This window comes from Roseivirga spongicola (assembly GCF_034376045.1).
Classification (GTDB): Bacteria; Bacteroidota; Bacteroidia; order Cytophagales; family Cyclobacteriaceae; genus Roseivirga; species Roseivirga spongicola.
In genome coordinates this window covers 865,070-980,412 of the sequence record NZ_CP139724.1, presented here as the reverse complement: position 1 = coordinate 980,412, position 115,343 = coordinate 865,070, and the positions used below count along the sequence as shown (strand labels likewise).

113 protein-coding genes and 1 tRNA gene (2 of these 114 running past the window's edge) are annotated in these 115,343 nt (G+C 39.9%); 52 read left to right on the top strand and 62 right to left on the bottom strand.

The annotated features are described in order from the left end of the window. Both T7867_RS04420 and T7867_RS04415 read left to right on the top strand, forming a co-directional pair. On the top strand, window positions 1–15 hold the 3' portion of the coding sequence (locus tag T7867_RS04420) for a DUF4920 domain-containing protein (RefSeq protein ID WP_068216181.1). 501 nt of this gene lie to the left of the window's left edge; only the last 15 of its 516 coding nucleotides appear in the window; its start codon lies beyond the left edge, outside the window; it ends in the stop codon at window positions 13–15. 246 nt (window positions 16–261) lie between these two features. Beyond that, window positions 262–984, top strand: coding sequence for a pentapeptide repeat-containing protein (locus T7867_RS04415; protein ID WP_322299882.1), 723 nt, complete (start codon window positions 262–264; stop codon window positions 982–984). Window positions 985–1,070: 86 nt separating this feature from the next. Here the strand turns inward: T7867_RS04415 and T7867_RS04410 are convergent, their stop codons facing one another. From T7867_RS04410 to T7867_RS04400, 3 genes are read right to left on the bottom strand one after another with little or no spacing between them, the layout of a single operon-like run. After that, entirely contained in the window at window positions 1,071–1,865 is a 795-nt protein-coding gene (locus T7867_RS04410) for an SDR family NAD(P)-dependent oxidoreductase (RefSeq protein ID WP_322299881.1), read from the bottom strand. Then, entirely contained in the window at window positions 1,862–2,842 is a 981-nt protein-coding gene (locus tag T7867_RS04405) for an SDR family oxidoreductase (RefSeq protein ID WP_068216175.1), read from the bottom strand. Before T7867_RS04405 ends, T7867_RS04410 begins: the two co-directional genes overlap by 4 nt. Continuing rightward, entirely contained in the window at window positions 2,842–3,558 is a 717-nt protein-coding gene (locus tag T7867_RS04400) for a CPBP family intramembrane glutamic endopeptidase (protein ID WP_322299880.1), read from the bottom strand. Before T7867_RS04400 ends, T7867_RS04405 begins: the two co-directional genes overlap by 1 nt. Before the next feature lie 75 nt (window positions 3,559–3,633). On the opposite strand from T7867_RS04400, the gene T7867_RS04395 reads away from it, so the two are divergent. Then, window positions 3,634–4,356, top strand: a complete 723-nt coding sequence (locus T7867_RS04395; protein WP_322299879.1) for a DUF6503 family protein — start codon at window positions 3,634–3,636, stop codon at window positions 4,354–4,356. Window positions 4,357–4,597: 241 nt separating this feature from the next. Then, complete coding sequence (locus T7867_RS04390; protein WP_322299878.1) at window positions 4,598–5,212, top strand: hypothetical protein; 615 nt, start codon at window positions 4,598–4,600, stop codon at window positions 5,210–5,212. A 94-nt stretch (window positions 5,213–5,306) separates the two neighbouring features. On the opposite strand, the gene T7867_RS04385 is transcribed toward T7867_RS04390, so the two are convergent. Next, window positions 5,307–5,951, bottom strand: a complete 645-nt coding sequence (locus tag T7867_RS04385; RefSeq protein ID WP_322299877.1) for a peptidase associated/transthyretin-like domain-containing protein — start codon at window positions 5,949–5,951, stop codon at window positions 5,307–5,309. 139 nt (window positions 5,952–6,090) lie between these two features. Here T7867_RS04385 and T7867_RS04380 point away from each other — a divergent pair, with 139 nt between their 5' ends. The 13 genes from T7867_RS04380 to T7867_RS04325 all read left to right on the top strand — a co-directional run bounded on the left by T7867_RS04380 (window position 6,091) and on the right by T7867_RS04325 (window position 22,463). Further along, window positions 6,091–6,474 carry a metalloregulator ArsR/SmtB family transcription factor gene (locus T7867_RS04380; protein ID WP_288339851.1) on the top strand — a complete coding sequence of 128 codons (384 nt, stop codon included), beginning with the start codon at window positions 6,091–6,093 and terminating at the stop codon, window positions 6,472–6,474. 2 nt (window positions 6,475–6,476) lie between these two features. After that, window positions 6,477–7,172 (top strand): YjjG family noncanonical pyrimidine nucleotidase, encoded by a 696-nt coding sequence (locus T7867_RS04375; RefSeq protein ID WP_322299876.1) that lies wholly within the window; start codon window positions 6,477–6,479, stop codon window positions 7,170–7,172. A 77-nt stretch (window positions 7,173–7,249) separates the two neighbouring features. Next, entirely contained in the window at window positions 7,250–8,881 is a 1,632-nt protein-coding gene (pruA, locus tag T7867_RS04370) for an L-glutamate gamma-semialdehyde dehydrogenase (protein ID WP_322299875.1), read from the top strand. Window positions 8,882–8,935: 54 nt separating this feature from the next. After that, window positions 8,936–9,220, top strand: a complete 285-nt coding sequence (locus T7867_RS19660; protein WP_407691167.1) for a DUF6922 domain-containing protein — start codon at window positions 8,936–8,938, stop codon at window positions 9,218–9,220. Next, the gene (locus T7867_RS04365) at window positions 9,175–9,792 is read left to right on the top strand and encodes a nucleotidyl transferase AbiEii/AbiGii toxin family protein (protein ID WP_322299874.1); all 618 of its coding nucleotides are present in this window, start codon (window positions 9,175–9,177) and stop codon (window positions 9,790–9,792) included. The genes T7867_RS19660 and T7867_RS04365 overlap by 46 nt, the downstream gene beginning before the upstream one ends. Before the next feature lie 7 nt (window positions 9,793–9,799). Continuing rightward, window positions 9,800–10,282 (top strand): DinB family protein, encoded by a 483-nt coding sequence (locus T7867_RS04360; RefSeq protein ID WP_322299873.1) that lies wholly within the window; start codon window positions 9,800–9,802, stop codon window positions 10,280–10,282. Continuing rightward, window positions 10,269–10,703 carry a PaaI family thioesterase gene (locus T7867_RS04355; protein ID WP_068216159.1) on the top strand — a complete coding sequence of 145 codons (435 nt, stop codon included), beginning with the start codon at window positions 10,269–10,271 and terminating at the stop codon, window positions 10,701–10,703. The genes T7867_RS04360 and T7867_RS04355 overlap by 14 nt, the downstream gene beginning before the upstream one ends. 89 nt (window positions 10,704–10,792) lie before the next feature. Next, a complete protein-coding gene (locus tag T7867_RS04350) occupies window positions 10,793–12,178 on the top strand; it encodes a dipeptidase (RefSeq protein WP_322299872.1) in 1,386 nt (461 codons plus the stop codon). A gap of 12 nt (window positions 12,179–12,190) precedes the next feature. Continuing rightward, window positions 12,191–14,200 (top strand): protein-disulfide reductase DsbD family protein, encoded by a 2,010-nt coding sequence (locus tag T7867_RS04345; protein ID WP_322299871.1) that lies wholly within the window; start codon window positions 12,191–12,193, stop codon window positions 14,198–14,200. A 9-nt stretch (window positions 14,201–14,209) separates the two neighbouring features. Further along, window positions 14,210–16,405 (top strand): heavy metal translocating P-type ATPase, encoded by a 2,196-nt coding sequence (locus tag T7867_RS04340; protein ID WP_322299870.1) that lies wholly within the window; start codon window positions 14,210–14,212, stop codon window positions 16,403–16,405. A 72-nt stretch (window positions 16,406–16,477) separates the two neighbouring features. Beyond that, window positions 16,478–17,767 (top strand): peptidoglycan DD-metalloendopeptidase family protein, encoded by a 1,290-nt coding sequence (locus tag T7867_RS04335; protein WP_068216146.1) that lies wholly within the window; start codon window positions 16,478–16,480, stop codon window positions 17,765–17,767. Window positions 17,768–17,831: 64 nt separating this feature from the next. Then, window positions 17,832–20,150 (top strand): patatin-like phospholipase family protein, encoded by a 2,319-nt coding sequence (locus T7867_RS04330; protein WP_322299869.1) that lies wholly within the window; start codon window positions 17,832–17,834, stop codon window positions 20,148–20,150. A gap of 87 nt (window positions 20,151–20,237) precedes the next feature. After that, window positions 20,238–22,463, top strand: coding sequence for an OmpA family protein (locus T7867_RS04325; RefSeq protein WP_084375544.1), 2,226 nt, complete (start codon window positions 20,238–20,240; stop codon window positions 22,461–22,463). A gap of 10 nt (window positions 22,464–22,473) precedes the next feature. Here the strand turns inward: T7867_RS04325 and T7867_RS04320 are convergent, their stop codons facing one another. After that, window positions 22,474–23,337 (bottom strand): hypothetical protein, encoded by an 864-nt coding sequence (locus tag T7867_RS04320; RefSeq protein ID WP_322299868.1) that lies wholly within the window; start codon window positions 23,335–23,337, stop codon window positions 22,474–22,476. A 208-nt stretch (window positions 23,338–23,545) separates the two neighbouring features. Between T7867_RS04320 and T7867_RS04315 the strand changes: the two genes are divergently transcribed. From T7867_RS04315 to T7867_RS04305, 3 genes are all read left to right on the top strand, one after another. After that, the gene (locus T7867_RS04315; protein WP_322299867.1) at window positions 23,546–24,082 is read left to right on the top strand and encodes a PepSY-associated TM helix domain-containing protein; all 537 of its coding nucleotides are present in this window, start codon (window positions 23,546–23,548) and stop codon (window positions 24,080–24,082) included. 125 nt (window positions 24,083–24,207) lie between these two features. Then, the gene (locus T7867_RS04310) at window positions 24,208–27,297 is read left to right on the top strand and encodes an AsmA family protein (protein WP_322299866.1); all 3,090 of its coding nucleotides are present in this window, start codon (window positions 24,208–24,210) and stop codon (window positions 27,295–27,297) included. A gap of 137 nt (window positions 27,298–27,434) precedes the next feature. Continuing rightward, complete coding sequence (locus T7867_RS04305) at window positions 27,435–27,656, top strand: hypothetical protein (protein WP_273273957.1); 222 nt, start codon at window positions 27,435–27,437, stop codon at window positions 27,654–27,656. Here the strand turns inward: T7867_RS04305 and purE are convergent. From purE to T7867_RS04290, 3 genes are read right to left on the bottom strand one after another with little or no spacing between them, the layout of a single operon-like run. Beyond that, complete coding sequence (purE, locus tag T7867_RS04300) at window positions 27,653–28,159, bottom strand: 5-(carboxyamino)imidazole ribonucleotide mutase (protein WP_322299865.1); 507 nt, start codon at window positions 28,157–28,159, stop codon at window positions 27,653–27,655. The two genes, T7867_RS04305 and purE, sit on opposite strands and share 4 nt — an antisense overlap. Then, window positions 28,156–29,292: a 5-(carboxyamino)imidazole ribonucleotide synthase gene (locus T7867_RS04295; RefSeq protein ID WP_322299864.1), complete on the bottom strand. Its 1,137-nt coding sequence runs from the start codon at window positions 29,290–29,292 to the stop codon at window positions 28,156–28,158. Before T7867_RS04295 ends, purE begins: the two co-directional genes overlap by 4 nt. A gap of 54 nt (window positions 29,293–29,346) precedes the next feature. Further along, a complete protein-coding gene (locus tag T7867_RS04290) occupies window positions 29,347–31,146 on the bottom strand; it encodes a MutS-related protein (RefSeq protein ID WP_322299863.1) in 1,800 nt (599 codons plus the stop codon). A 120-nt stretch (window positions 31,147–31,266) separates the two neighbouring features. Here T7867_RS04290 and T7867_RS04285 point away from each other — a divergent pair, with 120 nt between their 5' ends. From T7867_RS04285 to T7867_RS04275, 3 genes are read left to right on the top strand one after another with little or no spacing between them, the layout of a single operon-like run. Then, the gene (locus T7867_RS04285) at window positions 31,267–31,839 is read left to right on the top strand and encodes an RNA polymerase sigma-70 factor (RefSeq protein WP_068216127.1); all 573 of its coding nucleotides are present in this window, start codon (window positions 31,267–31,269) and stop codon (window positions 31,837–31,839) included. A gap of 48 nt (window positions 31,840–31,887) precedes the next feature. After that, window positions 31,888–32,874, top strand: a complete 987-nt coding sequence (locus T7867_RS04280; protein ID WP_322299862.1) for a FecR family protein — start codon at window positions 31,888–31,890, stop codon at window positions 32,872–32,874. Between the two features lie 8 nt (window positions 32,875–32,882). Further along, entirely contained in the window at window positions 32,883–34,358 is a 1,476-nt protein-coding gene (locus tag T7867_RS04275) for a carboxypeptidase-like regulatory domain-containing protein (protein WP_322299861.1), read from the top strand. On the opposite strand, the gene feoB is transcribed toward T7867_RS04275, so the two are convergent. From feoB to T7867_RS04260, 3 genes are all read right to left on the bottom strand, one after another. Beyond that, window positions 34,351–36,459 carry a ferrous iron transport protein B gene (gene feoB / locus T7867_RS04270; RefSeq protein WP_273273949.1) on the bottom strand — a complete coding sequence of 703 codons (2,109 nt, stop codon included), beginning with the start codon at window positions 36,457–36,459 and terminating at the stop codon, window positions 34,351–34,353. The two genes, T7867_RS04275 and feoB, sit on opposite strands and share 8 nt — an antisense overlap. A 5-nt stretch (window positions 36,460–36,464) precedes the next feature. Then, a complete protein-coding gene (locus tag T7867_RS04265) occupies window positions 36,465–36,686 on the bottom strand; it encodes a FeoA family protein (RefSeq protein ID WP_068216114.1) in 222 nt (73 codons plus the stop codon). Window positions 36,687–36,755: 69 nt separating this feature from the next. Beyond that, window positions 36,756–38,081, bottom strand: coding sequence for an HTTM domain-containing protein (locus tag T7867_RS04260; RefSeq protein ID WP_322299860.1), 1,326 nt, complete (start codon window positions 38,079–38,081; stop codon window positions 36,756–36,758). A 40-nt stretch (window positions 38,082–38,121) separates the two neighbouring features. Between T7867_RS04260 and T7867_RS04255 the strand changes: the two genes are divergently transcribed. Beyond that, window positions 38,122–38,277, top strand: coding sequence for a hypothetical protein (locus tag T7867_RS04255; protein ID WP_185101180.1), 156 nt, complete (start codon window positions 38,122–38,124; stop codon window positions 38,275–38,277). Here T7867_RS04255 and T7867_RS04250 read toward each other — a convergent pair whose 3' ends face one another. Both T7867_RS04250 and T7867_RS04245 read right to left on the bottom strand, forming a co-directional pair. Beyond that, window positions 38,278–40,707, bottom strand: coding sequence for a bifunctional UDP-N-acetylmuramoyl-tripeptide:D-alanyl-D-alanine ligase/alanine racemase (locus T7867_RS04250; protein WP_322299859.1), 2,430 nt, complete (start codon window positions 40,705–40,707; stop codon window positions 38,278–38,280). It lies immediately after the preceding gene. Window positions 40,708–40,716: 9 nt separating this feature from the next. Continuing rightward, window positions 40,717–41,055 carry a tRNA-binding protein gene (locus T7867_RS04245; protein ID WP_068216108.1) on the bottom strand — a complete coding sequence of 113 codons (339 nt, stop codon included), beginning with the start codon at window positions 41,053–41,055 and terminating at the stop codon, window positions 40,717–40,719. A gap of 114 nt (window positions 41,056–41,169) precedes the next feature. On the opposite strand from T7867_RS04245, the gene T7867_RS04240 reads away from it, so the two are divergent. After that, complete coding sequence (locus T7867_RS04240) at window positions 41,170–41,526, top strand: hypothetical protein (RefSeq protein WP_288339813.1); 357 nt, start codon at window positions 41,170–41,172, stop codon at window positions 41,524–41,526. Window positions 41,527–41,599: 73 nt separating this feature from the next. Continuing rightward, the gene (locus T7867_RS04235; protein WP_322299858.1) at window positions 41,600–43,981 is read left to right on the top strand and encodes a TonB-dependent receptor; all 2,382 of its coding nucleotides are present in this window, start codon (window positions 41,600–41,602) and stop codon (window positions 43,979–43,981) included. On the opposite strand, the gene T7867_RS04230 is transcribed toward T7867_RS04235, so the two are convergent. The 3 genes from T7867_RS04230 to T7867_RS04220 all read right to left on the bottom strand — a co-directional run bounded on the left by T7867_RS04230 (window position 43,982) and on the right by T7867_RS04220 (window position 47,127). Continuing rightward, a complete protein-coding gene (locus tag T7867_RS04230) occupies window positions 43,982–44,704 on the bottom strand; it encodes a 1-(5-phosphoribosyl)-5-[(5-phosphoribosylamino)methylideneamino]imidazole-4-carboxamide isomerase (protein ID WP_068216103.1) in 723 nt (240 codons plus the stop codon). A gap of 139 nt (window positions 44,705–44,843) precedes the next feature. After that, window positions 44,844–45,551 (bottom strand): response regulator transcription factor, encoded by a 708-nt coding sequence (locus tag T7867_RS04225; protein WP_068216101.1) that lies wholly within the window; start codon window positions 45,549–45,551, stop codon window positions 44,844–44,846. Next, complete coding sequence (locus T7867_RS04220; protein ID WP_322299857.1) at window positions 45,544–47,127, bottom strand: sensor histidine kinase; 1,584 nt, start codon at window positions 47,125–47,127, stop codon at window positions 45,544–45,546. The genes T7867_RS04225 and T7867_RS04220 overlap by 8 nt, the downstream gene beginning before the upstream one ends. Window positions 47,128–47,253: 126 nt before the next feature. Between T7867_RS04220 and T7867_RS04215 the strand changes: the two genes are divergently transcribed. From T7867_RS04215 to T7867_RS04200, 4 genes are all read left to right on the top strand, one after another. Next, complete coding sequence (locus T7867_RS04215; protein WP_322299856.1) at window positions 47,254–48,261, top strand: T9SS type A sorting domain-containing protein; 1,008 nt, start codon at window positions 47,254–47,256, stop codon at window positions 48,259–48,261. A 94-nt stretch (window positions 48,262–48,355) separates the two neighbouring features. Beyond that, window positions 48,356–49,588: a diaminopimelate decarboxylase gene (gene lysA, locus T7867_RS04210; RefSeq protein ID WP_322299855.1), complete on the top strand. Its 1,233-nt coding sequence runs from the start codon at window positions 48,356–48,358 to the stop codon at window positions 49,586–49,588. A gap of 73 nt (window positions 49,589–49,661) precedes the next feature. Continuing rightward, window positions 49,662–50,093 carry a c-type cytochrome gene (locus T7867_RS04205; RefSeq protein ID WP_084375541.1) on the top strand — a complete coding sequence of 144 codons (432 nt, stop codon included), beginning with the start codon at window positions 49,662–49,664 and terminating at the stop codon, window positions 50,091–50,093. Window positions 50,094–50,173: 80 nt separating this feature from the next. Then, the gene (locus T7867_RS04200) at window positions 50,174–51,109 is read left to right on the top strand and encodes a hypothetical protein (protein WP_322299854.1); all 936 of its coding nucleotides are present in this window, start codon (window positions 50,174–50,176) and stop codon (window positions 51,107–51,109) included. Here T7867_RS04200 and T7867_RS04195 read toward each other — a convergent pair whose 3' ends face one another. Then, window positions 51,110–51,877: a response regulator gene (locus T7867_RS04195; protein WP_068216093.1), complete on the bottom strand. Its 768-nt coding sequence runs from the start codon at window positions 51,875–51,877 to the stop codon at window positions 51,110–51,112. It abuts the gene before it with no gap. 118 nt (window positions 51,878–51,995) lie between these two features. Between T7867_RS04195 and T7867_RS04190 the strand changes: the two genes are divergently transcribed. Next, window positions 51,996–55,022 carry a PAS domain-containing protein gene (locus T7867_RS04190; protein ID WP_322299853.1) on the top strand — a complete coding sequence of 1,009 codons (3,027 nt, stop codon included), beginning with the start codon at window positions 51,996–51,998 and terminating at the stop codon, window positions 55,020–55,022. Here the strand turns inward: T7867_RS04190 and T7867_RS04185 are convergent, their stop codons facing one another. Then, window positions 55,023–58,697, bottom strand: coding sequence for a metallophosphoesterase (locus T7867_RS04185; RefSeq protein WP_322299852.1), 3,675 nt, complete (start codon window positions 58,695–58,697; stop codon window positions 55,023–55,025). It abuts the gene before it with no gap. A gap of 45 nt (window positions 58,698–58,742) precedes the next feature. Next, complete coding sequence (locus T7867_RS04180) at window positions 58,743–59,525, bottom strand: SdiA-regulated domain-containing protein (RefSeq protein ID WP_157717491.1); 783 nt, start codon at window positions 59,523–59,525, stop codon at window positions 58,743–58,745. Window positions 59,526–59,675: 150 nt separating this feature from the next. Between T7867_RS04180 and T7867_RS04175 the strand changes: the two genes are divergently transcribed. The 3 genes from T7867_RS04175 (at window position 59,676) to T7867_RS04165 (ending at window position 64,155) form a co-directional block, all read left to right on the top strand. Continuing rightward, window positions 59,676–60,902, top strand: a complete 1,227-nt coding sequence (locus T7867_RS04175) for a Pycsar system effector family protein (RefSeq protein ID WP_322299851.1) — start codon at window positions 59,676–59,678, stop codon at window positions 60,900–60,902. A 35-nt stretch (window positions 60,903–60,937) separates the two neighbouring features. After that, entirely contained in the window at window positions 60,938–63,343 is a 2,406-nt protein-coding gene (locus T7867_RS04170; RefSeq protein ID WP_322299850.1) for an ABC transporter permease, read from the top strand. A 137-nt stretch (window positions 63,344–63,480) separates the two neighbouring features. Further along, window positions 63,481–64,155 (top strand): ABC transporter ATP-binding protein, encoded by a 675-nt coding sequence (locus T7867_RS04165; RefSeq protein WP_068216080.1) that lies wholly within the window; start codon window positions 63,481–63,483, stop codon window positions 64,153–64,155. 54 nt (window positions 64,156–64,209) lie between these two features. Here T7867_RS04165 and T7867_RS04160 read toward each other — a convergent pair whose 3' ends face one another. The 8 genes from T7867_RS04160 to T7867_RS04125 form a co-directional block, all read right to left on the bottom strand. Further along, entirely contained in the window at window positions 64,210–64,908 is a 699-nt protein-coding gene (locus T7867_RS04160; RefSeq protein ID WP_322299849.1) for a fatty acid desaturase, read from the bottom strand. 15 nt (window positions 64,909–64,923) lie between these two features. Next, the gene (locus T7867_RS04155) at window positions 64,924–65,769 is read right to left on the bottom strand and encodes a 4-hydroxy-3-methylbut-2-enyl diphosphate reductase (RefSeq protein ID WP_322299848.1); all 846 of its coding nucleotides are present in this window, start codon (window positions 65,767–65,769) and stop codon (window positions 64,924–64,926) included. Window positions 65,770–65,839: 70 nt separating this feature from the next. After that, a complete protein-coding gene (locus T7867_RS04150; protein ID WP_322299847.1) occupies window positions 65,840–66,673 on the bottom strand; it encodes a phytoene/squalene synthase family protein in 834 nt (277 codons plus the stop codon). Between the two features lie 32 nt (window positions 66,674–66,705). Then, window positions 66,706–68,181, bottom strand: a complete 1,476-nt coding sequence (locus T7867_RS04145; RefSeq protein ID WP_273514787.1) for a phytoene desaturase family protein — start codon at window positions 68,179–68,181, stop codon at window positions 66,706–66,708. Between the two features lie 16 nt (window positions 68,182–68,197). Continuing rightward, window positions 68,198–68,704, bottom strand: a complete 507-nt coding sequence (locus tag T7867_RS04140; RefSeq protein ID WP_068216070.1) for an RNA polymerase sigma factor — start codon at window positions 68,702–68,704, stop codon at window positions 68,198–68,200. A gap of 389 nt (window positions 68,705–69,093) precedes the next feature. Continuing rightward, the gene (locus T7867_RS04135; RefSeq protein ID WP_068216069.1) at window positions 69,094–69,996 is read right to left on the bottom strand and encodes a MerR family transcriptional regulator; all 903 of its coding nucleotides are present in this window, start codon (window positions 69,994–69,996) and stop codon (window positions 69,094–69,096) included. 4 nt (window positions 69,997–70,000) lie between these two features. After that, window positions 70,001–70,450: a sterol desaturase family protein gene (locus T7867_RS04130; RefSeq protein WP_288339790.1), complete on the bottom strand. Its 450-nt coding sequence runs from the start codon at window positions 70,448–70,450 to the stop codon at window positions 70,001–70,003. Window positions 70,451–70,492: 42 nt separating this feature from the next. Beyond that, complete coding sequence (locus T7867_RS04125; RefSeq protein ID WP_068216065.1) at window positions 70,493–71,143, bottom strand: carotenoid biosynthesis protein; 651 nt, start codon at window positions 71,141–71,143, stop codon at window positions 70,493–70,495. A 27-nt stretch (window positions 71,144–71,170) separates the two neighbouring features. Here T7867_RS04125 and T7867_RS04120 point away from each other — a divergent pair, with 27 nt between their 5' ends. Continuing rightward, entirely contained in the window at window positions 71,171–71,521 is a 351-nt protein-coding gene (locus tag T7867_RS04120) for a DUF4286 family protein (protein ID WP_273514791.1), read from the top strand. Here T7867_RS04120 and T7867_RS04115 read toward each other — a convergent pair. The 3 genes from T7867_RS04115 to serS form a co-directional block, all read right to left on the bottom strand. After that, on the bottom strand, window positions 71,518–71,979 hold the full coding sequence (locus tag T7867_RS04115) for a GNAT family N-acetyltransferase (RefSeq protein ID WP_322299846.1): 462 nt from the start codon (window positions 71,977–71,979) through the stop codon (window positions 71,518–71,520). The two genes, T7867_RS04120 and T7867_RS04115, sit on opposite strands and share 4 nt — an antisense overlap. 7 nt (window positions 71,980–71,986) lie before the next feature. Next, the gene (locus T7867_RS04110) at window positions 71,987–72,304 is read right to left on the bottom strand and encodes a hypothetical protein (RefSeq protein ID WP_322299845.1); all 318 of its coding nucleotides are present in this window, start codon (window positions 72,302–72,304) and stop codon (window positions 71,987–71,989) included. A gap of 183 nt (window positions 72,305–72,487) precedes the next feature. Further along, window positions 72,488–73,759 (bottom strand): serine--tRNA ligase, encoded by a 1,272-nt coding sequence (serS, locus tag T7867_RS04105; protein ID WP_068216058.1) that lies wholly within the window; start codon window positions 73,757–73,759, stop codon window positions 72,488–72,490. Between the two features lie 244 nt (window positions 73,760–74,003). Here serS and rho point away from each other — a divergent pair, with 244 nt between their 5' ends. The 6 genes from rho to T7867_RS04075 all read left to right on the top strand — a co-directional run bounded on the left by rho (window position 74,004) and on the right by T7867_RS04075 (window position 80,979). After that, window positions 74,004–75,629, top strand: a complete 1,626-nt coding sequence (rho, locus tag T7867_RS04100; protein WP_288339782.1) for a transcription termination factor Rho — start codon at window positions 74,004–74,006, stop codon at window positions 75,627–75,629. A 361-nt stretch (window positions 75,630–75,990) separates the two neighbouring features. Continuing rightward, entirely contained in the window at window positions 75,991–76,602 is a 612-nt protein-coding gene (locus tag T7867_RS04095; protein WP_322299844.1) for a response regulator transcription factor, read from the top strand. A gap of 1 nt (window position 76,603) precedes the next feature. After that, window positions 76,604–78,646: a sensor histidine kinase gene (locus T7867_RS04090; protein ID WP_322299843.1), complete on the top strand. Its 2,043-nt coding sequence runs from the start codon at window positions 76,604–76,606 to the stop codon at window positions 78,644–78,646. 89 nt (window positions 78,647–78,735) lie between these two features. Further along, on the top strand, window positions 78,736–79,119 hold the full coding sequence (locus T7867_RS04085) for a response regulator (protein WP_322299842.1): 384 nt from the start codon (window positions 78,736–78,738) through the stop codon (window positions 79,117–79,119). A 60-nt stretch (window positions 79,120–79,179) separates the two neighbouring features. Continuing rightward, on the top strand, window positions 79,180–79,569 hold the full coding sequence (locus tag T7867_RS04080) for a response regulator (RefSeq protein ID WP_068216048.1): 390 nt from the start codon (window positions 79,180–79,182) through the stop codon (window positions 79,567–79,569). Window positions 79,570–79,842: 273 nt separating this feature from the next. After that, on the top strand, window positions 79,843–80,979 hold the full coding sequence (locus tag T7867_RS04075) for a formimidoylglutamase (protein ID WP_068216046.1): 1,137 nt from the start codon (window positions 79,843–79,845) through the stop codon (window positions 80,977–80,979). 543 nt (window positions 80,980–81,522) lie between these two features. Here T7867_RS04075 and T7867_RS04070 read toward each other — a convergent pair. The 9 genes from T7867_RS04070 to T7867_RS04030 form a co-directional block, all read right to left on the bottom strand. Further along, a complete protein-coding gene (locus T7867_RS04070; protein ID WP_322299841.1) occupies window positions 81,523–82,251 on the bottom strand; it encodes a LytR/AlgR family response regulator transcription factor in 729 nt (242 codons plus the stop codon). A gap of 356 nt (window positions 82,252–82,607) precedes the next feature. After that, window positions 82,608–83,111: a DinB family protein gene (locus T7867_RS04065; protein WP_068216041.1), complete on the bottom strand. Its 504-nt coding sequence runs from the start codon at window positions 83,109–83,111 to the stop codon at window positions 82,608–82,610. A gap of 282 nt (window positions 83,112–83,393) precedes the next feature. Further along, entirely contained in the window at window positions 83,394–83,792 is a 399-nt protein-coding gene (locus T7867_RS04060; RefSeq protein ID WP_068216039.1) for a hypothetical protein, read from the bottom strand. A gap of 57 nt (window positions 83,793–83,849) precedes the next feature. Further along, window positions 83,850–85,181 (bottom strand): DUF58 domain-containing protein, encoded by a 1,332-nt coding sequence (locus T7867_RS04055; protein WP_068216037.1) that lies wholly within the window; start codon window positions 85,179–85,181, stop codon window positions 83,850–83,852. After that, complete coding sequence (locus T7867_RS04050) at window positions 85,181–86,170, bottom strand: AAA family ATPase (protein WP_068216035.1); 990 nt, start codon at window positions 86,168–86,170, stop codon at window positions 85,181–85,183. The genes T7867_RS04055 and T7867_RS04050 overlap by 1 nt, the downstream gene beginning before the upstream one ends. Beyond that, entirely contained in the window at window positions 86,151–87,323 is a 1,173-nt protein-coding gene (locus tag T7867_RS04045) for a DUF4350 domain-containing protein (protein ID WP_068216033.1), read from the bottom strand. Before T7867_RS04045 ends, T7867_RS04050 begins: the two co-directional genes overlap by 20 nt. Then, on the bottom strand, window positions 87,320–88,087 hold the full coding sequence (locus T7867_RS04040) for a DUF4129 domain-containing protein (protein ID WP_157717490.1): 768 nt from the start codon (window positions 88,085–88,087) through the stop codon (window positions 87,320–87,322). Before T7867_RS04040 ends, T7867_RS04045 begins: the two co-directional genes overlap by 4 nt. Then, window positions 88,038–89,009 (bottom strand): hypothetical protein, encoded by a 972-nt coding sequence (locus tag T7867_RS04035; protein ID WP_068216028.1) that lies wholly within the window; start codon window positions 89,007–89,009, stop codon window positions 88,038–88,040. Before T7867_RS04035 ends, T7867_RS04040 begins: the two co-directional genes overlap by 50 nt. Then, on the bottom strand, window positions 88,981–89,949 hold the full coding sequence (locus T7867_RS04030; protein WP_068216026.1) for a stage II sporulation protein M: 969 nt from the start codon (window positions 89,947–89,949) through the stop codon (window positions 88,981–88,983). The genes T7867_RS04035 and T7867_RS04030 overlap by 29 nt, the downstream gene beginning before the upstream one ends. A gap of 147 nt (window positions 89,950–90,096) precedes the next feature. On the opposite strand from T7867_RS04030, the gene T7867_RS04025 reads away from it, so the two are divergent. Both T7867_RS04025 and T7867_RS04020 read left to right on the top strand, forming a co-directional pair. After that, window positions 90,097–90,807 (top strand): RDD family protein, encoded by a 711-nt coding sequence (locus tag T7867_RS04025; RefSeq protein WP_068216024.1) that lies wholly within the window; start codon window positions 90,097–90,099, stop codon window positions 90,805–90,807. A gap of 2 nt (window positions 90,808–90,809) precedes the next feature. Continuing rightward, window positions 90,810–91,043 (top strand): cytochrome b5 domain-containing protein, encoded by a 234-nt coding sequence (locus T7867_RS04020; RefSeq protein WP_068216022.1) that lies wholly within the window; start codon window positions 90,810–90,812, stop codon window positions 91,041–91,043. A 61-nt stretch (window positions 91,044–91,104) separates the two neighbouring features. On the opposite strand, the gene T7867_RS04015 is transcribed toward T7867_RS04020, so the two are convergent. Then, window positions 91,105–91,920 (bottom strand): peptidase, encoded by an 816-nt coding sequence (locus T7867_RS04015; RefSeq protein WP_221405962.1) that lies wholly within the window; start codon window positions 91,918–91,920, stop codon window positions 91,105–91,107. 92 nt (window positions 91,921–92,012) lie between these two features. Here T7867_RS04015 and tcmP point away from each other — a divergent pair, with 92 nt between their 5' ends. Beyond that, on the top strand, window positions 92,013–93,104 hold the full coding sequence (gene tcmP, locus T7867_RS04010; protein ID WP_068216017.1) for a three-Cys-motif partner protein TcmP: 1,092 nt from the start codon (window positions 92,013–92,015) through the stop codon (window positions 93,102–93,104). After that, complete coding sequence (locus T7867_RS04005; RefSeq protein ID WP_068216015.1) at window positions 93,097–93,807, top strand: DUF5131 family protein; 711 nt, start codon at window positions 93,097–93,099, stop codon at window positions 93,805–93,807. Before tcmP ends, T7867_RS04005 begins: the two co-directional genes overlap by 8 nt. Here the strand turns inward: T7867_RS04005 and T7867_RS04000 are convergent. The 5 genes from T7867_RS04000 to T7867_RS03980 form a co-directional block, all read right to left on the bottom strand. Then, a complete protein-coding gene (locus T7867_RS04000) occupies window positions 93,804–94,256 on the bottom strand; it encodes a DUF2306 domain-containing protein (RefSeq protein ID WP_068216013.1) in 453 nt (150 codons plus the stop codon). The two genes, T7867_RS04005 and T7867_RS04000, sit on opposite strands and share 4 nt — an antisense overlap. Window positions 94,257–94,415: 159 nt before the next feature. Beyond that, complete coding sequence (locus T7867_RS03995; RefSeq protein ID WP_068216011.1) at window positions 94,416–94,967, bottom strand: DUF1579 domain-containing protein; 552 nt, start codon at window positions 94,965–94,967, stop codon at window positions 94,416–94,418. Window positions 94,968–95,017: 50 nt separating this feature from the next. Next, on the bottom strand, window positions 95,018–95,305 hold the full coding sequence (locus T7867_RS03990; RefSeq protein ID WP_068216009.1) for a winged helix-turn-helix domain-containing protein: 288 nt from the start codon (window positions 95,303–95,305) through the stop codon (window positions 95,018–95,020). Then, window positions 95,295–95,876: a hypothetical protein gene (locus T7867_RS03985; RefSeq protein WP_068216007.1), complete on the bottom strand. Its 582-nt coding sequence runs from the start codon at window positions 95,874–95,876 to the stop codon at window positions 95,295–95,297. Before T7867_RS03985 ends, T7867_RS03990 begins: the two co-directional genes overlap by 11 nt. 236 nt (window positions 95,877–96,112) lie before the next feature. Then, a complete protein-coding gene (locus tag T7867_RS03980) occupies window positions 96,113–97,282 on the bottom strand; it encodes a 6-bladed beta-propeller (RefSeq protein ID WP_068216005.1) in 1,170 nt (389 codons plus the stop codon). A 93-nt stretch (window positions 97,283–97,375) separates the two neighbouring features. On the opposite strand from T7867_RS03980, the gene T7867_RS03975 reads away from it, so the two are divergent. The 3 genes from T7867_RS03975 (at window position 97,376) to T7867_RS03965 (ending at window position 100,046) form a co-directional block, all read left to right on the top strand. Next, window positions 97,376–98,212, top strand: a complete 837-nt coding sequence (locus T7867_RS03975; protein WP_068216003.1) for an N-acetylglucosamine kinase — start codon at window positions 97,376–97,378, stop codon at window positions 98,210–98,212. A 449-nt stretch (window positions 98,213–98,661) separates the two neighbouring features. Then, the gene (murQ, locus tag T7867_RS03970) at window positions 98,662–99,468 is read left to right on the top strand and encodes an N-acetylmuramic acid 6-phosphate etherase (RefSeq protein ID WP_068216001.1); all 807 of its coding nucleotides are present in this window, start codon (window positions 98,662–98,664) and stop codon (window positions 99,466–99,468) included. A gap of 5 nt (window positions 99,469–99,473) precedes the next feature. Continuing rightward, on the top strand, window positions 99,474–100,046 hold the full coding sequence (locus T7867_RS03965) for a hypothetical protein (RefSeq protein ID WP_068215999.1): 573 nt from the start codon (window positions 99,474–99,476) through the stop codon (window positions 100,044–100,046). Between the two features lie 23 nt (window positions 100,047–100,069). Here the strand turns inward: T7867_RS03965 and T7867_RS03960 are convergent, their stop codons facing one another. Beyond that, complete coding sequence (locus T7867_RS03960) at window positions 100,070–100,669, bottom strand: SprT-like domain-containing protein (protein ID WP_068215997.1); 600 nt, start codon at window positions 100,667–100,669, stop codon at window positions 100,070–100,072. Between T7867_RS03960 and T7867_RS03955 the strand changes: the two genes are divergently transcribed. Beyond that, the gene (locus tag T7867_RS03955; RefSeq protein ID WP_068215995.1) at window positions 100,668–101,327 is read left to right on the top strand and encodes a hypothetical protein; all 660 of its coding nucleotides are present in this window, start codon (window positions 100,668–100,670) and stop codon (window positions 101,325–101,327) included. The two genes, T7867_RS03960 and T7867_RS03955, sit on opposite strands and share 2 nt — an antisense overlap. Window positions 101,328–101,340: 13 nt before the next feature. On the opposite strand, the gene der is transcribed toward T7867_RS03955, so the two are convergent. The 3 genes from der to era are packed head-to-tail and all read right to left on the bottom strand — an operon-like array spanning window position 101,341 to window position 103,940. Further along, window positions 101,341–102,648 (bottom strand): ribosome biogenesis GTPase Der, encoded by a 1,308-nt coding sequence (der, locus tag T7867_RS03950; protein WP_068215994.1) that lies wholly within the window; start codon window positions 102,646–102,648, stop codon window positions 101,341–101,343. Between the two features lie 19 nt (window positions 102,649–102,667). Next, window positions 102,668–103,027 carry a four helix bundle protein gene (locus T7867_RS03945; protein WP_068218396.1) on the bottom strand — a complete coding sequence of 120 codons (360 nt, stop codon included), beginning with the start codon at window positions 103,025–103,027 and terminating at the stop codon, window positions 102,668–102,670. Window positions 103,028–103,052: 25 nt separating this feature from the next. Further along, entirely contained in the window at window positions 103,053–103,940 is an 888-nt protein-coding gene (gene era, locus T7867_RS03940; RefSeq protein ID WP_068215992.1) for a GTPase Era, read from the bottom strand. A 91-nt stretch (window positions 103,941–104,031) separates the two neighbouring features. On the opposite strand from era, the gene T7867_RS03935 reads away from it, so the two are divergent. Then, window positions 104,032–104,104, top strand: a tRNA-Met gene (locus T7867_RS03935). A gap of 306 nt (window positions 104,105–104,410) precedes the next feature. After that, window positions 104,411–105,838: a hypothetical protein gene (locus tag T7867_RS03930; protein WP_157717489.1), complete on the top strand. Its 1,428-nt coding sequence runs from the start codon at window positions 104,411–104,413 to the stop codon at window positions 105,836–105,838. A gap of 41 nt (window positions 105,839–105,879) precedes the next feature. Here the strand turns inward: T7867_RS03930 and T7867_RS03925 are convergent, their stop codons facing one another. From T7867_RS03925 to T7867_RS03910, 4 genes are all read right to left on the bottom strand, one after another. Further along, a complete protein-coding gene (locus tag T7867_RS03925) occupies window positions 105,880–106,413 on the bottom strand; it encodes a hypothetical protein (protein ID WP_068215989.1) in 534 nt (177 codons plus the stop codon). Between the two features lie 2 nt (window positions 106,414–106,415). Beyond that, window positions 106,416–106,751: a hypothetical protein gene (locus tag T7867_RS03920; RefSeq protein ID WP_068215987.1), complete on the bottom strand. Its 336-nt coding sequence runs from the start codon at window positions 106,749–106,751 to the stop codon at window positions 106,416–106,418. Next, entirely contained in the window at window positions 106,748–106,975 is a 228-nt protein-coding gene (locus tag T7867_RS03915; protein WP_157717488.1) for a hypothetical protein, read from the bottom strand. Before T7867_RS03915 ends, T7867_RS03920 begins: the two co-directional genes overlap by 4 nt. A 169-nt stretch (window positions 106,976–107,144) precedes the next feature. Beyond that, window positions 107,145–107,312: a hypothetical protein gene (locus T7867_RS03910; protein ID WP_157717487.1), complete on the bottom strand. Its 168-nt coding sequence runs from the start codon at window positions 107,310–107,312 to the stop codon at window positions 107,145–107,147. 100 nt (window positions 107,313–107,412) lie between these two features. On the opposite strand from T7867_RS03910, the gene T7867_RS03905 reads away from it, so the two are divergent. Beyond that, a complete protein-coding gene (locus tag T7867_RS03905; protein ID WP_068215984.1) occupies window positions 107,413–108,474 on the top strand; it encodes a tyrosine-type recombinase/integrase in 1,062 nt (353 codons plus the stop codon). Here T7867_RS03905 and T7867_RS03900 read toward each other — a convergent pair. The 9 genes from T7867_RS03900 to T7867_RS03860 all read right to left on the bottom strand — a co-directional run. Then, window positions 108,461–108,721: a pyocin activator PrtN family protein gene (locus T7867_RS03900; protein ID WP_068215982.1), complete on the bottom strand. Its 261-nt coding sequence runs from the start codon at window positions 108,719–108,721 to the stop codon at window positions 108,461–108,463. The genes T7867_RS03905 and T7867_RS03900 overlap by 14 nt on opposite strands. A 612-nt stretch (window positions 108,722–109,333) precedes the next feature. Next, the gene (locus T7867_RS03895) at window positions 109,334–110,422 is read right to left on the bottom strand and encodes a hypothetical protein (protein WP_068215970.1); all 1,089 of its coding nucleotides are present in this window, start codon (window positions 110,420–110,422) and stop codon (window positions 109,334–109,336) included. A gap of 2 nt (window positions 110,423–110,424) precedes the next feature. After that, entirely contained in the window at window positions 110,425–110,853 is a 429-nt protein-coding gene (locus T7867_RS03890) for a hypothetical protein (protein ID WP_068215968.1), read from the bottom strand. Window positions 110,854–111,403: 550 nt separating this feature from the next. After that, window positions 111,404–112,489, bottom strand: a complete 1,086-nt coding sequence (locus T7867_RS03885; protein ID WP_068215965.1) for a hypothetical protein — start codon at window positions 112,487–112,489, stop codon at window positions 111,404–111,406. A gap of 356 nt (window positions 112,490–112,845) precedes the next feature. Continuing rightward, entirely contained in the window at window positions 112,846–113,319 is a 474-nt protein-coding gene (locus T7867_RS03880; protein ID WP_068215963.1) for a JAB domain-containing protein, read from the bottom strand. After that, window positions 113,303–113,470: a hypothetical protein gene (locus T7867_RS03875; protein ID WP_273514830.1), complete on the bottom strand. Its 168-nt coding sequence runs from the start codon at window positions 113,468–113,470 to the stop codon at window positions 113,303–113,305. The genes T7867_RS03880 and T7867_RS03875 overlap by 17 nt, the downstream gene beginning before the upstream one ends. Before the next feature lie 21 nt (window positions 113,471–113,491). Then, a complete protein-coding gene (locus tag T7867_RS03870; RefSeq protein WP_322299840.1) occupies window positions 113,492–114,226 on the bottom strand; it encodes an N-6 DNA methylase in 735 nt (244 codons plus the stop codon). After that, window positions 114,223–115,137, bottom strand: a complete 915-nt coding sequence (locus T7867_RS03865; RefSeq protein WP_273514833.1) for an ArdC family protein — start codon at window positions 115,135–115,137, stop codon at window positions 114,223–114,225. Before T7867_RS03865 ends, T7867_RS03870 begins: the two co-directional genes overlap by 4 nt. Window positions 115,138–115,194: 57 nt before the next feature. Beyond that, a protein-coding gene (locus tag T7867_RS03860; RefSeq protein ID WP_068215952.1) for a single-stranded DNA-binding protein crosses the window boundary here: on the bottom strand, window positions 115,195–115,343 show its final stretch. Its footprint extends 280 nt past the window's final position; the window shows 149 of its 429 coding nt (coding positions 281–429); its start codon lies off the right edge, out of view; it ends in the stop codon at window positions 115,195–115,197.

Here is a 115,343-nt window from a genome sequence, read left to right as displayed (position 1 = left end):
ACAGCTTCTCTTTAAATTATAGCAGACACTTAAGACTGTCTTGTAAAGCTTTTTACTAATCGTCACCCTGAACTAGTTTCAGGATCTAAGTTCAAAGAACAGATGCTGATATAATTTCAGGATGACGATGGGGAAGCTTTGCGAGACAGTTTTTTTATGCCTTTACGCAACCTATCACTCGGTTTTTTCATCATTATGCTAGTGCTTGTGTAACGTTTTGCTCGTTAGCAAGTCTTTAAAAAACCAAAAACGTTAAAGGTCATGCAAATTCAAAAACTCTTAAAAACAACAACACTAGCTTTACTTCTTTGCCTCTTTGCAGGTCAACTCCATGCTCAAACTGTGGTTAAAGCCTCAGAAATTATGGAGGCATTAAAGAGGGGCGAAGAAGTAAGCTATACTAATGCTACCATTCAAGGAGTGCTCGATTTCACTTTTATGGAAGAGAAGCTTCCCGATTTACCCACCAAAAGAAGATGGTGGAAAGATGGAGGTGATAATACCGTGAATGAAGACATAGAATCTAAGGTCTCTTTCATTAACTGTACTTTCGAAGATCATGTAATTGCTTATTACCATGATAAGCGAACTGAATATACTTTCACTGCAGATTTTGAGAAAGATGTGAAGTTTGAAAAATGTCAATTCAAACGCGATGCCATGTTTAAGTACTCCAACTTTGAAGGTGATGCGGTTTTCGCAGGTTCAACTTTCGATGAAGAAACAACCTTCAAATATGCCGAATTTGACTATTCCGCAGATTTTTCAAGCACTCGCTTCGATGAAGATGCTATTTTCAAATACACTAAATTCCGCGATGGTGCCAGCTTTAATGCTGCCAAATTCGAAAGGTCTTTGGATATGAAATACACTAAGGTACGTGGTGATTTCGATGTGAAAGATATGGATGTTCGCTGGGACATCATCACCAAATATGCCGAAGTAAATGGAAGAAGCTTTTCTAGATACTTATTAGACAACTAAGTTACCTATAAATAAAACCGAGAGGCCGTTCTAAGTTATTGGAATGGCCTTTCTTGTTTTATGGTTCTCTAGTTATAAAGAATCTCCTATTTGCTGTTTTTCACGAATTGTTTGGCCAGAATATTAAGCCTTGTTCTGTAAGGTACTACGGTTCCAATTCTTTTATAGAGTCTCGGGAAGAAGCCCGGAATAACTACTTGCTTGCCTTGCAGCATTTTGTCTAAGGTGTAACTAGCCACTTGCTTTGGTGTTCTGCTAGAAAGTCGAGCCATTAAACCTAGCTCTTTCTCCCTTTGCATTACATCTGGGTTGGTTGGCACAGAAGCTGGGCAGAGCACGGTAATTTTCACTGAAGAGCCTTCTAACTCCTTATTCAGCGATCTTGAAAATGAAAGAACAAACTTCTTGCTGGCAGAATAAATTCCCTTGAAAGGAATATCATAAAAAGCGGCCATACTGGCTACGTTAATGATGTTGGCTTTTTCTTGAGCCATCATCATAGGAAGAAACAAATGCGTGAGGCCTACCAACGAAACCATATTCAACTGCATTTGTCCTTGATAAAACTCCGCAGGTCTACTGACAAAGGGACCTGAATTGCCTAGGCCAGCATTGTTGATCAGCAGATTTACCGTAAAGTCATTATCATTACACCATTTTAATATTTGCTGTGGAGCACCTTGATCCATCAGGTTAATACCTAACAAGTGAAAAGACTGCTCTGGATATTGACTGCTAAGCTGGTTGGTTACTTCTTCTAACTTTGGCTCGGGCAAGGCTACGAGTAGTACATTGTCCCCACGTTCGGCACATTCTTCGGCAAAGGCTCTACCTATTCCATTGCTGGCTCCGGTAACTAGGGTATATGTGGGTTTACTCATTTGAATAGCCAATTTACAGTTTCTTCAATTCCATTTTTAAGTGGAGTTATTTCGTAGCCCAATTCCTTCTTCGCCTTTTCGCTAGAAACCCTCCATTCGTAGTTGTACTTTCTTACCCAACCTGGAGTAATCATTGGCTGACGGCCAAACTTCTCTGCCATAAACAGTTGAATCTTTCCAAAGGCAAGCATAGCACCAAGAGGCATATTGTACAACTTGTGTTTCTTTCCTCCAATTTCTGCAATGGTATCAAAGAGCTCGTAGTAGGTGGCATCTTCTCCGCCCAGTAAATACCTTTCGCCTGCACGACCATTTTGCATGGCCAGTTTGTGTCCGTTGATTACATCTTCAACATAAACATAGTTTCCTGTGCTCATGCCATCGCCAGGAATAAACTTCCACTTACCTTCAATGTACTGTTTTACCAGTTTGGTGACAGAGTTGCTGACATTCAATGGTCCTGGGCCATAAACCCTAGTTGGGTTTACAATAACCACATGCTGGCCATTCTGAACATACTCTTTAATCTTTAGCTCAGACTCGTACTTTGAGCTTTCATAAGGAGTAAAGAAATCTACCTTTCTCGGGGTATCTTCATTTACCGGGCCATCTACCGCAGGACCAATTACTCCAGCAGTGGAAGTGACCAAGGTTTTCTTTACCCCCCTTTCTTTAGCAATGTCCAGAATGTTGAGTGTCCCATTAATATTAACTCTCTCGAAGGTATCGTCTTTGGCCCAAACGCTGGCAAAAGCCGCCAAGTGATATACTTCATTACAGCCTTCCATACCTTCGTGCAAAGCTTCTTTAGAGAAAAGGTCTCCTTCTACAAATGAGATTCTTTCATGCTGAAGGTCTTTGGCTTTACTTTTCGACCTGATGAGGGCGACTACTTCGTGACCTTCGTTGGCCAAACTTTTGGCTAGTTTCTGGCCAATAAAACCAGTGCCTCCGGTAATGAATATTCTTTTCGACATTAAATGACTTTCATTTCAGGGTGATGCTTCAACGAGAAGAAGAAGTTGGACAAGGCCAATGTTATATGGACGAAGAAAGCGACCCAAATGGTACCCGTAGTAAGGGTAATTAAACACAAAACCACTCCGAGAGGAATGGCTCCAATAGTTTCTTCAAGGTTTTTAGGTACGTGTACCAAGGCATAAATTGCCGCATTTAAAATTATGGCAGGCCATTCACCTAAAAGAGGAACTGTAGCAAAAAGCAGTAGCCCTCTGAACATTAATTCGTACCCGAATAAGTATGATACCCAGGTAAGTGCATTGGTGAATACCATCTTTTTAGTCCATTCTTTCTCGCGCACATTCGGATAGAAGGCCAGATTCTTCTCCTTTTTAGAGTTGAAGAAATTCATAGGAATGATGATACAAGCTAAACCGCCAATCCATGCTAAGCTGGTGGTGTGATTTTTAAAAGCTACTCCATAAGCTTCAAGACCCTTTCCGGTTATTATTAGGAGAATTATGGCTGGAATAATTCCTATGGTAGTGGCGCCAAGGTAGCGAGTCATCCAAAGGAATTTGGTATTTCCCCTTTCTGCGCCAAACTTTGCAGTGTACTTAGCCTTAACTTTGTCGGAAATAGAAACGAAGTGATAAACACTGAAACCAATGGTTACTAAAGCAAAAGCTAAGGTGGGTTCCAGATAAGTTGAGTTCCAGGCCGGAATATTCATTGAGTCAGTGTGAAGATAGTGCGCAAAAATAAGAACATCTGCTAGAAATAGGCAGCGAGCTTCCTAAATTCAACCATGAGAAATTGCTTATTCATACTTTTTAACATACTGCTGACTCTAAATGTCAGTGCTCAGGAGATAACAGGGCAAGAGTTGCTGAATAGAGCCATAGCTTTTCATAATCCCTCAGGCAACTGGAATACTGCCAAAATTGACCTGATTATAGATATGGAAACACCAGGCAATTCTGCAAGAAGAAGCCAAATGACTATAGATAATAAGAAGGGTAGTTTCTATCTGAAAATGCTCAATAGCGGAAGTCTTTATGAGTATTGGGTAGATAAAAATGATTCTACCGAACTCCTCTACAATTTTATGGCTCCTGATTCGCTCCAAGTAGATTCGCTGAATCTTACCAAGGAAAGAACACTTAGGTGGAGAGATTACTATACTTACCTCTACGGTTTACCTATGAAGTTGAAGGATCCGGGCACTCAGGTTGATCCGACAGTTCAGAGAACACAGTTTATGAGCCAAGAAGTGCTGGCGCTTAAAGTGACTTATGATGCCGCAGTGGGTGAAGATATTTGGTATTTCTACTTTAACCCAGAAACCTATGCTATGGTAGGCTACAGATTCTATCACGATGAAGCCGCCAATGATGGAGAATACATTGTGCTAGAAGGCATGGAAATTCAAAATGGCCTGCGCATTCCTAAAAACCGAACATGGTACACGAATGCCGATAATAGATTGTTGGGAACTGATTATTTGATTGAGATGAAGGTGAACCGGTAATTTCTAATTCACACTTCCAGTGCAGCTGCCTTTGTTGGTCTTGTGACCGACAATCTGATGGTTGGTTGCTCGTTGGTGACAACACCAACGAGGGCTAGGGGGAGCTGATTGTTTGATGGGACTTATTTGAGACAAGAATTTTCTTTTTTCAAAAGCTCTTTAGTTAAGAACACCATCAAGGGAAAGAGTAGTTTAAGAATTTATTCGATTATATTGGAAGATGATTATAAGTATGGTTGTCATGCGGTACATTATTATTTTATCCATATCATTGACTTTTTTGGTTCCAACGCAGACTTTATCACAAGAAGAGATTAAAAGGTTTGATAATTGGGTCTATTGGGAAGAAGGTAATCCTTTCAGTAGCTATTTTTATAATATTGGGTCGTTAAATGTCAAATCCAGCCAGAAGGATCGATTACCTTTATTTAAACTATCTCTTTTGGAAATGATCGATTCTAATGGGAAGAAAAACTATCGTGTTTTGTATAGTCTGGATAAACTCCTTTTAGAAAATACTGACCTAGATAAACTTCTTCAAGGAGGTACAAACGATTTAGAGATAAAGCTGCGAATAGATAAACGTGAGCAACATTATCAGCCTGATAAAATCTTTGCTGTCGAGGGTGATGATGGCAAAGTAGCGATTATGTTCGGATCAGTATCTATATACGCTAAAGGATCGAAATTAAGTTCTTATCCAGATTTTTGGTTGGCTGATTTTTGCGCAGCTGCAGGTGAGAAGCTTTACATTGAAATAAAATACGACAAGTCTGCTATCTTAATGACCGTTGATATAACTGATTTTTCAAAGGCTTATGAATATTTTAGATATAAAATTGCTGAGGAGAAATAACAATTGATAATGTTTCCTCTGCCTTTGTTGCTCTTGTGACCGACAAACCTCAGTGTAATACATGTTGGTGACAACACCAACCAAGGCTACCAATCTACTTCTTCTTTTTCAGAGAGTTAATAAACTGGGCCCAGGCAAATGGGTTAAGCAGTGGGTTGGTTCTTGGGCCAGTACTATTTTGCAGGTTTTGGAACTGCTGATTCATCATATACCGGTAGTTCATGCTTGGTGAACCTTCAAGTGGCATGGTTCTTACCAATTCCTGAATAATACCTGGTTCATAGCTGTTCAGTACATTCTCTTGTTCCTGACTAAGGTTCATGGCTAGAATTGCTTCTTTGAATAGCTCTTCCGAAGGGAAAGGATTCACCTCAACATCGGCCAGTTGGGTGACTTCTTCTTCCAAAGCAAAAATAACCGTAGCTCTATCTCCAAGAGAGTCTGGAACAACTACTTTCTCATTCTTAAAACCTATGGCACTAATGGTAAGGGTGTCGCCAGCAATAAATGCTTTGCTAAACCAACCTTTGAAGTCGGTAGGGATACCACGGCCTCGCTGATCGTAGATATGAACTCCTGGAATAGACATTGTGCTATCTGAGTTCATTACTAAACCAGACACTTGAACCACATGAAGTTTTTCCTGCTCTTGGGCTTGTGCCTTGACCGATAAAATAACCGCAAACACAATGGTGAGAAGTGAAATTTTAACAAATGTACTTTTTAGGTTCAATCGCATATTGGTGTTACAAACGTAAAGAAAATCAAATAGATATGCCTGTTTGATGAACTGAACGACACAAACTTAACCAACAGTTAAGGAAAATTGATTGGTGTATTCGATTAATTCTCCCCAAATTAACAAGAATTAACCCGTCATGAGACTTAAGAATTTCAGCCTCACATTTGGTAGCCAAATCTTTAAATCGGTCTCTGAAGAGTCTAGGGTGCGAATTTTACACCTGCTCTACAGAAACGGAGAACTCACCATATCTGATCTGGAGCATATTTTAGAATTTACTCAGACAAAAACCTCTAGGCACATCACGTACTTGAAAAACTCAGGGATAGTCAGTGCCAGAAAAGTAGACCAGTGGGTGTTTTATAGCATTCGTGAAGAGGTAGAGGAGATTATTCACCGCATCTTCGAGTTTTTAGTGAAGGACGGAACTTTGCAGAAAGATCAGCAGACCTATGAAATTTTGGCTTCAAATAGAGAGCTAGCGCAAAACAGATTTAACAATCGGGAGTTCTACAAATAATCTTGGCTTACTACAAACATATTTTCTTCGACCTAGATCATACCCTTTGGGACTATGATGCTAATGCATCGGCTGCCCTTTTCGAGCTGTACGATCATTACAAATTTTCAGATTTAGCCATCTTCACTAAAGAAGAGTTGGTACGAACATTCTTTGAAGTTAATTACGAACTCTGGGGGTTATACAATAACCATAGAATCGGAAGGGGAGATATTCGCAAGAGAAGGTTTCCTCAAATCTTTCAGAAGCTAAGGGCTGATATTAAGCACTTGCCAGAAAACTTGGAGTCTGAGTACATAGGTTTAGCGCCAACCAAGCCGGCTGTATTCCCTGATGCCTTTGAGGTGTTAGATTATTTGGCCGGAAAGTACAAGCTGCACCTCATTACCAATGGCTTTAATGATATTCAGCAGACTAAGCTTAAGTATTCCAAACTGGAGCCATACTTTGGTCATGTGGTAACCTCTGAATCGTCTAAGGCCAGAAAGCCAAACAAGAGAATTTTCGAAGTAGCTTTTGAGCTTACAGGAGCTTCAGTTTTTGACTCTATCATGATTGGCGATAATATAGATGCCGATATTGCCGGGGCGCAAGGCATAGACATGGATCACGTCTGGTTTAACCCAAAAAGGGAAGTGCCGAAATTCAAAGTTCAGCATGAGATTTCGAACCTTCTGCAACTCAAATCTATTCTATAAATAGGGATTGGTTTCCGATCCTTAGGCGAACTCTTATCTTTGCCGCAATAGAAATGTATAACCATAAAAAGTAAACTATGGCAACAGGTTTTTTTAATGTACCGGTAGCGAAAAACGAACCTATCAACAGCTATGCGCCCGGCACAAAAGAAAGAGCCAGTCTTCAGGCAGCCATTGCCGAGGCTCGTTCTAAACAAATTGACGTTCCAATGTATATCAATGGAGAAGAAGTAAGGACCGATAAAAAGGTGCCTATGTCTCCTCCGCATGATCATCAACATATTTTAGGATATTTTTCTGAAGGAGATGCTTCTCACGTTCAGGCTTCAATCGATGCGGCAATGGCTGCTAAGAAAGATTGGGCTGCTATGAGCTGGGAAAACAGAGCGTCTATTTTCTTGAAAGCTGCCGAGTTGATCGCTGGTCCTTACAGAGATAAAATTAATGCTGCTACCATGCTGGGGCAGTCGAAAAATGCTTTTCAGGCAGAAATTGATTCAGCATGTGAAATCGTTGACTTCTTAAGATTCAACGTGCAGTACATGACTGAGATTTACAAGCAGCAGCCAGATTCAGCAGCTGGAATATGGAACAGAGTTGAGCAGAGACCACTGGAAGGTTTCGTATTCGCTTTAACTCCTTTCAACTTTACTGCCATTGCAGGAAACTTGCCAACTGCACCAGCCATGATGGGTAACACTGTGGTTTGGAAGCCTGCGTACACTCAGATTTATTCTGCCAATGTATTAATGGAAGTATTCAACGAAGCAGGTGTTCCTCCAGGGGTAATCAACCTATTCTACGTTGATGGTCCAACTGCTGGAGACATCATCTTCAAGCACAAAGATTTTGGTGGAATCCACTTTACGGGTAGTACTGCGGTATTCCAACATATTTGGAAGACCATCGGTGAGAATATTTACAACTACAGATCTTACCCAAGAATTGTAGGTGAAACTGGTGGAAAAGACTTCATCATGGTGCATGAGTCGGCTAAAGCTAAGCAAGTAGCTACTGCCATCACCAGAGGTGCTTTCGAATTCCAAGGCCAGAAATGTTCTGCAGCTTCTAGAGCTTACATTCCGTCTAACCTTTGGGAAGATGTGAAGAAGTACGTTCAGGAAGACCTGAAGACTTTCAAAATGGGTGGAACTGAAGACTTCTCTAACTTCATCAACGCGGTGATCGATGAGAAAGCTTTTGACAGAATCGCTAAATACATCGATGAAGCGAAGGCAAGCGATAAAGTAGAAGTGATTGCTGGTGGAAACCACGATAAGTCGAAAGGTTACTTTGTAGAGCCAACTGTGTTGTTGACTACTGATCCGAAGTACACGACTATGTGCGAAGAAATCTTCGGCCCGGTGATCACCATCTATGTATATGAGCCGAAAGACTACGAAGCTACATTGAAGTTGGTTGACGAGACTTCTCCTTACGCATTGACAGGTGCTATCTTCTCGCAAGACAGATATGCATTAGAAGTAGCAGTAAAAGCGCTGGAGCAATCTGCTGGTAACTTCTACATCAACGATAAGCCAACAGGAGCAGTTGTAGGTCAGCAGCCGTTTGGTGGTGCTAGAGGTTCTGGAACTAATGATAAAGCTGGTTCAATGATTAACTTATTGAGATGGGTGTCTCCAAGGTTGATCAAAGAAACATTCGTTACACCAGAAGATTACAGATATCCTTTCTTAGGAGAAGATTAAGATTGATAAATGAAGCCAGCTTAACCGCTGGCTTTTCTTTTTGTATCTTTCGGTATGCATTTGAGCGAAAATCTTTTTTGGGATGTCGATAAAAGTGACCTGTCCTATGAAAAACATAGTGGGTTCATTATTACCCGTGTTTTCACAAAAGGAGATTGGAGTGATTTTAAGCAGGTGCTCAATTACTACGGAAGGGATAAGTGCCTCAGCGCACTCAAGAATACACGCTACCTCGATCCAAAAACGCTTTCGTTTTGCTCACATTATTTTGGAATAGACAAATCTGAATTTAGATGCTTCAGAGAAAGACAGTTGAGTCCGGCACCCTGGAATTATTGAATGCTTTAATGCAATTGGAATCACTGTCTGACTTTGCTCTAGGTGGAGGGACTGCCTTAGCTCTTCAGTTTGGGCATAGGATTTCGATCGATTTGGATTTGTTTTCAGTCAATGAGTTTGATTATGAGTCTACATTAAACTCAATTCGAAATGGGTTAGAAACTGAAGTTTTAGTTCAGGGAAAAGCAAAAAACACTTTGAACCTGACCATCAATGGAATTAAAGTAGACTGTTTATCTCACAGATATCCTAGTTTAGGTAAAAACTCAACTACTGAAGGTGTTAGGTTTTTGAGTATTGAAGACATTGCTGCGATGAAACTGTCAGCTGTAGCTCAAAGAGGTTCCAAGAAAGATTTTTACGATTTAGCGGAATTATTAAAGCATTACGCTCTTAAAGAATTGACCCAGTTCTATTTTTCAAAATATAGGGAAGAAAATCAGTTTTACTTACTCAAGTCATTGAGTTATTTTGACGATGCTGAAGAAGAGCCGTTACCAAGGCCTTTGAATGCTATGACGTGGGACGATGTGAAGTCTCATATTATAGAAGCAATTCAAAAAATGAAATAAGATAAGCATGGAAATAATATCAGCAGAACAGTATTTGCAAGAAGACGCAACTGGTAGTTTGGCCGAATTGACAACGGATCACTCAGCAGCTTGGGGTAAAATGACGCCTCAGCATATGGTGGAGCATTTGATCATTACTTTCAAGATGTCAATAGGTAAAATCAATATTCCAATTATCACTAAAGAAGAAGATTGGCCAAAGACAAAAGCTTATTTGATGAAGGATAGCCCAATGAGAAGGAATGTGCCTTCCCCTGTTGGTAATAATGACCTGCTGCCATTACGTTTTCCTGATTTGGAGTCGGCCAAGGCTAAGTTGTTGCAAGAGCGAGATTCCTTTCTTCAGTTTGTAAAAGAAAAGCCTGACTTTTTGGCTAACCATCCTTTTGGTGGTCCTATGAATGCAGAAGAATGGCTACTTTTCCATCGTAAACACTTCAAACATCACTTTATCCAATTCGGACTTATCCCTGATTATGAACAAAACTGAGCATTACGACTTTCTGGTTAAGCTTTTTCATTCTGCACCTATTAACAAAACCATTTTTGTTGGTTCAGATATGTCATTGTCAGATGGAGAAGCCAAGTATGAGCTAACAGTAAAGGAGGAGTTTTTTCATGGTGGAGAAGCCATGCATGGTGCCATTTACTTTAAGCTCTTAGATGATGCCGCCTACTTTGCCTGTGCCACAGAAGTAGACGACTATTTTCTGGTGACCAAGTCTTATCAGATTGAATTCGTTCGGCCAGTAATGGGAGGAAAACTAACAGCTAAAGGGAAACTACTTAAAGCCGATGAAAATGGTTTCCTGGCTTCTTCTGAAATATTGAATGAAGAAGGAAAGGTGGTAGGAAAAGGTGAAGGAATCTTTGTGAAGAGTAGAAAACCTATGCCTAAGCTGAAAGATTAATTCAGTCTTGTCGGCTAAAAGTTAAACTTCTGATCATCGGCCTTTAATTTCATTAGCAATCGATTAAATTGCGCTGAAACGGAGGAAATATGAGCGGAACACAAGATTTTATCAATCAGAATAAAGATAGATTTCTAGAGGAGCTTTTAGACTTATTGAGGATACCTTCAGTAAGTGCAGATAGCCGACATAAGGCTGATGTAAAAAGGGCAGCTGAGTTTATTCAGACAAAATTGACCGAAGCTGGAGCAGATAGAGCTGAAATCTATGAAACTAAAGGCCATCCAATTGTTTATGGCGAAAAGATAGTGGGTTCAAATGTGCCAACCGTACTGGTGTATGGGCACTATGACGTTCAGCCGCCAGATCCATTAGATTTATGGGATTCTCCTCCCTTCGAACCAGTAATTAAGAAAACAGATATTCACCCAGAAGGGGCCATTTTTGCACGTGGTTCATGTGACGATAAGGGGCAAATGTACATGCATGTAAAGGCTTTTGAGGCTATGATGGCAGGAGGCGAACTAGCATGTAACATTAAATTTATTATTGAAGGAGAAGAAGAGGTGGGCTCAGATAACCTCGAGATTTTCCTAGAGGAGCATAAAGAGATGCTGGCTAATGACATTGTGCTGGTTTCAGATACTGGAATTATTGCCAATGATGTGCCTTCAATAACCGTTGGTTTGAGAGGTCTTAGCTACCTAGAAATTGAAGTAACGGGTCCGAACAGAGATCTTCACTCTGGTCTTTATGGTGGAGCGGTGCCAAACCCAATCAATGTGCTTTCAGAAATGATTGCTTCATTGAAAGATGAGAAAAAACGAATCAATATTCCGGGCTTCTACAACGATGTGCTCGAACTGACAGCAGAAGAAAGAGCCGCTATGGCTAGAGCTCCTTTCAGTTTAGAAGCATATAAAAAATCTATCGGCTTAAGTGATGTAGAAGGTGAAGAAGGCTACTCTACTATGGAACGCGCTTCAATTCGCCCGACATTAGATGTTAACGGAATTTGGGGTGGCTACACTGGCGAAGGTGCCAAAACGGTAATCGCTTCTAAAGCTTACGCGAAAATTTCCATGCGCTTGGTGCCACATCAAGACCCAGATAAAATTACGGAGTTATTCCAAAATCATTTCGAGTCAATTGCGCCACCATCAGTAAAGGTTAAAGTGACTCCTCACCACGGAGCATTACCTGCTGTTACTCCTACTGATTCTCCGGCATATTTGGCAGCTGCCAAAGCTATGAAGGAGACTTTCGGAAAAGAGCCTGTTCCTTTTAGAGGCGGTGGATCTATTCCTATCGTTGCTTTGTTTGAACAAATATTGGATAGCAAAACGGTGTTGATGGGCTTTGGACTAGATTCTGATGCTATTCACTCACCAAACGAGCATTACGGAGTATTCAATTACTTTAAAGGAATTGAAACCATTCCTCTGTTCTACAAGTACTTTGCAGAGATGAAGTAATAATCATACAGAATGAAAAGATCAGGAATTTTACTCTTCGCCATTTGGCTGATAACAAGTTTTCAGGTATTTGCTCAGTTCAAAACAACCACAAATTGGTCGTTCGATGCTTCTAAAACAGAAGTTCAGACTGGCGATGAAATAGAGCTCATCTTCAAGGTGAAGATTATTCCTGATTGGTATCTGTACTCCAGCGATATCGATCCTGATGTTGGCCCAATGGTCACCGAAGCTGAATATGAAACAAATGACAGCTTCGAGGTTATTGGAGGGTTAATTCCTGTAGACGCCAAGGAAAAGTATGATGAAATCTGGGGAACTGATGTCACTTATTTTGAAGGAAAAGGAGAGTTCAGGCAGAAGATTAGGGTACTGAAGAAAGACTTGGATATCAGAGGTTCTCTGACTTTCCAGACTTGTACGGATATCGATGGTCAGTGTATTCCTGGAGGAGCAGATTTCGACTTTAACTTTATCAAAGTCACGGGAGGCGAAGACCAAAAAGCACAAAATGATTATAGCGATTTATTGGAAGCTGAAGGAGGAGAATCGCTTTGGGGCTTCTTTCTCGCGGCATTTCTATTTGGTTTGGCGGCATTGCTAACGCCTTGCGTTTTCCCTATGATCCCTATGACGGTGGCTTTCTTCACTAATAGCTCTCAGTCGAAAAAACAGGCAAGAGTAAAAGCAACCACTTATGGGCTCTCCATCATCTTGATCTACATTTTGGTGGGCTTAATCTTCACAAGTTTCTTTGGTGTAGGGTTGGCCAACGATCTGGCTACTGGAGCGATAGCGAATATTATCTTCTTTGCTGTGTTCCTCATTTTCGCCATTTCATTCTTCGGTTATTTTGAGATCAACTTGCCGACAGGCTTTGTGAACAAAATGGATAAGAATGCCAATAAGGGCGGATTCCTTGGAGTGTTCTTTATGGCTTTCACTTTGGTGCTGGTTTCATTCTCATGTACTGGCCCGATTGTCGGAACTGTGTTGATAGAGTCTTTTCAAGGGGCGAAAATCAAACCATTAGTAGGAATGTTAGGCTTCTCATCGGCCTTTGCTATTCCCTTTACCGTATTCGCTTTTTTCCCTGGTATGTTGAAGGACTTACCGAAATCTGGTGGCTGGTTGAATTCGGTTAAAGTGGTTCTCGGGTTCATAGAATTGGCTTTAGGTTTCAAGTTCTTAAGCGTAGCTGATCAGGCCTACCACTGGGGATTATTAGATAGAGAGATATACATTGCCATCTGGTTTGTACTAGCGCTTGGTTTGGCACTATACCTTTTCGGTGTGATCAAATTCCCTCATGATGATAAAAAAACAAAGCTCCAACCACTTAGATTGGGTGTAGCTGTTGCTTCGCTAGCATTTGCGGTTTATTTGTTCACTGGCTTTACTGGCGCACCACTCAATGGCTTGGCAGGTTATCTTCCGCCAGATAAAAAAGCAGACTTTTCGTTTGCGGTAGCCATGGGCTTAGAAGAAGCTCCTGAAGAATTTCAAGTGGCACCAGTGGGTTATGACGGTGAAGTAAAGCATGCCGATTTCCTTGAGCTGCCTCACAACTTGAGAGGCTTCTTTGATTATGAGCAAGCTATGGATTATGCTCAAGAACAAGGTAAACCCGTGTTTATCGATTTCACGGGGCATGGCTGTGTAAACTGTCGAAAAATGGAGCAGTATGTTTGGTCGGCTCCTGAAGTGCTCAATATTCTCAGAAATGATTATGTGGTTTTAGCGCTTTATGTAGATGATAAAACTGAGCTGCCTGAGTCAGAATGGTACACATCTAGCTTCGATGGTAAAGTGAAGAAAACAGTTGGTAAACAGAATTTTGACTTTCAGATTACCCAGTTTAACGGGAACGCACAACCCTATTATGTGTTGTTAGATACAAATGAGCAACCTTTGGTGGCACCACTCTCATACGACCCAAGTGTTGAGAATTTTGTTGAGTTTCTTGAAAATGGCAAAGCCGAATTTGAAAGAAGAACGAGTGCCACAGCGTTGTCTAACTAGACAAAAGCCATGGCAGACAAAATAAGCTTGAAAAAGCAACTCCCTGTAGAAGGAATGACCTGCGCAGCCTGCGCAAACACTGTAGAGAAAACTCTTCAAAAAGCACCTCATGTGGTTTCGGCTAGTGTTAACTATGCCACTCATAAGGTAACTTTAGAAGTAGATGATCAGGCAAACCTGAAAGAGCTTAAGAAACTGGTAAAAAATGCTGGCTATAGCCTTATTCTAGAAGATGAGGTATCTAAGTCGGCCGATGAAAAACTCCAAGAGGTTAAGAAACAGCTGATTGTTGCACTGCCACTAGCTGTTATCATCATGGTGCTGTCCATGTTTGTGGGAGATTTTGCCTACAAGAATTACCTGCTCTTTGCACTTACTCTACCTGTGTTGTTCTATGCAGGCCTGCATTTTTTCAAAGGAGCATTCAGGCTCGCTTTGAAGTTCCAGACCAATATGGATACGCTCATTGCCAGTGGTACTGGAGCGGCATTTCTTTATAGTGTAATCAATACTTTCGCACCAAGTTGGATTGAAAGCTTGGGCCTTCAAGTTCATGTTTATTATGAATCTGCAGCGGTAATTATCGCCTTTATTCTCTTAGGTAAATTCCTCGAAGAGCGAGCAAAGTCAAAATCTTCGGCAGCTATTGAGCAACTCTACAAGCTTCAGGCTAAAAGTGCTATTAGGGTTGAAAACGGCAAAGAAAGAGAGGTTCCTTTAGACGAAGTTGAAATTGGAGATTTACTAATTATCAAAGCTGGAGACCGAGTTCCAGTAGATGGAAGCATAGACAACGGTTCAGGCGTGCTGGATGAAAGCATGCTTACTGGAGAATCAGTTCCTGTAGAAAAACAGAAGGATGATCTGGTGAAGGCTGGTACTTTGCTTAAAAATGGAACGCTTACCATTAAGGCTGAAAACCTGGGTTCTGATACTGCTTTAGGCCAGATCATTCAAATGGTGTCTGATGCTATGGGTTCTAAAGCTCCTGCTCAGAAACTGGCAGATAAGATTTCTTCCATTTTCGTACCTGTGGTTTTGGTTTTGGCTGTCGCCACTTTCATTATCTGGTACAGCCTAGGTAGTGAAAACGCTTTCGCAATGGCCTTCGTGAATACCTTCAGTGTGCTAATTATTGCTTGTCCTTGCGCCTTAGGTTTGGCTACGCCAACAGCTATTATGGTTGGAGTTGGTAAAGCGGCTTCAAAAGGAATACTAATCAAGAATGCTGAAACACTCGAGAAACCAAAGTCTATTAAGGCCTTGCTGTTTGATAAAACTGGTACAATATCTAAAGGTAAGCTAGAGGTAGTTTTCGAAAAGCTCTTTTTTGAAGATGGTGATAGACTTCACCTCTTAAGCATTTTGAATGGAATGGAGTCGCAATCTCACCACCCAATGGCCGATGCTGTGACTCAATATCTGAACGGAAAGTATTCTCTTCTTCCATTTATGATCAATAAGGTCGATACTGTTTCCGGTGTCGGTCTGAAAGCACAAATCGATAATGAGGAATATAGAATTACTGGTTTAAGTGAGCTTGAGAATTTAGATGAGGAGAAGTCTAAGCTTGTAAAGGAGCTAAAAACTGAAGGCAGGTCGGTTGTAGCTTTTTGGAGGAATGAAGAGTTGTTAGCGCTTTATGGCTTGCATGACAATATTAAGCCAGAAACGAAAAGCGCTGTAGAGGCATTAAAGAAACAGGGTTTACACTTAGAGGTACTCTCTGGCGACCATGAAGCTGCTGTTGCTGCGGTGGCACATGATTCCGGAATTTCGGAGTTCAGAGGAGGCTTGCTTCCAGAAGATAAGCTGAAGTACTTAAAAGAGGTGCAGCAAAAATACGGCCCAACTGCTTTTGTGGGTGACGGTATAAATGACGCTCCTGCCCTTGCTCAAGCCGATTTAGGAATAGCTATGAGCACAGGAACGGATGTAGCTATTGAAAGTGCAGATGTAACTCTCATGTCGGGAGATATTAGTAAGATCAGTGAATTCTTTAGGCTTTCTAATCTCATCAGCTCCACTATGAAGCAAAATCTGTTTTGGGCCTTTGTTTACAATGTCATTGCCATACCTATTGCTGCTGGAGTGCTTTATCCTGTTAATGGGTTCTTGCTAAACCCTATGATTGCTGGTGCAGCCATGGCCTTTTCTTCTCTAAGTGTGGTACTTAACAGTTTGAGGCTCAAGGTGCGGAAGTAAGCCTTCCTTCACTTTTTTCATCTTTTTTCGCAGAAATCCTTTACTTTGTCGTTAAGCTCAAAAATAAGGTTAATGAATAAAAAAATTGCGGGTATCGCGGGGACAGCATTAGTAGCAGTCGCAGTAACATTTTTCATCTTTAAATCACAGAATAATGAGGTAGCAGACCCAGAGTTCTTCGATGAACTTCCGGAAGCTTCGATTGAAGAGCCAGTTGAGCCACAGTTTAAGTTTGGTATTCCATTAGACCTCTATGAGGTAGAAGAAGGAAAGATTAAAAGAAATCAGACTTTCGCAGATATTCTGTTACCATTCAACTTAAGTCATCAAGATATTTATTCTATCGATAGAATATCTAAAGATGTTCATAGCGCTAGAAACTTGGTTGTAGGAAAGCCTTACAGCATTTTCTATACTAACGATTCCATTAAGACAGCCTCCTATTTTGTCTATGAGCCTAACAATACGGAGTATGTTATTTATCAGCTATCTGATTCGCTAGCGGTTTACAAAGAGACCAGAGAAATTGAAGTGGTAGAAAAAACTATGGCAGGCTTGATCACGGTTTCGCTAGATCACTCAATTAGAGAGCAAGGTGGCTCTGCAGCTTTAGTCAATGCAGTGGCAGATCTTTACGGCTGGCAAATAGACATGAAAACCCTCTTTAAAGGAGATTGGTTTAAGGTGGTTTACGAAGAAAAACTGGTAGATGGTAAGTCAGTAGGTATTGGTAATATCATTGGTGCTGAATTCAACCACCGTAATAATGATTACAAGGCTTATGCCTTTGATCAAGGTGATGGACTAAATTACTTCGATGAATTGGGCATGAGTAACCAAAAGGCGTTTTTACGTTACCCAGTTGAGTTTTCAAGAATCTCGTCTAGATATAATCCGAATAGGTTTCACCCAGTGTTGAAGAGAAGAACTCCTCACTTAGGAACTGATTTTGCTGCAGGAAGAGGAACTCCAATTAAAGCAGCAGGTGACGGAATCATCACTGAAAGAGGTTATACCAAAGGGAATGGAAACTACGTGAAGATTAAGCATAACTCTACTTACACTACTGGTTATTTGCACATGAGTAAGTTCAGCAACCTGAAAAAAGGTCAAAGAGTGAAAAAGGGAGATGTAATAGGTTATGTAGGAAAAACTGGTCTAGCCACAGGCTACCACCTTTGTTTCAGGTTCTGGAAAAGAGGTCAGCAAGTTGATTTCTTGGCAGAAGACCTTCCTTCAGAAACTCACTTAAAAGAAGATCAGATGATTAAGTTTGAAACTGTAGTTCAACTTACAGACAAAAAACTTAATGACATTGTCGCTCCTTGGGCCGAATCTGGCATAACCGCCAGTAACGAGTAGTTTATTAAAGATTTCTTATACAGAAGCAGGGTTTTGCCCTGCTTTTTTCGTTTATCTTGGTGCCATGAAAAGGGTGCTACTGCTATCTCTGTTGTTTATGCCTTTAATGTCCTTAGGTCAGCAAAAGGTAGGTCTTGTTTTGAGTGGTGGTGGAGCCAAAGGCCTGGCACATATTGGCGTTATCAAAGCGCTTGAAGAGAATGATATTCCCATAGACTACGTGGTTGGCACATCTATGGGGGCGGTTGTTGGAGCATTCTATGCGGCAGGTTATAGCCCAGAAGAACTACAGATGATTGTAGAAGAGCCTTCTTTTCAACACTGGATTGACGGCACCTCTACAGAACGCTATCAATACAATTACACCAAAAGAGAAGATAATGCCTCTTGGTTGTCGCTAGACCTTATCATAGATCCAAGAACTGGTGCTCAGCTAAACTCTCCCTTAGCTAATGACCTGATCATTAATTTCGTCTTAAACGAATACCTTACCCAAGCTGCACAGGCTTCTAATTTTGATTTCACAAAAATGATGGTGCCTTATAAGGCTATTGCTGCTGATGTTTTTACCCAGCAAACATTGGCATTAGACTCGGGTTCGATCATGAAAGCAGTAAGGTCATCTATGGCGGTGCCATTTTTTTACAGACCTATTAAAAATAACGATCAATACCTCTTTGATGGGGGTATATATGACAACTTTCCAGTAGACATTATGAAACGGGATTTTAGTCCCGATGTAGTTATAGGCTCCAATGTGGCTACCAAGCTTAGTGAGACATACCCTTTCGATACTGACGACCAAATTATCAATGATGCTTTGCTCTTTATGTTTTTGGATAAAACAAACCCGAATGTTTTGGGTGAAGGCGATGTATACGTAGAGCCAGACATACAGTCTAACTTTAGTGCCGTAGACTTCGACCAGGTTGAGGCGCTGATAGATTCTGGCTATACTGCTGCGCTGAGAAAGATTCCTGAGCTTAGAGAAAAGATTCAGGGTAGAAGAAACAAGGCTCAGGTTGAGCTGACCAGAAGAGATTTTCATCAAAAATTCAGTCCGTACTCTTTTTATGATCTCCACTTATTTGGGTTCTCTAGCGATCAGGAAAAATTCGTTAGAAAGCTTATTAATTTTAAAGATGGACGTAAAACTGTAACTCAAATTAGTAAGGCTTACTTTCAGCTTGTATCGGAGCCCTACTTTAAGAATGTCTATCCTAATTTCACATACAATGAAGAGGAACAGGCGTATGTTTTAGAGCTTTATCTGAAGTCTACAGCTCAAAACGCTCTTACTGTGCAGTTTGGAGGTAATATATCTACAAGAGAAGTATCTACTTTACAACTCGGTGCTGAACTTAACTCTTTCAAGCGAAAGCTCAATACCTACAAAGTAATGCTCTCTACAGGCAGGTTTTATGAAGCTGTCAACCTTTCAACCCGATTCAATATTAACCCAAAAACAAGGTTTTTTATTCAACCTGACTACCAGTATAATCACTGGGACTACTTAAGTACCGAAGACATTTTTGATGAACAGAGTGACCCACTGATTCTCGATAGAATAGATAGGAGAGTGGGCGGAATAATAGGTATTGGTACTGAAGGTAGAAGTGTGCTGACCTTGGAGAACGGAATGATCAGGAACAGAGATGAGTTTAGTAATACCATCGATCTTTCGTCAGATGATAAACTAGATGTATTCAAGCTGAGAGGCTTTAGGTCTAAGCTCGCTTTTGAAAGAAATAGTCTGAACAAAAAGCAGTTCCCAACAGTGGGTACACGCTTTTATACTGGGGTTAAGTTTATTGGCAGCTCCATAGATTACACTGCCGGAACAACTTCTGCTGAGTACAACACGAATAACCCTATAACACTTTCGAGTAATGAAAACTGGTTTGAGTTTTCCATGAGTTTCGATGAGTACAGCAAAGTAACCGAACGCTATTCTTTTGGTTGGTTGTTCGAGGCAACTTATTCTACCATGTCGCCATTGGATAACTACCGAAGCACACTCATTTACACTCCATCATTTGAGCCAATGTTCGATTCGGAAACATACTTCTTAGATAATTTCAGAGCTCCTGGCTATGTTGGGGCTGGTATGAAGCACCTTTGGCATTTGGGAGGAAGCTTTGATTTTCGCCTAGAACTTTATGGCTTTTTACCATTCAGAACCTTTAATGAAGGCATAACACAAGAGGCTGAAATAGAGATGGGCTTCCAAACGCCACAGTTCAAAGGTATGGGGGCGCTCATTTACGATACGGTGGTTGGTCCGCTAAGTGCCAGAATTAACTACATTCAAGGAAATAGTGCTCCAATAGGACTGATGTTGTCATTTGGTTATCTTATTTTTAATGAGAAATCACACGAATAGCTATTAATGCGCTGTTTGAAGAATGATAAACGCTACTAATCGTTAAAATTGGCTATTTTTAGATCACGTTCAGACGTGCATCTCACCATGAAACACTTACTAAGTATACTATTCATAGTATGCACTTATTTTTCATTAAGTGCTCAAACAACAGTGCAGTGGGCAACACAGGTAGAAGAAGTCTCTTCTGAATTCACGGAGCTGGAAAATTCTTCCAGACAAGCACTACTTAAGCCAAATATTTTACCTGCTGGAGGGAGCAATCCAAATGCTTGGAGGCCTTTTAAGCCTAATACTACTGAGTATATAAAAGTGGGATTTGAATTGCCCATGCCCATAGAGCAGATTGCCATTGGAGAAACCTACAATCCAGGGGCTATTAGTCAGGTGTTTCTTTATGACCCTGAAGGAAACGAATATAAAGTGTACGATCAGCCTGCGGGTCCTGTTCGCGAGCGCTGGAGAATGTTTCGCATATTTTTAGAGAAGACTTCTTACAATGTTTCAGCAGTAAAAGTTGTGCTCGATGGTGCCAAGGTAGATGGATTTAGCGATATAGATTGTATTGGCGTTTCAAACTCAAAAACACCCATCGAGGCTAGAATTAATCTGATGCCGAATATTAACACAAAGCTTCAGGTGTATAGGTTGAACGATCTGGTAAATAGTGATAAGCGTGAGATAAAACCTTTGCTTACCAAAGATGAACAAACACTTTATTTCAGTAGAAGGGGGCACGAAGGCAATGTTGGTGGTCTAGATGATCTGGAAGATATCTGGTATTCTGACTTTGATAAAAAAACTAATGACTGGGGCTTAGCTTACAATATAGGAGAGCCTTTGAATAACCTCGACCCTAACTTTATAAGTGCTTTTCTTCAAGAAGATGAGGAGCTCATCATTCTAGGTAATGAATACCTGAAGGGTGGAATGAATTATGGTTTGTCTAAGAGTAGAAGGTTAGATAAAACTACCTGGACTTACCCACAAAACCTTAAGATTTACAATGACTTAAACGTGCATGAAAACGTTAACTTCTGGCTTACTCCAGATAGTGAGGTGCTGATAATTTCAGAAGAAGGAAGAGGTACAGAAGGGCAAAGAGATCTCTATGTGAGTTTTCAGCAGAAAGATGGCGTATGGACAGAGCCAGTGCACATGGGGCCAGTAATTAACACAGCTGGTGAAGAGGAAGGACCGTTCTTGATGCCAGATAAGAAAACCCTGATTTTTACCTCAAATGGCCACAGTGGGTATGGAAAGAAAGATCTTTTCATGACTCGTAGGCTGGATAATTCTTGGCAAAGTTGGACAGAGCCCGAAAATCTTGGTCCAGTGGTCAATTCTGAGGTAGACGATATGTTCTTGTTCATTCCAAAGAATGGAGGCTTCGGTTACTTCTGTAGAGAGGTTGAAGGGAATGATTTAGACATTCATTCATTCACTCTTCCGTTGGTTTCTCGTCAAATACGCTTGGTGTCTTTATGTGGCAGAATAGTAGATCCTGAAACTCAAGAGCCGTTAGATGCAGAAGTGGTTTTTTCTAGGCTTAGAGATGGTGTTGAGGTAGGACGAGTGAGAACAGATGCAGGAGGAAATTATTGTATTGAACTGCCAGCAGATGAAATTTATAGTTACAGAGCAGAAATACCAGGCTATGTGCCAGTGGGTTCAACCATAGACTTGTTAGATGTTTCTGATCTGAATGTTTATGCGGTTTCGCTTGACAGACTAGATTTGGACAGTGCTAGAGTAGCTTTGGGTGAGCCTATTGAAGTACCCCAAGACGTTGCGAAGGCGGTGGCAATTACTTTGGCCTTACCAGAAATTGAGCGAGATACCTTTGCAGTATTAAACGCGCAAAGAAGAGAGCTGGGTTTACCAGAACTTAGCCAAAATACAATCATTTCTAATGCAGCTACACCAACTGTTTATGCCACTCCACAAATTGTGAAAGCCGCAGCAGGTACATCGTTTATTATCAGAAATGTGTTCTTCGATTTCGATAAGGATTTACTCAAGGAGCAATCATGGATTGAAATGCGCAACCTAGCGAAATTCATGAATGATTACCCTAACTCCATTGTAGAGTTGGGAGGGCATACCGATAGCTATGGAACAGATGCCTACAATGTAGATTTATCTTTCAGAAGAGTAGAAGCTGTTAGAAAGGGGCTGGCTACCTTGGGAATCGATGAAGAGAGATTGCGCTTTGTTTGGTATGGAGAAACAATTCCTATTGCTTCAAATAGAACTAGAATGGGGCGCGCTTTAAATAGAAGGGTAGAGTTTAAGATTTTAAAGCTAGACTAGAAGTCTAGCTTTATTTGGTTTGCGATAGCTTTTTCCCCTTAACAGAAGTTACATACTTGTCTAAGTATTCGCTTTTCAATTCCTGTTTTATCAGGTCGTATCTCAGTATTTTATTAATAATCAGTTGCATAATTTTTTCGTTTCTTTCCGAAGGATATAGCGCGTAGGCTTCTAGTGCTAAATCCATCGCTGTTTTATAATCTTTGTTTAAGTAGAATTTCGCTGCTTCGTTGAAATATTGAAGTCCAGCAAGTTGATTCAGGTCTATGGTTTTGTAGTTGCCTGGCACAATCTTGAAATCTTGGAACCAATCTCCAACTGTGCTCAACTCACTTATTCTACGATAATTAACCCATGGTTGTTCTAGAAGTTTTTCCATTTCGGCAGTAGTTTTCATAAATCCACCAAAAGGAAGGGTAGACTCAAAAACAAAAGAGTCATCATTTACAGATAAATGGAGAAACACATGGTTTGGTAATTCAATAATGCGGTATTCATAGCCAAAGTAATCTAGCAGAATAGCATACAGGGCCGTTCCAGTTAAACAGCCAAACTTGCCACTGGCCAAAGTTTGATCCATAGTGGCCAGCCTATCATATTCATGCAATAGGCTAGTATGAGTTTTGTAGAAAACTGCTTTAAGAAAAGCGTAATCAGATTTTTTTCTGCTTTTAAGTCGTTTTAGCTTGTGAATTAGCCTTTCAAACTTTTCAGTAAAGAAGGTGTCTTGCTCTAAATTATGAAGTGCTAAATAAGGTTTTAGATTTTGTATTGCAGAGGTTTGATTAGATGGTATGGATGTACTTTTTACTTCCTGACCTTTTGTGCTAGTCAGTGTAAACGCAAGTATCCATATAATAATCCATCTCTTCATTTCGCTCCCAATACATGTGAAATAACATGGTGTTGTAAATTTCGGTTAATACAAAGTTAACATTAAATTAATATTAACCAAAAATAGACAATAATACGTTACAAATTGGCTGTGTGTTACGTTGATGTAAATGTTTACGTAATATTATGGTAACATAAAATTACCCTTGCGTTAATTCCCCTTTTTACAGTTATTGCGCCCATTTGATATGAGTACCAAGGGCATAGTAAATTCGGTTAGAAGTTTTAGAAAGTTTCACAAGTGGATGGGTGTAGTGTTGGCCATCTTTTTGTTGCTGAGTGCCCTAACTGGTGTTTTGCTAGGCTGGAAGAAGAACGTAGATCTACTTCAGCCTCCTACTCAATCGGGAGTAGATAAAGCGCTCACTTCTTACAAGCCAGTAGATGAGTTGGCTCTAGCCTCACTTTTAGCCGTTGATTCATTAGGTCTGACTGCAGATAATTTCGATAGAATAGAGTACAGGCCTACCAAAGGGATTGCTAAAGTTATTTTTGATACTGGAAGCTGGGAGGTTCAGGTAGATGCCACCAGCCTTGAGGTACTTTCAGTAGCCAAAAGACATTCTGATTGGATTGAAACAATACATGATGGGTCAATCATTTCTGATGCCTTCAAGCTCGTTTCCATGAACATATTGGGCTTGGGCCTTGTTTTCCTCACTGTAACAGGACTATGGCTTTGGTACGGACCAAAGCGAATCAGAAGCTTAAAATCCAAGGGGTAGCTCTTTACTCTACCTGCCTTTTTCTTGGAGCCCGCCTCTTCATAAATTATTTAATCTTGAAGAGTGTAAGCTTTATGGTTGCCATGTCCTTTATTCTTTAAATTTGAATAGAATTAAACTGAATTATGAAAAAGGTTCTCAAAATTTTTGTTGGCTTCTTACTTGTCATTTTTATAGCCATTCTGCTGATACCAGTATTTTTCAAGGGAAAAATAAAGGAGCTAATTATGAGCGAGTTTTCTAAGAATACTGAGGCTTCACTCTATTTTGACGACTTTAACCTGTCTTTAATTAGGAACTTCCCAAACTTCACGCTGTCCTTAGATAATATGGGAATAATTGGTACAGGGGTATTTGAACAAGATACGCTATTCAAAGTAGGAGAGCTATCGGCTACTGTTAACATGAAGGAGGTGCTTTTTGGGGATGAAATTAGCCTGAAATCAGTTTCGGCTGATGGGGCAGATATCACCATCATTGTGCTGCAAGATGGTACTGCTAACTACGATATTGCCAAGGCTTCTGAAGCTATTGAAGAGCAGGTGGAGGATGAGGAATCGGCCTCGGTAAGCCTTGGGCTAGAGTCTATTTCAATAACGAATAGCGAGTTCGTTTACTTCGACCAAGGGTTGGGTTATTTTATGCAGCTCAGTGGTATGAATGTAAAGGGAGAAGGTGATTTTGCTAATGACATTTTCGACCTTAAAACTACTGGAAGAATTGATGATGTTGAAGTTACTTACCAAGAAGTAGATTACCTCCATAATAAATCTATCGATTTAGATGTGGTGCTTTCCATGGACCTCACCAACTCTAAGTACACCTTTAAAGACAATGTTATTAAAGTCAATGACTTTCCGCTGTCTGCAGATGGTTCTTTTACTATGCTAGAAGATGGTTACGGAATGGATCTTTCTTTCTCTTCTCCAGGTGCCGAGTTCAAGCAATTGCTATCGTTAGTTCCGCCAGCGTATTTAGCGTCATTCGATGAATTGCAGGCCACTGGAAACTTGAGTTTTGCAGGAGCGCTAAATGGCATCTATAGTGACGATAATATGCCTGCATTCAACTTCGGTCTCAACATAAAGGATGGAAACTTCAAGTATCCAGACTTGCCAGATGCTATTAAGAATGTTCAACTCAGTGTGGCAATAGATAACAAAACAGGTGTAATTGAAGACACGCGCATAGACCTTCAAGACCTGCACCTTGAAATGGGCTCTAACCCTTTAGATGCCAAGTTGCTTATTGAGAATCTTAGAGATTATAGAATGACTGCGGCTATAAATGGCCAGCTTAATCTTTCAGAGGTCGGTAATTACTACCCTATGGATGGTTATGCAATGAGAGGCTTGATTAACATAAAGGCCGATGCTAGCGGTGTTTATGACAGCGTCAGAAATATTGTGCCAAAAATGGACATTGGGTTGAGTTTAGAAAACGGCTATATAAAAACACCTGATGTTCCGTCTGCTATCGAAAATCTAACACTTGCTGCAGGAGTAATCAATAAGTCTGGCCAAATGGCAGACACTGAAATTAATGTAGATAACCTTTCTCTTAACCTCGATGGTCAAGAGTTTGTAGCTCAAATGAAGCTGGTAAACCCCGATAATTTTTCTTGGAACGTAAAGTCAAGTGGCTCTTTAGACTTAGAGAAGCTGATGGCTATATATCCTATGGAAGGAATGCAGCTCAAAGGCAAGGTGAATACCAACCTGCAAAGCAATGGTAACATGAAGGATTTAGAGGCTCAGCGCTACAGTAGACTTCCAACATCTGGAGATTTGGTTTTGACGGACTTTAGCTATAAGGGAGATGCTGTTGAGCAAGAAATTACTATATCAAATGCTGAGGCTAGGTTTGATAATAATGCAATTACCCTAGCGAACTATTCAGGAAAGGCCGGTTCTACATCTTACAAAATGAACGGTAAGATAGAAAACTACTTAGGTTTTGCTCTTAACGATGAGGTTTTAACAGGAGTCTTAAGTGTGGAGGCAGATCAACTGAATGTGAATGAGTGGATGACAGATTCTGATGACCTTGAAGAAACTACCGAATCTGGAGAGCCTCTAGAGGTAGTGCGAATACCGGAGAATGTAGTGTTCAATTTAACCACAAGAGTGAATCAAGTGAAGTATAACAGCCTTACGCTAAATAATATGGCTGGGCGCGTAGAGGTTAAAAATGGAGCTGTTGCACTAAATAATGCTGGTTTTGATGCACTAAATGGAAAAGTGTCGGCTACTGGTGAATATGATAGTAAGCCTGAAAAACCAACCTTCGATTTTAAGTTTGGAGCCAAAGAAATCTCAATTCCTGCTTCATTCCAATCTATAGATATGGTGCAAAAAATGGCTCCAGTCACTCAAAACATGACAGGGCTTTTCTCCACTGACTTTAATATTAAGGGGGCATTGGGTTCAGACATGATGCCTGACTATGGTAGTCTTACTGGTGGAGGGCTTATACAAATTCTACAGGCTAGCTTGGGTCAGTCTAATCTACTCTCTGGTTTAGCTAGTGTTACAAAATTGAGCGATGTGGGGGCAGCCACCCTAGATAAAGTAAAGATGACTGCTGAAATAAAAGATGGGAGACTCTTTGTTAAGCCATTCGACCTGAATTTGGGAGACTACAAAACTACTATTGCTGGAAGTACTGGAATAGACGGTTCTATAGATTATACGTTGGCTATGAATGTGCCTGCTGGCCAAGTGGGAGCTCAACTGAATAGTCTGGTTTCATCTTTAACAGGGACTAGCAATAAACTAACTGGAGATAACCTCATTCTGAATATTGGTATGGGCGGAGTTTTCTCTGATCCTAAATTCTCTTTGAAGAGCATTGCTTCTGCCGATGGTAGTGGAATTAAGCAAACTGTTCAGGCAAGTGTAGAGGCCAAAGTAGAGGAGAAAAAGGAAGAGGTAAAGCAAGAAGTTCAGGAAAAAGTAGATGCTGCAAAAGATTCGGCCAGACAGGTTATTCAGGCTAAAACAGATACCGCCAAGGCGAAAATAGATAGTCTTCTTCAGTCTAGAAAAGATAGTATTGCTGCTGTTGCTGCTGGCAAATTAGGGGTAGAGAAAGACTCTGTGGATAAAAAATTGGAAGAAGTAAAAGAAAAGGCAAAAGGGGTATTAGAAGGGCTTCTAAAGAAGAAAAAGAAGCAGACCAAGAAAGAAGATGAAGATGATGGTGGCAGGCCATAAGACGACTTGAGCCAGCCCTTTGTTACAGGTTAAAAGTAGAGTTCATTTAACCTTAACAAAGGAATTCATCTAATTAACAAAATCTTAAATAGCTCTTTATCAATTGCTTTCGGAAAATATGTTATGCTTGCATAATAATGTCGAAAGTAAGTCCACACATAGATTTAGGCACTGGATATGTGCAAATATCTAAGCTCCCTTTTGATCAGGCGATCAAGATAAGGGAGTTTGTTCCTCAGTCGAGCATTTTGAGCTTTAATACCTCAGAAGGCTTTATAGCCGATGCATTGGAGTATAGCCAGTACGAATACTGGTTCGATTTCCACCATGAATCTTACGAAGCAGACTTTAGTATTTAGGCTTTCCAACCACTTTTGGCAACGGCCTCAATACTGTCTTCTACTTTTGTTCTGAGGTTTTCTTTGTATTCGGTTAAGTTATTGGCAACTGCTTCATCTGAAGTGCCAACAATTTGAGCAGCAAGAATACCTGCATTTTTTGCTCCGTCTAGTGCTACTGTAGCTACAGGAACACCACCAGGCATTTGTAGAATGGAAAGAACAGAATCCCAACCATCTATAGAGTTGCTAGATTTTACGGGTACGCCAATTACTGGCAGAGTAGTTAAACTAGCCACCATTCCGGGTAAGTGAGCAGCACCACCAGCACCAGCAATTATCGCCTTCAAGCCACGGTCTTTGGCCGACTTGGCATAATCGAACATTCTATCTGGTGTTCTGTGGGCAGAAACAATGGTAAGGTCGAATTCAACGCCTAAATCTTCTAAAACTTGAGCAGCTTCTCTCATTACCCTTAGGTCTGACTGACTACCCATTATAATTCCTACTACTGCCTTACTCATGCTTTTACTTTTAAGGTGGATTTAACGAAATTAACTTTTTCTCTTAGTTCATTCATGTCTTGGTCAGACACGGTTATGTGTCCCATTTTTCGGAACGGTTTGGTGAGTTTCTTACCATATAAGTGCACGTGAACTCCAGATTTAGCAATTACTTCAGACATGCCTTCATACTTGGCGTCTCCAGTAAAACCATCTTCTCCTAAAACATTCACCATAGCCGATGGCCATAACGTTGTAGTGTCACCCAAAGGCCAGTTTAAGATTGCTCGCAAGTGCTGCTCAAACTGAGAGGTAACATTGCCCTCAATAGTTTGGTGGCCACTGTTGTGGGTTCTTGGAGCCACTTCATTCACTAATAAATTGCCCTCTTTGGTGAGAAACATTTCTATGGCTAAAAGGCCTACCATATCGAGTTTTTCGATAACTTCTTTGGCAAGCTTTTGAGCTTGCTCTTCAATGCCTGAATTGATTTCTGCTGGTGAGAAAAGATATTCGACTAAGTTGTGCTCTGGGTGGAAAACCATTTCAACCGTAGGGAAGGTCTTCATTTCTCCTGCCTCATTTCGAGCTACAATTACTGCTAACTCTTTCTCGAAATCGACCATTTCTTCCACAAAGCCAGGGGCATCGAAAGCTTTGTCCATGGCTTCTTCATTTCTGATTACCTGAACTCCTCGTCCGTCATAACCTCCGGTGGCCAGCTTATTTACGAATGGCAAGAAGTCTTTCTTAGCTTGCACTTCTTCTGCATTGGCCACCTCGTGAAATGGAGCGGTTGGAATTCCATGCTTTGCATAGAATTGCTTCTGATGCAGTTTATTCTGAATTAGCTCGATTACTTCTGGCTGAGGGAATACCTTCTTGCCTTGTTTTTGGAGTTCTTTTAATGCTTCAGTATTTACATTTTCTATCTCAATAGTAAGTAGCTCTTTATCTGCCCCAAAAGCCATTACAGTATCAAAATCGGTAAGTGAGCCATTGGTGAAACTGGTAGAGATGTTTTTACACGGAGCATTTGGGTCTGGGTCTAGCACATGAACATCGAGATTGAAGTCGATAGCAGACTGAATCATCATTCTGCCTAACTGACCACCGCCAAGTACACCAATTTTTACATTAGAATCGAACGCCATAGATTTTTCAAAAATGAGCCCAAAAATAAGTAATTCCGTAGAACTGATGGCGCATTATTCAACTTCAATACCCATGAGCTGCATTAGCTTAGTGGCGTTAAAGCTTTTACATAAACCTGGCGTTAGTTTGTAGTTGAAATGAATTTCGTTGCCGGTAATGGTACTGTTGAAACTGTAGTTCTTTACTCCTGCCAATTCATTGGTCATATTGCCTAGCACAATGTCGTGTGTAGAAACAAAGCCAAACGCATTGGTTTTGTTGAGCTGTTTAATAAGCGCTGTGGCACCTTTATGTCTGTCATCTGAGTTTGTGCCTTTCAATACCTCATCGATCATGAATAGTGTCGGTCGTGCTTCATCAATCTGACCGATAAGTTGCTTCAGCCTTTTAAGCTCAGCATAGAAGGACGAAACGCTCTCTTCCAAGTCGTCTTGGGTTCGCATACTAGTAAATACTTTCAGCTCTCCCACTTGCATTGATTTGGCACAGACAGGTGCTCCCATAAGCCCAAGAACGCAGTTGATTCCTACTGTTCTGAGAAAAGTACTTTTCCCGCTCATATTTGAACCAGTGATTAAACAAACTCCGCCCTTGCCAGAGAAATCAAAATTGTTACTCACTCTTTTGTTTGAGTTGATAAGCGGGTGTCCGAGTTCTTCTGCGCGGATAGTATGAGGTGTGTCGGCAATTTCTGAATACTGATAATCAGGGTTTGAGAATGCAAAGCCAGCAATGCTCATAAGAGTATCTATGGTTCCTATTACTTCAAACCACTCTTCTAGGTTTGCTTCGTTCTCTTCCTTCCACTTATTAATCTTTAGATACCAAAATATGTCTAAAAGCAAGATCGCATTGAGTAATTGGTAAAGCACATTAGCTCTGTTCTGAAGGTTATCCAAGATGCCCGATAACTCCTGCAGTAACTTAGAGGCTTTCTTGTTTCCGTTACTTAATGGGGATTTCAGTTCTTGAAGTACTGTGCTTTTTACTTCTGCATTTTCTATTAACTCAATTTGTGCTTTTAATGAACGAAGAGACTTATAGCCGTTTTCTGTTTGTCTAGTGATGGCCAAGAGCTTTTGGAAAAGAGTGCTCAATACTCCAATGTTTATGAAAATCAGTAAAATGGGTAAGCCTATTGCCACAACAGAGAAATACGCTAAGACAATGCTTGTTATAGTGGCTACTGAAAGCAATGCCATGAGCACTTTGTAAACAGATCGGTTTTTAGTGGATTGCTCTTCTTTTAACCAATTGAAAAGAGTTTTAATACTGTCCTTATTAGGCTTTTCTTCAGCCATTCCCTGTGCCTGAAACTCTTGTCTTAAATCTAACTGAGAAGTGAGCTCTTTAATAGCCTCCTGTCTTTTTAGTATCTCCTTTTTAGGAGCGTGATTACTTAGCCAGTTAGCAAGAATTTGTTTTCCGAATACTGATGAAGTTCTATTGATAAGTTGATATAGCGAGTGCTTTCCAAAAATATCTAAGTCCATATGGTAGGGGTGGCTCGGGACAAAGAACTCCATACCATCTTCAAATCCACTTAGGTTAAACTGCCCTCTCAGAATTTCATCAGAGTTTATCTGAGAAAGGTTGTTCATAACCTTTAGTCGTCTTTTTATAGATTGGTGTTTTTTCAATAGCACCAAATAGCCAATTAGAAAGACAACGACCGATGACAGAAGCAAGACACTATTCCCAGCATTGGCAGCATAAACAAAGGTGATTGTGAAAACTATAAACAGAATAACTCGTAATGTTGAGAATGTATTAGAGTCAGACTTCAATGACTTGGCAGATTGCTTGAATTCATCGAATCTTTTTTGATAGGTCTCTTGGGCTGTTTCTTTCAAGTTTTCTTTAGTTTAAGCTTTAGCATACGGGTTTACAAAACTAGGGTTAGCCCTTTATTTTCTACCTCTATGCAATTAGTAAAATCTTTATAACTTCAACCCATCGAGAAACAACTAAGTGTGGTAATAGACGAAGTGCAGTTGTTAAAGGCATTTGCCAAAGGCGACAAAAAAGCTTTTGAAAAACTCTTTAAGGAATATTATGATCCTGCTTGTAGGTATGTGATCAGAATTATTAGGGATCAAGATACAACTGAAGAGATTGTTCAGGCTACTTTTGTGAACCTTTGGGAAAAAAGGGAAATGATTCGTTCCGATATCAGCTTCAGGTCCTATTTATTTAGGGCTGCCTATAATACGGCACTCAACTACATAAAACATAGAAAAGTAGTGGCTAGGCATGTGGCCAGCAAGCAAGATAGAATTGAAGAGGTAAGAAGAAACTTTGTAAGTCATCAGCCAGATTTCGAGCTTCAGAAAAGAATAAAAAATGCAGTTGAGGAATTGCCACCGCAATGCCAACGAGTGTTTAGGTTAAGCAGAGAAGAAGGGCTGAAGTATCATGAAATTGCTGATGAGCTGGGCATCTCTAAAAAGACCGTAGAAGTGCATATGGGTAAGGCTCTGAAGATGCTTAGAGAAAGTTTAGGAGATTATTTAACTATTTTTTTACCTCTTATCTTTTTTTGGTAGGGGTATCTATGCATAAAATTGTCTGAATATTGTAGATCAAGAAATACAATGGAAACGCGAATAGCCAAATATCTGGCTGATGAGATGGGAAAGGCAGAAAGAGAGCAGTTTGAAGCCGAATTGCTTTCTGATGAACAGCTTAGCAATGAGCTGCAAAATTGTGCTGCCTCGTGGGAAATAAGTTCAGTCTACACAAATGATAGCTTCGATTCAGATGCTGCATGGAATAAAATAGCTCCTGAGCTTACCATAGAACGTCAACTCAAGCCAGAAAAAACCAATTTTTCATTCTTAAAAATTGCTGCAAGCATTGTTATTGTAGCAGCGGCAGGGTTCTTTCTAGCTAAAAATGGTGGGTTTACAATAGGTTCGGATAATGAGCCCCTTCTCGTAGAAACAGCCAATCAAGTTGAAGAAGTTACATTGCCAGATGGTTCTGTAGTTAGACTAAACGCTAACTCTTCTATTAGTTATGACGAGTCTTTTGGAGAATCAAATAGAAACGTAACCCTAATGGGTGGAGCTAATTTTGATGTTCAAAGAAACGAGAACCTACCATTCGTTATCTCTACTGTTAATAGCGAAGTAGAGGTTCTTGGTACTAGCTTTGAAGTTAGGGCCTATGAAAATGAATCTGTAGAGGTGAATGTAACTTCAGGTAAGGTTGGCTTTAAATCTACTAAAGCTAAAGGAGAGCCAGCAGTTCTAGAAGCAGGAGAGAAGGCAGTTCTTTCTGCTGATGGTACTCAAATGCAGAAAGGTAAGTTGAAGAATAACAATTTTTCCGCTTGGTGGACAAAGCAGCTTGAATTTGAAAACGTTAGTTTAGCTGATATAGCAAAAGACCTCCAAAAGACTTACTGGGTAGAAATTGAAGTAGCTGAATCTATAGCAAAATGTGAGGCAACTTTGTATGTCAATGACCAAACTATTGACGGAGCCTTAGATATCTTACAAGCGACTTTTCCTGCCATCACTATAACCAAGGATAAAGAAAATCACATAAAATTAGACGGAATTGCATGTAACGATTAAATTGGTGCATGCATCGAACGCTTGTCGTCTCATTTTTCTTCTTCGTTGCCATTAAATTATTTGCTCAGGACACTCAGAATTCTGTCCTTAATAATGAGGTGTCCATTCAGTTCGATGATGTGAGCTTGCCAACGGCTTTACGACAGCTCAACAGAGAAGCGAATCTTAGCTTTTCCTACAATAGTAATATCATTCCCAGAAACACTCGAATAAATGAGTCTTATAACAGTGTATCTGTCAAATATCTTCTCGATGACTTGCTTTCTAAAGGCAATCTCTACTATAGAGAGGTAAATGGTACCATTGTTATATTAAAAAGAATATATAGCGAAAGGGCAATTACGGGAGTTGTTTTAGATAAGGAGACCCAAGAGCCCTTACCCTTTGCTAATGTGTTTATAGACAATAGTACTTTAGGAGTGCCAACAGATCTAGAGGGACGGTTCAAAATTGATAATATACCAGATATTGGTTTCAACTTAGTAGTCTCTTATGTTGGATATAAGTCTAAATCTATCTCTTTTAATTATAAGCAGGAGGTGAAGGACAGAAACTTCATCATTGAGATGGAGATAGACCCTATTGCCTTAGAGGGAATTCAAGTTATAGGCAGATCTAGGAAGAAAAATAGTGGTGAAAACAGACGGCTCTACAAGCGGTTTGAGCAGGAATTCTTAGGCCGATCTGAAAATGCTAAAGACTGTGAAATTATCAATCCCGATGTGCTGGATTTTGAGGTTATAGATAGCCTTGATAATTACAAGGTTACTGCTGAAGACATACTTTACATAGAAAATAGGGCATTAGGCTTTAGAATAGGTTATTTATTAGAAGAGTTTAAATTTGAGAGTGGGACTAAAGTAAATATAGGCTCTGCGCAGTTTAAGGAATTAGAGCCAAAATCTAGAAGGCAATATAGAAGATGGGAGGAGGCTAGAGAGCAAGCTTACAACGGTTCTGTACTTCATTTTTTGAATGCCTTGATTATGGGGAGGTTGGAAGCAGAAGGTTTTAGGGTTAATATTATTCAATACGATTCAGTAACTTCAGAATATACCACACCACTTAATCCGCAACCGCTCGATCAAATACTTCAGATTGAGAAAACCGAAAAGGAATACTTATATAGGCTTAAAACAGTAGGTGATATAGAGGTTACCTATAGAGGAGAATTTGAAGATGATGACTATAAGAAACTGTATAGAAGTACCTCTAAAAGCGGTAATTATAAGTATACAGATAAGAAAGCAAGATCCTCTATTTCATTGTCGGACAATCAAAGCCTAACAAGCTATCAGGTTTTTGGTCTGGAGTTGGATGAGCTAGAGCTCTTCCAAAAGTCAATTATCTTTTTCGACAAGAAGGAAACCCCTGTGAGCTTTCCAGGGCAGTTTCTAAGCCCACGTGATGTTACTTTTGGTGGTTGGTGGAGGTGGGGAGCTTTCTCAGATGTTCTCCCCCTAAATTATAGACCTACTAACTAAATATATTGTAGGTTACAAAAGCAGCCAAGTATGCTACAGCAGACATGTAAATGGTCTGAAGCAAAGGCCATTTCCAACCCTTGGTTTCTCTATATACCACTGCTAAAGTACTCATGCATTGCATGGCAAAAGCATAGAAAACCATAAGCGAAAAACCTAAGGCTGGTGTATACATCTTCTCTCCGGTTCTTGGATCAACCTCCTTGCTGAGCTTTTCTTTGATGGTGAGTTCATCCTCTTCATCAGCTCCTATACTATAAATGGTAGAAATGGTGCCTACAAATACTTCTCTGGCAGCAAAGGAGGTAATAAGTGCTATTCCAATCTTCCAGTCATAGCCTAGAGGTCTTATGGCAGGCTCAATAAATTTACCAAAAACCCCAGCGTAAGAGTGCTCTAGTTCGTAGGCGCTGATGGCATTTTCAATCTCCTCTTCTGTTCCAGATGGCATTTCTGATCTAACAATCTGCTCAGCATTATCAAAGTCTTCACCAGGCCCATAAGAGGCGAGTACCCATAATATTATTGAGATGGCCACAATCACCTTACCTGCTTCAAAAACAAAGGTTGTAGACTTTTCATAGATAGTAAGAAGCACGTTCTTCCACTGTGGTACTTTATAGGTAGGTAATTCCATAATGAAATAGCCTCTCTGCTTAGTTTTGAGGATGAATTTCATTACCCAAGCAGATAAAACCGCGGCAATAATTCCCAATAGATATAAAGCGGTAAGTACTAGTCCTTGTAGGTTCAAAAAGCCCAAAACCTCTTGCTCTGGTACAACTAAGGCAATCAGTAAAGTATAAACGGGCAGTCTTGCCGAGCAACTCATGAAAGGCGTAACAAAAATAGTGATGATTCTATCCTTCCAACTATCTATACTTCTAGTGGCCATAATGGCGGGAATGGCGCATGCCATACCTGAAACTAGGGGCACTACACTTTTGCCATTTAAACCAAAGGCTCGCATAACTCTATCCATTAAAAATACAGCGCGAGACATATAGCCAGACTCTTCTAAAAGACTAATGAAACCAAACAGAAGGGCTATTTGAGGAATAAAAACCACTACACCTGCCAAGCCTGCGATTATTCCATCTGTCAGTAAATCTCTCACAACTCCCTCTGGGAGTGCTTCACTGACAAGCGAAGAGAAGCCAGCCATTATCTCTTCGATAAAGGTCATTGGCCATTCTGACCAAGCGAATATGGCTTGGAAAATGAGTAGGAGAATGGCTGCGAATATGGCATAACCAAAGAATTTATGAGTTATGATTTTATCTGCTTTTTGAGACAGACTTAATTCTTTGACATCGTTGGTTTTAATGTTTCTATCTACTGTCTCTGAAATAAGCGTATAGCGGCCAAGAACCTCTTGTGATTGGGTAGGAACATCATAAAAACCCGTATCGCTTTTTATTTGCTCTATTTGCTTGCGTTGTTCTTCGCTTAAGAAGTTCAACTTTACATTTTGCTGGGCATATTGGTATGCTCTGTAGTCTTCAGCTATGTCGAAAGAAGACTTTATTTTATCTATAGTGTCTTCAGCCAAAGACCGAACCGGGTAAAAAGGTTTTTTTGGAACCCTAAGTTCTTGAGTTAAAATGTTCTTTAAGGTTTCTACTCCTAAACCAGAATGCGAGTTTGTTGCTACTATTTTAACCCCTAGGTCTATTGAAAGGGATCTTAAGTCGAACTTGAGTTTTTTGCGCTCCGCTAAATCCATCATGTTCAACACTAGAACACAAGGAATATTTAAGTCCCGAATTTGAGTAAAGAGTAATAAGTTTCTCTTTAGGTTGGTGGCATCGGCTACTACTATTAGTGCGTCTGGGTGTTGCGGATGCTCTTGATTTAGAAGTACCTCTTGAACTATCTGCTCATCGAGCGTTTTTGGATAAATACTGTATGTGCCAGGCAGATCCGTTAGTTCGGCAATTCTTCCGTCAGGAAGCTTGAAAGAACCGGATTTCTTATCTACAGTTACTCCAGGAAAGTTTCCGGTTTTTTGCTTAAGTCCTGTAAGTAAATTGAACAAGGTTGACTTACCAGAATTTGGATTTCCAACCAGTGCTATTTTTAAATCTGCCTTAGATGCCATTAATTCTAGTCTTCGATAAGAATGCTTGAAGCTTCTGATTTTCTCAATGAAAGCTGATAGCCAGCAACTTCAATAGCTATTGGGTCGCCCCAAGGTGCTATGAGTTCTAGCGATATCTCTGTACCTGGTAAGCAGCCCATTTCCATTAATTTCACAGAAAGAACTTCGTCCGTGAAACCCTTAATCACGGCTTTTTCGTGCAGCTTTAAATGGGTGACGTTCTTCAAGACTTATTTAGATTAATTATAAAGAGCGGCAATTTAGCAGACAGGTTGGTCTAAACAAAACCGTTGGAACTAATTATTGGGGCTTAGTATCCAAGGAGAGTGTTTTAAGGGTTGCCATCTTACTTCGCTCAGGTCAACCTCTGGGTCTATGAGCCTTACCATCGGGTCTCTATTAAGGCGTACAAATGCTTCTACCTTTATTTCTACATCCTCAATGCCTTGCTCTTGATATTCGCGCTCTAAATACTGGGCGAACTGCCATATCATGTCTGGATGGCCAGATAATGATGACGATTGTTTCGGAGTAAGGAACTCAATTGGCTTTACCGTCCAAGTAGAGTCTGTAGCTAAGTCTCTAATCATATAGTTAGTATAACCCGACTTGTATCTTAGCATCATTCTCCAAGAAAGTCTATGCCCTTCTTCGGTATAAAATACGTCTCCTTTATAAAGGTGATTTCTAACTGGAAGATAAATCTGTAACGCAAAATAGAGTCCAAATATGCCTACCAAGACTAGGCAACTAGGGGTAAGGTTTGGAAGGTTCTTCTGCAGCTGAACTATTGGCTTTTTTCTAAAGAAAGTGCGTCTGATTGTTTCTGGTTCGAAGAAGAAAACCATTAGGGCTATCATTAGATATGGGAAAATACCAATGTGAAATACCGCTGAATTAAAGAGGTGAAAAAATGCGGCTATGATAAATGCGGCTTTTCGGGTTCTCTTCCAGAGCAGGAAATAGACTATTAGACCGTCAAAGAAAATGCCACCATAAATTACCATCTGTTGAAGCCAATCTTTTTGTAGCAACTCGCCAATGAGCCAATAGTCTGACTTTGCTTTGAAGTTCATTCCAATAAAATCTCCATTGAGCCAGCCAGGGTAAATTTTATGCAATGCGGCAAACGTAAAAACTATCCACATTTGTAAAATGAAGATATTAATGCACCATTTTGGGCAAGTAGTGGAGACTACAGAGTTCCAGCGTTTTGAGTCGTAAGATGCATAGGCGTGTGCAGGTACTATAAGCATAAATACACACAAGAGAATGAGTAGGTAATAGTGGTTGTTGTAGTGAGATTTCTGCATCCAATAGACTAGGGTCCAAAGAATGGTGAAGCCCGCCATACCTGCCTTATAATAAAAGCCAAACATCACCATTAGTCCACATAAGGCCATAGCATAGAAGTAAATATACATCCATGGGCCATCCAGTGGTTGTAGCCATTCTAAACCAATTAGGGTGAAGTTGAATGTGGGCTCAATTAGTGCTGTATTTACCCAGCCTGTAAGTGTAGCGCCAAAGCTTTCTAGAAAAATGAGTAGCCCGAAACAGATTCTAAAAAGAATAAGTGGTGAGTTATCTACAGGTTGGAATTGAGTTTTTAACCAGTTCAATTCAATTGAATTAATTAATGCAATTTACAGTTATATGTCTATGGCTAAAAGCAAAAAGAAAGCTTTAAAAAAAGAGCAAAATACCAAGAAGCCTCAAGTAGTGAAAAACGATAAAGAAGAGGATGATACAGGTTTTGATTTTGGTGGTTTTCCTAAGGATGTAGATTTGAAAAGAAACATAGGTTGTGGAGGTTAACTATTCAGCATAGAACACTCTTTGTACCCTTCCACTTACATTAGTTAGTATTTCATACGGAATGGTGTTGGCCCATTTTGCTAGTTCCGATACTGTAGGGCTGTTTCCAAAAACAGTAACCTCATCTCCCTCTTTTACTGAAAGACCAGTTATGTCAATCATGGTCATGTCCATGCACACATTGCCAATTGTTTTTGCTTTCTGCTGGTTGATGGAAACATAGGCATTGCCATTGCCAAACACTCTTAGGTAACCATCGGCATAACCAATGGCCATCACGGCAATAGTCATATCTTGTAAGGCCTTTCCTTTTCTGCCATAACCAATGCTCTCTCCCGCTTTTACCTCTCTGATTTGTGAAATGATGGTCTTCAGTTGTGCCGGTCTCATCAGTTGACTCTGAAGCCTTTCATTCACTTCTACGCCATGGAGCCCTATGCCTAGTCTTACCATGTCTAACTGATGTTCAGCAAAACGAGTAATTCCTCCAGAGTTCAGGATGTGCAACAAGGGCTGTTTAGCTAGTATAGAGGTTATATCAGTAGCTATTTGCTTAAAGCTTTCTATTTGTGTGAGGGAAAACCCTTCGTGTTCAGCTTCGTCAGATGCGGCTAGGTGAGAAAAAATACTTTTCACTTCTAGGTCAGGCATCAGGCTTAATACTTCTTTTAGCTGTTTGATTTGGCTTTCGTTAAATCCTAGCCGGTTCATCCCAGTATTAATCACAAGGTGCACGGGTAGCGTTCTGTCTAGCGATTTAAAAGCATCGTAATAGTGCTTTAATTGGCTTACTCCATGTACTTCTGGCTCAAGATTATTCCTAGCCATGGCGTAGACATCATCTTCAGATGGATTCATTACCATAATTGGCGTGTCGATGCCATCTTTTCTCAGGGCTACCCCTTCATCGGCATAGGCAACTGCCAGATAGTCTATCTTATTGTATTCTAATAGTTTAGCAATTTCGGTGCTTCCTGAGCCGTAAGCCATGGCCTTTATTACAGCCATCACCTTGGTGCTTGGCTTTAATAGGGACTTATAAAAATGAAGATTATGTCTTACTGCGTCTAGGTTGACTTCTAGCCGGGTTTTATGAACTTTTTCTGTAAGAAGCAGTGATACTCGCTCAAGAGCGAACTTCCTAGAGCCCTTAATTAGTACCAACTGGTTATTGAGTTGATCTAGTATATCTGAGTTGATTAACGCCTCGGTCGATTTAAAGAAACGAGATTTAATCGTAAAGCATGCGCTTGCTTCGGATAGTTGGGGGCCAACGCCAATCAGCTGATCTACTCCTTTAGAAATGAGAAGATCGTTGAGTTTGGCAAAGTCTTCGAGAGTCACTTTGGACTGTATAAAGTCTGAAAGTATGAGCGTTTTTTGCTCATGAGACCGCTGTTGCTCCATAAAGTTGAGCGCCTTATTCAGTCCCGCTAAATCATTATTGTAGGTGTCATCAATTACAAAATTGCCCTCAATGCCTCTTTTTAGTTCCAACCTCATATTAACAGGTTTTATCCTATCGATACGTTCTTGAATTGAGTTGTCTTCAATGCCTAAAAATAGGCTACATACAATTACATGGGTCAGGTTTTGAATAGAAGCTTCGTCTTCAAAAGAGGTATTGAAGTAATGTGTATTGTCTCCCCATTTTATTGTCAGGCTGTTGCTGGCTTTCTGAACGAATATTGAACCATTGCTCTTTCTGGACCACCCAATTTTATCACCCTTAAAATGCTTGTCAATTAACGTGCTAACAAGTTGGTCGTCCTTGTCATAAATTAAGGTTTTGGCTCTTTTAAAGAGTTTGAGTTTCTCTTCTACCTTCTGTTCTAGGTTAATGAAGTTCTCCTCATGTGCCGGTCCAATATTGGTGAATATCCCTATATCGGGAGAAAGTATTTCTTGAAGCGGCTCCATTTCATTGGGTTTTGAAATGCCAGCTTCAAAAATGGCTAAGTCATATTTGTTGCTAATAGGCCAAACGGAAAGAGGTACCCCAAGTTGGGAGTTAAAGCTCTTAGGGCTAGCAAGCACAGTATGCGATGTAGTCAGTACAGAGGTGAGCCATTCTTTGACAATCGTTTTTCCGTTGCTTCCAGTTATTCCAATTACACGCCCTTCGAATTGGTTTCTCTTATAACTCGCTATTTGTTGCAAGGCCAAAAGGCAAGACTTTACTTTTATAAATGTGCCTCCACTAGCCACAGGTATGTCTTTTTCAACCAAAAAGAACTTCGATCCTTTCCTCAGTAATTCAGGAATGTAATCGTGACCATCTTGAGTAGCGCCTTTAAGCGCTACAAATAATTCATTGGGTAAATGTGTGGCTTGCCGGCTGTCATAACATAGCGTTAATATTTCCGTTTCACTTTTTTGGTGAGCGGAAACTTCGGCATGAGTAACCTTGGCTAGTTGGTCTATATTCAAAGCTATCGATTAAAAGAGTTTAGATCCGTTGGGAACTTTAAAATCTGGAGAGCAAAGAACCACTTTGCCGTCTTCACTTGGAAATCCGGTAACTAAAACTTCAGACATTACCTTGCCAATTTGCTTTGGCGGAAAGTTGACAACAGCAATTATTTGTTTGCCTACAAGATCCTCCTCCTTATAATAATCTGTTATTTGAGCACTAGTTTTTTTTGTGCCTATTTCAGAACCAAAATCTATCTGTAATGTGTAGGCTTTTTTTCTTGCAGATTCGTTGATTTTGGCCGAAAGAACGGTTCCTACGCGCAATTCTACCTTCTCAAAATCTTTCCATTCAATTAGCTCCATGACGGTTTATCACAAAAAAGGTTTGACATTTATTACGAATTAGTAAACAAAATTATCTACCGAACGTTAAGCCCAATACAAATTTTAATTAAATTAGGCGTTCATTTGGACAGTATGATTCGCAAGGTCACAATTTTTTCTCTTACTATGGTAGCCCTGCTACTTGTTGAGCAAAATGTATTTGCTCAAGAGGAGGGCGGTGTCGATGATAAAACATCAGATGAAATTATTACTCAAAAAGACTCGGCTCTGATTTTTGAAAGTGGCGAGATGGAACAGATTGTTCAGCCAACAGCCACTCCATTTAACATCCCTGTTAAGGAGCCTAAGCGAAACGCTACTCCAATGCTTGAAAACACTATCAATAGGCCAATTCAAGAGGGAGAAATTAAACCGAAAGAGAACAAACAAGACTTCTCATTTAACATTATCTACTACCTTCTCTACAAGTTCAAGCAGGTAGACAATTAATTCCTTTTAACCATTCCTGTAAATACTAATGATGCTTTTGCAATAGAGTTGCAAGAGTCATTACCTTTGCCTCATGAATCGGGTGTGGATTGCGGTAATATTTTTAGGCTGTTTCTTTTTTCAAGGAGCTATTGCTCAGCAAGATTGTGACTTTAACCTGAGAGGCCAGGTGTTTTCTACAGAGGATGGGGAGCCAATTCCTTTTGCAACTATCATACTGAATAATGAAGGAGAGAAAGCTACTGTTTCCGATGAAAGAGGAGAGTTTCTTTTCGAAAACCTTTGTGATAAGGAGGCAATTATTTCCATTCGTTTTGTAGGCTTCATTACTTTGACAGATACACTGTTATTAGAAGCAGGTACAAATGAATTCGAGTTTAAGTTAGAGGTGAATGTCCAAGATTTATCAGAAGTTACTGTAGAGGAAGAGGCCGTAGAAGAAGTTGCCACAATTAGCAGGGTCGAAATCAACACGAAGGCCTTAGAAAAAACAGCGGGGGAGTCCTTAGGTAAAAGTCTGTCAGGGCTTACAGGGGTAAATATGCTTCAGACGGGTCCAACCATTGCTAAACCAGTAATTCATGGGCTGCACAGCAATCGTATTCTTATTCTTAATAACGGCATTAGACAAGAAGGTCAGCAATGGGGGCAAGAGCATGCACCAGAAATAGACCCCTTTGTCGCTAATAACCTAAGGCTTATTAAAGGAGCGGCAGCGGTTAAATATGGCTCCGATGCAATTGGTGGGGTTATACTTGTTAATCCAGCAGAATTGCCAAAAACCCCTGGTATAGCTGGTAAGGCGAGTTTGATTGGAGCGGAGAATAATAGAATGTATGCTGGTTCATTATTGTTAGAAGGTGGTCTCAAAGGCTTAGAAGGTTTTGGGTGGAGAGTTCAAGGTACTTATAAAAAGGCTGGAGATGCTAGAGCATCAGATTATAGGCTTACCAATACTGGAACATTCGAGAACAACTATTCTATAGGCGTTGGTTATCATGAAGATAATTTAGGTGCTGAGTTGTTCTTCAGTAGTTTCGATGCCGAAATAGCCATATTAAGAAGTGCGCACATTGGCAACCTAACAGATTTAGAAAGAGCAATTGGCAGTGAGCAGCCTCTGTTCATAGAAGATTTTAGCTACGATATTAATAACCCTTATCAGGCAGTTAATCACAAACTCCTAAAAGCAAATGGCCATATAGAGGTTTCTGACTTGGGTCAGTTTTCAGTTCAATATGGAATGCAAGTGAACTCTAGGCAGGAGTATGACATTAGAAGAGCGGGCAGATCGACTATACCAGCACTTTCGTTGGATCTTTACACTCATACCTTGGACCTAGATTTTGATATGAGGCACAGAGGTAACTGGAAGTGGGATGTTGGAGCTAGCTTCATGTATCAGAATAATGAGAACGACTCCGAAACTGGTATTCGGCCGTTAATTCCTGATTTTGAAAACTGGGTGGCTGGAGCTCATTTAATTGCCAGATTCATTAAGCCCAGTTATGAATTGGAGGCTGGAGCGCGTTATGATTTTAGGCATTACTTAATAAAGAGATTTGATCGGCAGAATAACTTACTCAAACCGGAGTTCGATTTCAATAATATTACTGGTTCTGTTGGTGCTCTTTTCTTTTTACCAAATGACTTTCAGTTAAGAACTAATATTGGAACTGCTTGGAGAGCACCTCACGTAAATGAGCTGTATAGCGAGGGGCTACATCATGGCTCTGCGGCTATTGAAGAAGGAAACGACCAGTTAAAGAGTGAAAAGTCTGTAAAGTGGATTACAAGCATAGAAAAGTCCGTAGACAGGTATAGTTTGACTTTGTCTGGCTATATCAATTACATAACAGACTACATTTATTTGAGGCCAGAAGATGTGAGCTTGACAATTAGAGGGGCGTTTCCTGTATTTAGATACCGACAGACTGATGCTCTTCTTTCAGGTTTAGATTTCGACTTAAAGTATAATTTGTCCGAGAGGTTAGAAAGTGAGAGCAAAGTGTCGTTTATCTATGCCCAAGACAGGGTTTCTAAAAGTCCTTTAATTAATATTCCTGCTAATTCAATATCAAGTGGAATTGAATACGATTTAAAGATTAAAGGACTTGAGAATTCATACTTTGGTTTAGATGCAAGTTATACTGATAGGCAAAGGAATGATCCTAGAGTAGTTTCTATAGCTGAAATTCGTGATTCGAATGATCAGGGCTCAGATTTGTTTGAAGGGGACCAGTCAGTTTTTGACATACTGGAGGTGCCAGATGCTTACTTGCTGATAGATGTTTCTGCTGGTTTTGAAAAGCAGATATCGTCCAATACACTTAAGGTTAACCTTTCAGTCAATAACCTATTCAACACAGAATACAGAGATTATCTGAATAGGTTCAGATACTACGCTGATGAAATGGGTAGAAATGTAACCCTGAGGCTAATTTTAGAATTCTAACTACTTAGTTAGAGATTCTATGTCCTTCAGGGTTAGGTTGCCTTCATAATACGCTCTTCCGAAAATAACTCCCTTAACTCCTAGGTCGGCAAGTTTCTTAATGTCATCCACAGATCTTACACCGCCACTGGCCAAGAAATTAATATGAGGGAAAAGAGCCACTACCTTTTTGTATAGGTCGAAGTTCGGGCCTTCAAGAATTCCGTCTTTCTCAACATCAGAGCATTTCACATACTTGATGCCTCGCATATAGAAGTAATCAATATGTTCTTCTAGGTCGAAGTTAGTAGCGTCTTGCCAGCCACGGATGGTTATTTTGCCGTTTTTAGCATCGGCACCGAGTGTAATTTTCTCTCTTCCGTAAGACATTAGCCATGAAGAGAAAAGCTCTCTTTTATTAATTGCAATGGAAGAGGCTGTAATAGAGGTGGCGCCATGCTCATAGGCTTTGCTTATATCGCCATCCGTTCTGATACCACCACTGAAATCTATCTTTAGATTGGTATAACCAGCTATGCTTTCCAAAATATGATAGTTCACTGGGCTTCCTTTTCGGGCACCATCCAAGTCTACTATATGGATTTTACGGATGCCATAGTCTTCAAATTGTTTAGCAATGTCTATCGGGCTGTCTTTATATACAGTTTCTCGGGAATAATCACCCTGTTTTAGTCGGGTCAACTTACCGTTGATGATAGAAATTGAAGGTATAATCTGAATCATATGTTGATGAGCACTTTTAAGGCGGCTAAAATTAGTAATTTATTAAGCAGAAAAATGAAGCGCTGCTTTATTAATTTATTAACAGCGTGTTGAATAAAGTACTAAACTTTCGGACACTTTCCAAGCACAATTTATATGCTTATTCAGTAATCTGAGCGTCAGTTATCAACTTAAAGCCTGAGCCATGCAGAGTCATAATTTGAACGGTTGGGTCTGGTTTTAGGTGTTTCCTCAATTTGGCAATGTACACATCCATACTTCTAGCATTAAAGTACGAGTCGTCTCTCCAAATAATTTTTAGTGCTGTAGACCTGTCTAAAGGTTGATTTACGTGTAAGCAAAGTAACCTTAGTAGTTCAGATTCTTTAGAAGTAAGTTTGGTTTGGTCGTTTCCATGTATGAGCAATTGCTTGTCATAGTCGAAGTGAAAAGAACCAAAATCGAATTCTTTCTGATCAGATACCTGAGGGTTCTTTTCTGCTGTTCTACGCAGAATAGCCTGAATACGTAATAAAAGCTCTTCCATACTGAAGGGCTTAGTGATGTAATCATCGCCACCAATTTTAAAGCCTTCAATAGTGTCTTCCTTCATAGATTTAGCGGTGAGAAAGATTATTGGAGTAACAGAGTCCGTTCTGCGTATTTCTTTGGCCATGGAAAAGCCATCCTTTTTAGGAAGCATTACATCGAAGAGGCACAGGTCGTACTGTTCTTTTTTAAAGGCCGAAACTCCTTCTTCGCCATCTCTGCAAAGAGTGGTTTCATATCCTTTTAAGGTGAGGTATTCATTCAAAATCTGTCCTAGATTGGGATCATCCTCAACCAATAATAACTTAAAACTAGCCATGAGTAAACGGTAAAAAAACTTTAAATGTACTTCCTTTGCTCAGCTCACTTTTTACAGAAACCGAACCTTGGTGCATGTCTACAATGTTTTTAACATAGGAGAGTCCAAGACCAAACCCTTTAATGTCGTGAACATTTCCTGTAGAAACACGATAGAATTTATCAAATATTTTTTGGGTAGCTTCCTTAGACATACCAATGCCTTTGTCGGTAATTTTGATAATTACTCCAGTAGATATGCTTTCGGTGCGAATATGTATTTCAGGTGCATCTGGAGAGTACTTATTGGCATTATCTAAGAGGTTGTAGATAATATTAGTTAAGTGAACTTTGTCTGCTTCTATTTCTGGATTAGAAGCCAAAAGCTGACTAGAAATTACGCCACCTCGTTGCCCAACCATTATCGTTATATTAACCAAGGCCTTTTGAATGATGTCGTGCACATCGGCCTTTTCAAACTTAAGTCTAAAGTCTTTTTTATCTAGACTAGCAATCTGCAATACCTTTTCTACTTGCATACCTAGCCTTTTATTTTCATCTCTTATAACCTGAACATACCTGTCCATAATGGTTTTGTTCCCCTTTATGTCATCGTCCTGAAGGGCTTCCGTTGCTAAAGAAACTGTAGCTATAGGGGTTTTAAACTCATGTGTCATGTTATTTATGAAATCATTTTTGATCTCAGAGATTTTCTTCTGCTTTAGAATAACCATAATGGCGTAGGTAAAGCATCCAATAACAATAAACATAAGCACACCAGAAGCAGATAGCGGTAAGAGTGCCTGCTTCATTAGGTAGTTCTTTTCTTGAGGAAAGTCTACGGAAAGAAAATACTCCTTTTCTGTTAAGTCCATCGGGAAAAGGTTAGCCTTAAGGCTGGAGTTTTTCACTCCTGCAGCATCTTCTTTAGTGTTGGCATTGAGTATTTTTAGGTTGTTGTTAGTGGCGTCAATCACTCCGTAATTGTACTCTAACTCAATGCCTTTGCCTTTTAGCTCCTTTCTAAGTAGGGTATCTAAATCTGCTGGATTGATGCGCTCAAAAAGGTTGTTGCTTCCTACCAAATGGTTGAGCCAAGTCTCCTTAAGCATGTCTAACCTTCTATTAAGCTGATCTTCCATGAAGGCTTCGCGATTTACACTGCGATTAGAAGGTCCAAAAGAAGGGGCCTGATTTACAAAAGTGGTGAAGTCTACATTAAAGAGTAACTCCCCGGTTTGTTCGTTTACCTGAATTTTGACCATGCTTCTCAGTATCTCTCCATCCTGATCGAAACTCTCAGGGTTTTGAGGGCTAAACTGGCCAGGGTTAGAGATTCGCTTCAAGGTGTCGCGAAGTATTTCTAAGTTTCTCTGCGGAGAACGAACACCGCTATTCATGGTTTGCTGAAGAAAGTCACGATCGTTCTGAATGGCTAATTTGTAGGCCACTTCATTCAGTGCATCATTTACCGCTTTATTGAAGCGCTCTCTATTAACGGTATTTACCTCATCTATCCAGTAGAACTGGAATCCAATGAGCCCGAGTAGCGCTACACTTAGCAAACCTATCAACCAACGTATCTTATTCTGCGTCACGCTTTAAAATTACGGCTAATTAAATCGTGTCATCACAAGCTTAACAATTATTAACATCGTTTAACCGGCATTTAACAACGATTTGCAAGTTCTCAAAGTACTTTTGAATGAATAAGGAGGTAAAAAATGAAAAGGTCAGTTTTCTATCAATTTATGAGACTTAGAAGTGCAATGGTTGCACTTCTGATGGTACTAAGTGTGGCCGTTTTGGCTCAAGATGAAAAGATAAGGGAAAGTCAATCTGTGTCTATTTCTACAACCCATGAAGGCAAGGTCAAGCTAAAGGTGGTTCAAAAGAAAGGCAATGATGAAACCACTTTCGAAAAAACTTACGAGTCTCGTGAGGAAATGCAGAACGATCCGGACTTGGAGAAGTATGGCATAGATAAAAATGCATTGGGCTTTTCTTTCGGAGGCAATAAGCCACAGTTCTTTTTGCATAATAGACCAGCCCAAGGTTTTTTGGATGATGAAGATTTCGACATGTCTCCATTCTTAGATATGCAGGAAAGAATGCAGGAAATGATGAGAGGCTTTGGTGGCAACTTTGCTTTCGATTTCGACACAGATCAATTCATGGATATGGATTCGCTAGTGAAGCGATTCGATTTTAGAAATGATAATGGCAGATTCTTTTTCAATGGTGAAGAGATTATGGATGTAGACTCTTTGCGAGATGCAATGAAAGACCAGTTTCAAGGTTTTCGCTTCAATTTTGATTTCGATGACTGGGGAGATAGAGGGAATTTTGGATCATGGAGTTATGGAGACGAAGACGATAGAGATGATGTGAGGGTAATTACTAGAGCCAAAGTAATGGTTCGATCTGCTAATGAAGATGATAAAAAGGCCGTGGGAACCAATGAGATGGAGAGCCTAGAGTTAAGAGACATTAACTTTTACCCTAACCCAAGTGATGGAAGGTTTGATGTAGAACTTGAAACTAAGAGCGATGCCCCAGTGCAGGTGATCATTGTAGATGATAGTGGAAACGAAGTATTTAATAGAGTGGGTAAGCCAAGTGATGGACAATATGTTTTAAAAGTAGACCTCTCCTCTCAAGGAAAAGGAATTTATATAATGAAGTTAGTTCAAAACGGCAAAGCGCTTACCAAACGCTTGGTAATCGAGTAATAATTAGTTTTAGTTGAGTAATTCGAAGAGGAAGTCGGTCAAACTTCCTCTTTTTGTTTTATTGGCTATATATTTGGCGCTCAATTTGAAACAGATGGAATTGGTTAACGATAAATTCAGCATTCAAGGAGTTGTTTTAGAAGATCTCGCTGCAGAGTACGGAACTCCACTTTACGTTTATGACGCTACTAAAATAAAGTCACAGTTCGATAGATTGAATTCGGCATTTAGTACCGTAGATATGAAGGTTAAGTTTGCCTGTAAATCTTTAACCAACCTTTCTATCCTTAAGCTACTCAAAAGTTATGGGTCTGAGTTAGACTGTGTTTCAATTCAAGAGGTAAGAATGGGGCTCAAAGCAGGTTTTAGCCCAGGGCAGATTCTATATACTCCCAATTGTGTTTCCTTCGCTGAAATTCAAGAAGCCGTGAAAATCGGTGTAATGATCAACTTAGATAATATTTCCATCTTGGAGCAGTTTGGAAATGAATACCATGACTCAGTTCCGGTGTGTATTCGACTGAACCCGCACATTATGGCTGGAGGAAATAAAAAGATTTCTACAGGTCATGCCGATTCGAAGTTTGGTATTTCCATATATCAAATGGCTCACATACTTAAAGTGGTTTCAACTTACAACTTAAATGTTGTTGGGCTTCATATGCATACCGGATCTGACATATTGGATGCGGAGGTGTTTTTAAGGGCTGCAGAAATACTTTTCGATGCTGCTAAGAACTTCACTAATCTAGACTTTATAGATTTTGGAAGTGGCTTTAAAGTGGCTTATAAAGAAGGAGATATTACCACCGATATTGAGGAGGTAGGTCAAAAACTCTCAGCAGCTTTTAATGAGTTTTGCGAGGCTTATGGTAGGAAATTACAAATGTGGTTCGAGCCTGGAAAGTTTCTGGTAAGTGAGTCTGGTGTATTTCTTACTAAAACTAATGTGGTGAAAACAACACCGGCAACTGTGTTTGCTGGAGTAGATTCAGGAATGAATCACCTAATTAGACCAATGATGTACGATGCCTACCATGAGATAGTCAATGTTTCAAATACCTCTGGCACGAAACGTGTTTATACGGTGGTTGGCTATATCTGTGAAACCGATACGTTCGGTTTAGACAGAAAGCTTAGTGAAGTAAAGGAAGGTGATATTCTGGCTTTCAAAAATGCTGGAGCATACTCTTTTAGCATGGCTTCTAATTATAACTCTAGGCTAAGACCTGCCGAGGTGCTTATTTATGAAGGAAAGGCACATCTTATAAGAAAGAGAGAGGAGTTTGAAGACCTTTTGAAAAACCAGGTGGAGCTAGATATTTAGCAATCGATAAACTAATAAAGCCTTAATTAAGTAAATAATCTTAAGTACTTTAGACGATACGAAACGCAAGACTATGAATACTAAGAAACTTACCCTTTTAACCCTTTTTTGTGGCCTATTGCTGGCTTCATTTTCATTTAAATCTGCTGAAGATCAGAGTGATGCTCTGAAAAAAAGCATGGAAGCCGGAAAAAATACTTACAACCAAGTTTGTATGGCCTGTCATATGGATAAAGGTCAGGGTATTCCTAATGTTTTTCCTCCATTAGCTAAGTCAGACTATTTGATGAAAGATGTTACTAGAAACATCAAAAACTTAATTGAAGGGCTTCAGGGAGAGATTACCGTAAATGGAAAGAAATATAATCAGGTGATGCCGGCTTCTGGTCTGGACGACACTGATATTGCCAATGTATTGAATTACGTGATGAATTCTTTCGGGAATAAGGCGGAAAAAATGGTAACTAAAGAGCAGGTGGCTAAAGTAAGAGCTAGCCTCAAATAGTTTTCAAAACAAAATAAAAGCAGAAAAGAGCAGTTACATTTTCGAGTTCCAACATGGATTTAGAACTACTTAAAAGAGTTATGAGAAACCTAACCGCTATTTTCTGCTTGTTCTTACTTTGTGCCAATGGCTGTAAGTCTCCGCAGAGTGACGAGAACCCTCAAGATGATGACCAAGAGATTTCATCACTTTTCTCTGCTCCACAGGCTACTGGCGAACTCCAAGTTTCAGATCTAGATGAGGCTTCTGGGTTAGTGAATAGCCGTTCTAATCCTGAATACCTATGGTCTCACAATGATAGTGGAGGTGATCCCGTGCTTTACCTGTTCACTCTTCAGGGAGCAGACTCTGGTAGATATGAATTAAGTGGGGCTCAGAATAGGGATTGGGAAGACTTGGCTATCGGAGCTGGCCCTGACGACAACCTTAACTACCTATATGCAGCCGATATTGGAGATAATAACGCTGTAAGGGAGAGCTTAAATATATATAGAGTGCCAGAGCCAGATGTTTCTGAGCAATTTGGTGTTGGAGGAGCTAGAGTAGACTTGCCTGCTACTGCTACGCTCAACGATGTGGAAACCATCAATTATATTTATGAAGATGGTGCAAGAGATGCAGAGTCGATTTTTGTAGATCCTGAAACCAGAGATATTTACATAATCACTAAGAGAGAACCTAGCGTAATACTCTACAAACTGTCTTATCCACAAAGCACTACTGAACAGAACACAGCAGAAAGGGTAATGGTACTGCCATTCACTTTTGTAGTAGCAGCAGATATATCGCCTTCAGGCAATGAGGTGCTAATAAAAAACTACTCCAACGTATATCATTGGGCTAAAAGTGGTAACGAAAGTATTCAAGAGCTTTTGGCTACCCAGCCTAGTCGTCTGAATTACAGGCAAGAGCCCCAAGGAGAGGCTATTGCCTGGGCAACAGATGAATCTGGTTACTTCACTTTAAGTGAATCTAACGGAGATACTCCAGTTATTTACAGCTATTCGAGAAACTGATTAGCTAGCGCTAATTGTATTTAGAGTTGCTGTAAAGGCATTGTAGTAAGACCTTCCTATCGGAATTTTCTTTTGGCCTAGATAAACAAAATTGGTGTCTATGGCTGTTACCGAATCTACTAATACTACAAATGATTTGTGAACCCTTAAGAATCTATCTTTTGGCAGTCTGTCCGTAATCTCTTTAAGAGATTTTCTAATAGTAAAATCACGGCCATCACTCGCATGAATGGTAATGTGGTTACCATCTGCTTCAATCCACTCAAGATCACTGTATTTCACTTTCTCCAACATGCTCTTCTTCTTAATAAAGATAGAGTCGTTGTTGTAGGTGGTAGGGTTGTTTTCTGGTAGTCTTTCTCCAGAAATTACTGCCTGTCTGTTCTTATTAAATAGCGCTACTTCAATAGCCGCATATACATCATCTTTTGTAAAAGGCTTAACTATAAAGCCTAAAGGCTGAGTTTGCTTAGCTCTATTAACAGTGTCTTTGTCTGAATAAGAGGTGATGTACACAAACGGTACTTTGTACTGCTCTTTAATGATGCCGCCTAGCTCAATTCCATCTTGGTCTCCTTTTATCTTTACGTCTAACAGTATAAGGTCCGGTCTGGAAGCTTTTATGGCTTTAATAGCCTGGTTGGCAGAGTTGGCTATCTCTGTATTTTCATAGCCGAAAATGCCTAACATTTCTTGAAGATTTTCTGCTATGAAAGGCTCATCTTCAACAATTAATATTTTAGGGCTGTTTTGATAGTCGTTGTCCATGGCTAATCTGCTTTGGTCATTTAGGTGAATATGCTAAAAAATGAGGTTAATTGGCGGAAAACTACTAAAATAGTATCTTAAAATTATCCAAAAAACACGCTTCTTACGCTCTCAGGTGATGGAAAACATTTTAAAAGGTGCTACAGACGATTTACTGGATGTCAAAAATAGGACGGTTCAATTACGCTCTGTGGTAGATAATCTTACCGAGGTTGTATGGTCAATTGATTTGACTAGTGAACCTTACGAAATTTTATATCATAATAATCCAATAGCTCGATTCGGTAACCCAGAAGACTTAGACCCGCTTCCTAAAACCATGGAAGAGTGGCAACAGAGAATTCACCCAGACGATAGAGAAAGAGTGCTAGAAGAGGTAGTTAATGCACTGAGTTCTGGCAAAGCTAGTTATGCTTACAAGTCGCTAAGAAAAAAGGATACTTACAGGTATTATAGAGATAGAATTAGTGTGCTCTATGAAGACGATAAGCCCATTAGGTTAGATGGCATAACTGAAGATATTGATAACATCAGGCGGTCTCGCTTAAATTTAGAGCTAAGCCAACAGAGGTTAAAGGCAATAGTAGATGCTCTTCCTGACCCTGTTTTTATCTCCACCAAAGAAGATGGTAAAGTGATTTTTGCCAATGAGGTTCTTTTCAAGGTGTATGAAATGTCTCCTGTAGACTTTCTGGGGAAAAAAGTGATTCACTTTTACCAGAATTTTGAAGGTAGAAAGTCATACATAGACAGGCTCCAAACCGATGGACATATTCAAAGTCATGAGCTGGTTTTAAAGAACAAAAAAGGAGAGTCTTTTTGGGTAAGTGCTTCAAGTATGCCCCTAGACTTTCAGAATCAGGAGTGCTTTATCACCATTCTGCAAGATGTTACCGATAGAAAGAATCTAGAGCGCCAACTGCAAGAAAGTAATGAAAGATATCAGTTAGCTGTAGAAGGTACTAACGATGCCATTTGGGAGTATGACTTCAATACTAAGCGATCCTATCTTTCGCCTCAATTTTGGGAAGGAATGGGTATTCCTCCTGAAGAGAATCCTTTAGACGACTTGCTGATAGCTAAATATTTGCACGATGTAGATAAGAAGGAGTTCATTTCTATTCTTCAGCAGGCTATTGAAAGTAAACGCGATAAAATCACTTTAGAATTTAGATTAGCGGCTGCCAACGACCGTATAATTTGGGCACTTTTTAAAGCCGGAATTATTTACGGAAAAGAGGATAAACCAATACGGGCTGTAGGTTCTCTCTCTAACATAACTACTCTAAAGGAAGCACAAACTAAGCTTCGCGAAAGTGAAGCTAAGTACAAGCTCATTTCAGAAAACTCGAGTGACTGTATCTGCTTACACGAGCTGAATGGCCGATTTGTATTTGCCTCTCCTTCTTCAAAAGAAGTATTGGGGTATACGCCAATGGAACTTCAGAAGCTAAGGTTGCGAGAGATTATTGCGCCTGAATACTTGTACAAGGTTTCGGATACCATGCTTAGCGTAATTGAGGGTAAGCTAAAAACTGTAAGCATTACTTTTCAGGCTAAAAATAAAGAGGGCGAATTGGAGTGGTTAGAAACTGTGGGTGGCGCTATTTTGGACGATAATGGAGAAGCTATTTTCTTACAAACTTCCACAAGAAATGTAACAGATAGAGTGGAGGCTCAGCAGAAGCTAAAAGAGAGTGAAGAACGCTACAAGCTTATTACTGAAAACTCCAACGACATTGTTACGCTCATGGATTTAGAAGGTAACTATCTATTTGTTACCCCATCGGTGAAAGAGTCTATGGGCTATGAAGTGGAGGAGATGCTGGGCAAAAATGCCTTAGAGTTTGTACACCCTGAAGATGTTTCTGCTATAGAGAAAGATTTTACGGAGAGTCTGGAGAAAAGAATCAAAGAGAAAACAAGCTACTTCAGGTATAAGCATAAGAATGGCGAGTGGAGATGGATTCAGGCTACTGGCGGCTTAATTTTCGATGAAGAAGACAAGCCTATTTACTGGAGGGCAAATAAAATTGACATTACCGAAAAGAAGATTACTGAAGAGAAGCTTCGTGCCAAGGAAGAACAGTATAAACTGGTGTCCGAAAACTCTGCCGATGTAATTTGCCTTTATAAGCTAGACGGTTCTTATACGTTTGTTTCACCTTCTTGCGAAAGGCTCGAAGGTTATTCTGTGGAAGAAAAGATGGAAATGACGCTAGAGGAGTTCATTCATCCTGATGACAGCAAGCGTGCATTGGAAGTTTTTAGAGACACCATTGCCAATAAAAGCACCAATGTGATGACCCAGTACCGAATTCAAAAGAAGGATGGTGAGTACTTCTGGGCAGGTGTTTCTATGAGCGCTGTTATGAACCAAGAAAATAAAGTACAGTTTGTGCTTACTTCAACTAGAGACATTAGTGAGATTGTTAAGGTTATTGAAAAAGAACGACAGCTTAATAAGCTTAAGTCTAGCTTTATTTCAATGGCATCGCATGAGTTCAGAACACCATTAACCACCATTCAATCGAGTAACGAACTTATCAGCATGTATCTGGATAATAGACCAGAAATGCCAGATAACAAGCTTGTGAAGCACGTAACTAGAATTAGAACTGAATTAGATCGCCTAAACTCATTGCTAAAAGACGTATTCACTTTGGGGCGTCTAGATGTAGGAAAAACTCATCTAAAGAAAGAGATAACGTCTTTAACAGGTATAGTAAAGCAGGTAATTCAAGAGTGCCAAGTTCAGTATAAAAACCGATCAGTTGGTTTAACCGTAGAAGGTAAGGAACGCCAGCTACTTTTGGATAGTCAGTTAATTTCTCACGCTATTTCTAACCTAATTAGCAATGCGCTCAAGTACTCAGGAGCTAAGAAAGATCCAGATGTAGTGATCAAGTTTTCTGATAATGGTATTTCTGTTGTGGTAAACGATTACGGAATTGGTATACCAGAGAGGGATCAACCGAACCTTTTTGAATCTTTTTCTAGGGCCTCTAATGTTGGAGATATAGAAGGCACAGGCTTAGGTTTAGTTATTGTAAAGCAGTTCATAGAAATGCATGGAGGTACCATTACCTTCAGCTCGGAAGTGGGTAAAGGCACCTCTTTTTATGTAGATATTCCTAATGTATAATTAGAAATAGAAGCCTAGCTTGAATAGCGGAAGGAAGTTTTCTTCAGATCGGGCTAATAAAATGTTCACAGCAAACTGCCCAAATGGGGTGAGGTAAACGCCTCCACCATAACCATGGTGCAGTTTGTTGGAGTCTTCTCCATCTACCCAAACTCGGCCAATGTCGTTGAATAGAATAAGGCCAACTCTTGCTGGCAAGAAGTAATTTCTCCACTCAAACAAGTCTACTCTTAGGTCTACTTGATGGTAGAAACTGCTCTCGCCCGCAAATCTGTACCTTCTATAACCCCTTAGAGTATTGAAACCATCTAATCTGCTGGCCTGATAAAACTCGTAATCACCGAAAGACTTATTGTATCCTACTCTGGTAGCCATTGATGTACGGCCAAAACCATCGAGCACCCATCTAAAAGTTAAGTCAGTAGTCCATCTTGCACTGTTTTTAGCTAGCTCTCCAATGCCATTGTCATAGATAACATCAGTGTTAAATGTAACTCCCCTTTTTGGGAAAATTTCATCGTCTTTAGTTTCAAAATGAAAGCCTATGTTTCCTCCAACGTAGGTTCTGTGCTCCTCTATGATATTCGGATTCAGACCATTATTAGGAAAGTCAGAAATAAAGCGATCATTGTTTTCTTCTATTTCAACTCCCCACACACGGCCGCCAATTACAAAATTGGCACTGGCTCCCACTGGGAAGCTCAGGCTAGGGTTCACCAAGTAAGACTGGTAGCGAGTTCTGTAATAGGTAAGGTCTAAATCTTTATTGTATTCAGTTTCATTTCCTAAGCCAAAGAAGTTATTTACAAAGTTTGGAGCTTTTACGTCCAAGTCTAAAAGTAGATTTGCTCTGCCTAATATGTCTACAAACTCTGCTTCGTAGCTCAGATTGTACGAGCTTGTGGCCACAGCATAATTGGCTAGTACTTTGTGTTTGCTGGCGTAAGGTTCTTTTCTAAAACCATCATTCTTTCTCATAAACCCACCACCAATGAAAATCCCATCATCGGGGTTGTAGTTGAAGCTTACAAGTGGCATAGTTACATCAAAGTCGAACTCTTCCATATCATACTGATTGATGTCTGGATCATCGTCAGATGTATTGTCTTTGGTTTCTAGGCTGGCTTCAATGGTTGTGCTCTTAGTTTTGTCGTAAACAATAGTGTGTTTCTTAGCGCCTCGCACATTACTAGAGTCTTTTATTAAGTCTTTGTCGCCACCACCAATTATTCTTACAACAATTCCTTCATTTACATCGCCAGAGATAATAAACTCATCTTCCTGATCGAAGCCGTATAGTCTTATTTCTTCAGTGATGGAGGTTTTGAAGGTTCTCTCATACTTCTTTTCAAGATTGCCCTTGTCTGAGATTTTGAACATGGTAACCTTAGTATGCTCATCATCTAGCCTTTCTACAACAAAACGTTCACGTTTATCACTTCCAAGAACGTTCACGGTTTTAGAGAGAAAGCGGAAATAGTCTCGAGCGTAAGTATCTAGGTTATCCCTTCTGTTCTTGAGTTTGCGGATAATTTCTTCGCCTGAAAGGTTATAGATTTCTTGTGGCCAAACTTTAAAGGCCGATTCTATTACTTCATCAGTTAAGGCAGCTTTTAGCTCATTCGCTTGTTGCACCCAAGAAGCCTCGTCTGGTTCGGTCATAAAGTACCTATCAAACCAACGAATTCTGTAGAAACCATAAGAAGGAGTGTAACTGATTTCGTCATGGAAACCTTTTAGGGCTGGTTGCGCCCATTTAGATGCTGAGAGTTTTTTAAAAGCACCTTCTCCAGCAAAAAAGGCTACGTCTCTGTCTCTAGGTATTGGTCGGTAGAGCTTTTTATCATCTTTTTGGTCGAACTCAACCCATCTCCACTGGTCGTCATGACGATCCCAATCGCCTAACCACATATCGAACAAGCGATTTCTGACAACAAACGCCTCATCAACCTTTTCATCATTATCGTCTTGAAGCTTTTCATATAGTTCAATGCTAGAATGAACATCGTCTCCAGCGCCAAAAAATGGCTCTGATATATGCTCTTTGTTCGCTCTTTCTTCGAACAGCGCCAAGGTGTTAGCAAAGTCTTTTCTGTAAATACCAAATCGAGGATCGTCTGGAATGTAGTAAATCTCAGGGTTGGCGTGGTAAATTCCAGCAGCATCAGCCAATGGAGGAATTACAGTGGGAGCGTAAGGATGAGAAGATGAAATGCCATCTTGAACAATGCCTTTAATAAATGTTCTACGCAGGTTTGGCGGAAGTGTGAGTGCTGGATTCTTATCTATAGATCTCAAAACATACTGCTTACCATCTTCAGCCTCTAGCCTTAGCGAAATGGTTTGATGCCCTCCACCCTTTTTCAAAATTTTGAGTCCGCCTTTTACAGAGCCAATGTCAAAAACTGGATGCTCTACTTCTGCAGCCCATTCTTCTCGGTAATTGGCTCCAAATAAGCTTTTGTGGAGGTTGCTCTTATTGTTGTATTTGAGTGATGCAGGAAATACAACGGTTTTATCCTTAAACTCGTTAGTGTTGAATTTAGCAATCAGATCTTCCGGATTTGGGGGGAACGGGTTTTCAGACAAAACCGCTGAATAGAGTTCTTTCGCCTGGCCTCCTTCTGGAGTGATAAAGGTAAGGGTTACTTTTCCATCATTGTAGTAGTCTAGCCTGCCGTAGCCCATAGTATTTTGTGCAAAAAGAGCATTTCCTTTCTGCTTTACATGGGCATTGTTTTTGGCGCCAGACCCACTGACAACAAAATGCATGTCTTCTTTTTCTATGTGTTCTAGCGCATGCTCATGGCCTGCCGTATGAATTACGTCAGGGTGGGTTTTCATTAATTGAACCATGCCATCTCTGAACTGCTTATAAACGGGGTGCGTATTGTCTTGAATGTTTCCGAAGATCTTTCTGTACATCGGGTAAATGGAGCCAATAACCGGGAGTGGTATGTACAGGTTCTTGAGCTTTTTTGAAGCCGTAAGTGGGAAAATATGATCTTTCAGCCCAAAAACACCTCCATGAATTCCATATGTGTACATAGGGTGGTGTGAGCTAACTATCACTTTTTTGTGAGCATTTCTCTTTAGAATATCTTGCAAGAGTGCTCCCACTTCTACCAAAGAAGTTACTCCGCAGTTATTTCCTTCTTCTGGCTTTCTGCCCTTGTGCAAAAACCACTGAGTGTCTATTACAACTAGGGTGATTTTCTCGTTAAGATCAATTTCAACAGGCCCAGGACAACCTCTGGTAGGAATCCATACGTCAAGATTGTTCAAAGCATTTTCTACATAATCTTCTTGGTTGCGCAGCCAGTCTACTCCATAGCTTCTTCCCTGAGCCCAGTCGTGGTTGCCAGGTATAAACACTTTTTTGCCGGCAAAGTCTTTAACAGCATTGATTTGGCCATCAATAGCCAATTCAGCTTCTGCCCTTAGCGGATGATCTTCCGGAGGCATTCCTTTAGGGTAAATGTTATCTCCCAAAAAAATGACTGCTGCATTTTCTCCAGCCATATCTAGCTCTTTCTTGAGCAATGTGAGCACAGGGTTTTCGTAAGGTTCACCAGCATCTCCAATCAGATAAACTGAGTATATAGGTGGATTCGCCTGAAAGGCTATACTGCTAAATGGTAGAATGGTTAGAAGAAAAAAGAGTAGTCTTTTCATATTATGGCAATTGCAGGTTCAAACAGCGGTTTTCAATTAATGGTTCTACTGCTTCATTTTAAACCAAAGTAGTGTTCCCCCTTCTCCCTCCATTTCATTACTTATATAGAGGTCTCCTTCGGGGCTAAAAGCTATTCCTTCAGGTTGAGGAAATAAGCTCCTCTTTAGGTCGGTCAGGTTTTTGGGCTTACCGTCTTTTCCAAATACCATTAGTGCTCTTTTGTGTGCTGAAAGAACATATACCTCTTCAGTTAAAGGGTGAACTGCCACTGCAGAAGGGTGAAATTTATAGTCTTTTCCCAGCACTCTTTCCATGTCTTTATGGCTTACAGAAAAATGTGGGAGTTTATCGAAAGTCTTTTCATTGAGGTTGTACCCATAAATGGCCTTGCCGGCAACTTTTACATCGGGGGTGTCTCCATCATCTTTTAGGGCTATTAGTAAATGGTTGGTTTTCGGGTTATACCCAAGGCCTTCTACATTGTTTTTAGAATCGAATGGGGTTTCAATTTTCTCTACGACACCTTCAATGTTTACATTAAAACGATAGAGATTACCATTGCTTTTTACAATGTATATGTATTCTCCCACTCGTTCAATGCCCTCATAGTCTCCATCTCCATCAAACCTTACCCTTTGTACAACGGCTCTTTTTTTTAGGTCGAATACATACATTCTCCCTTTTTCATCGTTGTGCATTGCGAGTTGATTGGTATTGAAATAAGTAAGGCCAGAAACTTCTTCCAAATAGTCAGGAAGCGTATAGATTATCTTTGGCGATTCTAGATCGTACGGAGGTCTATCTTGCGCTTGTATATGGAGCGACAAAGAGGTTAAAATAAATAAGATGAATATCTTGGCCGAATGGATCATTTTCATGCTAGGGAACAAAAATAAATTTAATATCATTCCTTATAGGCACTGAGATTCAAGTAATTTGGGTCCCGGGTCCTATATTTAAGATTAGAACAAAGCGCAGTGGCAGATTTACTTGTTTCGAAGGTTCAGGCCTATTGTAAAGAACTTTTTACCGAGAAACTCTCGGAGAGTTTCGTTTATCATAACTATCAACATACCGAAAGGGTTGTGGATGCGGCTCGTATTATTGGACGAGAAAGTGATTTAAACGAAGATGAGTTGGAGCTGATCACCATGGCAGCTTGGTTTCACGATGTTGGTTATACTGAGGGATGTACGAACCATGAAGATACTAGTGTAAGGATTGCCAAAGAGTTTTTGCAAAAGGAAGGTCTAGCCCAAGATAAAATAGATACCATCTGTAATTGCATCTCGGCCACAAAGATGCCTCAAGCTCCTAAAACGCTAATGGAAGAAATTTTGTGCGATGCGGACATGCACCATTTAGCATGTACCGATTACCATAAAATGTCTGACCGCATGCATCGCGAAATTGAGTTAACCAAAGACAAGCAAATCAGTGATGAGGAGTGGGATGAACTGAACTATAGCTTCTTTAACGACCATGAGTATTTCACTGAGTTCGGTAAGAAATACTTGCAACCCATTAAGGATGATAACCTTAAAAGGATAGGGAAGGGAGAGCCTAAGAAGAAAAACAAAGCCGAGTCTAAAAAGATAAAAAAGCTGGAGAAGCAACTGGCGAAGATGGAAGAGAAGGCCAGGCTGAAGCCAGATAGAGGGGTTGAAACCATGTTCAGAACTACCTCTAAAAACCACTTAGAACTCAGTGCTATGGCCGATAATAAGGCCAATATCATGATTTCAGTGAATACCATTATTCTTTCGGTAGTGGTTTCGGTGCTTATCCGCAAGCTATACGAGTATCCTAACTTAGTTATACCCACCATTGTACTCATTATTGTTTCTTTAACCACTATTGTTTTGGCCATTTTGGCTACTCGGCCTAACTTATCATCTGGGGTGTTTACAGATCAAGATGTATTGAGTAAGAAGACGAACCTGCTCTTTTTTGGAAACTTCCATAAGATGAAGCTAGACAGATACGAATGGGGCATGAAAGAAATGATGAAAGATGGCGACTACCTTTACAGTAGCCTTATAAAAGACATCTATTACTTGGGTGTAGTGCTTGGTAAAAAATACAAATTGCTAAGGGCCTGTTACACCTTCTTTATGATAGGTTTTGTCATTTCCATATTAGCTTTTGTATGTGCTATGTTACTGTTTCCGCCAGTAGAACAAACAGGTTTCTACACTTTTTAGCTTGATTTTCTGAGAACCTCTCGCTAAATAGGTTCATGTTAAAGAGTTATTTTTTAGTTGCCCTACGCACAATCAGGAAAAATCCTGGCTACGCTGGAGTCAATATTTTCGGTCTTACCTTAGGTATTTCGGCCTTTTTGGTCATACTTCTTGTCATAAGGTTTGAATTAAGTTTCGATAAATTTCATTCAGATTCTGAAAAGGTTTTTAGAATCAATAATGAGTTGAGATTAAGTAGTGGAAACTATAAATATCCAACTAGCACTTCTGCCTTAGCTCCTGCGCTTAGCAATCAACTACCAGAAGTTACAGATTATACCCGAATGAGTGGTGGTGGTCAACAGCTGGTAATAGAGGTAGATACTGAGCTTTACAAAGAGAATAATTCCTTTTTTGTGGATACTAACTTCCTAGAGTTTTTCAACTTCTCTTTGCTTCAAGGCCAGAAAGAACAGGTGCTGTCTGCTCCCAATACGGTTGTGCTAACAGAAACTGCGGCCGTTAGATATTTCGGAAATACCAATGTGATTGGCAAAACGCTAAAAGTGAAGGGGCAGCAGGATACCAACTATGAGGTTACAGGTCTATTAGAAAATTTGCCAAAAAACACCCATATCGCTTTCGATCTGCTTTTTTCTAACCAGACATTTCGTAGCCAAAATGCCAATTTCCTCAACTCTTGGGCTAATGATGGCTTCTATAACTACATTAAGTTAACAGATGCAAAGCATGCTAATTTGGTGACAGCAAAAATGGTTGAGCTGAAGGCAGCCAATATTGAGGAGGGGCGTTTGCATATGTTTAATCCTGATTTAATAGCCTTAGAAGACATTCATTTAAAATCGAATTTGAGAAACGAAATATCTGTAAATGGCAGCATGGATTTCGTTTACATTTTTACGGCTGTAGGCGTGTTTGTTCTGCTTATTGCGGGTATTAACTACATGAATTTGGCTACGGCCAGATCGGCCAAAAGAGCTAAAGAGGTGGGTATGAGGAAAGTGCTTGGAGCCTACAGAAAACAACTGATAAGTCAGTTTTTGGGAGAGTCTTTAGTATTGGCATCAATTTCAGCTCTTCTGTCATTAATCATAGTCTACTTGCTTATAGGTCCGTTTTCTGGCTTCATCAATAAGCCTTTGTCTTCGGCAATGCTATTTGAGCCTGAGGTTTTGGGAGCGTTGGCTCTCATAGTAGTTGTTATTGGGTTGGGCTCTGGGGTATATCCTGCTCTCTTTCTCTCGGCTTTTAAACCTGTAGTGGTGTTAAAAGGCAAGCTTGCAGCGGGTATGGGAGGTTCTGGTATCTTCAGAAAAGCGCTGGTTGTTTTCCAGTTTGTAATATCCATTGTGATGATCATCGGAACAGTTATAGTTTATAATCAGCTTAGCTTTCTTCAGAATAAGCCTTTGGGCTTTCAGCGTGAAAATATTTTGATGGTTTCTAATACCAATCAGGCGATTACTCCAAGAATGGAGGCTTTCAAAAATGAGCTTGAGAAGAACCCAAGTATTGAAGGGGTTACAGCTACTTTTTCTAAACCAGGCGGACTCAGGCCAATTATTTTTGTGAAGTCAGAATCTGTTTCTGAAGAAGTTGATGGATTGAATTTAGCCGGCATAAATATTTATCTGAACTACCTAGATGTCATGAATATAGAGGTACAAGATGGTAGAAATTTTGACCCAACAATTCCAACCGATTCCACAGAAGCAATTATCATCAATAGGAGGGCCGAAGCAGAGCTGAACTTAAAAGGCGAGGCTGTTGGCAAGTTTATAGATGTCCAAGGTTTTGGAGGTGACTGGCAAAGAAAACAGATCATAGGTGTTATCGATGATATCAATTTTGAACCCCTTCAAAGAAGAACTGAATCATGCTTCTATGCCTACTTCTTCCCGAACTTTCAGGAGATCTTCATAAAGGTAAATCCAGAGAGTCAAAGTGAGGTGGTGAGTTACGTTCGAGATAAGTGGACGGAATTTGCTCCATCACAACCTTTTGAATATTCTTTCTTAGAAGAAGACTTAGCTGCACACTACGATAATGAAAAAGCCTTAAGTCAATTGGTGGTTTTCTTCGCAATACTGGCTGTGGGAATTGCCTGCTTGGGCTTGTTTGGTCTTGCGTCATATTCAACAGAACAGCGAATAAAAGAGGTAGGCGTGAGGAAAGTTTTAGGCGCCTCTATATGGCAAGTTTTATATCTGCTATCTAAAGATTTCGCCATTCTAATAGCTATTGCCTTTGTTATTGCGGCACCTGTTGCATTCTACTTATCTGGTTGGTGGTTGCAAAACTTCGCTTTTTCCATTACTCCATCAGTTTTAACGTTCTTGCTTGCAGGCTTTGTAGCACTATTCATAGCATTGCTAACAGTGAGTCAGAAAACTTATGCTGCTGCCAAATCTAACCCGGTTAAGGCACTGCGGTCTGAATAGCGTGTCAATAGTGAACAAAAGTGATCGAATCTGTACAGTTTCGATTTGCGTAATAACTGCTTAATGCTGAAAATCAATATATTCGCTATTGGCATATAAATTGGTAAACCGAAAAGGTCAAAACTTAAACAAGTCAAATGATTAAACTACGCGACATCGACAAATTTGTCGACTCAAAATACCAGAGAACATTCATTCTGAAAGGAATTGATTTAGACATAGAGCAAGGTGAGTTTGTAACTATTATGGGGCCATCGGGTGCAGGAAAGTCTACTTTAATGAACATTATTGGAATGCTTGACGAACCTTCTCAGGGAGAGTATTATTTCTTTGATGAGCCTATTCATAGAATGAAGGAACGTAAGCGCTCCGATTTGCACAAACATCACATTGGCTTTGTTTTTCAGGCCTATCATTTGATCGATGAATTGACAGTTTATGAAAACATTGAGACGCCTTTGCTATACAAAGGCGTAAAGTCGAAAGAGAGAAAAAGCATGGTAGCCGAAATGTTGGATAGGTTCCAAATGGTGGCGAAGAAAGACCTTTTTCCTGAGCAGCTTTCAGGTGGCCAGCAGCAGTTGGTTGGTGTAGCGAGGGCTTTAATAGGTGAGCCAAAACTACTCTTGGCCGATGAACCAACGGGTAATTTGCACTCAGATCAAGCAGAAGAAATAATGAAGTTGTTCCAGAAATTAAATAGTGAAGGGATGACCATTGTTCAGGTAACCCACTCAAAGGAGAATGCAGCCTACGGAAATAGAACAATTAACATTGTGGATGGTGCTGTAGAAAAAGACGATAGACATTAAGAAAAACAGATAGAAAACACTTTGAAGGCTACTTGTAGAAATGCGAGTAGCCTTTTATTTACTGGTTTCGTATTTTTCTTTAACCTTCCAGAGTTGCCACCATGGCGTGCCTGGAGAGGCATGGTGTTCGTAGTGGTAGCCAAAGAAATAGCAGCTTAAAAATGCCCAAGCATGATTAAGCTTCTGACTATTAGACTTATGAATGTTGTCTTGTTTGTGTTCTCCTCTATGGGGTAGGTAAGTGCCAAAATAGAACAACTGTAAAGTAGAAAGTACCGCTGGCAGCATCCAAAATACAATAAGGTTTTCCGTGGGTAAGAAAAGCTTTAAAATGTTGAAGCTTATGGCCATGAGTAGAATTTGCCAAATATTTAGGTACTGCTTCAAAAAGCTTAGATACCAAGCAAAGAAGTTGCCTCCGTGGTAGTCTGGGTCTTTGTCTGTAGCCACATACCTATGATGTTCGTGATGTTTTGGAAACAACCTTCTGTAAAAGTTAAAGCTGAATAATAACGAGGTAAAATGGCCAATACCATGGTTGAGTTTAAGGTTTTTTGCTACTGTTCCGTGCATTGCGTCATGAGCAGTTATAAATAGCCCAGTATACAAATGGGTCAGCAAAAGAATAAGCAAATAGGTAACTGGCGAGTCAAACTCTAGTTGCCATTGCAAGGCAAAGGCTAAAGTGGCAAACCATAAAATAATTATGGTAAGGGCAACATAAACTCCAGTATTTGACTTGGCTCCGGCCATGCCTAAAATTAACGATTATAGCTTTTGAAGGTGTGATTTAATTTCTTCCATCAACCACATTGGAGTAGAAGTAGCTCCGCAAATACCAACACTTTCGTTTTTCCCGAACCATTCAGATTTTACATCTGCAAGCGATGAGACAAAGTGTGTTCTTGGATTCTGATCGGCACATATTCTGTACAGCACTTTACCATTAGAAGATTTTGTGCCGCTTACAAAAACAACTACATCAAACTTTCTGGCGAAATCTCTTAACTCTTTATCGCGATTCGATACCTGTCGACAAATGGTATCATTGGTTTTTACAGTGATTCCGTTTTCCTCAAGTATTTTATTAATCTCGTAAAATTTGTCTGTGCTTTTGGTGGTTTGAGAATAGAGGGTGAGTTCTCGTGGTAATGTGGGAATATCTAGTTCTGCTATATCTTGAAAGACAACGGCTTCATTATTGGTTTGGCCTAAAAGACCTACTACTTCTGCGTGGCCATGTTTACCGTAAATGTAGATCTGCTCTTCTTTAGCGAAGCTGTTTTTGATTCTATTCTGAAGCTTTAGAACCACTGGGCAAGATGCATCAATTAACTCTAAGTTGTTTTGAAGTGCCATTTGATATGTGGCAGGTGGCTCGCCATGGGCTCTAATGAGCACTTTAGCATTTGTAAGCAGCTTTAGTTGCTCATGGTTGATGATTTTCAACCCTTTTTTTTCTAGTCGCTTAACCTCCTCATCATTGTGTACTATATCTCCTAGACAATAGAGATTTCCCTCTTCTTCCAGAATGTCTTCAGCCATTTCTATGGCGTATACCACACCAAAGCAGAAGCCAGAATTGTTGTCGATATCTACACTGAGATTAAACATAATAGCATAACCTAGAATGAATATTTATGTTTGAGATTTAGTTTCTGTAGCACCAATTAATCAGTCAAAATCAAATTGTGTGTATTCTGTGCTTAAAGTAAATGCCTACTAAAATGCCAAACTTTCTAGCATCGGGAATTCGAATTCTCTCTTCCTTAATTCTAGAAGGAGGGCATTTTTTAATTTTATTAAAGAGCTTCAGATAATACTTGTAGGCTAAATAAACGCCCAATCTTGCTTCTTTCGGAAGCTTCTTAATGCCAACTAATGCATCGTCAAAGTCTTTCTGAATATCAGCTTCAATGGCTTCTTTGGCCGTTAGACTAAAATCATTGAAGTCTACGCCAGGAAAATAAACTCTTCCTCTTTCTTCGTAATCACTTTTAATGTCCCTGATGAAGTTTACTTTCTGAAACGCTGCTCCTAACTTTTTGGCAGGAGGTAAGAGCTTTTCATACTGGGTATTGTCTCCGTTGCAAAAGACCTTCAAGCACATTAGGCCAACTACTTCTGCCGAACCATATATATATTCTTCATACCCGTCTTGATTATAAACGGTTTCACTGAGGTCTAACCTCATGGAGTGTAAGAAAGACCGAATAAGCTCATGGTCTATCTCGTATTTGTTTACTATAAGTTGAAAAGCATGAAGTACTGGGTTGAGACTCACTTGTTGTGCAATGGCCTTGAAGGTGTTCTCTTCAAACTCATCCAGTAGCCTTGCTTTGTCTTTATCATGGAAGGTATCTACAATTTCATCTGCATAGCGAACAAAGCCATAAATGGCGTAGATGGGGAAGTGCAGCTTCTTGTGCAGGGTTTTTATACCTAAAGTGAACGAAGTGCTGTATCGTTGAGTGATAAGCTTGCTGCATTCCAATGTGGTTTGATCGAACAGATCCATGAGTTAAGATAACTAAATTATGTGTAAGAGGTTTAAGCCAAGTCTTTTACAATTTCATTGGCCACCACAATTCCCGATATTAAACTCGGAGGAACCCCTGGCCCAGGAACAGTTAATTGACCTGTGTAGTACAGATTTTTTACATGCTTGTTTTTAAGGCTAGGCTTCAGAATGGCGGTTTGTTTCAATGTATTGGCCAAGCCATAGGCGTTGCCCTTAAATGAATGGTAATCGCTAACAAAGTCTTTGTGAGCAAAGCTTCTCTTATATACCACGTGTTCCAAAATGGATTGTCCGCAGTATTCCTCCATTCTTTTTACTATAAGTTTAAAGTAATGATCTCTTATTTCTTCATTGTCTTCCAGTCCTGGTGCTACAGGTATTAGCAAGAATAAATTCTCATGACCTTGAGGGGCTACTGTGTCATCAGTTTTTGAAGTTAGTGATGCGTAGAATAGCGGATTATCTGGCCACTTAGGATCGGTATAAATATTATGGGCATGCGGGGTAAAGTCCGTATCAAAAAACAAATTGTGATGGAGTAGGCCGTCCAGTTTTTTGTTTAGCCCTACGTAATAAAGCAAAGAAGATGGGGCAAGTACTCGCTTGTCCCAGTATTTCTCTGAGTAGTTTCTATCGGCTTTGCTCAATAATTTATCATCTACATGATGATAATCTGCTCCTGCCACCACAACATCTGCAGAAAAGGAGCCTTGCACTGTTTCTACTGAAGAAACCTTGCCGCTTTTGGTTTCTATAGATGTTACTTCATGGTCTGTAAGTATTTCAACACCTAGCTCTTCGGCCAAAGATGCCATTGCCTCAACAATTTTGAACATGCCATCCTTTGGGTACCACGTACCTAAAGCCATATCTGCATAGTTCATTAAACTATATAGCGCTGGGGTATTTTCAGGGAGGGCACCAAGAAACAACACCGGAAACTCCATGAGCTGAATTAGCTTGGGGTGCTTAAAGTATTTTCTTACATGCTTAGCCATAGATTGGAAGATATCCATTCTAACTACATCAATTAGTAGTTTAGGGTCAGCAAATTCTGTGAGGGTCCTGCCTGGCTTATACACCAGTTGGTTAATGCCTACTTCATATTTGTAAGCAGCCTGTTTTAGAAATTCATCCAATTGAACACCAGAGCCCGGCTCAATAGAGTCGAATAGCTTTTTAAGCTCGGCCATTTGGGCTGGAATTGGCATAGCATCTCCATTTTCATAAACTACCTGATATGAAGGGTCTAGCCTGACTAAATCGTAATAATCGGTAACCGATTTTCCGAATTTGTTGAAGAAACTTTCAAAAACATCGGGCATCCAGTACCAACTAGGCCCCATATCAAAAGTAAAGCCCGACTCGCTAAACTGTCGGGCTCTTCCTCCAATGGAGTTATTCTTTTCCAGAATTTTTACCTCAAAACCTTTGTGAGCCAAGTTGATGGCGGCAGAAAGGCCTGAAAAACCGGAACCAATAACTAGTGCTGTTTTCTTATTCATTAAAGCTAAACTAGCACTAGCTTCTGTATGTTCTTAATTTTTCTTTGAGTTGCTTTCTGGCAATGTGAATTCTATTTTTCACTGTACCAATAGGAATTTCAAGTCTATCGGCAATCTCATGATATTTAAAACCTCTGAAATACATCATAAATGGAGTTTTATAAACATCATCTAACGACTCAATTGCCGCTGTAATGTCTTTCATGGCAAAGTTGCCATACGCTCCATTCTCGATGTTTACATCGCTAGAATTGATAAAGTGTAAATTATCTGTAGTATCAATGAAGGTTCCTCTTCTTACCATTCTCTGATAATTGGTAATAAAAGTGTTCTTCATTATAGTATATAACCACGCTTTCAGATTTGTGCCTTCAGAGAATTTCTCTCTGTTTCTATAGGCCTTCATTAATGTCTCCTGAAGTAAATCATTAGCGTCTTCGGTATCCTTTGTCAACTTCAAAGCAAATGGCTTCAGAGATTTAGTCATTTGTGTAATTGTGTAACTGTATTCTAGAGCTGTCATAACTTTTGCTTTTATGTTGAACAAATATCAATAATGATTAAACAAAAGTCAAGAGCTTTTTGTGGAAAGTTTAAATAATAAGGTTAAACAAAAAATGAGATAATGATCAGACTGTTTAAAATATGGAAGAGATAGTTGACAAATGATTCAACAAAATGATTATACGGGTATGTACATGTAACTATATATATACGAGGCAAATTGGCTAATGGATTCAACCAATCGCAAAAAAGTGTCTAGATATAGGTTTTGAGTAGCTCTAAAAGGAGGAAAAGCTGAAAAACGGCACTTCTTACGCCTTAATCTCAGGGGTTGAGCTAATTGATGAATAGGAATGACTGTAGCTCGCGAAGCAGGTACATCGCGAGCTCAATAAATTCAAAAAAAAATTATTTTGAAACCGACTCAGACTGGTGAGCGCTGATGAATTCTAGTATTCTGTTCGGATTGGCTACCTCTATTACATTATCTGGTAGGCCTAAATCTTCTCCAATAATTTGGCTACCACTTACCAAGATTTCTGTATTAGGGAACAGTTCAGAAAGATTGGCCAAGTATTCCTTCGGGTCAAATGCTCTACTGTTATTTGTAAGTATAGTAAAGAGGTAGTCTGGTTGATAGGTGTCGTACACCATTGACAGATCATCGAACGGCATATTCTGACCCAGATAAATTACCTTATTACCTTTTGCTCTTATTAGATAGTTAGCGAAGAGCAAACCAAGTTCGTGAAGTTCGCCTTCGGGAAGGAAGAGCATGTACTTTTTTGCCTTTTCGTCAAAGGTCTCGTATTGTCCATCTATGGCTACAATAACCTTCTGCCTTATCAAATTAGTGATAAAATGCTCCTGTGCAGGATTTACAGCGTCAGTAAGCCACATTATTCCAATCTTTGAAAGGAAAGGATATATAATGTTGAGCATGGTGCGCTCAAAGCCTACTTTTAGGGTGCTAGACGAAATGATTTTCTCAAAACGCTGTTCGTCTAAGTCTATCATTGCCAAAGTGAGACCGTAGATCTGATCTACAAAACTTGTTGTTTTGTCAGATACTTCTACTACAGCTTCCTGCAGCTCTTTCTTAGACATCTCCGCTATTTTGGAGATCTTAAAACCGTTGTCTTTTAATAAAGAAACATTGAGTACGAGCTTCAAATCATCCTGATCGTAATACCGTATGTTGGTATCAGTTCTTTTAGGATTAATCAATCCGTATCTCTGTTCCCAGATTCTTAGGGTGTGAGCTTTAATCCCCGAAAGGTGCTCTAAATCTTTAATTGAATAATTTGCCAAACCTTTACTCCTTTATTCCTTGCTTCTTCCAAAACTCTCTCGGTACAACAAATAGTCCGAACGACACTGAGTTGTTTTTTTGAGTGCTATGATGAGCCTTATGAGCCTCGGTTATGGCTTTTAGGTATTTACTTTTTGGTCTGTTAAACCAACTCAGCCTTTTGTGTATGAGTACATCGTGTAAAATAAAGTAAGACATACCATACAGACTAATACCGCAGCCTATCCAGAACCTGTAATCGAAGGTCTCTGCGCCTAGTAATATTAATACTATGGCTGTTCCACCAAAAATTACAGTAAAGAGATCATTTAGCTCAAAGAAACCTTTTGTGTGAGTGTGATGGGTTTTGTGAATGTTCCACAAAATACCATGCATTAGGTATTTGTGAATGGCCCAAGAAAAGACCTCCATCAAAACAAATCCCAAAAACGTCCACAAAATTGCCTCTAACATTTCCTCACAAACAGTACGTTCATTGAATTGTTTCTAACTGCTTCAAATAAAATTCAAAGCCATAAAAAAGCCGATCAATATATATAAAAGTCTAGGTGCCAACGAATTGTTTGACTTCGGCATTAAATAATAAAATAAAGTGTGAAGTATTATGCTGGTAATAAACCAGCCTAAGTAGTTGCGAAGAGGAATATGGTTTCCTTCCCAAGTCCAAAAATCGAGCTTAACTGCAACAGGTTCAATTAGAATGTCAATGGCCGTCATTAAAACAGCACCAACTAGTATGGTTGGAACCTTGCTATGGGCAACACTTCTGGCAAATAAGCCAGTGCAATAAATCATAATTACCCAGTTTATACCTATTGCCAGAGGTACATCCCAAAGTTTAAAGCCAAGAGTTGGCCCGTAGCTATACTCACCAAAAATAACTCCCGAATGAACCCCGGCTACTTCAACAAAAAAGCCAATGATTATGGTGAGTAGAATAAATAAGAAGTATTGACCAGACTTAATCTTTTCAAAATGAAGAAGAATAGCGGCAGTGGCCACAAGGTTGAATGGGGTGAGCATCTGAAAGAGTTCTCTCGATGCGTCTATACTCATGCCTACTACTCCAGCAACGTGCATGGCTAAGAGCAGATAGAAGGCATTGTTCTCGTTTACGAAGGGTAGGTTGTCAACCTTAGATAGCATATGCTTCAAAACTCAACGACTATTGAAATGTTTAGCACAAAAATAAGCCTTAATTTTGTGCCAAACAGCAGTAGAATGATTCTTTATAACGTAACGGTAGCAATAGACAAAAGAGTTGAAAAAGAGTGGTTAAAGTGGATGAAAGAAACTCACATTCCAGAGGTGCTCGAAACAAATCAGTTCGTAGATCATAAAATTTTCAAGGTATTAAATACCGAAGACCCTGAGTCGTCATCTTATAGCATTCAGTATTTTGCTGAAAGTATGGATAACATAACCATGTACCTTAATGCATTCTCTCAAGAATTGAGGTTAAAGGTTAATCAGAAGTTTCCAAACCAGTTTGCAGCCTTTAGGACATTGTTGGAAGAGGCTTAGTAAGATTGAATTTGTTGAGAGGTAAGTGTACAATTTATCCACTCCCCATCTAGATCAGCTCCAAGTTTCTTGTAGAATTCAATGGCGGGTTCGTTCCAATCGAGTACTTGCCATCTTACCTGCTTGGAGTTGGTTCGTTTTGCTTCTTTAATTATTGCGTCTAAAAGAAGTTGTCCATAACCTTTTCCTCTTTCTGAGCCTTTTACTACCAAATCTTCTAGGTAAACGGCTTTTCCTTTCCAGGTGGAGTACCTGAAGTAATAAAGAGCAATGCCAACAATTTCACTTTCGTTTTCAGCCACAAAAAACTCATAGACTGGGTTTTCCCCAAACCCATCTTCTTCCAATTGGATAAGGGTTATTTCTACTTCATGAGCAGCTTTTTCATAATCGGCTAACTCCTGTATAAGTTCTAATACTTGTGGAAGGTCAGATTTGATCCCTTTTCTGATGTACATGGTTGGTTTATCTTATTAATTTAAACTCTCCTCTAACTTCTTCTGTAGAAGTGATATTGTTGGCTTCAATAACCCAAGAGGCAAAGTAAGAGTATTTTCCTTCTGGAGCATCACTTCCGTTTACGGTCCAGTTATATGAGTGACCATTTAAAGTGAGTATGCCATTTGAGCTATCGAAGTTGCTATTTACTGCAGTGCCATTGTAGGCTAGTAAATCTGTAGAAGCATCATAGTTTTCTATGGTTACCTGAATGCCTTCCAGCTGTTCGTTACTGTCTCCGCTGATTACCACGAATTGGGAGATAGGTAATGGTTGTCCTGCCATATAGCAGTAAGAGGCTTGAGCTTGTACCTCAAGTGTTTGGGCAAAGCTGAAAACATTGGTGCACAGCAGAATGCACACCAAAAAATGGAGTCTAGTAAAAGTCAATAGCAGCGCGTTCTATTCTCTTCGTATTAACGAAAGCTTGCAATATAAGTATGTAGAACGCCTGCTACAAGGTGGGTTCTATATTCTGTTAAACCCAGTATACGAATGTAATACCTCTGGAATGTTGATTCCGCTTTCGTCTTGGTTGTTCTCCAAAATTGCAGCGATTATTCTAGGTAAGGCCATGGCGCTACCGTTCAGTGTATGAAGTAAAATGGACTTCTTGTTTTCGTCTTTATACCTAAGCTTTAAGCGGTTTGCTTGGTAGGTTTCAAAGTTAGAAACAGAACTTACTTCTAGCCACTTGCCTTGTGCTGCAGAATATACTTCAAAATCGAAGGTTAGGGCAGAGGTAAAGCCTAGGTCTCCACCGCAAAGCCTCAAAATTCGGTATGGCAGATTTAAGCTAGAGAGTAGGTGTTCTACATGAGCACACATCTCTTCAAGTGCCTGATAAGATTCTTCTGGCTTTCTTACTTGCACAATTTCTACCTTGTCGAACTGATGAAGTCTGTTGAGACCCCTTACGTGAGCTCCCCAGCTCCCGGCTTCTCTTCTAAAGCAAGGTGTGAAACCAGCATGCTTTACAGGAAGATCCTGCTCATTCAGTATCACATCTCTATAAAGGTTAGTGATTGGAACTTCTGCGGTTGGAATAAGGAATAGGTTCTCTTCTCCAATATGATACATCTGTCCTTCCTTGTCTGGAAGCTGACCAGTGCCGTAGCCGCTAGCTTCATTAACCACAATAGGTGGCTGAACTTCAGAGTACCCTGCTTTTACCGCTTCATCTAAGAAATAGTTTACTAAGGCTCTTTGAAGCCTAGCACCTTTTCCTTTATAAACTGGAAATCCTGCCCCTGTGATTTTTATCCCTAAGTCGAAATCTATGATGTCGTGCTTTTTTATGAGATCCCAATGCGCCATAGCGCCATCATTAAGGGTTGGAACTTCGCCCACTTTCTTAATTTCTACATTGTCTTCATCTGTATTTCCTGCAGGTACAGATTCATTGGGAACGTTAGGGATATTGTAAAGCTTTTGGGTCAAATCGTCTTGAATGCCATTCAGCTTTTCGCCTAGCTCTTTATTTAGTTGCTTTAATTCAGAGGTTCTGGCCTTTATTTTTTCAGCCTCATCTTTTTTGCCCTCTTTCATTAAAGCACCAATTTGCTTGGCAATACTGTTTGCTTCGGCCAAGTTGGAGTCTAACTCTTGCTGTGTACTCTTTCTAGATTCGTCCAATTGAATTACCTCATTCAGCAATTCTTCCGCATTAGAAATGTTTCTTTTCTTTAATCCGGTTATGTATCGGTCTTTTTCAGCAATAATGTTGTTTACCTGAAGCATCAGTCATTTAATTTAGGCCGCTAAATTATTTAATTCCGCTGGAATAGAAGCCTTAAATGGCATGGAAAAGAGGGATAAGTAAGAAAAACAAGGTCTAAATTTTGAGAGTTTAAATGTTTGCTCTAATATTGTATATCCTTTGATGATCGGATGCTTTCCAATATTCATCACTAACTACAATTCATTTAACTGAAATCATTTTTAAAATCGTCCTCCCAGAGGAGATTTTCCCAATAAATTTATTATGTATAACATCGAAGAACTGAAGCTCAGACTTCTTTCAGAATTGAAGGAAATTGCTGAGAATCTTGGTGTAAAAAACTTCAAAAAGCTGAACAAGCAAGATCTCATCTACGCTATCCTCGATCAGCAAGCCATTACACCAGACGAGAAACTACCTAAGAAAGCCGATTCAGAAAAAACTGAAGAGAAAGCTGAAGAAAAAGCTCCTGAAGCCAAGAAAGAAGCTCCTCAAGCAAGAGAGCCAAAAGAAAAGAAAAGAGCTCCAAGAGAGAATAAGTCTGCCAGAAGACCTCGAAGAGAGAATGTTACTGACTCTGCAGAAAGTACAGACGCTTCTTCAAACGAAAACACACCACAAGAAAAACCTGAAAAGTCTAAAGCCCCGAATAAAGAGGCTAAGAAAGAAGACAATAACAATCAGGAAAGCGGTGACAAACCGGAGAAGCCTGAGAATAATAGAAAAGATAACAGAAGAAATAAAAAGCAGGAGTACAACCAAAATATCAAAGATTTTGATGGCCTAATTGAAAATGAAGGCGTTTTGGAGATGATGCAAGATGGCTACGGCTTCCTTCGCTCATCTGACTATAACTACTTAGCTAGCCCTGACGATATTTATGTTTCTCCATCTCAGATCAAACTTTTTGGTTTAAAGACTGGAGATACCGTAAAGGGTCAGATCAGACCTCCGAAAGAGGGAGAGAAGTATTTTGCTCTATTAAGAGTTGAATCGGTAAACGGTAAGACTACCGAAGAAATTAGAGATAGAGTGGCATTCGAATATTTGACTCCACTTTTCCCTGAAGAAAAATTGAAGCTTAGCACAAGACCATCTCAGATGTCTACCAGAATTTTGGACATGTTTGCTCCAATTGGTAAGGGACAAAGAGGTATGATTGTGGCTCAGCCAAAGACTGGTAAAACGGTTCTTTTGAAGGAAATTGCAAATGCAATTGCTGAAAATCACCCTGAGTGTTACCTGATCATTCTTTTGATTGATGAGCGTCCAGAAGAAGTTACCGATATGGCTAGAAGTGTGAAGGCCGAGGTGATTTCATCTACCTTCGATGAGCAAGCTGAGCGTCACGTAAAGGTTTCTAACATTGTGTTAGAAAAAGCCAAGAGAATGGTAGAGTGTGGTCACGATGTGGTGATTCTTCTAGACTCGATCACTCGTTTAGCCAGAGCTTACAATACTGTAGTGCCTTCTTCTGGAAAAATTCTTTCTGGTGGTGTAGATGCCAACGCTCTTCACAAGCCAAAGCGTTTCTTTGGTGCTGCTCGTAATGTAGAAAATGGCGGATCACTTTCAATCATTGCTACTGCTCTTATAGAAACTGGTTCTAAGATGGACGAAGTAATCTTTGAAGAATTCAAAGGTACGGGTAACATGGAGCTTCAGTTAGACAGAAAGCTTTCGAACAAGCGTGTTTACCCTGCTATCGATGTACCTGCGTCTGGAACAAGAAGAGAAGATTTGCTAATGAGCAAAGAAGAACTTCAGAGAGTGTGGATTCTACGCAAGTTTATGGCAGATATGAATTCTGTAGAGGCTATGGAATTCTTGCTAGACAGAATGAAAGGAACCAGAGACAACAACGAGTTCTTGGTTTCTATGAACGGTTAATACTGACTAACTATATACAAGAGGCCTCTTCAGCAATGAAGAGGCTTTTTTATTGGTCACAAAAGGAGTTAAAACTATGCACTTTAGTGCATTTCGCTTTAGCTTCTAAAAAGCATCCTGGAATTTACGATGTACGCCCCGATTATGCTCGGGGTTTGATTGACGTCAATCGTAACTCTAATCCCGAAACTTTCGGGACGTACATTTTCTAAGCTGGCCATTCAAAGCGACTTTCAGTTCCTTCTAAAACTATGGTGCTTTCAGCTCATTGTGGTTTATTTTTTTTCCGTTGGCTGCAAAAAGCCTTAGTTATGAGTATATTCATTTTTAAGATTACTGACTAAATACTAGGCTCCTACTAATGAAAACCAAGGTTCTTGTTGTTGAAAATGAGATTCTGATCGCAGACGATCTTTGCGCTACCTTGGAGGAGCTCAATTACCACGTATTAGAGCCAGCTCTGGATTATTATTCGGCCATTGAGGTACTACAGACCGAGTCAGTAGACATAGTAATACTAGATATTCAGCTAGGTGGAAAAAAGACTGGGATGGACGTAGCTGAGTATATTAGAAAGCATCTGAATGTGCCTTTTATTTATCTCTCTTCTCATTCAGACCAAAAAACACTTGAGTTGGTCAAAGATACCATGCCCTATGGTTATTTGGTAAAGCCCTTCAATGCTCCAGATGTACAGACAACATTAGCAATTGCCTTGAGCAACCATTCTCGGTATACCAATAAGCGAGCGAACTATGAAAAGGAAGAGAAGGTAGACCTTACACCAATGGAAAAAGTTGTGCTTAGGCTGGTGGCCGATAATAAAACTACCAAAGAAATAGCTGAGTGGCTTTCAATTAGTCTGAGTACGGTTAAAAACCACCGACACAATATTTGTGTAAAATTAGATTTGCCTCAAGGTACACACTCTCTATTGAAATGGGCTATTGAAAATAAACACACCTTTTATTAGAATGAAAACACATCGTGCCATTGGCTTTTTTCTCTTTTGTCTTTTAAGTTTTGCTTACGTATCTGTGGCTAACGGCCAAGATAGATTAGCTGATAAAATGGACAGTCTGCAGAGCATAGTAGACCGAACCAAAGCGCAAGATTCTTTAAAGCTACTCTATGCTGAACAATTAAGTATTGCTCAACAACAAGGCGATTTGAAGAAAGAAGCACTATTGGAGCTTAAGCTTGGAGCAAATTCAGATTATACGGGCGTAGAAATGGAGCGGCATTATGCCAAGGCCTTGGCTATTTACACTCAGATCAATGATACGCTGGGAATGACAAGGGCAAACTATGAGATTGCCAATGCCAAGCAGCTTCAGAACGACTACGACAGTACTCGAATTTACGCAGAACGATCCGTTGCTTTGGCCGAGCAACAGTCCGATACAGTTGGCATCATCAAAGGCCGATTGTTGCTCTCTTCCATGTATTCGCATTTGGCACTCTATACACAGTCTCTACAAGAGCTGAATAAAGGAAGGATGTTGGCCGAAAGAATGGAAGATAATCAGGCTATGGTTCAAGACATTCTGAATAAGGAGTCTTTTGCGCTTTACTCTTTAGAAGAATACGATAAAAGTGCAGAGAAAATAAGTCAGATAATAGAAATGCTCAAGCCATCGGGCAATGCAAGGCGTCTCAATGTTTGGTCTAACAATCTTGCTAGCGTATACTCTTTGTGTCAGGGCTGCGTCTCGTTCGAAAGAAGGAAATCTATACTAAGAGAGGCCATTGCTTATGCAGAAGAGGCCAACTTTGCTTATGGAAAGGCATACTCATACAAACACATGGCCGATACCTATCGCGATGAGGGCATCTTGGATAGCACACGCTACTATTTAGATCAAATAGAAAGGCTTTTACCCGAAATTGATAAAAAGGATTTTACCGGTTTGGTGAGTTCTTCTCAAGCAGCTTACTGGAGTAAGGCTGGCGATAATAAGAGGGCTATTCTTTATTTCGAAAAGGCCTTTAATATTTGGAAGGAGATTGGAAGCAAGAGTGATCAGATGTACGTGGCATCACACCTTCAAAAACACTACAGGGCCGAGCAAGACTTTAGAAATGCTTATAAATACTTGAATGAGTATGTGAGCTTAAAGGATAGTTTGTTTAGTCAGGAAAATGTGGAGAAAGTAAAGGAGCTACAGTTAAGTTACGAGTTTCAGAAGCAACAGATTGCGGATAGTCTGAAAAACGAAGAAAGACTGAATCTTTTAAAAGTGAGTTATGAGTACGAAGCTTCGATAGAAAAGCGTTCGAGAATCATTCTGATTATCTCCATGTTGGCTGTCGCCATTATTGCGGTATTGATTTTTACCAACTACAAAAAACAAAAAAGGCTGGCTGGCTTACTTCAGATAAGAACTAATGAAGTAACAGATGAGCTAAAACAAAAAGAGTTACTGCTTACGGAGATACATCACAGGGTAAAAAACAACTTTCAAATTCTATCTAGCTTACTAGAGCTACAGGCCAAAGGAACCAGCGACCCTAACACTAAGAGCCTCATTAGCGAGGGTAAAAGCAGGGTAAAGTCTATGGCGCTTATTCATAATCAGCTTTATAATACAGACAGTCTTAAAGTTTCGGTACTAAGCTATTTGCAGAATTTATTTGCAGAGATTCAGAGATCGTTCGAGAATATTTCTTCTGACGCCAAATTTGCTATCGATTCAGATATTGAGATAGATGTAGACACCATGGTGCCTCTGGGGCTTATTGCTAATGAACTGATAACGAATAGCTTCAAGTATGCTTCTGCCAGTGGGTTGCAGCTAACAATCTCTTTGTCTCGAATGGAAGATTCTTTGCTTCTAACCGTCAAAGACAATGGGCCGGGCATACCCGATGGTTTCGATATACAAAGAGCAAAAAGTACTGGGTTGTGGCTGGTGAGCAGGCTGGCACTTCAAATACATGGAAGGTATGAGTATGCTTATGATGCTGGTGCTGTCTTCAAAATTTATTTCAATCAGAGTCAATACATCAACTCATAATAGATTCAGCTGAAATTAGTCCTTAAGGTCTATTTACTGGAAGCGTTTTCACGGGTTACTTTGTTTTTTATCGTGACTAAATATTTCCTTTGGATAGAAAAACCGTACTCATTGTTGAAAACGAGATAATTGTTGCCGATGATATTTCGAGGCTAGTTAACGATTTGGGGCACGACTGTGTGGTTCCCGTTTTTAGTTATGCGCAGGCCGTTGAGTGTTGTGAGAGACAGCGTTTAGACCTTGTTATTTTAGATATTAAGCTCAATGGAGGAGAGTCGGGAGTAGATTTTGCCACATGGCTCAGAAAAAACAACTGTTCTATACCCATCATTTATCTGTCAGTTTCTGACGATGTTGCCACAAAAAGAACCTGCGAACTTACTGAGGCTCATGCCTATCTAGAAAAGCCATTTGTAGAAAATGAGCTTAAAGAGCTTATCAGCTCAGCATTGCAAATACAAAATGAACCTTAAGGTCTATTTACCACCAAGTATAGCAGGCTTAATTTCACCAAGAAGTTATTTGAATAATCCATGCTGAAAAAGATTCTGATAGTTGAAGATCATATTGGGGTGGCAGAGAACCTTGCTGATCTGATAGATTTTATGGGGTATGAACCATGTGCCATAGCGAGTAACTATGATGATGCCATAGAAAAATTCCTTCACCATGAACCCGACCTTACTATTCTAGATATCAATTTGAAAGGAAGTTTTAATGGGGTAGAGGTAGCGGAGTTTATTAGAAAGGGTTCGTCCAAACCTTTTATTTTCTACTCGGCTTGCCAAGAGGAAGGCCTACTGAAAAAGGCACAAGCTACTGAGCCTTTTGCCATTATCACAAAATTGCAAGGTTTAGATTATTTGGAGGCAACCATAAGTGGTGCAATTGGAGCAGGTTCTCCAACTACAGAGCTTGTCTGAAAGCATTGAAGTAAGAAACAGTTGATGGACTATTTGGTTGAGGTCCTATTTTAATATAGTCCGGAGAAAGGCTACCGTACGGGTGGCCTTTTTCATTTAGTGCAGATATGAGGTGTTTGGTTCTGGTTAAACTATGCCTCACTGGAAATAGATAGGCCGCTAGTCTTGCACAATGAAATTCATTTCTTAAAACTATTGAGAGGAAAGTAAACTTTGAGCTTATGGTAGTTCAATGAAATCCATTATCCTTATTTTTGAGTTTCAATTTTGTCTATGAACTTAAAACTCTTCTTCAAAGCCGCTGAACAAATTGAAGGCCTTCCGCAGTCTGCTATTGGCAATAGCATTAAGCAGCTGAACGATGAAAGCCTCGATATTTCAAAAACCGATTTGGCATTAGTAGGGGTTACCGACAACAGAGGTACGTCTGTAAATGTTGGTGTTCAGGGAGCGGCAGATGCTTTCCGAAAGAAATTTTATCGCTTAAAAAAGGGGAGTCTAACCTACAGAATTGCCGACTTGGGTAATATTCAGAATGGTGCCGATTATCAAGATACCATGGATAGGCTCAAGGAGGTGTGTGAGCACCTTATGGCTACAAAGGTTACACCGATAATTATTGGAGGTACGCATGACATAGCCTTGCCTCAATATTTGGCTTATGAATCAAAGAAAGATCTAATATCTGTACTGAATGTAGATGCCAAATTGGATGTAGAAGATGAAGGCGATGAAAACGAAACATTTCTTTCTAAGCTAATTACACACCGGCCAAATTTTATGTTTAGCTATAATCACCTTGGGCACCAGAGTTATTTAGTGGAGGCAGGTGCACTATCGGCACTAGATAAGCTCTATTTTGAAGCTTTAAGGCTCGGTGAATTGAGAGAGAATTTTCATAATGCAGAGCCAGTAGTGCGTATGGCCAATATGTTGAGTTTCGATATTTCTGCTATTAGAAACGCGGACGCAACTGCTAATGCAAATGCTCAGCCCTTCGGCCTTTCAGGAGAGGAGGCTTGCCAACTTATGTGGTATGCTGGTATGAATGAAAAAATGAGTTCAGTTAGCATCTGTGAGTATAATCCAGACATGGACGATCAGCACTTTTCTACGGCTTCTGTAGTGGCAACAATGGTGTGGTACTTCATTGAGGGTTATTACAATAGAAAAGACACTGGCCAATTTAACTCAGATCAGTATACTAAATACACAGTTAGCTTTGAAGGTACCGATGATACCATGACTTTCTATAAGAGCAGACTTTCCGAAAAGTGGTGGATGCTGGTGAACTATGGAGATAAGATGATGGATAGGGCTTATATACCTTGTTCATATGAAGATTATACCACAGCCACACATGGAGATTTTCCTGAAAGGTGGATAAAAGCGCAAGGGAAGCTTATTTAGGCTTGTCTATTACTTTAGTAGATGTCTTCTGCCGCTTTCTTTACAGATCAGCGTTTAGTTATAAGCGATTGATGTGAAAGTGATTTTTTTGAGTTAGACTGCCTGTAAAATAAAGCGGCCCCTCCACCATCTATGGAGAGGCCTGGTTTAGATTACTAGTAATCCAAACACCTCAACTAATAACACACTACCAAAGATCAAAGTGAGTTATAAGCCTTCTTTATTATTCAGACTAACCTACTTTGAGCTAAACAGCTTCTCCGACAAAGCTGTTGCTCGCACATTCTATTATGAAGATGCAAAACCCTTAAAGTCCGCGTTTTGAAATGTAAGCGAATGGCTAAAATTTGTAAGCGAATGTCAGTTTGCTGTCGTTTAACTGCAAACAACTTATATTAATAATTGAGGGTGGAATATTTAAAAATGGCCTGCTGTTATGTGCTGATTGTTAAAAAATGGCATTTAAAGTCCATTAAAGAGTGTTTGTCTGCCTTATGGACTGCTGAGTTAAGCGAAATAATGTAGCGAAAAATAGTACTAGCGTTAACAGCGCCTCATCTGACTGTAGAGTTCTTCTTTATAAGTTCTTCCAATAGGAACTTCACAACCATTAATTATTACTAGCTGCTCTTTTTCATGAATACTATCAATATGCTCTCTGTTTACCACGTAAGCTCTGTGAGTCTGTATAAAGTAGTCGGAATTAAGCTCCTTTACCATGCCCTTAACCGTATGCCTAGAGATAAGCTGATGTGTTTTGGTAACTACTTTGCAGTAATTGTCTCCTGCGGCTTCTATCCAGAGAATGTCCTTTAAGAGTACTTTCTGAAGTTTGTTTCCAGACTTAATATATACCGACCTTCCGTTGAGTGGTGCTCTGCTGCTTTGGGGGGCGGCTTGCGTTTTCTTAGCTAAAGCAAGTGCCACAGCAGCTTTCAGATTATCTAGTTGAATAGGTTTAATTAAGTATGAAGCTGGAAATGATGCTGCTGCTTGTTCAATTACTTCTGGGTCAGTAAATGAAGTGGTGAATATTACGGGAGGTCCTTTTTTCTCATAAAGGCACTTCGCTAAACCAATACCATTAATCTTTCCAGGAATCGAAATATCCATGAGAACAACATCAGGAGCTGCCTTTTCAATGGCGTCTAGTGCTTCATCAGCATTATCGCATTCTCCAACCACTTCATATCCAGCATTTTGGACTGAAATCCTTGTGATTTTAGCATGAATTTTCTCATCCTCTACGACAAATACTCTTGCATCAGGCATAATCTAAATATATCAAAAAAGTTGTTTGAGCCACTATGATTCTATTTCACATGGCTGTTTTATGCTATTTACAGCAGAAAATGAAAAGGCCCTGATCACCGTGTGTGTTAGGGCCTTCTGCTGGGTCATTAAAATAAATGGTTTCTTAATGCTTTATATAATATAAATAGCTATAAATTTTCTTCACTTATAATTAGTACTCTTTATAGAGATTATACCCTATTCTCTCTGAAAATCTTTTTCCAGATTTAGCGGCTAGGCGGTTAAAACATGATTTAAAGCCTTGCATATTGATGCACAGTATTTTAGCATAATGAGAGCTATAATGGGTGTGCTTTCTGACCTGGGCTTGCCAGTTATCTCTCCCAAAAGAAAGGTGGCTGAATGCCTAGCGATCTAAGGTAAACATAGCCTTGAGCCCTATGGTGAATCTCATTGTCAACAAAATAGAGTAGTGAAGCATAATTAGGGTATTCGTATTGTCCGAATGCAGATTCGACCTTTTGAAATCTTTCTGAGCTAATTTTTGGCCAAACGCTATCTATAGTAACTGTGACTTTATCCCATAATTCGAGTAAACCCTCTTTAGTTTTGGGCATTGTCTTCGTGTGATCGAATTCCTCAATCTTTTCCCATTTTCCAGTAGCTAAGCCTTCAACACCTGGTGCAGCAATGTCTATCAGTTCCATGGCTAGCTCCGCAAACGGGCGCATTCCACCAATAGAGTGATTGAAAAGTTTATCTTCAGGAAAGGCTTCAATTACTCGTCTGGTCAAGTTTCTATGCCCTTGCCAATGAGCAAGCATAGCATCGGTTGAAATGAAAAGTTGGTCAGTTGTGGTTGCAGTTTGTGTTTCCATTGTCTTGAATTAAAAAGTTTCAAATGATTTATAATTCAAAGAAAATGGCCACTAGTGACAGCCCTATGTCAGTAGGTTTTGAAAGAGAGGAAATTAGATTTATCACTACCGCCCCTAACCCCTCCTGAGAGGAGGGAAATTGGAATTTATGCGGCTCATGATTTTTTTGAATATCAAATCTCCCCCTCCCAGGGGGAGTCAGAGAGAGGGCTTTCGATATAGATTTTCTCTAACCTGTGTTGGCTTTCGGCCCTCGGTCGTGTTGTCACCAACGAGTATCAATTAATGCCTGAAAGGATACTTTTTCAAGGAAACCAAACCCGAAGGGTTTTTCTCATATCTGGCAACTACATCATCATTGAACGACTCGGAGAAGTAAGGTTTGGTTCCACTCACTTTAGTTGGAAAAGGACTTCCTTCTAGGAAGAAAAAGACCTCTGTAGTTCCTAGTTTATTATGAGGCTGAAAATTGCCATAAGCTTCTAATTCTGACCAAACCGTGTCATTGACAGTGACAATGTAGACTCGTTTTACCGGCCCAGTGTTGTTCTCGTTTCTGTAGAAGGTAACCTGCTCAAATTGGGTTTCAAGATCATTCACCCCTTTCTGATTGAAGGCGTTCCAAAGCATAACGCCAAGGATAAGCACTGTAATTGCCAATATAATTTGCTTGGGTTTCATGAGGCTTGTTGTTTTAGGAGATTCCCGTTTTCACGGGAATGACGTTCTAAATGAATTCTAAACCAACCCCCTTGACTTTAGTTCCAAATACTTGTTGATCGTATTTACCGTCAGGTCTTGCGGAGGGGTAAGCACCGAATAAATGCCATGCTTTCTGAGCTCCTTTACTATGAGTCGCTTCTCGTGATCGTATTTCTCAGCAATAGTTTTGTAATAGATGTCTTTCACAGACTTTGGTCTGCTTTCCAGTAGGTCTTTCAACTCCGTATTTTCGAAGAACACGACTACTAATACATGGTTCTTTGCCAGATTAGAGAAATAAGGCAATTGCCTTTCCAAAGCAGCCATCGACTCAAAATTGGTAAAGAGAATCAACAAGCTTCTTTGCGTGAGCTTCCTCTTTACGGTAACAAATAACCTTGAGTAGTCCGCTTCTTTGTACAGTGTCTTTTGGTTGTAAAGCGACTCCTGAATCAGCTGCATCTGCTTGTTTCGCTTGCTAGCAGGAAGCACCGTACTCACTTTGTGCTGAAAGGTAATCATCCCGGCACGATCGCCTTTTTTGATGATGATATTGGAAAGTGCCAGTGTAGCGTTGATAGCGTAATCGAGCAAACTGAGCCCTTCAAAAGGCATTTGCATCACCCTACTCTTATCTATCAGACAGTAAACCTGCTGAGACCTTTCATCCTGATAGTTGTTCACCATCAGCTGGTCTCTTCTGGCAGTAGCCTTCCAGTTGATAGTTCTAAAATCATCTCCCGGAACGTATTCCTTAATCTGCTCAAACTCCTGATTATGGCCCAGTCTTCTAATCTTCTTCACTCCCTGAAGCGTCAGCTGATTAGAGATAGCTAACAGTTCATACTTCCTCATTTGAATGTAAGAAGGGTAGACAGGAACCATGGTAGATTCACCAAACTGAAACCTTCTGGAGATTAATCCAAGTGGTGATTTTACAAAGACATTGGTTTTACCGAAGTGATATTCGCCTCGCTTTACTGGTCTGAGTTCGTAGTTAATGGCTTTCGAACCGGCCGCTGGAATTTCAATATCAAAGCTTGCCTTCCGCATTTGGAATTGATCAGGCACCTCATCAATTACCATTAGCTTCGCCTTAAACTGATACATATTCTGAATGAATATGCGCATAGGATTCTGATCACCGTTAGAGAATTTCTCTGGAGCAAACCTGCTGGCGGTTACTCCTTTCTTCACCCTAAAGAGGAGAAGAATATCAATAATCGCCAAGCTTAATAGTAAGTAGAGCAAGGCGCGGGCAAAACTTTCCAAGCCTCCAATAGCATAGCCCAACAGGGCACTGGCTACAATTATACCAATGGCCGCAAAAAGCCTATTGCTGAGATATATTGCCCGAATTACTTTCACTAACGTGGCACTTCTACTTTATCAATGATCTCTTTGATTATTTCATCAGAAGAAATGCCTTCCATTTCGCTTTCTGGCGTAAGAATTACCCTGTGTCGCATTACAGGAACAGCGATAAACTTCACATCTTCAGGAGTTACAAAGTCTCTCCCATTCATGGCGGCAAATGCTTTAGAAGCCGCCAAAATAGACACTGAAGCCCTTGGTGATGCCCCAAGAATTAGCGAAACGTGTTTTCTGGTAGCGGCTACAATCTCTGCGATGTACTTCAACACTTCTTGCTCTACATGCACTTCGCCAACTACTTTCTTGAACTCCGCAATATCACTTGGAGAAAGAACAGGTTGAACAGTCTCTAAATCTACCGCCACTTTTTGCTCATGGTGGTTTATCAGAATGTCCATTTCCTGATCTATTGAAGGATAACCAACCGTGAGCTTAAAGAGGAATCTATCGAGTTGAGCCTCTGGTAATCGGTAAGTTCCTTCTTGCTCAATCGGGTTTTGAGTGGCCACCACAAAGTAGGGTTCAGTCATTTTTCGAGTCTCGCCATCAACTGTAACCTGACGCTCTTCCATCACCTCAAAAAGGGCTGCTTGCGTTTTGGCTGGAGCACGATTTATCTCATCGATGAGGATGATGTTCGAGAAGATTGGCCCAGGTTTGAATTCAAATTCGGTCTTCTTTTGGTTGAAGATTGAAGTACCTAAAACATCTGATGGCATCAGGTCTGGTGTAAACTGAATTCTGGAAAAGTCGGCTTTAATTACTTTGGCTAAAAGTTTAGCCGTGAGCGTTTTGGCCACACCTGGCACACCTTCTAACAGCACATGCCCGTTGGAAAGTATGCTCACCAAAAGCATGTCTACCATCTCTTGTTGGCCGACCAACACTTTGCCTATCTCTGCTCGCATAGCGTCTAGCTTGCCTTGAAGCACAGAAAGGTCTAATCTTGATTCGAACTCTGGTTTATCTTCCATCTGTTCCATAAATATTCTCGAGTTGAGTGTTTAACATTTTCAATTCCTGAACACTGACTTCCGACTGATTTTTGATCTTCTCCATCATGTCGAATAACTTCTTCAGCTGCACCACATCTTTGCCCGATTTAGCACTCAGCTTCTCGAAGAAATCTTTGTCGAATTTTTGAAAGTTCAGGTAGTATTTAGTGCGAATGAACTCCAGAAAATACTGAATCTTCTTTTCTGCAATGTCTTTGTGATTTCCGCTCTTTAGGTAAAGTTTGCCAATGGTCTTTACGAATTCAAGGCTTGTGTTCTTGAGCGGTTCTATTATCGGTATGATTCGCTGTTTTCTCTTGGCTTCAAACACCATAAAAAGGAGTAGCGAAATGATGGTTACACCGTAGGCAAATTTTAGGGCTGGGGTGGTAAGAATTACCCTCAAAGGTGTTTGTGCTTCTATTCTTCCTAATTGATAATATTCGCTCCAAATAGTGGTTCTTTGAGGTAATTCGCTCAATAAAGTTGAGGCATATTGAGCATTGTCTTCAAAAAAGAGGTAGTTATTGGTGAAAGCTAAAGGTGTACTATTGAACACTATTTTGCCGCTACCGAAAGGCACGCTAATAGCCACGGGGTCATCATTTTCATTAACAGCCAAAACCGTATGATCTACACTGTCTAATTCAGAATAGTAGGTGGCCACAGCATCGCGCTTGAAGCGGTAGATATCTCTGTTAATTCTAGCTTCAACTGTATCTTGATTGGCATTGATGACATAATACAGCTCGTCCAGATCGGTGCCGATTTTGAGTGTGTCGAGCAAAGGCCCTCCCATTTTTTCGGCAGAAATAAAGGCTGTCATACCTTGGTTCACCGCATTAAGTAGTATGTACGTATCCTCTTGATCCATCAATAGCTGATCGGCAAAGATGATCAGGTTTTTATCTGCTAAAACCGAGTCTTTAATTTCATAAAGCGTGCGGTTTAGCGACTGTACTTCGCTGCCTCCCATAAACTCTGGCAGCAGGTCTTTCAGTACATAGCCACCATAAGGGTTCTTATCTAAATGAGAATAAGTTCGTGCATAGCTGGTTGGTTCTTTCTGGAAATATTGAATGAGGAACAATACTAGAAAGACAAAGATGATGATGGCGTAATACTTTTTATCTCCTCTCATGCTGCTGCCACCTCCTTTCTACTAGCTATATCAGCAAGAGTTTTGGCTTTGGTGTGCGCTTTCTCATAGATACTTTTTTCTACTTCGAAATCTCCATACCAAGCGTAGTCAAAGTAGTAGCACAAATCTTTGAATGGCTGCTTTAGCTTTTCATCGTTCAGCTGATAAAGGTATTCGTAATTGGTTCGCCCTTGTTCCCAATCAATAATCTGGGCTTCGCTTAAGGCCTTGAGGGTTTTAAGGTATTCTACACGAATAGCTAATCGATAATCTTTGTTGGCTAATGCATCATTCAGCAGCTGATCAAAGTCTAGCTCATGAATATTTTCCTCCATGTATTCGAAGCTCGTTTTTCCCTTATCGGCCGAACCATAAAACACATCTTTTATGTCTATGCTGAATATTTTAATGATGGCCACAAGCAATAGAATAAAAAGCGCTACATAGAGCAAAATTCTACCAATTGGGGTGCCTGTTGCTGCTTGGAAGATTGAGCCAATGAACTTTTGAATGAAATTCATAATCCGCTGAAGAAGCGATGGCGTTTCTTCTTGTCTCTCAACATAGTCGAAATCTCCGCTGTCTTTCAACTCATCAATTCTCGACTTATCGAATTCTCGATTCTCCTGTACAGGCTCTTGCATGCCGATAGAAGAGGCAAAAGTAGGCTGAAAAGATGAACCAATAATCAGCAATAATATGGTAATGAGCTTTTTAATGGTACTCTTCCTCGTCTTCTTCGTTGCTCTCTTCTTCTGCTCCAAAAGCATCAATCTTCTTCATCAATGCCGTGGCATCTTTCTCCTCCGACATGCTAAAGTACTGAACCGTCATACCTACCAGTGGAATACTGTAGGTAAGAAACGAGCCGATGAGCAAAATAGCTCCAAACAGATAATTTAGTAATGACATATAGGCTGGAGTCTCTTCCATCAAATCCATTTCTGCAGTGGAGAAAAAGCTGAAAATCATGCTGCCATAGAATGGTAGGGCGAATATTACAATGACTGCATTGTAAATGAGCAGGAATAAAAGCAACAAACCGATGGAAGACCACCAATTGCCCTTGAGCAGGCGGAAAGCCTGACTGAGTCCGCTCCCAATCCCTTTGCCTTCAAATATTTGTGCAGGTATGGCGGTGAACATAATCACCATATAGAAACCCATAAACAGGTAAATAACAGGGATAATGAGTACCGAAAGCACGGCTGCAAATAGGGCCAGTGGGAAGATCAAAATCATATAGGCCACAAAGAATACTATGCCGTAGAGTAGGGTAGTTCCAAATATGGTCCAATAGATTTTCTTCACCCTATCCCATACTTCAGAAGTGGTGTAATCTGCACTTTGGTATTGTTCGTAGCACCTTACGCAGGCATAAATTGTAGAGACAATCATGGTTCCTGCAAAGGCCATTAAGAACATAAAGCCTATGGCTGAAAAGCCAATCGACATCAATTCTGATACACTAGGCTCGGCACCAGCATTACTGTTAATACCAGCATTGAACGATGAACTCAGAATATTGGAAACTAGGAAAGTTCCTAGCAACACAAATGGGCTAGAGAAAAAGAATAAGCTTTTAAATAGCGGTTTCGCATTTATGCGAATGAACTCAAAGGTGCCTTCTAGTTTCTGGCCGAAGGTCCTGGTTTTTCTAAGCTCGAATATTCTTGCGGTTGGCATTGGCTAGTTTAATTGGGTAAACAACGTAGTAGTAAATAATAAAGAAGGCCGAACCAAAAATGATGGTTCCGCTCAAAATCCAAGGCATGCTGGTGTAGCGAGTGAAAAAGCCTTCTATAAAACCTGCTAGAATAAAGACAGGCATTAGACCCATCACTATTTTGAGGCCTTTAATAGCTCCCTTTTTAAACGAAGCCATTCGGGAATAAGTACCGGGAAATAGGATACTATTGCCCATCACAAAGCCTGCTGCTCCTGCAATGACAATGGCAGAAAGTTCTAAGGTTCCATGAAGCATCACTACTTTAAATGACTCATTCAGAAAACCCTGCTGTGCTAAAAAGGTAAAGAAGCACCCCACCATTACACCGTTTTGCAAAAGCATGAAGCCCGTGCCCAGTGAGAGCAAAAGGCCAGCAGCAAAAGCAAAAAATGAAACGCGAACATTATTAAAAGTGATGGCAAAAAAGGAATCCATTTGGCTGCCTCGGCCATAAACGGCTAAAGCATCTCCCTCTTTTATGTTTTCTAAAGTCATGTTTACATAGCCATCGCCAAGAATAGTACGCACAAAACTGTCATCTGCTTTTTGCGAGACTATACCGATTAGAATGGATACCGCGAAAACAACGAAAGCATAAAGCAATTTTTTTCTGGCTTCGAACATAATCATCGGTACCTCATATTTCCAGAACTCAACAAAGCGCTTGCGGTCTTCCGCCTTGTTCTTGTAAATCTTGCCATGAATTTTGGAGGCTAAGTCATTGAGGTAGATGTAGGTTCTACTTTCTGGGTATTGAGTTCTGGCAAAAGCCAAATCGTCAGTGACCTGAATAAATAGATCAGATAGCTTGTCTGGGTCTGAGCTGTCTGACCTTAGCAGATTCTCAAACTCTTCCCATTTCTTAACATTCCGCTTAACAAAAGCAGATTCTCGCATCTATCTATCTTTTTGTAGTGCAGCCAATATACAAAGCCATTCGAAAAAGATTGAGCTTTTAGATCAGTTCTATATCTGCGGTAAGCAAAATTTCTTGTTATAATTACACTTCCTTAAAAATGGCTCTCAGGCTTCAGAAATAGATTTATGCAAATCAGTATTCAAACCACACAGAATGTCACCATCGAACACGATAAAGCAGGAGTTGGCAACCGTGTGCTGGCTTTTATGATAGACCTAGCCATTCTTATTCTGGCGGGTATGGCAATTGGCTATACCATGGACCAAATAGGATGGTCGGATAAGCAGTGGATTAACATTCTCTTCTACTTTCCAGTGTTCTTTTACGATCTGTACATGGAGATTCTAAACAACGGTCAGTCGGTGGGTAAAATGATCATGAACCTGCGCGTAGTCAGATTAGATGGAACCGCACCAACCATAGGTGGTTTTATTTTACGGTGGATTCTCAAGCCTATTGATGTTATGCTGAGTGGCTCTATTGCCATTATCTCCATTGCTCTTACCCAAAATGGCCAACGATTGGGCGATTTGGCTGCAGGCACTACAGTGGTGAAGCTGAGAAAGACGGAAAAAGTGAATAGGCTTCAATTGGTTGAAAAAATGGAAGAAGATTATGAACCTCAGTTTCCTGAAGTAAAAGCCCTTACCGACAAAGAGGTAAACCTAATTAAAGACTGCCTCCGCATGCAGGCCGACCATACCAACTCCAAACCAGTATTGATGATGTCGGAAAAGGTGAAGCAAAAATTGGATATTGAATCAGACATGAGGCCTACACAATTTCTCTATACCATTTTGAGAGATCATACCTATTACACTACCAGAGAACAATAGCGGTGAAAACATATACCAAATCACAATTGGCCTTAAGAAACGGGCAAGACCGAGATGAGGTCTGGGTGGCCTATCAAGGTAAAATCTACGATGTAACTAAATCCAGGCTCTGGAAAACCGGCAAGCATTACGAGCACTGGGCAGGCCAAGATTTAACTGACGAACTCCCTGACGCACCTCACACCGAGAAGGTATTTGAGAAGTTTGAGGTAATTGGGGGACTGGAGAATCAGTGATCAGTCGATCAGAAATCAGTCAATCAGTTTGACTGATTCCTGTTTTCTGATATCCTGAGTACTATTTACCCCCATTTGCAGCTAGGTCAGCTAGACAATTGGCGTCTAATTCTGGTGGGCTACTCATGCCGAAGAGGTCACTGATTCCGCCAGCGCTCTCTACCGCATAGTACATTAGGCAGTTTTCATTGTCGCAATGCGCTCCATTGGCCTCATCTTGATGATCGGTCTGCATATCTGATCCCAAATTGACTAGCCCGAGAATGTGTCCGAATTCATGAGCCATAACCGTAGAAGTTAACATTTGGGTCGACACTTGCCCTGGACCTCCAGAGAGTTCCTCAATTCTGTTCTGGAACAGCACCATCGAAGTATTTCGGTGGGCAATGCCCAAAACGTTTTCATTCTCACTATAGTTACCATCGGCAAAATAGAAGTAAACGGCTAGGGTAGAGCCATTAGTGAATTGAGTTCTCGAGTTGTCTTCTATTCCACGTAAATCGGAAAGGCTGTAGTTGCCTTGGTCTGGTGCTGTTACTTCAGTTGTAGTAATAGTAATGCCTCCAGGCTTGTTCAGCCTTTGGTTCAAGAAATTTCTCAAGTAGTTTACACTTCCTTGTGGAGGCTCAAAGCCAGCAGCATACTGAATTTCTACCCTCAGAGAATTATAGCTTGAAGAAGAAAGTAAATCATTGGCTGAACTACCTACCGCTCCACGGTTCAAATTGTTATTGCTATTGCTTCCGGGCTCAGGGTCGTCACCGCTACACGTAGTAATCAAAAGAGCTACTATAGAGAAAAGTGCTAGCTGTTGAAGTTTTCTTGAAAAAGTCATGTTCATATAACTCATGGCGGTTTGCAATGTTGCAAAAGACATTTTGAATACAACAGCTTGAAAGATTCGTAATATGTTAATAATTGTATTTGTGGGTGTTTAATTTTAGTTTTATCGTATTTTAATTTAATAAAATGACAAAGGACATACATAAAAATGAATTTGATTTTGGCACTAAGATCAAGCTGGAAATTTTCAGGGAGTATTTAAAAGCTTGGCTTCCAACATTTACAAAAGCAAGAAAAATCTACTGGAGGGATATCTATGTATATGACTTTTTTTCTGGTGAGGGAAAGGATTCAGAGGGGAATTCAGGTAGTCCCTTGATAATTATCGAAGAGCTTCTGTCTCATCATGAAGCAATTGAAAGTAATAAATTGAACTTAACAATTGTCTTGAATGAAAAGGTAAAAAGAAAGTTTAATATCCTTAAAGAAGTTATAGATTCTAACAAGCCAAAGGAAGCACCATATAAAGTAGAGTTACATCAAAGAGCTTTCAAGGAGTTTTTCAATGATCAATATTCTAGAATAAAATCGGATCACTGTCCTAGACTCATCTTTCTTGATCAATACGGTATTAAAGAGATTACCAAAGATATTTTTAGCATGTTGGTTTCTCTAAAAAGAACTGACTTTATATTTTTTATTTCCTCTTCTTTTGTCAGAAGGTTTTATGAACAAGAAGAGTTTAAAAATTACATAACTCTAACAAAGAGCGACTTTGATCAATCAAGGCCCGTTCATAGCCATAGGGTTGTCTTCGAATATTATAAATCTCTACTTGGAAAGGAGTATCATTTAGCACCATTTTCTATAAAGAAAGGGTCTAATATTTATGGGCTAATTTTTGGATCAAATCATTCGTTAGGATTAGAAAAGTTTCTGAATATTGCATGGCGAATAAATCCGCACTCTGGAGATGCGAATTTTAATATAGATGAAGAAGGGTATTTAACTACTGGCCAATGGTCTCTATTCCCAACCGAGAATCTTCCCAAGAAGCTTAATGTTTTTGAGAGAGATTTAAAGGCCAGAATTTTATCTAGAGAACTTTCGAGCGATTCTGATGTATATAAGTACAGTCTGGATCAGGGGTTCTTGCCGAGACATGCTAATGTGGTTCTCAAGGAATTGATAATTAACCAACAGATAGAAGAGATAAGGACTACGAGCTCTAACATACACAGGCTTGAACCACCCCAAAAAATTGTTATTTATGAGTAAGTCGAGCATAGAATGGACAGAAATGACTTGGAATCCTACTACTGGCTGTACGAAGATTTCGGCTGGTTGTAAATTCTGCTATGCAGAAGGCATGGCCAAAAGGTTACAGGCAATGGGTGTAGAAAAATACAAAGATGCTTTTAAGGTTAGGATGCATCCATCAGAGCTCGATACTCCTTACAAATGGAAAAAGCCAAAGGTAGTTTTTGTAAACTCCATGAGTGACCTTTTCCATCCAGATGTGCCTTTAACCTTCATTAAGAAGGTTTTTAAAGTAATGCGCGACAACCCTCAACATGTATTTCAAGTCTTGACTAAAAGGTCTGAAAGACTACTTGAGCTTAGTTCTCAACTAAAATGGACTCATAATATTTGGATGGGAGTTTCTGTTGAGGATGAAAGAGTTATGAAGAGGATAGACGATTTGAGCCAGACAAAGGCAAGAGTCAAATTTCTAAGCTGCGAACCTTTGATTGGCCCATTGCCTAATTTAAGCCTTGAAGGCATTGATTGGGTAATTGTAGGTGGTGAAAGTGGCCACAAACCACGGCCTATGGATGTTAACTGGGTCTTAGATATTCAAGAACAATGTGAAAATGCGCAAGTTGCCTTCTTTTTTAAGCAGTGGGGAGGAAGAAACAAAAAGGCTGCAGGACGAATTTTGAATGGCAGAACTTATGATGAGATGCCAGAGGTGTTTTAACCAAATATCTTTTTCGCCTTTCGGTTAATAAGCACCATACCCACCATGGCGGTTCCAAACGAAGCTAACGCTACTACCCACCAAAAATGCTGGCCTTGGAGTAACCTTGTTCCTGTTTCGGCCCAAAAGGCACAGTATAGCCCTACAACCGACCAATTCATGGAGAAGAAGTGAGCTTTAAACCAACCCTTGCTTTTCTTTAGAATAGGAATCATTCCTCCCATAAGTGCCGCCAAACTGACGAGTGCAAAGCCATGGAACAAAGAAAAGCCTCCAAAATTATATATGGCAAAAGCAGTTCCGTTGAGCCCCAACATGCAGACTACATAAATGTAACCCAGCACTTTATGGGTTTTATCTCCTTTGATCTTGAGCAGTACTATGCCACCAAATATCATGGCTAGTACTGCAAAAACGGTATGAATTAGGCCTATTGTTGAATGAATCATGATTTAGTTTTTTTACTGATGCTAGTATTTAAGAATTGATGTTGAAAATCTCTTGGCCGATGCTTCTCGCGATAGCTATCGGGATCGCTCAGAATGGGAAAATCTACTTTCCATCCCGAGTTTATCGAGAGATCGGCCAATTTCTAAATCCTTAGGCGGCTATTTCACCCTAGTTAGTTTCATCTCCATAAAAGGATACCAAGAATTGCCATCCATGCTATATGCACCTGACTCTATCCATGTATCATTCTCAATTTTGATAGTGTATTGAATTTCACCTTTTTGAACCTTAAAGCCCCAAACAAACTCTCCTTTATCATTAAACTCTCCCTTGGCTAAAGTTGACTGGCCTCTGGCCACTAAAGAATGAAAATCATACTGTTTCTTATCGGCATTATAATAGATCATACCTAAGGCATGGTGCCCTAATGTTTCTCCAGACATACCTTTGCCTTCAACAATAAGTGACATTCCATTAAGGCGCGACTCCACCTTTTCTTCTACCGTGAATGACATTTTGTTTTGAAACTGGTCGTCCATTTGCCAGCCTTCACCTTTCCACTCACCAACCCAAGTAGATAGCTTATTCATTTCGTCTTTAGAGATGTTAGCATATTGAGCTTGAGCTTGTTGGCTAATGAGTAGAGCGGCTGCCAAGATTATACCGAGATATAAATGTTGAGCCATGCTGAGTAATTGATTTGCTTTCATAATTGTATTTTTAAACTGGTTTATTTTATAAACTATAAATAGAAATTTTTTTAAGGCTTCAGGTATTGTTGAATATTCTTCACGTAGCTTTCAAAGGCATCAATACCTTGTTTGGTGATTTTACAGGTAGTTTTGGGCTTCTTGCCCTCAAACTTCTTTTCAACAGAAATATAACCTGCGGTAGAAAGCTTATCTATTTGCACGCTCAAATTGCCAGCGGTTGCTCCCGTCTGTTCCTTGATGTACACAAAGTCTGCACTTTCCACACTAATCAGCAGTGACATTACCGCAAGCCGCAGTTGTGAGTGTAATAATGGATCGAGTGCTTCAAACGGCATTCTTCTTAGCGTTAGATTTCATAATATAGCCCGGAACCAAGTAGCCAAAAGCCACACCAGAGGCCATCAAAAGCATCTGCTTGGTTGGGTCTACTCTAAAAGCTGCCAAAGCTAACAACCAAAAGATAATTGAACCGATTCTTAAGGGCTGAAAATTCATCATGGCACCAGAAACTGATGTGCCAACACCCGCTAAGAGCAGAATAAACGGAATGGTGTTCCAGCCAATTGATTCCCCATTGAAAATGATGGTAAACATGGCAATACCCAAGCTCGCCCAAAGCCATCCGTACAACTTGTCGGTGTAATTACGCACCTGTGCCTGTCTGCTTTTCTTGCTGCCTTTAATCATGGAGAGTACAGCTCCAATAATGGTTAGGCTCCACCCAGCATATGGATATTCGAAAGAAGTATATGCCGCAGTGATGTAGTGAAATAAACTAGCGAACATCACTATCCAGCCCCAAAGCAGAAAGAAATAACTATTGTCTGTATAGCGCTTTCTGGCTTTGCCAATCATCTGTTGTATCAAATCCAGACTTTCTTGAGGAGATAATTCTTTGTCTTCCATGATTCAATTTTATACAAAAATAAAGTAGTTTATAATATAAACCAAATGAAATGAGATAAAGTCCCTCTCTGCTAGTAATCGGTTGGTAGAGAACGACTTTTCAGGTAAGCCGTTACTTCATCTCGTTGACACAATGCGACTTACTATATGCTGTCCTTTTTTTGGGGATGAATGGTTTAAAAGCTTTTAAATTGGGTATAAGTGAACATCATTAGATGATAAACTGAGTACATCAGTTATTTGACATGAATTTTCACAATTACGCCTGATGAATTTTTCAACTTACTCTCGAGTGCATTTACCGTAGCTTCATGAATTTGCAACTGGGGGTTTGATGCAATTCTCTCCTTAACCACCTCTAGTTCGTAACTGACTTGTTCAATATCTTTTGCTGAAAATATGTTCTGACCATCTAGGAGAAAATAGTTAATCGGAAGTTGTAAGACAGTCCTGTCTTGAATCATGGAAGAATAAATGTAGTGTACAGAGTCTTGCTTATTAGCCATGTACAAAAACCTTTTCGATTTATATGAGAAGCTAAAGGTTTCGACAAGCTCATTATTTAAGTAGTTGCCCAAAAAATAGGCTTTATCTGAATTTGCTATATCTCTGCTCGTAATTCCAGGTTCAGCAATTAAATCATCGATTTCAAGCCGAATATCCTGGAAGTCAATAATGCGATGAGTGGAAAGTTCACCATTTTCCACATTGTAGATAGTGTCATTGAATGCCTCAATAAAGTAGTTATCTCCTTTATTGGTATAAAACGGATCCTCTTGTGAGAATGTAAAGCCCTTTATATTCGATTTGATTAACGAACCCTGATAAGTAATGTCATCATTTTTGTAGTTATAGATAGTTACATTAAAGGGCGAATCGTCCATAGGGCTATTCAGCTGATAATTAAGTATATGCTCATCATTTGTAACATAAGTTTTAAAACCCATGTGGTTTTTCCTAACAGTTTTAACAGGGGCAAAATCGTCCAGACTATAGTACTCAACTTTCATTAAGTCGTTAATTACTATGTAGTTATCTATAAATGAGAAGTTTAATATCTCATTGTACTCGTTGGGGCCTGCTCCTAATGAAAATAGTGTTTTTTCGAACTCCCAATTCTTATTGAACTCATGTATCTTTTGAGTTCCCATATCAAGGACATAATAATTGTTCCGATACATTTGAATGTCCGCAATTGATCCCATCAATTCGTTCTTCGGAAGATTTAGTGGGATAAAGATCACGGAATCAAATACCTGTGACTCGCTGATTTTATCTAGAAAATCTTTTTTATCAATTACTATTGTCTTGGAAGATACAACTCCTAGTTCAGTGCTTCTATCAACACTACAACTAACAGATAATACTATTAAGAAAACGATTAGGCTTCGGTGGTTTATTGACATCTTATTAATTGTGGATAGGTAAGTATAACTAAAAAGACCTTCATATTTAAATGTCACTTTTGATTCAATACATTTGTGTCTACACGATTAAATATGAGCCCAATTCTTATTGCCGACAGCGGCTTTACAAAAACCGATTGGAGACTTATTTCCTCCGATGGAAAAATTAAACAAGCGCGTACCCTTGGCATTAACCCCTATTATCAAACTGAAGAAGAAATACTGGAGGTGATTGAAGATCTCTATCGTCAGCTGCCCGAAAGTATAGACCAAATCTATTTCTATGGTACTGGCTGCTCTTCTGGAACCAATCGAGAAAAAATCGCTCGACTGATTGCCAAATATTATCCAGTAGCCAAAATTGATGTAAACCATGACTTGCTGGCCGCAGCTCGTTCGCTGTGCGGAGATGAAGCTGGTATTGCCTGTATCATCGGTACAGGAACTAACTCCTGCTTATATGACGGCACTAAGATCACTCACAATGTACCTTCTCTAGGTTGGGCTATTGCCGATGAAGGTGGAGGGACATACCTAGGTAAAATGCTAGTCACTGATTATTACCGAAAGGATATGCCAGTTCACTTAAGAGAAATTTTTAAAGAGACTTTCGGCCTGACAAAAGACAAATTCCTGACTCACATTTATCAGGAACCTATGCCAGGGCGTTTTTTAGCCAGCTTCGCGAAGTTTATTGGTCAGCATATAAATGAGCCTTATATGCATAAATTGGTAGCCACTGGTTTCGATACTTTCATAACCAAAAATGTGATGAAGTACGAAGGTTATGATAAACTTCCCGTTCACTTTACCGGCTCAGTAGCGTATTACTTCAGCAATGTGTTAAGGCAAGTTGCTCAAGACAAAGGCATTTATGTAAAGCACATTTCAGAGTACCCAATTGCGGGTTTGACTTTGTTTCATAAGTGAGTATTGGGTATTTGGTAGGGAGTATTGAGGCGCTAACCACCCCCTAAATGGTATTGGCTGTTTGGTTTACAGACTCTGTGGCTTCCGTTCAAAACTTCAAGGCGACCACCCCTAGCCCCTCCTGGCCAGGAGGGGAATTAGATCTGTTACTTCATTACGAAAAGTACTTCGGTGTATTCAATTCCAAGGCTGACTACGTTTCATAAGTATGTATTGGCTATTGAAAAGGGAGTATTGAGATACTGACCATCTCTAAATAGTACTGACCGTTATGGTGGTGTATAGAAGCTCAATAGTTTCCGATCAAAACCTCTAGGCTTGCAGATACTTACTCCCCTCCTGGCCAGGAGGGGTATGGGGGTGGTCGCTTTCAAGTCGGTTGAATTCAAAGAATAGGTTCAGATATTCAATGGCAAGTCTTAAGTTTGAACCGCAAAACCCATTAGCCCATGAACGTTACCGAGTCGGAATCAAATCATAATCATCTGGAGCAAATGTCAGTGAAGGAATTGCTGACCAATATTAACCGAGAAGATCAATCTGTGCCGTTAGCGGTTGAGAAGGTAATTCCTCAGATTGAAGCACTTGTGAAAGAGATTGTACCAAGAATGGAAAAGGGCGGAAGACTCTTCTACATTGGAGCGGGTACTAGCGGCCGACTTGGTGTGGTAGACGCATCTGAATGTCCTCCAACTTACGGGGTTGAGCATGGAATGGTAGTAGGGATTATAGCCGGAGGCGATGGCGCCATTCGCAAGGCGGTTGAGTTTGCCGAAGACGATGAAAATCAGGCCTGGAAAGATCTTCAGGAATATATGATCAATCATAAAGATACTGTGATTGGTATAGCTGCTTCTGGAGGGACTCCATACGTAATTGGCGGGGTGAAAAAGGCTAAACAGAATGGCATTCTTACAGGCTGTATTACTTGTAATCCAGACTCTGCTTTGGCTTGGGAGGTTGATTATCCTATCGAACCGATTGTAGGGCCTGAGTTTGTAACAGGAAGCACCAGAATGAAGGCCGGAACGGCACAAAAGCTTGTGCTGAACATGCTTTCAACTGCCGTAATGATTCAACTAGGAAGAGTAGAAGGCAACAGAATGGTTGATATGCAGCTTTCAAACAACAAACTGGTAGACCGTGGCGCCAAGATGGTTATGGAAATGTTGCAAGTTGATTACAAAACTGCGGAACAGTTGCTTAGGAAACATGGTTCAGTTAGGAAAGTGATTGACCATATCAAAAATTCCTAATCAGTTTGCATCAAATAGAACCCTATTATTCTTGGCTTAAATATTACAACGTAGCGAATGACCCAAACTCTCCTTATGATGGTAAGGAGTACAACTACGAATTATATTCCGAAACCATTTATGGCTATTACATAGACCCAGCTTGGGATTTTATGGGTTCGGAAACCTTGTTCATTAAAATCCTGTATGTCGATTACAACAAAGGTTTCATCATCATAGAGTTTATTGGTGAATGGAACGATGCGCTGAATAATGACATCATGCATTTTAAACGCAATATCATCGATCACTTCAACAGTTTTGGGATAGACAAGTACATCTTAATTGGTGAGAATATTCTCAACTTCCATGGCTCAGACGATAGTTACTACGAAGAGTGGTTCGATGATATGGAAGACGGGTGGATTACCGCCATTGGGTTCCGAGATTTCGTTATCGAGGAAATGAAGAACTACGAAATCGATAGCTACATCAACTTTGGAGGCGATTTAGATGTGATTGAATGGAGAACACTCAAACCTTCCGTTCTTTTCGATCGAATCAACTCAATTATCAGTAGAAGAATTGGGTTGGTGTAATTGTAGACACGATTTAACAGTAATTATTCAATCTCTACCATTAATGGGACAAGGTATCGCTTCTGATCCTTGAGGTCGAGGCATAGGGCTCTTGTTCTTTTTACTTCTAGTTTACGAAAAGATCTGCCTCTGAAGCTAAACTCTTCGTTGATGGCTAGCTGAGCCAAGGTAATTCCTCCAGAATCATCATCGAATTTCCTGAGGGCGTTTATTAAAGTAATGTCTGCAGCAGCGCTAGCCTTTGGGTTTTTCATGTGTTTGGCCAAAGCCCTCAGTACTGGCTCTGGAAAAACCTCAGGTCGAAGCATGGGTAACATCAACCTCCTAAATTCATTCTTCCAATGAGGGCCGTGTGGGGCTTGTTTTCGATGTTGCTCATGAACCCTTCTGTGTGCAACTTCATGTATATATGTTATCAGAAATTGAAAAGGGTGGAGGTCTTCATTTACCGTAATGGTGTGCGACTTCGCTCTCGGATCAAATCGGTAGTCGCCTAGTTTAGTAGCTCTCTTTTTGGAGATTTTAAAATGAAACGGAGCTTCTTCAAAGAGTTGAATGCAATAAGCTAAGGCACTCTCTGGCACTTTTCTTGATATTAATCGGACAAAAAACTGCTTCTCCATGTGTCGATTTCTCCTGCTTCCCTTCCTTTTTATCAGTATTTCTGCAAACGCCCAATGGTTCAGTCGCCTTACCCTAGAAACAGATGCCTATGGTATAGGAAATATTGATCGCTCGAAAATAACGCAAATCTATGTAGATGAAACTGGCTTGAACGAAAACCTTGCCTTGTTGCCATATATTCAAAAAATCAGACTCAGGTTGTACGACCTGGGATTCTCTATTTCCAGAACGAAGTCATCGGCCAAATTCATTCTTAAGTTCGATGTGTTTACGAGCGAGCCAATCATAAAGGCAAGAGAGAGTTCTTATACCTTAAGAGGGGAGGAGCAAACCATTGAAAGAAAGAATAGCGAGGGGAAAACAGAAACGATTACAATAAAGGGTGAGGATAGGTCAATCCCGATTATTGAAGAAGATATTTACTTCGAAAAGGTTATGAGGATGAAGCTATATCAGCGGAATAACAATAGGCTAATCTGGCAGGCCGAAAGCGGTATCGAAAATAAAATAGATTCACATGCTAATTACGCACACCTTTTAGTTTACGAACCTCTGAGGTATTTTCTGAAGACAACTCCGACACATCCAGTCAAGAATGCTTATGGAAGAAGGCACAGAAGAATCATTGCGGAAATGTTCTCTGTGCCTAAATACTAAACTTTAAGTGTCTCTATTTTTTTCTGAAGACAAGCTTTATTGGCGTTCCTTCGAAATCGAAGTGCTCTCTGATTTTATTCTCCAAGTAAGCCTCATAAGGAGCCTTAATGTACTGCGGTAAATTACAGAAGAAGGCAATGGTAGGAGATGCTGTTGGCAACTGAGTGATGTACTTAATTTTTACATATTTACCCTTAATTGCTGGTGGCGGATACCTTTCGATCTCTGGTAAAATAGCATCGTTCAGTTGAGAAGTAGTTACCTTGCGATGTCTATTTTCGTGTACTTTCACAGCCAATTCAATGGCTTGGAAAATACGTTTCTTCTCAGTTACAGAAGTAAACATTTTCGGAATCCAAGTGAGCTGACCTAGCTTCTCGTCTATCTCTTCTACAAACTGCTTCATGGTATTGGTTTCCTTTTCAATAAGGTCCCATTTATTCACCATAAGCATAATTCCCTTCTTGTACTTCAGCGCCAAGCTTATGAGGTTCATGTCTTGAGCTTCTAGCCCTCTGGTGGCATCAATCATAATGATGCAGACATCTGAGTCTTGCAGCGATTGTAGTGCCCGCATTACTGAGTAGAACTCAATATCTTCATGCACCTTAGATTTCTTGCGAATTCCTGCGGTATCAGTAAGAATAAAATCCTTTCCGAAAAGCTTATAATGCGTGTTGATGGAGTCTCGGGTAGTACCAGCAACATCGGTAACAATGGTTCTTTCTTTTCCTAAAAGCGCATTGACGAAGGAAGACTTACCAGCATTCGGTCTACCGAGGATGGCAATTCTTGGAATGTCTCCATCAGGATCTTCAATGCCGTCATCTTCAAAATGCTTAACTACTTCGTCTAGAATTTCTCCCGTTCCCGATCCATTAGAAGCAGACATAGGAAATACATCTCCAATGCCTAAGCCATAAAACTCATGAGATTGGTAAGACCATTCAGCGGTATCCGCTTTATTGGCCACTATGTAAACAGGCTTTTTTAGTCCTCTAACTACTTTGGCAAAATCTTTATCTAAGTCAGTAAGCCCATCATGACAGTCGGTCATAAATAGTATAACCGAAGCCTCATTCATGGCTTCTACAACTTGGCTCCTGATAGCGCCTTCAAACACATCGTCCGACCCAGTGACATACCCTCCAGTATCTATTACCGTAAAGTGTTTGCCTGTCCACTGACCGTAGCCGTAATGTCTGTCGCGGGTTACCCCACTTTCATTATCCATGATGGCCTGTCTTTTCTCTACCAAACGGTTAAAGAATGTCGATTTACCCACATTTGGGCGGCCTACTATCGCTATTATATTTGCCATATCTTAATTCAATTAGAAATTAGGAATTACGAATTTTCAATGTCTTCGTAATAGCACCTAAAATCTTTAGTACTTCTTCTGAGTCGTTAAGAAGTTCATCGAGGGTTTGCACATCCATCATTTCTGCTGCTTTCATTACTTTCAACCAGTATTTTGTTTCCCTGGCTTCTTTGTATGAAAGGTTAACCTTAAATTGGAAATCATTGGGAGAATATCCTCCGATAGCCTCTTCAATGTTAGCTCCAATAGATGTTGCACTTCTTAGTAACTGCCCTGTAATTTCAAATTCTTTTTCTTGCTTTCGAAAGGCCCTAACTGCCTTCACAACTTTTACCGCAAGCTCAAAGCTCTTTTCCTGAATGATATTGGTGTGTGCCATATTGATAATTATTAATTCGTAATTTCTAATTACTATACCCAAACCCTTTCAGTTTCAGCTCTTTCTTTCTCCAATCTTGCTCAACTTTTACAAAGGTCTCTAAATGCACCTGTTTTCCGAAGAACTTCTCTAATTCTTCACGTGCTTGAATACCTACTTTCTTAATGGCTTCTCCTCTGTGGCCAATCACAATGCCTTTCTGGCTCTTGCGCTCTACATAAATGTCTGACATAATGCGGATAATCTTCTCGTCTTCCTTAAAAGTATGGGTGACTACCTCGCAGCTGTAAGGAATCTCTTTTTTGTAGTTGAGGAAAATTTTCTCTCGGATGATCTCATTCACGAAGAACCTTTCTGGTTTATCCGTAAGTTCATCTTTTGGGAAATAAGCTTCATGCTCTGGCAGCAGGTCTATAATTTTTGAGAAGAGCTCTTGAATGTTTAGCTTTTCTAATGCCGAAACCATTATTTCAGCATCGAAATCGAACATTTCTTTCCAGTAAGCTATTTTATCTTCAGCCTGAGAGCCTTTGGCCAAGTCTACCTTGTTCATAACAAGGATTGTTGGAATTTTAATGTCTTTTAAAAAGTCTAGCTGTTTTTCACCATCGTACTTTTCATAGAGATCGGTAACGAATAGAAGAACGTCAGCATCTTCGAATGAGCTGTTCACAAAGCTCATCATGGTCTCGTGAAGTTTGTATTCAGGCTTTAAAATTCCGGGGGTATCAGAATAAATTACCTGAAAATTTTCTCCGCTCAAAATTCCCATAATTCTGTGTCGGGTAGTCTGTGCTTTGGAAGTGATGATGCTAAGTCGCTCACCCACAAGGGCATTCATAAGCGTTGACTTTCCGACATTCGGTTTTCCGATAATGCTGATGAATCCGGCTTTATGTGATTTTTCTGACATTCTTAAAATTATGTAGCAAAGGTACTTGTTTAGAATGAAAATGTCACTACATTTGTAGCCCAGTTCGGAAATCGTCTGAACTTGTACACATCGCGGGATGGAGCAGTTGGTAGCTCGTTGGGCTCATAACCCAAAGGTCGCAGGTTCGAGTCCTGCTCCCGCTACTTAATAATCAAGGGGTTACATTAGAAATGTAACCCTTTTTTGTTTGTCACTAAAACATACCTAAAACAAATAGGTGCGTTAAGTACTTAAAATGTACTTTCGCTTTGATTAATAGCCTAGTAGTTGATGGCCGTACGCTTCCAAAATAACGTAACTTCCGCAAGAAAATCAGCTTAATTTGTCCTTGGGCTATATCATCATTTCAAATATTTAAAATGTCGGATCACGTTGAACAAGGAGGGCGAGCGTTTTGTCCTGCCGATCTAGAGTGGGAGTTTTCTGATTTTCCTGTTAAGCTTTCTGAGTTGGAATTTGAAAAGTCGGATTGGGGATATAACTCAGGTGCTTGGATAGAAATATCAAGAACTCAAAATTTCCGATTTAGCGCGAGAATTTTTGGAAATGTACAGGATGTTCAAAAACTCAATGAAGCTGATTTTGTTGGAAGTAGTAATGTCATCAATGGCCAAAGGTTATTCGGAAAGGATGAAGAAGGAAATGGATTTCACCTGAGCCAGTGTTGTCTGACCAACTTCACAATCTCATCAGTAAACTTGCATACTGAGGGTGCTTTTGTCCAAAGTGAATTGGAGATAAAATCTGTTGAGATAGATTTTGTTCGTCCAAGCAAAATCACCAAGGAAAAGAATCAAATCAGGCTTGATTGGTTTATTTGCTCAAGTATTCCAGCCAATTTTTCTGGGCAAACGATTCGCAGTCTACTTCTAGAAAATAAAAAGATACGAATTGGAGTTGACAGCTTTGAGGACACTCCTAGAAATTACATTAATAGCAGTATCTCTAAAGACTTTATCAAATACTCACAGAATGACCTAGAATTTCTCGTTGCCAAAGTACCTCGGGACATATTGAAATCAACCTGGTCAGGGATTTGCTTGGAATTCAGGGGGGACATTGGCAATGTTTCAAGTAACTTGATTATAGGGGTAGAGAATTTAATATCTTTCCTTTTGGGAAACAGAGTTCACTATCTCGGGCACAGTATTCTTGAAGATAATAAACTCTTGAATGCTCGGTTGATTAGTGTCTCAGGGATTACAAGTGAGTGCTCAATTGAATCGATGCCTCCTATACGGTTTAATCTTCAATATGATTGGGGCAACTTCGGGATACTTCTGAATCAGTTACTTCCTGAGTATTTGCTAAAAAGAGATATTCTGGCATTGGATGCTGTATTAGAAAGATATTGGACCTTCTTTGATTTACCGCTTGGAGCTAATTTACCAGTTCTATCAAGTGCCTTAGAAATACTTGCAGAAAAGTATTTAAAAACAATCGATCATGTTAAAACTGAATATATCAATCGGGCTTTGTATCAAGAACTTATTGAGGAAGGCCTCAGTTTGATCGCGGATAAAATTGTGAGTTTTGAAGGCGCTGACATTGTATTGAGTAAAATAAAAAATGCCCACAGGAAAGGGCCTAATGAAAAAATGACACTCTTTTATTCTTTGATTGGTATCACTCTGAAAGGAATGGAGAAGAAAGCATTGCAGCTTCGAAATCAGATGGCTCATGGGATTCCTGATTACTCACTGGATAAAAAAGTCCAAGAACACCTTATCCTCACTAGAGTTTACCAAGTGTTATTCAACAAGACCATTCTACAAATTTTAGGCTACCGAGATTATTATATTGACTATAGTATTCAGAAAAGCCCTGTGAAGAATATGTCAGTAAGTGTAGGAGAGAAATCAGGAGCTAAGATTTAAAGTAACCTTCAAGTTAATTTTGAGAAGGCTATTTTAAACGACTATTTATGCTTGTCAAGATTGTCTTCTTCATTAATTATGGGTGTAATTTCCCCAAACTGATCATCTAATCTTCCAAATAGAGCTACAAAATACCCTGTTAATCCGTTAACACTCCATATGAGAAGAGGTATACAGGCAAGGCCTATGGCACTTACATTGATTACCCCGAAGTCTTTGAAATACTCAATTTCAAAGAATAATTGGCTAAATAAGCCTCTAATCAATCTGAGCACCGAAGCAATCACAATTCCATAAGACAATGTATTAAGAGGTGGGTCAATTAGAGGTCCAAAAACCTTCATAAAAAAATTAAGGTCTTTAGGCTGTTTGTTTTTGGCGAAGTAAAATGAATAGAACAAGCCAATAATCAATGAACAAGCCATGACAATATAATACGTCCCCTCGTAATCCAGCCCATTCTTTATCATATTTAGAAAGTAAGACTGTATATCATTATCCACGATAAGAATAATGGTTGAACCTAAAACCATTAAAAATAAAAGCCCTCGTTTAGTCTGTGAGTTAAGCTTCATCCCTAGATGCTATGGTTAAAAAAATTCACCTTCTTAATTTCTTCCCTGTCTGACGAGCTTCCAATTGCTGCTCCTATGCTCCCACCTATCAAGATACCTGCAGGACCTCCCAATATGCCAATCAAACCACCTACTATACCTCCAGCAACAGAAGAGATAGCTTCAGACTCAGCCTTGACTTCATTAACGGAAAATACTCCTGTAACACCACATTGAGCACAACTCAGATGAAACCTGTCGCTACCCAATAATCTCCTTAACTCACTTCTATTCTCAGCAGATTTATTTAGATATATTTTCTGGCCACAGCTTGCACAAGGTTCAACGTATAATTTCATAGCCCTTTCAAATCACGGTATATACCTTCCAAAACCTGATCTTCATTAACTTCATTTTTCCCCCAGGTAATAATCTGAGAAGGGCTCGAAGATTGAACAACAACAGATGTTTTGTTCCCTAAATCTTTAAAGATTAAAGAAACATCTTCACCCCAGCCAAAAAACGAAGTTTTTGTAGAGGCTATAATCGTACCCCGTTTTTCATCCACTTCTTCAATGGTCATAGACAGCTTATTTAATGCTCTTTTTGCAGAGTGGAATACTCTATTGTAGGTGTATTCAAAATCCTTAGATTTCAATTTAATATTGCTTTATTTCTTAAATATATGGGATTGGCAGGAAAAAATGAGACTGATGATCTAGTCTAATTCAATATAAATTAACTAATAATGCCTACATATTGCCTACAGCATTTTTAAAGCTGTTTATTATCAATGAGTTATTTTGAGAATTTGTCCAATCCATCATAGGGGCAACGGAAATATGCTTGTGCTTTGGATTTCCTTCTAAAGTGCAGGAATACTGGAGTTTTTGAGCTTTTTCGTTCTTATCCGTTTTCATACATTTTCACACATTTTAGTACATTTTCTTGACAATTTGCCTACATATTGCCTACAGTAGGCAATGTAATAACCGCTAATTGAGGAAGGAAAATTAGCTAGTGCCGTACTTTAGTGTTTCTCCTCGAAATGGTAAATATTGTTGTCAGGTTAGATGGGTTCAACCAGAAAGTGATGAGCGCAAATCCAAAAACAAGACCTTTAAAAATAAAGCATCCGCAAAAGCATGGGGGAAGCTTCAGGTTGATCTGATTGAAAGGAGCATTTCCCAAGGTCAAGACTTCTCAAACAATCATACATCATTATTACTTCTTAGAGACTTATTGGAAAAATATCTATCTGATGAACACATTGGTATGGGTCGTTCTAAAAGATACTCTTTAGAAGCAATCAAAGAATTTGATATAGCGAACACAAAGCTTTCAAATCTTAAACCAAAGCATATCGTGGATTTTTGTAAGGAAAGAAAATCGGGTGGTGCATCTCCAGCAACTATTGCATGTGACATAAGCCATATAAGAGCGGTTTTGCGATCTGCAAAGGCGCTATATGAGATTGACGTTAGTACCTCATCAATCGTTGAGGCAATGCCAACACTACGAATTCTTGGATTAATTGGGAAGTCAAACATTAGAACAAGAAGGCCGTCAAACAACGAGCTTAAAAAGCTCAGAAAAGGATTAGCCGCAAGGCAGGGTCACACTTATTCAACTATACCCTTCACAGACATTCTGGACTTCTCAATTCTCTCATGTATGAGAATATCTGAGGTGTGTTCGATTGTATGGGAAGATTTGAATGTTGAAGAAAGCTGGGTTTGGGTGCGCAATAGAAAAGACCCCAGGAAGAAAATTGGCAATCACATGAAAGTGCCTCTCTTAGGAGATGCGCTTAAAATCGTACTAAGACAGAAAAGAAATAAAAAGGACAATAGAATCTTCCCATACAATCCCCGTTCTGTAACGGCTGGATTTCAGAGAGTAAGGAATGATCTGAAAATTTCAGACTTACGTTATCATGATTTGAGAAGAGAGGGGGCTTCTAGGCTATTTGAATTAGGCTATTCTGTTGATCAGGTAGCGCAAGTAACCGGCCATAAAGATTTGAACACCTTATGGCGAATTTACACTGACTTAAATCCCGATCGCCTCATTCTGAAATAACTCCAACCCATTCTTTCTTTGCCTCAATTGAGTTTGTCTCAATGAATCTAGCCAAGTCTTGGATGTTTATCATCCAAGGTAACTTTTGTGATGAACCAAGTCTAAAGGCTGGAATGGGTAGGGTTCCAGACTTGGCCTTTTGCTTTGCAGTGTTCTTGCTGCAGCCAAAATATTCTTGGCATATTCTGTCTAGAGGAATTATTGGTGATTCAAACTTCATCAACAACATTAGTTCCAATTTATTCATCTCAAGACCTCCATATTTGTTGTAGGACTATAATCCTAATTGAGGGTAATGTCAATGAAGTGTCCTTTGTTTGTTCTAAATAGGCTTATCCATGGGCTTAAAGGTGAAAGCACCCTTGATTTAACCAACCCTCTGATTGGTACATTGTCTAGTGTCCTGATCAGGCAATAATCATGTTATGGGTGTTTAATTTAATGATTCTATGCTTAGTATGAGTTTTTGAAATACGTACAATATTGGTGTATAATTAGAAATAAACTGAATTCATTTCTAATTAGGGAGAGTTTGAATATTCAACATTTTTAATCGAAAGGCTCGTTTATCGAAAAGTGACCGTCTTTGTCTTTTTGAAGAAGGAAGTTGGCATAGTGTTATTTATGAGAAGAGAATGAATGAGCTGACTCTTGAAGAGTTTAATAAAATACAGGGCCTAGTTACTCGCCTTTCCTTTCCCATCAAAAGGCTAGATAAAAACAGAAATTCTGGCGATCAAATCTATATATTGAAGGTGGCTGGTCGAGACAAACCAAATCATGAAGGAAGAGAAATTTATACTTCTTCCGCTTTTTCACCCATGCCCAAAGCCTTGATGGAACTAATAAACATCATGGGTTAAATGACTTTCTGATCGTTGAAAACAAAAGTACCATAACATCTATGTTTATAAAGGTGGCGTTGCCTTAAACTTTTGGATGCAATTATCCTTCCTTCCTCTGAAGTTTGTCTGACCTTTGCCCGATCCTCTAAATCAAACTGAATATCCAGGTTCAATCTATCCCAGGCTTTCATAACATTTTGGGCTGAGAAAAACATTGTATCTGCAAGTTTCTGCCTGTCCTTGACTAAAAAGTGATGCCCAATATGATTTATCAAGTGGTCCAATATATAGATAAACCGGTGGAGCGGAGACATATGTAGCTGATTTCTAGCACGGCTAACATGCTGAAGATGGAAGATCGCTATAATGCAGGTAGAAACAAGCGAGGCTTTATGGTAAATATTATCAAAGTCAAGATCACACATCTCTACATAGTCTCTATTGACTTCAGTGAAGATGTCTTCGATGAGTAAACTGGAAGCCAGTATATCAGCCTCATATTCCCATATTTTATGCATGGTCAATGGATCCTTTTTCATAGCAAGACTCAACCTTAAATCTTTGAAAATCTTACTTATGCTAAAAGATGTATCCGTGTCTAAGTGATCTGAGGTCAAGTGACAAAGTTCATGATAACCAATAAATGGTAAAGCGAATGACGCTGAGTGAAATGCAATATTTCTTTGTATCTCGTTTTTGGGTAACGTATCATATATTAAGCTTGGGATTTCTAAAGAAAAGCTTCTTTTGCCTGGGAATTTGATTAGAAGGCCTTGTGATTTGATTCGCTCCAAAACATCATTATCGATACCCTCATCTACTCCTGATATCAAATAATCTTGCACAAGGTGATTAAAGTAGTAATGAAGTGCAACGGGATAGCAGGGACTTATTCCAATATCAATTTCTTTGCTTTTTTTACGATGAACAATTTGTGCGTGTAGATCCGTTCTATCCGAATAGAAAGCGTTCACTTTTATTGAAAATGAGGGGTTTTCCTTGCCTATATAAAACAGCTTTTGATTTATGGCTGCCAATTGGTCTTCATAATACTCTTTGACCTCTGCGGGCAGTTCGGCCAAGACAAAGGGACGGTTAGCCATAATTAGTTTTCAATTTCATCCCCATGATAGATGTAAGGAACAATGACAACCCATGTGGCTATCATTAGAGACCCCAGCCATTTTTCCTGAAGACCGGCAATTTCGAAAAGAGAACCAATAGAGTATACCCAAATGCAAAATGAGATCATGGATATCACAATAACTGGCCACTGAGGTTCATTAGAATTTATCTCTTTAGTCCATTGGTATCGTGAAACGGCAACAAGCATTAAGCAGATGATAGCGAAAATTACCCGTGCAGTCATGATTTCTTCTGGAATAACATTCTCTCCGAAGACATAGAGTGCGAGTATATCTGAAGGGATTAATTTTATGAGTCTAGAAAGATAAAAATCAATCTTTTTGTCATCGTTGTTGTCTGAGAAGTGGAGGCCTTTTGGGGCTTTCCTTATTCTTAAAAAACCTTTCATTCTTATAATAAATATAAGGAGTTAACACTCCTGGCCATTGTCTATAATTTGATTTTTTTGAGCATGTTGAATGGTGTATTGAATAATCACATTTTCTCAATCCTGCGTATATCCCGGAAACCAAATAGATAGACATTGAAATAGGCATTGATATAGAATTAAACTTACTCCTATGTCTTATTGGAACAATTAATAGGAGTCATGACATTATTCAGTTCCTTAAAAAATACTTTCTCAAACTTAATAGGTCTTGCTCTGTAAAGATAAGCAAGGTGGGAGGTTTCACTGGAGGTAATCTTGTTGAGCCAAAGGTAGTTAATCTGTCAAAACTTAATGATGGCCAGTATGTTCGAATGACTGAGCTAATCGATGAAATAAAGCAATCCCGTTCTAATGGAGAGTGTATTCAAGGTGATTTTTTTTATGAAATCAGTATAGCTTTTAACTCATCATCCAGATTTTTTACAGTGTATAAAGGGAAGTCCTTTACACCCCATCCCAAATGTATTCTAGAAATTGAGGAAATGGCTGAGCAACAAGATTTAAGGTTTTAGTTTATCCATTCGGTCTTAGGCAGCCACGACCATGGTTGACTCAATGATCTGTTTTTGAAAGCAAGTTCCTGAATACGAGCCAGGTCATTCTTAACCTTTTCAGGTGTAGAATCTTTAAATAGAAATGAATTGATCATACCATTGTAGGCAAAAATATCCTGTATGCTAATTTGCATTTGCTCGTAAAATGTATCGAATAAATCTAAGTCAAAATCCCAACGTTCAGATAGGGTTTGTACTATGCCATTCACTACATTTCTGATTCTTGTCAGAGGGTGGTGGTGGGCAGTATATCGAAAGTCTCTCACGGTATTGGGTCCAAACATATATAGGAACATCGCGTAAATTGCAGAGGTAGATAATGCTGTTAGAAGTTCAAGCATCCGATCTGATTCATGTATTTTTCTAAACGCCAATTGATACCTGTTATCTTCTAGAATTTTAGTGTGAAGCTGTTCAATATATTGAGGGATCAGTCTAGCTGCTATCATATCGGCATCATGTTCCATGGCCTGTCGGTTTTCCGCTTCTCTCAACCTTCTTTTCTTGAAGCTAAATATTTCTAAAAGCTGGTCATCACCAAATTCAGCTTTGGTAAAATCCACGTGCCCAAGTACAATGTGGCCTATTTCATGTAATGCTATGAATGTTCCTGTAAGGTCAGTGAGTACAGATGAAACCAGAGTACGGTTAGAGTCTTTCGTTATAAGGACTTCTTTCTGATTGTAGATATTTCGAACATCATTAATCAGTCGAAAAGGAAATGTCACATTATTAGAAAGCTCTCCAGTTATATAACCACCATACTTATCGTCTGTCACCAAAACATCGAAGAGTGTTCTAGATAATAAAATTGTGGGTGAATGAATCCCAATATTAAAACTGTCTATCTTTGACCTATAGGCCTCTGCCTGAAAATGAGTAGAGTGCAGGTAACCAATAACCAGCTCTTTATTTTTAGAGCCAGGGAAATAAACATCCCTAAATACTTCAAAAATGTGGGTGGCTCTATGAAGTATATAATCATATAGTTTTTTTAAGGATTCATCTTTTAATTGCTTGGTATCGAATGAACGGCTCATGTGTTAAAATTAAAAATTTGACCCAGAAAGAGTTTCACTGCTTCTATTCTTAAATAAGGAACTTTGATCGCCTTAGACGTGATGTCTGTAAGTAAACTGAAGCGGGATTATATTCCTATCAATAGGTGCATTATGAGGTCAATGAACTTTGGATTTTGAGCTTGAACCAAGACCAATCACTAGACAAATTGAGGTTAGCTATTCAATATTTAAACAGCAATATTATCTGACCCCTTGGACAAAAAAATTGCCATGAAGATTTGTTCTCCATGGCAACTTCAGGTGGTGGGAGCCTGAATAAACTCAGGCTGATGTTAGATTAATCTGATGGTTTCTATTGTCAAGAATGGGAAGGGCTATGGTATGTGTCCCTCATTCGCCATAGAGTAATAGCCTTCTTCACTGATGATCAAATGATCAGCCAGAGTGATCTCCAATAGCCGACCGGCTTCATGGAATTTTCTAGTCAGAGAAATATCGGCATGGCTGGGCTTTAGATTTCCCGAAGGGTGGTTGTGGGACAAGATGATAGCTGAACACCGTCTTTTGAGGGCCATTGCAAACACTATTCTGGGATCAATGACCGTTCCAGATAAGCCGCCTTTGGATACGGTTGAAATCGACATGAGCCTAAAGCGTGTGTCGAGAAACATGACTTTGGCTTCCTCAACAAGGGAAATCTGATCATTATCCCAATGGGCTCTCAATATCTTGTAGGCGCTCTCAGCACAATCAATCTTGGGTCGGTCATTGGCTCTTGTTTTGTTTCTGTAAATGAGACTCACCTCTTCAAACATATCAAACGGACCTCCTTTATTCCTCTTCGACATTATAAATCTCCCAGCTTCCTGTCCCTTCGATTTCGGTGAATTCGCTGCCGCATAGCACCTTTGCTTTTTGATAGGCTTCCTCTTCCGAATTGGCTTTGATTTTGACCTGTAGATAGGTACACATTTCAGCTTTGGCGATATAGGTTTTCATTCATATTCCTTTCGTTTTGATTTAGAAAAGTGTGAGTTGATGGGCTGGCTCTGTGGTCTTGCCCCGTGCTTGTTTGTCAAATTCAGGTGTCTTGGTTTTCGGGGCATCAAACCAGAGTTGAGATTGTTCCTTTTCAATGGGTGTGATGCCAAGCCCATCCATGTTGACATGCCAGCCTCCAAACCACTCCATGCTTAAAGAGTTCATCCATGCGACTTCACCCTTTAGCCCGTTAAGAAAGAAATTAAGGGTCGCCATTTTCGCGCAGGTGCTTGAATTGTCTGCACCATAGAAATAATTGCGGTGGTTTATCTTGGCTGCACTCAAGAGCATGCGACCTGATCCGCAGGCAGGGTCTTGAATCCTTTTGCCTTCGCCCTCAATGCCTTCAAGGTTTATTTTTGCCATCATGTCGCACACAGGCTCGGGTGTGAAATACTGCCCGTTCTGGCCTCTTGTTATCTGCAGCATGAAGAATTCGCCCAGAGTGTCGGAGTAGGGATTTTCATAGACATTCAGTTGTATGATGCCCAAGGCCTTACTGAATTCTTCAATCTCTTCTTTTTTGTAGGGCTTGATTGTTGCAAGGTAGAGGCGTTCATTCACTTCGTCCTTTTCCTGCAACCGGCTTTTGATATTGGTGGAATGGTATGAGCAAATCCCCATGGTCAAAAGGTCGTTGAATACACGGGCTAAATCATGCCTTCGTCCTAACTGGTTCATATGCTTGGTGAGTTCATTAAAGTAATCGGTCATGGTTGGGTTTCTCCCATGACCAGTTGATCCAGAAAATCAACCGCTTTGGCAGCTTGTGCCGATGCTTTGAAGATGAAGGTTTTATCGTCCTTCAAGGCTTTCAGCCAGCTCTTGATATAAAGGGCATGATTAGGCGGGTGGCTCTGGGCAATGCCATGATGCGCACAAAGGAAGGCTGCTCCAAGCTCTGCAACCAGCTCTTCAAACGCATATTTCTCGCGCTCCTTTTGGTTGTGTGCCAAGTCGCGCTCAAGTCTATGCTTTGCACCTGTCCAATGGGTCAGTTCATGGAGTAGGGTGGAATAGTAGTTTTCTGTGGCGGTTGATTGTTCGCTATCCAGAAAGAGCCGTGTTTCAGGCATCTGGATATAGTCTCCCATAGGGCTGAAATAAGCTTCGTCTCCACCGTGGCGAATGTCTGCCCCTGTACCTTTGCAAAACTCATCAACTAAGGATATGCGCTCTACATTGTCGGTTTGGGTATCTGCTGGAGTCGTGTCCGGCTCAAAATTCTCGACCTGATTGGCATTGAAAACAGTGTAGAGCCTGAGCATAGGGATTTTATGGGTCTCAGTTTCGCCCTTACTGTTCTCTTCCGTTTTGATCAGGCTCTTGTAAAAGATGATCTGTGTGCCTTTCTCGCCTTTCTTGACATTCGCGCCTTTGTCTTTCCATTGCTTGAAGCTCGCCCAATGGTTCGAGTTGAACTGCTTGGCTTGTTGGTTAAACCAAAGGTTTAGAATGTTGATCCCTTGGTAGCGGTTTTTCGTGGTTGGGTTTACCGGCAGGCCTTTGGCTGCAAGGCTCGCAAATGGTGGCTGGTAATTGTTCAAGTCAACCTGATCGAGCAGGCTTATGATCTGATCTGTGACCTGCTGGTGGATATCTGTTTTGTTCTTTACATAAGACATGAATGCGCTCCATCAAAAAAAGAGGGAAAGCCATTGAAATGACTTTCCCTTTTAGGTTTAGGCAGGTTGGGAATTTGCTTCCAAGGCTTGGCCTTCTTCAGGCACTTGCTCGGTTTTCTCTTTCTTCAAAACCACTTTGTAGGCGAATGTGGTGACTGCTGTATCCTTGTATCCTTCGACTGTGTCGATGGAACGAGAGCTGTCTT

What these genes read in the sequence shown, in the direction of transcription:
- T7867_RS04415 (WP_322299882.1), top strand. Translation starts at nt 262, where the DNA reads ATGCAAATTCAAAAACTCTTAAAAACAACAACACTAGCTTTACTTCTT.
- T7867_RS04410 (WP_322299881.1), bottom strand. Translation starts at nt 1,865, where the DNA reads ATGAGTAAACCCACATATACCCTAGTTACCGGAGCCAGCAATGGAATA.
- T7867_RS04405 (WP_068216175.1), bottom strand. Translation starts at nt 2,842, where the DNA reads ATGTCGAAAAGAATATTCATTACCGGAGGCACTGGTTTTATTGGCCAG.
- T7867_RS04400 (WP_322299880.1), bottom strand. Translation starts at nt 3,558, where the DNA reads ATGAATATTCCGGCCTGGAACTCAACTTATCTGGAACCCACCTTAGCT.
- T7867_RS04395 (WP_322299879.1), top strand. Translation starts at nt 3,634, where the DNA reads ATGAGAAATTGCTTATTCATACTTTTTAACATACTGCTGACTCTAAAT.
- T7867_RS04390 (WP_322299878.1), top strand. Translation starts at nt 4,598, where the DNA reads ATGCGGTACATTATTATTTTATCCATATCATTGACTTTTTTGGTTCCA.
- T7867_RS04385 (WP_322299877.1), bottom strand. Translation starts at nt 5,951, where the DNA reads ATGCGATTGAACCTAAAAAGTACATTTGTTAAAATTTCACTTCTCACC.
- T7867_RS04380 (WP_288339851.1), top strand. Translation starts at nt 6,091, where the DNA reads ATGAGACTTAAGAATTTCAGCCTCACATTTGGTAGCCAAATCTTTAAA.
- pruA (WP_322299875.1), top strand. Translation starts at nt 7,250, where the DNA reads ATGGCAACAGGTTTTTTTAATGTACCGGTAGCGAAAAACGAACCTATC.
- T7867_RS19660 (WP_407691167.1), top strand. Translation starts at nt 8,936, where the DNA reads ATGCATTTGAGCGAAAATCTTTTTTGGGATGTCGATAAAAGTGACCTG.
- T7867_RS04365 (WP_322299874.1), top strand. Translation starts at nt 9,175, where the DNA reads ATGCTTCAGAGAAAGACAGTTGAGTCCGGCACCCTGGAATTATTGAAT.
- T7867_RS04360 (WP_322299873.1), top strand. Translation starts at nt 9,800, where the DNA reads ATGGAAATAATATCAGCAGAACAGTATTTGCAAGAAGACGCAACTGGT.
- T7867_RS04355 (WP_068216159.1), top strand. Translation starts at nt 10,269, where the DNA reads ATGAACAAAACTGAGCATTACGACTTTCTGGTTAAGCTTTTTCATTCT.
- T7867_RS04350 (WP_322299872.1), top strand. Translation starts at nt 10,793, where the DNA reads ATGAGCGGAACACAAGATTTTATCAATCAGAATAAAGATAGATTTCTA.
- T7867_RS04345 (WP_322299871.1), top strand. Translation starts at nt 12,191, where the DNA reads ATGAAAAGATCAGGAATTTTACTCTTCGCCATTTGGCTGATAACAAGT.
- T7867_RS04340 (WP_322299870.1), top strand. Translation starts at nt 14,210, where the DNA reads ATGGCAGACAAAATAAGCTTGAAAAAGCAACTCCCTGTAGAAGGAATG.
- T7867_RS04335 (WP_068216146.1), top strand. Translation starts at nt 16,478, where the DNA reads ATGAATAAAAAAATTGCGGGTATCGCGGGGACAGCATTAGTAGCAGTC.
- T7867_RS04330 (WP_322299869.1), top strand. Translation starts at nt 17,832, where the DNA reads ATGAAAAGGGTGCTACTGCTATCTCTGTTGTTTATGCCTTTAATGTCC.
- T7867_RS04325 (WP_084375544.1), top strand. Translation starts at nt 20,238, where the DNA reads ATGAAACACTTACTAAGTATACTATTCATAGTATGCACTTATTTTTCA.
- T7867_RS04320 (WP_322299868.1), bottom strand. Translation starts at nt 23,337, where the DNA reads ATGAAGAGATGGATTATTATATGGATACTTGCGTTTACACTGACTAGC.
- T7867_RS04315 (WP_322299867.1), top strand. Translation starts at nt 23,546, where the DNA reads ATGAGTACCAAGGGCATAGTAAATTCGGTTAGAAGTTTTAGAAAGTTT.
- T7867_RS04310 (WP_322299866.1), top strand. Translation starts at nt 24,208, where the DNA reads ATGAAAAAGGTTCTCAAAATTTTTGTTGGCTTCTTACTTGTCATTTTT.
- T7867_RS04305 (WP_273273957.1), top strand. Translation starts at nt 27,435, where the DNA reads ATGTCGAAAGTAAGTCCACACATAGATTTAGGCACTGGATATGTGCAA.
- purE (WP_322299865.1), bottom strand. Translation starts at nt 28,159, where the DNA reads ATGAGTAAGGCAGTAGTAGGAATTATAATGGGTAGTCAGTCAGACCTA.
- T7867_RS04295 (WP_322299864.1), bottom strand. Translation starts at nt 29,292, where the DNA reads ATGGCGTTCGATTCTAATGTAAAAATTGGTGTACTTGGCGGTGGTCAG.
- T7867_RS04280 (WP_322299862.1), top strand. Translation starts at nt 31,888, where the DNA reads ATGGAAACGCGAATAGCCAAATATCTGGCTGATGAGATGGGAAAGGCA.
- T7867_RS04275 (WP_322299861.1), top strand. Translation starts at nt 32,883, where the DNA reads ATGCATCGAACGCTTGTCGTCTCATTTTTCTTCTTCGTTGCCATTAAA.
- feoB (WP_273273949.1), bottom strand. Translation starts at nt 36,459, where the DNA reads ATGGCATCTAAGGCAGATTTAAAAATAGCACTGGTTGGAAATCCAAAT.
- T7867_RS04255 (WP_185101180.1), top strand. Translation starts at nt 38,122, where the DNA reads ATGGCTAAAAGCAAAAAGAAAGCTTTAAAAAAAGAGCAAAATACCAAG.
- T7867_RS04245 (WP_068216108.1), bottom strand. Translation starts at nt 41,055, where the DNA reads ATGGAGCTAATTGAATGGAAAGATTTTGAGAAGGTAGAATTGCGCGTA.
- T7867_RS04240 (WP_288339813.1), top strand. Translation starts at nt 41,170, where the DNA reads ATGATTCGCAAGGTCACAATTTTTTCTCTTACTATGGTAGCCCTGCTA.
- T7867_RS04235 (WP_322299858.1), top strand. Translation starts at nt 41,600, where the DNA reads ATGAATCGGGTGTGGATTGCGGTAATATTTTTAGGCTGTTTCTTTTTT.
- T7867_RS04230 (WP_068216103.1), bottom strand. Translation starts at nt 44,704, where the DNA reads ATGATTCAGATTATACCTTCAATTTCTATCATCAACGGTAAGTTGACC.
- T7867_RS04225 (WP_068216101.1), bottom strand. Translation starts at nt 45,551, where the DNA reads ATGGCTAGTTTTAAGTTATTATTGGTTGAGGATGATCCCAATCTAGGA.
- T7867_RS04215 (WP_322299856.1), top strand. Translation starts at nt 47,254, where the DNA reads ATGAAAAGGTCAGTTTTCTATCAATTTATGAGACTTAGAAGTGCAATG.
- lysA (WP_322299855.1), top strand. Translation starts at nt 48,356, where the DNA reads ATGGAATTGGTTAACGATAAATTCAGCATTCAAGGAGTTGTTTTAGAA.
- T7867_RS04205 (WP_084375541.1), top strand. Translation starts at nt 49,662, where the DNA reads ATGAATACTAAGAAACTTACCCTTTTAACCCTTTTTTGTGGCCTATTG.
- T7867_RS04200 (WP_322299854.1), top strand. Translation starts at nt 50,174, where the DNA reads ATGAGAAACCTAACCGCTATTTTCTGCTTGTTCTTACTTTGTGCCAAT.
- T7867_RS04195 (WP_068216093.1), bottom strand. Translation starts at nt 51,877, where the DNA reads ATGGACAACGACTATCAAAACAGCCCTAAAATATTAATTGTTGAAGAT.
- T7867_RS04190 (WP_322299853.1), top strand. Translation starts at nt 51,996, where the DNA reads ATGGAAAACATTTTAAAAGGTGCTACAGACGATTTACTGGATGTCAAA.
- T7867_RS04185 (WP_322299852.1), bottom strand. Translation starts at nt 58,697, where the DNA reads ATGAAAAGACTACTCTTTTTTCTTCTAACCATTCTACCATTTAGCAGT.
- T7867_RS04170 (WP_322299850.1), top strand. Translation starts at nt 60,938, where the DNA reads ATGTTAAAGAGTTATTTTTTAGTTGCCCTACGCACAATCAGGAAAAAT.
- T7867_RS04165 (WP_068216080.1), top strand. Translation starts at nt 63,481, where the DNA reads ATGATTAAACTACGCGACATCGACAAATTTGTCGACTCAAAATACCAG.
- T7867_RS04160 (WP_322299849.1), bottom strand. Translation starts at nt 64,908, where the DNA reads ATGGCCGGAGCCAAGTCAAATACTGGAGTTTATGTTGCCCTTACCATA.
- T7867_RS04155 (WP_322299848.1), bottom strand. Translation starts at nt 65,769, where the DNA reads ATGTTTAATCTCAGTGTAGATATCGACAACAATTCTGGCTTCTGCTTT.
- T7867_RS04150 (WP_322299847.1), bottom strand. Translation starts at nt 66,673, where the DNA reads ATGGATCTGTTCGATCAAACCACATTGGAATGCAGCAAGCTTATCACT.
- T7867_RS04145 (WP_273514787.1), bottom strand. Translation starts at nt 68,181, where the DNA reads ATGAATAAGAAAACAGCACTAGTTATTGGTTCCGGTTTTTCAGGCCTT.
- T7867_RS04140 (WP_068216070.1), bottom strand. Translation starts at nt 68,704, where the DNA reads ATGACAGCTCTAGAATACAGTTACACAATTACACAAATGACTAAATCT.
- T7867_RS04130 (WP_288339790.1), bottom strand. Translation starts at nt 70,450, where the DNA reads ATGTTAGAGGCAATTTTGTGGACGTTTTTGGGATTTGTTTTGATGGAG.
- T7867_RS04125 (WP_068216065.1), bottom strand. Translation starts at nt 71,143, where the DNA reads ATGCTATCTAAGGTTGACAACCTACCCTTCGTAAACGAGAACAATGCC.
- T7867_RS04120 (WP_273514791.1), top strand. Translation starts at nt 71,171, where the DNA reads ATGTTTAGCACAAAAATAAGCCTTAATTTTGTGCCAAACAGCAGTAGA.
- T7867_RS04115 (WP_322299846.1), bottom strand. Translation starts at nt 71,979, where the DNA reads ATGTACATCAGAAAAGGGATCAAATCTGACCTTCCACAAGTATTAGAA.
- T7867_RS04110 (WP_322299845.1), bottom strand. Translation starts at nt 72,304, where the DNA reads ATGGCAGGACAACCATTACCTATCTCCCAATTCGTGGTAATCAGCGGA.
- serS (WP_068216058.1), bottom strand. Translation starts at nt 73,759, where the DNA reads ATGCTTCAGGTAAACAACATTATTGCTGAAAAAGACCGATACATAACC.
- rho (WP_288339782.1), top strand. Translation starts at nt 74,004, where the DNA reads ATGTATAACATCGAAGAACTGAAGCTCAGACTTCTTTCAGAATTGAAG.
- T7867_RS04095 (WP_322299844.1), top strand. Translation starts at nt 75,991, where the DNA reads ATGAAAACCAAGGTTCTTGTTGTTGAAAATGAGATTCTGATCGCAGAC.
- T7867_RS04090 (WP_322299843.1), top strand. Translation starts at nt 76,604, where the DNA reads ATGAAAACACATCGTGCCATTGGCTTTTTTCTCTTTTGTCTTTTAAGT.
- T7867_RS04080 (WP_068216048.1), top strand. Translation starts at nt 79,180, where the DNA reads ATGCTGAAAAAGATTCTGATAGTTGAAGATCATATTGGGGTGGCAGAG.
- T7867_RS04075 (WP_068216046.1), top strand. Translation starts at nt 79,843, where the DNA reads ATGAACTTAAAACTCTTCTTCAAAGCCGCTGAACAAATTGAAGGCCTT.
- T7867_RS04070 (WP_322299841.1), bottom strand. Translation starts at nt 82,251, where the DNA reads ATGCCTGATGCAAGAGTATTTGTCGTAGAGGATGAGAAAATTCATGCT.
- T7867_RS04065 (WP_068216041.1), bottom strand. Translation starts at nt 83,111, where the DNA reads ATGGAAACACAAACTGCAACCACAACTGACCAACTTTTCATTTCAACC.
- T7867_RS04060 (WP_068216039.1), bottom strand. Translation starts at nt 83,792, where the DNA reads ATGAAACCCAAGCAAATTATATTGGCAATTACAGTGCTTATCCTTGGC.
- T7867_RS04050 (WP_068216035.1), bottom strand. Translation starts at nt 86,170, where the DNA reads ATGGAACAGATGGAAGATAAACCAGAGTTCGAATCAAGATTAGACCTT.
- T7867_RS04045 (WP_068216033.1), bottom strand. Translation starts at nt 87,323, where the DNA reads ATGAGAGGAGATAAAAAGTATTACGCCATCATCATCTTTGTCTTTCTA.
- T7867_RS04035 (WP_068216028.1), bottom strand. Translation starts at nt 89,009, where the DNA reads ATGCCAACCGCAAGAATATTCGAGCTTAGAAAAACCAGGACCTTCGGC.
- T7867_RS04030 (WP_068216026.1), bottom strand. Translation starts at nt 89,949, where the DNA reads ATGCGAGAATCTGCTTTTGTTAAGCGGAATGTTAAGAAATGGGAAGAG.
- T7867_RS04025 (WP_068216024.1), top strand. Translation starts at nt 90,097, where the DNA reads ATGCAAATCAGTATTCAAACCACACAGAATGTCACCATCGAACACGAT.
- T7867_RS04015 (WP_221405962.1), bottom strand. Translation starts at nt 91,920, where the DNA reads ATGTCTTTTGCAACATTGCAAACCGCCATGAGTTATATGAACATGACT.
- tcmP (WP_068216017.1), top strand. Translation starts at nt 92,013, where the DNA reads ATGACAAAGGACATACATAAAAATGAATTTGATTTTGGCACTAAGATC.
- T7867_RS04005 (WP_068216015.1), top strand. Translation starts at nt 93,097, where the DNA reads ATGAGTAAGTCGAGCATAGAATGGACAGAAATGACTTGGAATCCTACT.
- T7867_RS04000 (WP_068216013.1), bottom strand. Translation starts at nt 94,256, where the DNA reads ATGATTCATTCAACAATAGGCCTAATTCATACCGTTTTTGCAGTACTA.
- T7867_RS03995 (WP_068216011.1), bottom strand. Translation starts at nt 94,967, where the DNA reads ATGAAAGCAAATCAATTACTCAGCATGGCTCAACATTTATATCTCGGT.
- T7867_RS03990 (WP_068216009.1), bottom strand. Translation starts at nt 95,305, where the DNA reads ATGCCGTTTGAAGCACTCGATCCATTATTACACTCACAACTGCGGCTT.
- T7867_RS03985 (WP_068216007.1), bottom strand. Translation starts at nt 95,876, where the DNA reads ATGGAAGACAAAGAATTATCTCCTCAAGAAAGTCTGGATTTGATACAA.
- T7867_RS03980 (WP_068216005.1), bottom strand. Translation starts at nt 97,282, where the DNA reads ATGTCAATAAACCACCGAAGCCTAATCGTTTTCTTAATAGTATTATCT.
- T7867_RS03975 (WP_068216003.1), top strand. Translation starts at nt 97,376, where the DNA reads ATGAGCCCAATTCTTATTGCCGACAGCGGCTTTACAAAAACCGATTGG.
- murQ (WP_068216001.1), top strand. Translation starts at nt 98,662, where the DNA reads ATGAACGTTACCGAGTCGGAATCAAATCATAATCATCTGGAGCAAATG.
- T7867_RS03955 (WP_068215995.1), top strand. Translation starts at nt 100,668, where the DNA reads ATGTGTCGATTTCTCCTGCTTCCCTTCCTTTTTATCAGTATTTCTGCA.
- T7867_RS03960 (WP_068215997.1), bottom strand. Translation starts at nt 100,669, where the DNA reads ATGGAGAAGCAGTTTTTTGTCCGATTAATATCAAGAAAAGTGCCAGAG.
- der (WP_068215994.1), bottom strand. Translation starts at nt 102,648, where the DNA reads ATGGCAAATATAATAGCGATAGTAGGCCGCCCAAATGTGGGTAAATCG.
- T7867_RS03945 (WP_068218396.1), bottom strand. Translation starts at nt 103,027, where the DNA reads ATGGCACACACCAATATCATTCAGGAAAAGAGCTTTGAGCTTGCGGTA.
- era (WP_068215992.1), bottom strand. Translation starts at nt 103,940, where the DNA reads ATGTCAGAAAAATCACATAAAGCCGGATTCATCAGCATTATCGGAAAA.
- T7867_RS03925 (WP_068215989.1), bottom strand. Translation starts at nt 106,413, where the DNA reads ATGAAGCTTAACTCACAGACTAAACGAGGGCTTTTATTTTTAATGGTT.
- T7867_RS03920 (WP_068215987.1), bottom strand. Translation starts at nt 106,751, where the DNA reads ATGAAATTATACGTTGAACCTTGTGCAAGCTGTGGCCAGAAAATATAT.
- T7867_RS03915 (WP_157717488.1), bottom strand. Translation starts at nt 106,975, where the DNA reads ATGACCATTGAAGAAGTGGATGAAAAACGGGGTACGATTATAGCCTCT.
- T7867_RS03910 (WP_157717487.1), bottom strand. Translation starts at nt 107,312, where the DNA reads ATGAAAACGGATAAGAACGAAAAAGCTCAAAAACTCCAGTATTCCTGC.
- T7867_RS03900 (WP_068215982.1), bottom strand. Translation starts at nt 108,721, where the DNA reads ATGAATAAATTGGAACTAATGTTGTTGATGAAGTTTGAATCACCAATA.
- T7867_RS03895 (WP_068215970.1), bottom strand. Translation starts at nt 110,422, where the DNA reads ATGGCTAACCGTCCCTTTGTCTTGGCCGAACTGCCCGCAGAGGTCAAA.
- T7867_RS03890 (WP_068215968.1), bottom strand. Translation starts at nt 110,853, where the DNA reads ATGAAAGGTTTTTTAAGAATAAGGAAAGCCCCAAAAGGCCTCCACTTC.
- T7867_RS03885 (WP_068215965.1), bottom strand. Translation starts at nt 112,489, where the DNA reads ATGAGCCGTTCATTCGATACCAAGCAATTAAAAGATGAATCCTTAAAA.
- T7867_RS03880 (WP_068215963.1), bottom strand. Translation starts at nt 113,319, where the DNA reads ATGTCGAAGAGGAATAAAGGAGGTCCGTTTGATATGTTTGAAGAGGTG.
- T7867_RS03875 (WP_273514830.1), bottom strand. Translation starts at nt 113,470, where the DNA reads ATGAAAACCTATATCGCCAAAGCTGAAATGTGTACCTATCTACAGGTC.
- T7867_RS03870 (WP_322299840.1), bottom strand. Translation starts at nt 114,226, where the DNA reads ATGACCGATTACTTTAATGAACTCACCAAGCATATGAACCAGTTAGGA.
- T7867_RS03865 (WP_273514833.1), bottom strand. Translation starts at nt 115,137, where the DNA reads ATGTCTTATGTAAAGAACAAAACAGATATCCACCAGCAGGTCACAGAT.